The organism is Pantoea sp. sgz302252 (assembly GCF_047713085.1).
Taxonomy (GTDB): Bacteria; Pseudomonadota; Gammaproteobacteria; order Enterobacterales; family Enterobacteriaceae; genus Scandinavium.
Genome location: NZ_JBLFJW010000016.1, coordinates 1 through 115,343, shown reverse-complemented (window position 1 = coordinate 115,343; position 115,343 = coordinate 1). Strand labels below are relative to the sequence as shown.

Annotated in this window: 93 protein-coding genes (1 of these 93 running past the window's edge); 43 read left to right on the top strand and 50 right to left on the bottom strand. The window is 53.5% G+C overall.

Annotated elements, in window-relative coordinates; all coding sequences use genetic code 11:
* Window positions 1-1,859, bottom strand: partial view of a DNA helicase IV gene (gene helD / locus ACLW56_RS13865; RefSeq protein ID WP_330984355.1) — the 5' portion only. 196 nt of this gene lie to the left of the window's left edge; the window shows 1,859 of its 2,055 coding nt (coding positions 1-1,859); it begins with the start codon at window positions 1,857-1,859; its stop codon lies beyond the left edge, outside the window.
* 124 nt (window positions 1,860-1,983) lie between these two features.
* Here helD and ACLW56_RS13860 point away from each other — a divergent pair, with 124 nt between their 5' ends.
* On the top strand, window positions 1,984-2,430 hold the full coding sequence (locus ACLW56_RS13860; protein WP_330984354.1) for a YccF domain-containing protein: 447 nt from the start codon (window positions 1,984-1,986) through the stop codon (window positions 2,428-2,430).
* A gap of 17 nt (window positions 2,431-2,447) precedes the next feature.
* A complete protein-coding gene (gene yccS, locus ACLW56_RS13855) occupies window positions 2,448-4,583 on the top strand; it encodes a YccS family putative transporter (protein ID WP_330984353.1) in 2,136 nt (711 codons plus the stop codon).
* Here the strand turns inward: yccS and ACLW56_RS13850 are convergent.
* On the bottom strand, window positions 4,571-5,191 hold the full coding sequence (locus tag ACLW56_RS13850; protein WP_330984352.1) for a TfoX/Sxy family DNA transformation protein: 621 nt from the start codon (window positions 5,189-5,191) through the stop codon (window positions 4,571-4,573). The genes yccS and ACLW56_RS13850 overlap by 13 nt on opposite strands.
* Before the next feature lie 216 nt (window positions 5,192-5,407).
* Here ACLW56_RS13850 and sulA point away from each other — a divergent pair, with 216 nt between their 5' ends.
* Together sulA and ompA are read left to right on the top strand one after the other, a co-directional pair.
* Window positions 5,408-5,905: an SOS-induced cell division inhibitor SulA gene (sulA, locus tag ACLW56_RS13845; RefSeq protein WP_330984351.1), complete on the top strand. Its 498-nt coding sequence runs from the start codon at window positions 5,408-5,410 to the stop codon at window positions 5,903-5,905.
* 354 nt (window positions 5,906-6,259) lie between these two features.
* On the top strand, window positions 6,260-7,312 hold the full coding sequence (gene ompA, locus ACLW56_RS13840; RefSeq protein WP_330984350.1) for a porin OmpA: 1,053 nt from the start codon (window positions 6,260-6,262) through the stop codon (window positions 7,310-7,312).
* 225 nt (window positions 7,313-7,537) lie between these two features.
* Here the strand turns inward: ompA and matP are convergent, their stop codons facing one another.
* Entirely contained in the window at window positions 7,538-7,990 is a 453-nt protein-coding gene (gene matP, locus ACLW56_RS13835) for a macrodomain Ter protein MatP (RefSeq protein ID WP_330984349.1), read from the bottom strand.
* A gap of 184 nt (window positions 7,991-8,174) precedes the next feature.
* On the opposite strand from matP, the gene ACLW56_RS13830 reads away from it, so the two are divergent.
* Entirely contained in the window at window positions 8,175-9,932 is a 1,758-nt protein-coding gene (locus tag ACLW56_RS13830) for a Lon protease family protein (protein ID WP_330984348.1), read from the top strand.
* A gap of 69 nt (window positions 9,933-10,001) precedes the next feature.
* Window positions 10,002-10,520 carry a bifunctional 3-hydroxydecanoyl-ACP dehydratase/trans-2-decenoyl-ACP isomerase gene (gene fabA, locus ACLW56_RS13825; RefSeq protein ID WP_330984347.1) on the top strand — a complete coding sequence of 173 codons (519 nt, stop codon included), beginning with the start codon at window positions 10,002-10,004 and terminating at the stop codon, window positions 10,518-10,520.
* Between the two features lie 77 nt (window positions 10,521-10,597).
* Here the strand turns inward: fabA and rmf are convergent, their stop codons facing one another.
* From rmf to rlmKL, 6 genes are all read right to left on the bottom strand, one after another.
* Window positions 10,598-10,765, bottom strand: coding sequence for a ribosome modulation factor (gene rmf, locus ACLW56_RS13820; RefSeq protein ID WP_054179110.1), 168 nt, complete (start codon window positions 10,763-10,765; stop codon window positions 10,598-10,600).
* Between the two features lie 255 nt (window positions 10,766-11,020).
* Window positions 11,021-11,584: a membrane integrity-associated transporter subunit PqiC gene (gene pqiC, locus ACLW56_RS13815; protein WP_330984346.1), complete on the bottom strand. Its 564-nt coding sequence runs from the start codon at window positions 11,582-11,584 to the stop codon at window positions 11,021-11,023.
* Window positions 11,581-13,221, bottom strand: a complete 1,641-nt coding sequence (pqiB, locus tag ACLW56_RS13810; protein ID WP_330984345.1) for an intermembrane transport protein PqiB — start codon at window positions 13,219-13,221, stop codon at window positions 11,581-11,583. The genes pqiC and pqiB overlap by 4 nt, the downstream gene beginning before the upstream one ends.
* Before the next feature lie 4 nt (window positions 13,222-13,225).
* Complete coding sequence (pqiA, locus tag ACLW56_RS13805; protein ID WP_330984344.1) at window positions 13,226-14,479, bottom strand: membrane integrity-associated transporter subunit PqiA; 1,254 nt, start codon at window positions 14,477-14,479, stop codon at window positions 13,226-13,228.
* Window positions 14,480-14,494: 15 nt separating this feature from the next.
* Window positions 14,495-16,399, bottom strand: a complete 1,905-nt coding sequence (locus tag ACLW56_RS13800) for an ABC transporter ATP-binding protein (protein WP_330984343.1) — start codon at window positions 16,397-16,399, stop codon at window positions 14,495-14,497.
* Between the two features lie 12 nt (window positions 16,400-16,411).
* Window positions 16,412-18,517, bottom strand: a complete 2,106-nt coding sequence (rlmKL, locus tag ACLW56_RS13795; protein ID WP_330984342.1) for a bifunctional 23S rRNA (guanine(2069)-N(7))-methyltransferase RlmK/23S rRNA (guanine(2445)-N(2))-methyltransferase RlmL — start codon at window positions 18,515-18,517, stop codon at window positions 16,412-16,414.
* A gap of 93 nt (window positions 18,518-18,610) precedes the next feature.
* Here rlmKL and ACLW56_RS13790 point away from each other — a divergent pair, with 93 nt between their 5' ends.
* Complete coding sequence (locus tag ACLW56_RS13790) at window positions 18,611-19,720, top strand: YcbX family protein (protein WP_330984341.1); 1,110 nt, start codon at window positions 18,611-18,613, stop codon at window positions 19,718-19,720.
* Here the strand turns inward: ACLW56_RS13790 and zapC are convergent.
* Window positions 19,717-20,259 carry a cell division protein ZapC gene (gene zapC, locus ACLW56_RS13785; RefSeq protein ID WP_330984340.1) on the bottom strand — a complete coding sequence of 181 codons (543 nt, stop codon included), beginning with the start codon at window positions 20,257-20,259 and terminating at the stop codon, window positions 19,717-19,719. The two genes, ACLW56_RS13790 and zapC, sit on opposite strands and share 4 nt — an antisense overlap.
* A 167-nt stretch (window positions 20,260-20,426) precedes the next feature.
* Window positions 20,427-21,437 carry a quinone-dependent dihydroorotate dehydrogenase gene (pyrD, locus tag ACLW56_RS13780; protein ID WP_330984339.1) on the bottom strand — a complete coding sequence of 337 codons (1,011 nt, stop codon included), beginning with the start codon at window positions 21,435-21,437 and terminating at the stop codon, window positions 20,427-20,429.
* 235 nt (window positions 21,438-21,672) lie between these two features.
* On the opposite strand from pyrD, the gene ssuE reads away from it, so the two are divergent.
* Genes ssuE through ssuB form a run of 5 tightly spaced genes read left to right on the top strand, consistent with a single transcriptional unit; the run spans window position 21,673 to window position 25,922 of the window.
* The gene (gene ssuE, locus ACLW56_RS13775) at window positions 21,673-22,248 is read left to right on the top strand and encodes an NADPH-dependent FMN reductase (RefSeq protein ID WP_330984338.1); all 576 of its coding nucleotides are present in this window, start codon (window positions 21,673-21,675) and stop codon (window positions 22,246-22,248) included.
* Entirely contained in the window at window positions 22,241-23,215 is a 975-nt protein-coding gene (locus ACLW56_RS13770) for a sulfonate ABC transporter substrate-binding protein (protein ID WP_415377821.1), read from the top strand. Before ssuE ends, ACLW56_RS13770 begins: the two co-directional genes overlap by 8 nt.
* On the top strand, window positions 23,212-24,357 hold the full coding sequence (ssuD, locus tag ACLW56_RS13765) for an FMNH2-dependent alkanesulfonate monooxygenase (protein WP_330984337.1): 1,146 nt from the start codon (window positions 23,212-23,214) through the stop codon (window positions 24,355-24,357). The genes ACLW56_RS13770 and ssuD overlap by 4 nt, the downstream gene beginning before the upstream one ends.
* Before the next feature lie 9 nt (window positions 24,358-24,366).
* Window positions 24,367-25,158 carry an aliphatic sulfonate ABC transporter permease SsuC gene (ssuC, locus tag ACLW56_RS13760; RefSeq protein ID WP_330984336.1) on the top strand — a complete coding sequence of 264 codons (792 nt, stop codon included), beginning with the start codon at window positions 24,367-24,369 and terminating at the stop codon, window positions 25,156-25,158.
* Window positions 25,155-25,922: an aliphatic sulfonates ABC transporter ATP-binding protein gene (gene ssuB, locus ACLW56_RS13755; RefSeq protein ID WP_330984335.1), complete on the top strand. Its 768-nt coding sequence runs from the start codon at window positions 25,155-25,157 to the stop codon at window positions 25,920-25,922. The genes ssuC and ssuB overlap by 4 nt, the downstream gene beginning before the upstream one ends.
* A 99-nt stretch (window positions 25,923-26,021) precedes the next feature.
* Here ssuB and pepN read toward each other — a convergent pair whose 3' ends face one another.
* Window positions 26,022-28,634, bottom strand: coding sequence for an aminopeptidase N (gene pepN / locus ACLW56_RS13750; RefSeq protein WP_330984334.1), 2,613 nt, complete (start codon window positions 28,632-28,634; stop codon window positions 26,022-26,024).
* Between the two features lie 264 nt (window positions 28,635-28,898).
* Here pepN and pncB point away from each other — a divergent pair, with 264 nt between their 5' ends.
* The 4 genes from pncB (at window position 28,899) to ACLW56_RS13730 (ending at window position 35,009) form a co-directional block, all read left to right on the top strand.
* Window positions 28,899-30,101: a nicotinate phosphoribosyltransferase gene (gene pncB, locus ACLW56_RS13745; RefSeq protein WP_330984333.1), complete on the top strand. Its 1,203-nt coding sequence runs from the start codon at window positions 28,899-28,901 to the stop codon at window positions 30,099-30,101.
* A 334-nt stretch (window positions 30,102-30,435) separates the two neighbouring features.
* Window positions 30,436-31,836, top strand: coding sequence for an asparagine--tRNA ligase (asnS, locus tag ACLW56_RS13740; RefSeq protein ID WP_330984332.1), 1,401 nt, complete (start codon window positions 30,436-30,438; stop codon window positions 31,834-31,836).
* A gap of 604 nt (window positions 31,837-32,440) precedes the next feature.
* A complete protein-coding gene (locus ACLW56_RS13735; protein ID WP_330984331.1) occupies window positions 32,441-33,634 on the top strand; it encodes a porin in 1,194 nt (397 codons plus the stop codon).
* Window positions 33,635-33,818: 184 nt separating this feature from the next.
* A complete protein-coding gene (locus tag ACLW56_RS13730) occupies window positions 33,819-35,009 on the top strand; it encodes an amino acid aminotransferase (protein ID WP_330984330.1) in 1,191 nt (396 codons plus the stop codon).
* A gap of 57 nt (window positions 35,010-35,066) precedes the next feature.
* Here ACLW56_RS13730 and ACLW56_RS13725 read toward each other — a convergent pair whose 3' ends face one another.
* The 7 genes from ACLW56_RS13725 to cmoM form a co-directional block, all read right to left on the bottom strand.
* Window positions 35,067-35,714 (bottom strand): MBL fold metallo-hydrolase, encoded by a 648-nt coding sequence (locus tag ACLW56_RS13725; protein ID WP_330984329.1) that lies wholly within the window; start codon window positions 35,712-35,714, stop codon window positions 35,067-35,069.
* A 15-nt stretch (window positions 35,715-35,729) separates the two neighbouring features.
* The gene (locus ACLW56_RS13720; protein WP_330984328.1) at window positions 35,730-36,281 is read right to left on the bottom strand and encodes a YcbK family protein; all 552 of its coding nucleotides are present in this window, start codon (window positions 36,279-36,281) and stop codon (window positions 35,730-35,732) included.
* A 179-nt stretch (window positions 36,282-36,460) separates the two neighbouring features.
* The gene (gene ldtD / locus ACLW56_RS13715; protein ID WP_330984327.1) at window positions 36,461-38,266 is read right to left on the bottom strand and encodes a L,D-transpeptidase; all 1,806 of its coding nucleotides are present in this window, start codon (window positions 38,264-38,266) and stop codon (window positions 36,461-36,463) included.
* 185 nt (window positions 38,267-38,451) lie between these two features.
* Entirely contained in the window at window positions 38,452-42,900 is a 4,449-nt protein-coding gene (gene mukB / locus ACLW56_RS13710; RefSeq protein ID WP_330984326.1) for a chromosome partition protein MukB, read from the bottom strand.
* Window positions 42,900-43,610 (bottom strand): chromosome partition protein MukE, encoded by a 711-nt coding sequence (mukE, locus tag ACLW56_RS13705; RefSeq protein ID WP_330984325.1) that lies wholly within the window; start codon window positions 43,608-43,610, stop codon window positions 42,900-42,902. Before mukE ends, mukB begins: the two co-directional genes overlap by 1 nt.
* Window positions 43,591-44,913, bottom strand: a complete 1,323-nt coding sequence (gene mukF / locus ACLW56_RS13700; protein WP_330984324.1) for a chromosome partition protein MukF — start codon at window positions 44,911-44,913, stop codon at window positions 43,591-43,593. The genes mukE and mukF overlap by 20 nt, the downstream gene beginning before the upstream one ends.
* Complete coding sequence (gene cmoM, locus ACLW56_RS13695) at window positions 44,906-45,700, bottom strand: tRNA uridine 5-oxyacetic acid(34) methyltransferase CmoM (RefSeq protein ID WP_330984323.1); 795 nt, start codon at window positions 45,698-45,700, stop codon at window positions 44,906-44,908. The genes mukF and cmoM overlap by 8 nt, the downstream gene beginning before the upstream one ends.
* 121 nt (window positions 45,701-45,821) lie before the next feature.
* Between cmoM and elyC the strand changes: the two genes are divergently transcribed.
* Window positions 45,822-46,601 carry an envelope biogenesis factor ElyC gene (gene elyC, locus ACLW56_RS13690; RefSeq protein ID WP_330984322.1) on the top strand — a complete coding sequence of 260 codons (780 nt, stop codon included), beginning with the start codon at window positions 45,822-45,824 and terminating at the stop codon, window positions 46,599-46,601.
* On the opposite strand, the gene ACLW56_RS13685 is transcribed toward elyC, so the two are convergent.
* The 13 genes from ACLW56_RS13685 to serC form a co-directional block, all read right to left on the bottom strand.
* Window positions 46,578-47,471, bottom strand: coding sequence for a YcbJ family phosphotransferase (locus ACLW56_RS13685; RefSeq protein ID WP_330984321.1), 894 nt, complete (start codon window positions 47,469-47,471; stop codon window positions 46,578-46,580). The genes elyC and ACLW56_RS13685 overlap by 24 nt on opposite strands.
* 143 nt (window positions 47,472-47,614) lie before the next feature.
* Window positions 47,615-48,361 carry a 3-deoxy-manno-octulosonate cytidylyltransferase gene (gene kdsB / locus ACLW56_RS13680; protein WP_330984320.1) on the bottom strand — a complete coding sequence of 249 codons (747 nt, stop codon included), beginning with the start codon at window positions 48,359-48,361 and terminating at the stop codon, window positions 47,615-47,617.
* Window positions 48,358-48,540, bottom strand: coding sequence for a protein YcaR (gene ycaR / locus ACLW56_RS13675; RefSeq protein WP_330984319.1), 183 nt, complete (start codon window positions 48,538-48,540; stop codon window positions 48,358-48,360). The genes kdsB and ycaR overlap by 4 nt, the downstream gene beginning before the upstream one ends.
* 54 nt (window positions 48,541-48,594) lie before the next feature.
* A complete protein-coding gene (locus ACLW56_RS13670) occupies window positions 48,595-49,824 on the bottom strand; it encodes a winged helix-turn-helix domain-containing protein (RefSeq protein WP_330984318.1) in 1,230 nt (409 codons plus the stop codon).
* 40 nt (window positions 49,825-49,864) lie between these two features.
* Window positions 49,865-50,845 (bottom strand): tetraacyldisaccharide 4'-kinase, encoded by a 981-nt coding sequence (lpxK, locus tag ACLW56_RS13665; RefSeq protein WP_330984317.1) that lies wholly within the window; start codon window positions 50,843-50,845, stop codon window positions 49,865-49,867.
* Window positions 50,842-52,590 carry a lipid A ABC transporter ATP-binding protein/permease MsbA gene (gene msbA, locus ACLW56_RS13660; protein ID WP_330984316.1) on the bottom strand — a complete coding sequence of 583 codons (1,749 nt, stop codon included), beginning with the start codon at window positions 52,588-52,590 and terminating at the stop codon, window positions 50,842-50,844. The genes lpxK and msbA overlap by 4 nt, the downstream gene beginning before the upstream one ends.
* A gap of 36 nt (window positions 52,591-52,626) precedes the next feature.
* Window positions 52,627-54,888, bottom strand: coding sequence for a ComEC family protein (locus ACLW56_RS13655; protein ID WP_330984315.1), 2,262 nt, complete (start codon window positions 54,886-54,888; stop codon window positions 52,627-52,629).
* 237 nt (window positions 54,889-55,125) lie between these two features.
* A complete protein-coding gene (gene ihfB / locus ACLW56_RS13650; protein WP_154158149.1) occupies window positions 55,126-55,410 on the bottom strand; it encodes an integration host factor subunit beta in 285 nt (94 codons plus the stop codon).
* Window positions 55,411-55,539: 129 nt separating this feature from the next.
* Complete coding sequence (rpsA, locus tag ACLW56_RS13645) at window positions 55,540-57,213, bottom strand: 30S ribosomal protein S1 (protein WP_330984314.1); 1,674 nt, start codon at window positions 57,211-57,213, stop codon at window positions 55,540-55,542.
* Window positions 57,214-57,336: 123 nt separating this feature from the next.
* The gene (gene cmk, locus ACLW56_RS13640; RefSeq protein ID WP_330984313.1) at window positions 57,337-58,020 is read right to left on the bottom strand and encodes a (d)CMP kinase; all 684 of its coding nucleotides are present in this window, start codon (window positions 58,018-58,020) and stop codon (window positions 57,337-57,339) included.
* A 169-nt stretch (window positions 58,021-58,189) separates the two neighbouring features.
* Complete coding sequence (locus ACLW56_RS13635) at window positions 58,190-58,957, bottom strand: M48 family metallopeptidase (RefSeq protein WP_330984312.1); 768 nt, start codon at window positions 58,955-58,957, stop codon at window positions 58,190-58,192.
* 152 nt (window positions 58,958-59,109) lie between these two features.
* Window positions 59,110-60,393 (bottom strand): 3-phosphoshikimate 1-carboxyvinyltransferase, encoded by a 1,284-nt coding sequence (gene aroA / locus ACLW56_RS13630; RefSeq protein ID WP_330984311.1) that lies wholly within the window; start codon window positions 60,391-60,393, stop codon window positions 59,110-59,112.
* Window positions 60,394-60,462: 69 nt separating this feature from the next.
* Window positions 60,463-61,551, bottom strand: coding sequence for a 3-phosphoserine/phosphohydroxythreonine transaminase (gene serC / locus ACLW56_RS13625; protein WP_330984310.1), 1,089 nt, complete (start codon window positions 61,549-61,551; stop codon window positions 60,463-60,465).
* A gap of 273 nt (window positions 61,552-61,824) precedes the next feature.
* On the opposite strand from serC, the gene ycaO reads away from it, so the two are divergent.
* From ycaO to pflA, 4 genes are all read left to right on the top strand, one after another.
* Window positions 61,825-63,591 (top strand): 30S ribosomal protein S12 methylthiotransferase accessory factor YcaO, encoded by a 1,767-nt coding sequence (ycaO, locus tag ACLW56_RS13620; RefSeq protein ID WP_330984309.1) that lies wholly within the window; start codon window positions 61,825-61,827, stop codon window positions 63,589-63,591.
* A gap of 398 nt (window positions 63,592-63,989) precedes the next feature.
* Entirely contained in the window at window positions 63,990-64,847 is an 858-nt protein-coding gene (focA, locus tag ACLW56_RS13615; protein WP_330984308.1) for a formate transporter FocA, read from the top strand.
* 51 nt (window positions 64,848-64,898) lie between these two features.
* Window positions 64,899-67,181 carry a formate C-acetyltransferase gene (pflB, locus tag ACLW56_RS13610; RefSeq protein ID WP_330984307.1) on the top strand — a complete coding sequence of 761 codons (2,283 nt, stop codon included), beginning with the start codon at window positions 64,899-64,901 and terminating at the stop codon, window positions 67,179-67,181.
* A 218-nt stretch (window positions 67,182-67,399) separates the two neighbouring features.
* The gene (gene pflA, locus ACLW56_RS13605; RefSeq protein WP_330984306.1) at window positions 67,400-68,140 is read left to right on the top strand and encodes a pyruvate formate lyase 1-activating protein; all 741 of its coding nucleotides are present in this window, start codon (window positions 67,400-67,402) and stop codon (window positions 68,138-68,140) included.
* Between the two features lie 55 nt (window positions 68,141-68,195).
* Here the strand turns inward: pflA and ACLW56_RS13600 are convergent, their stop codons facing one another.
* A complete protein-coding gene (locus tag ACLW56_RS13600; RefSeq protein WP_330984305.1) occupies window positions 68,196-69,044 on the bottom strand; it encodes a MurR/RpiR family transcriptional regulator in 849 nt (282 codons plus the stop codon).
* A gap of 123 nt (window positions 69,045-69,167) precedes the next feature.
* Here ACLW56_RS13600 and ACLW56_RS13595 point away from each other — a divergent pair, with 123 nt between their 5' ends.
* Genes ACLW56_RS13595 through ACLW56_RS13575 form a run of 5 tightly spaced genes read left to right on the top strand, consistent with a single transcriptional unit; the run spans window position 69,168 to window position 72,885 of the window.
* Window positions 69,168-69,443 (top strand): PTS sugar transporter subunit IIB, encoded by a 276-nt coding sequence (locus ACLW56_RS13595; protein WP_330984304.1) that lies wholly within the window; start codon window positions 69,168-69,170, stop codon window positions 69,441-69,443.
* A gap of 17 nt (window positions 69,444-69,460) precedes the next feature.
* Window positions 69,461-70,726, top strand: coding sequence for a PTS ascorbate transporter subunit IIC (locus ACLW56_RS13590; protein WP_330984303.1), 1,266 nt, complete (start codon window positions 69,461-69,463; stop codon window positions 70,724-70,726).
* Between the two features lie 12 nt (window positions 70,727-70,738).
* Complete coding sequence (locus ACLW56_RS13585; RefSeq protein WP_330984302.1) at window positions 70,739-71,536, top strand: transketolase; 798 nt, start codon at window positions 70,739-70,741, stop codon at window positions 71,534-71,536.
* Complete coding sequence (locus ACLW56_RS13580; RefSeq protein WP_330984357.1) at window positions 71,536-72,453, top strand: transketolase family protein; 918 nt, start codon at window positions 71,536-71,538, stop codon at window positions 72,451-72,453. Before ACLW56_RS13585 ends, ACLW56_RS13580 begins: the two co-directional genes overlap by 1 nt.
* The gene (locus ACLW56_RS13575; protein WP_330984301.1) at window positions 72,454-72,885 is read left to right on the top strand and encodes a PTS sugar transporter subunit IIA; all 432 of its coding nucleotides are present in this window, start codon (window positions 72,454-72,456) and stop codon (window positions 72,883-72,885) included. It abuts the gene before it with no gap.
* A gap of 39 nt (window positions 72,886-72,924) precedes the next feature.
* Here ACLW56_RS13575 and ACLW56_RS13570 read toward each other — a convergent pair whose 3' ends face one another.
* Window positions 72,925-74,073, bottom strand: coding sequence for an MFS transporter (locus ACLW56_RS13570; protein WP_330984300.1), 1,149 nt, complete (start codon window positions 74,071-74,073; stop codon window positions 72,925-72,927).
* On the opposite strand from ACLW56_RS13570, the gene ACLW56_RS13565 reads away from it, so the two are divergent.
* Window positions 74,072-74,281 carry a hypothetical protein gene (locus tag ACLW56_RS13565; protein ID WP_330984299.1) on the top strand — a complete coding sequence of 70 codons (210 nt, stop codon included), beginning with the start codon at window positions 74,072-74,074 and terminating at the stop codon, window positions 74,279-74,281. The two genes, ACLW56_RS13570 and ACLW56_RS13565, sit on opposite strands and share 2 nt — an antisense overlap.
* A gap of 67 nt (window positions 74,282-74,348) precedes the next feature.
* Here ACLW56_RS13565 and ACLW56_RS13560 read toward each other — a convergent pair whose 3' ends face one another.
* The 8 genes from ACLW56_RS13560 to lrp form a co-directional block, all read right to left on the bottom strand.
* The gene (locus tag ACLW56_RS13560; protein WP_330984298.1) at window positions 74,349-75,212 is read right to left on the bottom strand and encodes a dimethyl sulfoxide reductase anchor subunit family protein; all 864 of its coding nucleotides are present in this window, start codon (window positions 75,210-75,212) and stop codon (window positions 74,349-74,351) included.
* Between the two features lies 1 nt (window position 75,213).
* The gene (locus tag ACLW56_RS13555; RefSeq protein WP_330984297.1) at window positions 75,214-75,831 is read right to left on the bottom strand and encodes a DMSO/selenate family reductase complex B subunit; all 618 of its coding nucleotides are present in this window, start codon (window positions 75,829-75,831) and stop codon (window positions 75,214-75,216) included.
* A gap of 10 nt (window positions 75,832-75,841) precedes the next feature.
* Window positions 75,842-78,286 (bottom strand): dimethylsulfoxide reductase subunit A, encoded by a 2,445-nt coding sequence (gene dmsA / locus ACLW56_RS13550; protein WP_330984296.1) that lies wholly within the window; start codon window positions 78,284-78,286, stop codon window positions 75,842-75,844.
* A 203-nt stretch (window positions 78,287-78,489) separates the two neighbouring features.
* A complete protein-coding gene (gene serS / locus ACLW56_RS13545) occupies window positions 78,490-79,782 on the bottom strand; it encodes a serine--tRNA ligase (protein WP_330984295.1) in 1,293 nt (430 codons plus the stop codon).
* Between the two features lie 89 nt (window positions 79,783-79,871).
* Window positions 79,872-81,215 (bottom strand): replication-associated recombination protein RarA, encoded by a 1,344-nt coding sequence (rarA, locus tag ACLW56_RS13540; RefSeq protein ID WP_330984294.1) that lies wholly within the window; start codon window positions 81,213-81,215, stop codon window positions 79,872-79,874.
* 9 nt (window positions 81,216-81,224) lie between these two features.
* Window positions 81,225-81,836 (bottom strand): outer membrane lipoprotein chaperone LolA, encoded by a 612-nt coding sequence (gene lolA, locus ACLW56_RS13535; RefSeq protein WP_330984293.1) that lies wholly within the window; start codon window positions 81,834-81,836, stop codon window positions 81,225-81,227.
* Between the two features lie 129 nt (window positions 81,837-81,965).
* Entirely contained in the window at window positions 81,966-85,814 is a 3,849-nt protein-coding gene (locus ACLW56_RS13530; protein WP_330984292.1) for a DNA translocase FtsK 4TM domain-containing protein, read from the bottom strand.
* Between the two features lie 120 nt (window positions 85,815-85,934).
* Window positions 85,935-86,429, bottom strand: coding sequence for a leucine-responsive transcriptional regulator Lrp (gene lrp, locus ACLW56_RS13525; RefSeq protein WP_000228469.1), 495 nt, complete (start codon window positions 86,427-86,429; stop codon window positions 85,935-85,937).
* Between the two features lie 548 nt (window positions 86,430-86,977).
* Between lrp and trxB the strand changes: the two genes are divergently transcribed.
* The 5 genes from trxB to infA all read left to right on the top strand — a co-directional run bounded on the left by trxB (window position 86,978) and on the right by infA (window position 92,944).
* Complete coding sequence (gene trxB / locus ACLW56_RS13520; RefSeq protein ID WP_330984291.1) at window positions 86,978-87,946, top strand: thioredoxin-disulfide reductase; 969 nt, start codon at window positions 86,978-86,980, stop codon at window positions 87,944-87,946.
* Window positions 87,947-88,220: 274 nt separating this feature from the next.
* The gene (gene cydD, locus ACLW56_RS13515; protein WP_330984290.1) at window positions 88,221-89,987 is read left to right on the top strand and encodes a heme ABC transporter permease/ATP-binding protein CydD; all 1,767 of its coding nucleotides are present in this window, start codon (window positions 88,221-88,223) and stop codon (window positions 89,985-89,987) included.
* Window positions 89,988-91,709 carry a heme ABC transporter ATP-binding protein/permease CydC gene (gene cydC, locus ACLW56_RS13510; protein ID WP_330984289.1) on the top strand — a complete coding sequence of 574 codons (1,722 nt, stop codon included), beginning with the start codon at window positions 89,988-89,990 and terminating at the stop codon, window positions 91,707-91,709.
* A gap of 38 nt (window positions 91,710-91,747) precedes the next feature.
* Window positions 91,748-92,452 (top strand): leucyl/phenylalanyl-tRNA--protein transferase, encoded by a 705-nt coding sequence (aat, locus tag ACLW56_RS13505; RefSeq protein ID WP_330984288.1) that lies wholly within the window; start codon window positions 91,748-91,750, stop codon window positions 92,450-92,452.
* A 273-nt stretch (window positions 92,453-92,725) separates the two neighbouring features.
* Window positions 92,726-92,944, top strand: coding sequence for a translation initiation factor IF-1 (gene infA / locus ACLW56_RS13500; protein ID WP_001040187.1), 219 nt, complete (start codon window positions 92,726-92,728; stop codon window positions 92,942-92,944).
* A gap of 192 nt (window positions 92,945-93,136) precedes the next feature.
* On the opposite strand, the gene ACLW56_RS13495 is transcribed toward infA, so the two are convergent.
* Window positions 93,137-93,568 (bottom strand): hypothetical protein, encoded by a 432-nt coding sequence (locus ACLW56_RS13495; protein ID WP_330984287.1) that lies wholly within the window; start codon window positions 93,566-93,568, stop codon window positions 93,137-93,139.
* Window positions 93,569-94,080: 512 nt separating this feature from the next.
* Here ACLW56_RS13495 and ACLW56_RS13490 point away from each other — a divergent pair.
* Window positions 94,081-94,377: a helix-turn-helix transcriptional regulator gene (locus tag ACLW56_RS13490; protein WP_330984286.1), complete on the top strand. Its 297-nt coding sequence runs from the start codon at window positions 94,081-94,083 to the stop codon at window positions 94,375-94,377.
* Window positions 94,378-94,584: 207 nt separating this feature from the next.
* Here ACLW56_RS13490 and clpA read toward each other — a convergent pair whose 3' ends face one another.
* Both clpA and clpS read right to left on the bottom strand, forming a co-directional pair.
* On the bottom strand, window positions 94,585-96,861 hold the full coding sequence (gene clpA, locus ACLW56_RS13485) for an ATP-dependent Clp protease ATP-binding subunit ClpA (RefSeq protein WP_330984285.1): 2,277 nt from the start codon (window positions 96,859-96,861) through the stop codon (window positions 94,585-94,587).
* Window positions 96,862-96,889: 28 nt separating this feature from the next.
* Entirely contained in the window at window positions 96,890-97,210 is a 321-nt protein-coding gene (gene clpS / locus ACLW56_RS13480; protein ID WP_330984284.1) for an ATP-dependent Clp protease adapter ClpS, read from the bottom strand.
* 336 nt (window positions 97,211-97,546) lie between these two features.
* Here clpS and cspD point away from each other — a divergent pair, with 336 nt between their 5' ends.
* Window positions 97,547-97,768, top strand: coding sequence for a cold shock-like protein CspD (gene cspD / locus ACLW56_RS13475; protein WP_330984283.1), 222 nt, complete (start codon window positions 97,547-97,549; stop codon window positions 97,766-97,768).
* A gap of 69 nt (window positions 97,769-97,837) precedes the next feature.
* On the opposite strand, the gene macB is transcribed toward cspD, so the two are convergent.
* Entirely contained in the window at window positions 97,838-99,781 is a 1,944-nt protein-coding gene (macB, locus tag ACLW56_RS13470; RefSeq protein WP_330984282.1) for a macrolide ABC transporter ATP-binding protein/permease MacB, read from the bottom strand.
* Window positions 99,778-100,893 (bottom strand): macrolide transporter subunit MacA, encoded by a 1,116-nt coding sequence (gene macA, locus ACLW56_RS13465; RefSeq protein WP_330984281.1) that lies wholly within the window; start codon window positions 100,891-100,893, stop codon window positions 99,778-99,780. Before macA ends, macB begins: the two co-directional genes overlap by 4 nt.
* A 151-nt stretch (window positions 100,894-101,044) precedes the next feature.
* Here macA and ACLW56_RS13460 point away from each other — a divergent pair, with 151 nt between their 5' ends.
* On the top strand, window positions 101,045-102,001 hold the full coding sequence (locus ACLW56_RS13460; RefSeq protein ID WP_330984280.1) for a VirK/YbjX family protein: 957 nt from the start codon (window positions 101,045-101,047) through the stop codon (window positions 101,999-102,001).
* On the opposite strand, the gene ACLW56_RS13455 is transcribed toward ACLW56_RS13460, so the two are convergent.
* Window positions 101,998-103,656, bottom strand: coding sequence for an ATP-dependent endonuclease (locus ACLW56_RS13455; protein WP_330984279.1), 1,659 nt, complete (start codon window positions 103,654-103,656; stop codon window positions 101,998-102,000). The two genes, ACLW56_RS13460 and ACLW56_RS13455, sit on opposite strands and share 4 nt — an antisense overlap.
* Window positions 103,657-104,053: 397 nt before the next feature.
* Between ACLW56_RS13455 and aqpZ the strand changes: the two genes are divergently transcribed.
* From aqpZ to hcr, 4 genes are all read left to right on the top strand, one after another.
* Window positions 104,054-104,746 (top strand): aquaporin Z, encoded by a 693-nt coding sequence (gene aqpZ / locus ACLW56_RS13450; RefSeq protein ID WP_330984278.1) that lies wholly within the window; start codon window positions 104,054-104,056, stop codon window positions 104,744-104,746.
* A gap of 125 nt (window positions 104,747-104,871) precedes the next feature.
* Window positions 104,872-105,771, top strand: coding sequence for a lysine exporter LysO family protein (locus tag ACLW56_RS13445; protein WP_330984277.1), 900 nt, complete (start codon window positions 104,872-104,874; stop codon window positions 105,769-105,771).
* Between the two features lie 142 nt (window positions 105,772-105,913).
* Window positions 105,914-107,566 carry a hydroxylamine reductase gene (gene hcp, locus ACLW56_RS13440; RefSeq protein ID WP_330984276.1) on the top strand — a complete coding sequence of 551 codons (1,653 nt, stop codon included), beginning with the start codon at window positions 105,914-105,916 and terminating at the stop codon, window positions 107,564-107,566.
* 10 nt (window positions 107,567-107,576) lie between these two features.
* Window positions 107,577-108,545 (top strand): NADH oxidoreductase, encoded by a 969-nt coding sequence (hcr, locus tag ACLW56_RS13435; RefSeq protein ID WP_330984275.1) that lies wholly within the window; start codon window positions 107,577-107,579, stop codon window positions 108,543-108,545.
* Between the two features lie 116 nt (window positions 108,546-108,661).
* Here hcr and ACLW56_RS13430 read toward each other — a convergent pair whose 3' ends face one another.
* Entirely contained in the window at window positions 108,662-109,096 is a 435-nt protein-coding gene (locus ACLW56_RS13430) for a DoxX family protein (protein ID WP_330984274.1), read from the bottom strand.
* Between the two features lie 151 nt (window positions 109,097-109,247).
* On the opposite strand from ACLW56_RS13430, the gene poxB reads away from it, so the two are divergent.
* The 4 genes from poxB to ACLW56_RS13410 all read left to right on the top strand — a co-directional run bounded on the left by poxB (window position 109,248) and on the right by ACLW56_RS13410 (window position 114,558).
* On the top strand, window positions 109,248-110,966 hold the full coding sequence (poxB, locus tag ACLW56_RS13425) for a ubiquinone-dependent pyruvate dehydrogenase (protein ID WP_330984273.1): 1,719 nt from the start codon (window positions 109,248-109,250) through the stop codon (window positions 110,964-110,966).
* A gap of 38 nt (window positions 110,967-111,004) precedes the next feature.
* Window positions 111,005-112,006 (top strand): low-specificity L-threonine aldolase, encoded by a 1,002-nt coding sequence (ltaE, locus tag ACLW56_RS13420; RefSeq protein WP_330984272.1) that lies wholly within the window; start codon window positions 111,005-111,007, stop codon window positions 112,004-112,006.
* Between the two features lie 9 nt (window positions 112,007-112,015).
* Window positions 112,016-113,458: an SDR family oxidoreductase gene (locus ACLW56_RS13415; protein WP_330984271.1), complete on the top strand. Its 1,443-nt coding sequence runs from the start codon at window positions 112,016-112,018 to the stop codon at window positions 113,456-113,458.
* Window positions 113,459-113,544: 86 nt separating this feature from the next.
* The gene (locus ACLW56_RS13410; RefSeq protein WP_330984356.1) at window positions 113,545-114,558 is read left to right on the top strand and encodes an NAD(P)-dependent oxidoreductase; all 1,014 of its coding nucleotides are present in this window, start codon (window positions 113,545-113,547) and stop codon (window positions 114,556-114,558) included.
* A 202-nt stretch (window positions 114,559-114,760) separates the two neighbouring features.
* Here ACLW56_RS13410 and tnpA read toward each other — a convergent pair whose 3' ends face one another.
* On the bottom strand, window positions 114,761-115,219 hold the full coding sequence (gene tnpA / locus ACLW56_RS13405) for an IS200/IS605 family transposase (protein ID WP_330981770.1): 459 nt from the start codon (window positions 115,217-115,219) through the stop codon (window positions 114,761-114,763).
* Between the last annotated feature and the right edge of the window lie 124 nt (window positions 115,220-115,343).

The following is a 115,343-nucleotide window of genomic DNA, read 5'->3' as shown; positions in this document are numbered from 1 at the left end:
GGGGCCGGAAATTCATCCTGCCCTTCCTGTAAACCAAGCACGATAGCAAAATCGGCCTGCTGTCCTTTGCTCGCGTGAATGGTCATAAAGTCGATCTGCAATTTCGGCCAGCGGGTTGCTGCCTTCTCCAGTACCGTCGGTTTGAGATAGTGATAACGAGCCATGATCAGGATCCGTTGTTCCGGTTTCACAAATCCGCTTAATTTATCGAGAAGCGCATCCAGCTGATCGTCAGGCAGCAGGGTCACCGCTTTTTTATCACCCGCAGAAAGGCTGTTCAGCGGCTTGGCTAGCTGATGCGGGTTTTGCTGGATAAAGCGGTTAGCAATCTCGCCAATCCTGCTATTGAAGCGGTAGGTGGTGTCCAGGGCGCAGCTGTCGCCTTCACCAAAATAGTGTTCAAAAGCCGTAGTCAATGAGAGCTGTGCGCCACTGAATCGATAGATGGCCTGCCAATCGTCACCTACCGCAAACAACGTGGTTTGCGAGTTTTGCTTGCGTAAGGCAGCAAGAAGCGCCGCTCGCTGCGGTGAGATGTCCTGAAACTCATCCACCAGAATATGCTTCCAGGGGCTGACAAAACGGCCTTTCTCTAACACGTTAATGGCCTGATGAATAAGGCCGGAGAAATCGACCGCGCCTTCCTCTTTCAGCGCCGTTTTCCATGCTTTTAACAACGGAGCCATAAGTTTTACGCGCTTGCCAAACAGGTCACGTATCTCTTCTGGGGTGCTGTCGATCATCTCAGCCTGCGAGCCACCGTGCATACGCATCAGGCTGACCCAACGGTCAAGACGAGCGCCGATGCGCCGAACAATTTTCGGGTCGTGCCAGTAATCTTCTTCGGGCACGTCCCAGGCCATTTCCTCTTCAAGCCACTGCCGCCAGCCTTTCGCCTGCGCTTTTTTCTCCTGGCATTGCTGTTGCCAGCACTGGGTCAGCAGTTTTTGACGGGCCTGAGTATCGTTCTCCAGCTTAGTGATGACGGGCACTTTTTTACTGCCCTGCTGAATGATGTGCAGGGCCAGAGCATGGAAAGTTTTGGCGCTGATAGCTTCTGTGTTAAGGCGTTCGCGGATGCGATCATCCATCTCTTGTGCCGCTTTTCGGCCAAACGCCAGCAGTAAGATTTGGTCAGGAGCCGCTTCACCTCGGGTGAGCAGCCATCCTGCACGCGCCACCAGCACGGAGGTTTTCCCGCTTCCCGCGCCAGCCAAAACCAGTAACGAACGTTCACCATTCACCACCGCTCGTGCCTGAGCGCTATTGAGCGGTGAAGATTCTATGTGTTCAAAGAAACCGGAATATTGGGCTAGCATCGCTTTGGTATACGCCTGGTTGTGCTTCAACCGTGTGGCGCTGAGATCTTTCAACCACGCCTGACATTGCGCCCATAGCTCGCGGCAATTAGCGAAACTTTCAAGGCGACTTACCGGAACCGGTAAGGCTTCGAGGGAAGTGAGGATTTTTTGTTTTAACTGGGCCACCGCTTCACGAGTCAGCCATTTGCCTTCCGCACTGTGGTCAGAAATCACGGCCAGTTGCTGCTGCAACACGCCTGCCGCAACTGCGCTCATCTCGTCGCTCCACTGCTGCCAACGGATTTGCAAATGATGGTGGAAACGCTGGGTATCAGCCCATTCCGTGCCGTGCAAACGCACCACTTTATCGTCCGGAAGCACAAACTCCAGCTCGCCCCAGACCAGTCCTCGCTTGCAGTGAATGGCAGCCAGCTGATTAAACGGGATCAGGTATTCATGACGATCGCCAGAGACTTTCACGCCAGCATGAAGAAGTTCGACCCGATCGTAAGGATGTTGCGCCATTCGCTTGCCGAGCGCGGTTGCTTTTAGTTCCATGTCTTGCCAAATCCCGGATGTAGACTTATCCATGACAGTGTAACCGCCAGATACCAGGTGCTCCAGCGCAAAAAAACGTTACAATCGTCAGGTCTTCCTTTTCACAGGACTGAACTGAGGTCTTATGCGTACTATTTTGAATATTCTGAATTTTGTATTGGGCGGTTTTGCCACCACCCTCGGCTGGCTTCTGGCAACAGTGGTCAGCATCGTGCTGATTGTCACTTTGCCTCTGACACGTTCCTGTTGGGAAATCACCCGGCTGTCGCTGTTTCCGTTTGGTAACGAAGCCGTTCATGTCGATGAACTTAATCCGAATGAGAAAAGCGCGCTGATGAACACGGGTGGCACGCTGCTTAACGTGTTGTGGTTTGTGTTATTTGGCTGGTGGCTGTGCCTGACGCACATCGTCGCAGGTATTGCCCAGTGTATTACCATCATCGGCATCCCTGTGGGCATCGCCAATTTCAAGATTGCAGCCATTGCACTGTGGCCGGTGGGCCGTCGCGTTGTCTCTGTTGAGACCGCTCGCGCCGCGCGTGAAGCCAATGCTCGTCGTCGCTTTCAGTAACGGGAACTGACTGCCGTATGCTAAGTCCCTTATTGCAACGCTACACATGGAACAGTAACTGGCTTTATAACGTCAGGATCTTCATCGCCCTGTGCGGAACGACCGCCGTGCCCTGGTGGCTGGGCGAGGTCAAACTGACCATTCCTTTAACGTTGGGCGTGGTCGCCGCGGCGCTTGCCGACCTGGACGACCGCCTGGCGGGCCGCCTGCGTAATCTCGTGATTACCCTGGTTTGCTTCTTTATCGCGTCGGCTTCGGTTGAGCTGCTCTTCCCGTGGCCGTGGGCCTTCGCGCTAGGGCTGACGCTCTCTACCAGCGGTTTTATTTTGCTTGGCGGGCTTGGGCAGCGTTACGCGACCATCGCTTTTGGTGCTTTGCTGATAGCCATTTATACGATGCTCGGCGTTTCGCTTTACGAGCACTGGTATCAGCAGCCTTTACTGCTGTTGGCAGGTGCCGTGTGGTACAACCTGCTCACCCTGACCGGGCATCTGATTTTCCCCATCCGCCCGTTACAGGACAATCTGGCGCGCAGTTTTGGCCAGTTAGCCCATTATCTGGAGCTGAAATCCCGCCTGTTCGACCCCGATATTGAAGACCAGTCACAGGAACCGATTGTCGAACTGGCTATGGCTAATGGTCAGCTGGTTGCGACGTTAAATCAGACCAAAGCGAGCTTATTGACCCGCTTGCGTGGCGATCGCGGGCAACGAGGGACAAGGCGAACCCTGCACTACTATTTTGCTGCGCAGGATATCCATGAGCGAGCCAGCTCATCGCACGTTCAATATCAACCCTTACGCGATAGCTTCCGCTACAGCGACGTCATGTTCCGCTTCCAGCGCCTGCTTTCCATGCAATCTCAGGCCTGCCAGCAGCTCTCTCGTTCGATTCTTCTGCGCAAGCCTTATCAGCACGATCCTCGCTTCGAAAGAGCTTTTGCACATCTTGATGCGGCCCTGGATCGCGTGACCGCAAGTGGTGGCGATAAAGAGCAAGTGAAAGCGTTGGGTTATCTGCTCAATAACCTGCGAGCCATCGACGCTCAACTGGCGACCATCGAATCTGAACAGCAGTTGGCCATGCCGCAGAGTGAATCGGAAACCCAGCTCGCCGATGACCGCCTGCATGGGTTTAGTGATGTCTGGCTCAGATTGAGCCGCAATTTTTCACCTGAATCAGCCCTGTTCCGCCATGCTGTACGCATGTCGCTGGTGTTATGCGCAGGCTATGCGTTTATCCAGTTCACCGGGTTAAATCACGGTTACTGGATATTGCTCACCAGCCTGTTTGTTTGCCAACCGAACTACAACGCAACACGTCATCGCCTGGCATTGCGAGTGATCGGCACGTTAATTGGCGTCGCTATTGGGCTACCGGTTTTGCTGCTGGTTCCCTCTGTGGAAGGACAATTGCTGCTGATCGTGGTGACTGGCGTGCTGTTTTTTGCCTTTCGAAATGTCCAGTACGCACATGCCACCATGTTCATCACCCTGCTGGTTTTGCTGTGTTTCAATCTGCTGGGCGAAGGTTTTGAGGTTGCCCTGCCCCGCATTATCGATACGCTCATTGGCTGTGCAATCGCCTGGGCCGCAGTGAGTTTTATCTGGCCCGACTGGAAGTTCCGCAATCTGCCTATTGTGCTTGGCCGGGCGCTGGATGCGAACTGTCGCTATCTGGACGCCATCCTTGAGCAATATCATCAGGGCCGGGATAACCGTCTGGCATATCGAATTGCACGACGCGATGCGCATAACCGTGATGCGGAACTGGCTTCAGTGATCTCCAATATGTCGACTGAGCCCAGAGCAACCGCGGAGATGCGTGAATCGGCTTTCCGCTTGCTGTGCCTGAACCATACGCTGACCAGCTATATCTCTGCGTTGGGTGCTCACCGGGAAAAACTCACTAACGTGGACATTCTGACGCTGCTCGATGATGCCGTTTGTTATGTTGATGACGCTTTTCACCAACGGCCAACGGATGAGCAACGCGTTCAGGCTGCATTAGCCAGCTTAATGCAGCGCATTCGCGATCTCGATCCGGGTACTGAGACTAAAGCATCATTGGTGGTTCAACAGATAGGGCTGATGGTTAACCTGCTGCCAGAGATTTGCCATCTCCAGCAACAGGTGGCCCCTCACTCGTCGTAGTTTCCTTTCCCCGCCAGCAGCATCTCCGCCCAGGCCTGGAGATACTGTCGGCGGGTTTCAGGAATAATGGCGGCATGCATGCCCAGAATGGCGCCTTCCAGAGCAAACAGCACGCTGATGCTTAAATCTTTGCGGACGCAGCGCAACCGATACCAGACGGTAGCGGAACCCAACGCTCGCAGCATTTCGGGGTCGTGGATCCCGACTTCATGCAGCAACATTTCAAGCTGATAAGTAATGTTCGGCAGTTGCTTCATACGCCGCGAACTGTCTCGCTGCGTTTTCTCATTACGGGCATCCTGTAACGACTGTGCCGACTTCTGCAACAGCAGAGGCGGATCGCCCCACAAGCCTTCATCAACCAGATAATAATTCAGCGATACCGGACGCCCCCGCTTGCTCAAGGTCAACAACCTCTGCGGTGTCACCTCATAGCCCGCCTCTTGCTCACAGACCCTAAGATAAAGTTCTCCGTGTGCCACCATCGCAAAGACCGTATCGTCGATGGAAAGGCTGTAGCCTCCGAACAATTGCCGGTGATGAATACTTCCCAGAGAAGACAAACATTCTTCAGATTCATAGATCCTTTTATACGTCATATTTTTCATGATTCTTTCCTGTAATCATGGGGTTAAAGAAGTCATTTTTATAACGGATCCGTTAATGAGAAACATAGGGAACTTCATATGCTGGGGCAAGATGTTCTTATCGTCCGCAAAAGGATCTGTACAATTTTGCGAGGCGCTTTCAGAAAATGAGGTTGATCTTTAGGTTCACCAGGTATACTGTATATTCATACAGTAACCCACAGGGCGGGACACATTATGTACACTTCAGGTTATGCAAATCGCAACGCAATGGCTTCTGCAGCCGCAGTTCGTCAGCAACAGCACAGTACCACTGGGCTTATCAGCGAAGTGCTGTATCGTGAAGATCAGCCAATGATGACCCAGCTTCTGTTACTGCCGCTTTTACAGCAGCTTGGTCAGCAGGAACGCTGGCAGCTGTGGTTAACGCCGCAGCAGAAATTAAGCCGTCAATGGGTGCAGGCATCCGGTCTGCCTTTGTCTAAACTCATGCAGGTAAGCCAGATGTCTCCAGGCTCAACGCTCGAAAGCATGGTTCGTGCACTGCGCACCGGAAACTATAGCGTGGTGATCGGTTGGGTTTCAGAAGAGTTAACAGAAGAAGAGCATCTTCGTCTGGCCAATGCGGCTGAAGAAGGTAACGCGATGGGGTTCATTATGCGCCCCGTAAGCACCACTTCTCAGCCATCGAGACAGTTTTCTGGCCTGAAAATTCACTCTGATTTGTATCATTAAGTGAATTTAGGAGTTTTCCTGGTATTTTTTTTGCTCGAACGATAGCCCTTTCATTTACGGGGTCAATTTTAGCAAGATGCTTGTCTGGTGCGGTTTCCGGCATTTTCCCATGAACAAAAAATCAACATAAATGTTAAATATTGTGTATACAACTCTTTTTTTTTCATATGCCTGACGGAGTTCACACTTGTAAGTTTCCAACTACGTTGTAGACTTTACATCGCCAGGGGTGATCGGCTTAAGCCACAGATATGGCGTACTTATGAATTAGGTCCCGCCCCCGGTGAAGGATTTAACCGTGAACTTCTACATGGATATTCATGGCGATTTTTGGATGATAACGAGGCGCAAAAAATGAAAAAGACAGCTATCGCGATTGCAGTGGCACTGGCTGGCTTCGCTACCGTAGCGCAGGCCGCACCGAAAGATAACACCTGGTATGCAGGTGGTAAGCTGGGTTGGTCCCAGTTCCACGATACCGGTTGGTATAACAGCTCCCTGAACAACAACGGTCCAACCCACGATTCCCAGCTTGGCGCTGGTGCTTTCGGTGGTTACCAGGTAAACCCGTATGTTGGTTTCGAAATGGGTTATGACTGGCTGGGTCGTATGCCTTACAAAGGCTCCGTACAGAACGGCGCATTCAAAGCTCAGGGCGTTCAGCTGACGGCTAAACTGGGTTACCCGGTAACTGACGATCTGGACATCTACACCCGTCTGGGCGGCATGGTATGGCGTGCAGACTCCAGCAACAACGTTGCTGGCGACAACCACGACACTGGCGTTTCCCCAGTATTCGCTGGCGGCGTGGAGTGGGCAGTAACCCGCGACATCGCTACCCGTCTGGAATACCAGTGGGTTAACAACATCGGCGACGCGGGTACCGTTGGCGTGCGTCCAGACAACGGTATGCTGAGTGTAGGTGTTTCCTACCGCTTCGGCCAGGGCGAAGTTGCTCCAATCGTAGCTCCGGCTCCGGCTCCAGCTCCAGAAGTACAGACCAAGCACTTCACTCTGAAGTCTGACGTGCTGTTCAACTTCAACAAAGCAACGCTGAAACCAGAAGGTCAGCAGGCACTGGATCAGCTGTACACTCAGCTGAGCGATCTGGATCCTAAAGACGGTTCCGTCGTTGTTCTGGGCTTCACCGACCGTATCGGTTCTGACGCTTACAACCAGAAACTGTCTGAGAAACGTGCTCAGTCTGTTGTCGACTACCTCGTCTCTAAAGGTATCCCGGCTAACAAGATCTCCCCACGTGGTATGGGCGAATCTAACCCAGTGACTGGCAACACCTGTGACAACGTGAAAGCTCGCGCTGCACTGATCGACTGCCTGGCACCAGATCGTCGCGTAGAGATCGAAGTTAAAGGCATCAAAGACGTTGTAACTCAGCCTCAGGCTTAAGTTCTCGTCTAATAAAAAACCCCGCAATGCGGGGTTTGAGACTGATGACAAACCTCTAACGAATACCGTTTTGTCATGGGTGGCAGAACAAAAAATAAGGAAAATCAATTTATTGATTTTCGGCTGCTCACCACAAAGAAGGAAAAACCACGCTTTTTCCTTCTTTGTCAGCAATCTGAAACCCCGCGATGCGGGGTTTTTTTTATGCTTTATTCACCGTAAGTATCATTCTTTTCCCAGAAGCGCCTGCAAATCTTGCTTGAGCGTGGTCATCTTGCTCGCGTACTTCTCTTTATTTTCCGCATCTTCAATCAGCTGCACGACGGTCTCTGAGAGTGTCTTCCCTCTTCTTTGAGCCAAACCTGCCAACCGTTGCCAGACGATGAACTCCAGATCGATAGACTTCTTACGAGTATGCTGATGTTCTGCATTGAAGTGCCGCTTGCGGCGTGCGCGGATAGTCTGCTTCATTCGGTTGAACAACGCAGGATTCATGTGCTGATTAATCCACTCATTGACCTGCACAGGTTTGTTCTCGAACGTCAGTAGACTATCTACGGCTTCTTGCGCGGCGCTGGTTTCAATGTAGCGGGTGATCAACTCGCCTTCCCGGTGTTTTTTGACCAGGTACTTCCATTTCCAGCCGCTTTCAAGGTTTTCCAGTTGTTGATATTTCATCGCGATCCCAATGTGACCGTGTAACTCATTTCAGAATAACAGGTTTTTGCTAATGTGCTGAGAAGAAATCACCCTCCCGTCGTAAGGCTAACCCCACTCTGAAAGTTGCCCGCTAATCCCCGTGTGCTCACTCTCGCCTTGAGGTATAATCACCCGCTTTACATCTGACTAAAAAACAGCGACTTTGACGATTACTAAACTTTCACAGCGCGATCTTGTCCCCGATCTCGAGGCTTATCAGACGCTGTTTACCCAGCCAGATTTGGCAACCGAAACCGATTCCTTACCCGGCGAACTGCAGGCCCGTCTGCATTATGCGCTGGACCAGTTCCTCTACCCACAAGCCATTTCCGATTTTCTGCTGGTAAAGGCACCTGAAGAGCCTGAATACCTTGCGCTGTTGGCTGATGCTACGCGTGAGCTTCGTAAGGCTCCTGATGCCCTTCACGGTGTGCGCTATACGGTTAATGGCGCTCAAATCAGCCAAACTGTGGCAGAAAATTCTGATGATAACTTCGCAAGCCAGGGGCCAGTGATTCAGGCTGACTGGGTTGAAGCTGAACAGCTGTTCGGCTGCGTGCGTCAATTCAATGGCGAAATCTCACTGCAACCTGGCCTTGTTCATCAGGCTAACGGTGGCGTGTTGATTCTTTCTCTGCGAACGTTGCTTTCACAGCCTCTCCTCTGGATGCGGCTGAAAAACATTGTTTCGCAGCAGCGTTTTGACTGGCTGACCTTCGATGACTCGCGCCCTCTGCCTGTCTCCATCCCTTCCATGCCGTTATCGCTCAAAGTGATGCTGGTCGGTGAACGAGAATCGCTGGCTGATTTTCAGGAGATGGAACCGGAGTTATGCGAAAAAGCCATCTACAGTGAATATGAAGACAATCTGCAAATTGTCGATGAAGAAGCGCTGAAAAGCTGGTGTCAGTGGATCTGGCATGTTGCTCGCGGGTTGAATCTTCCGGGGCCGGCAACGGATGCCTGGCCGCTGCTCATTCAGGAAGGCGCTCGCTATACCGGCGATCAGCAGACACTGCCTCTGTGCCCTTTGTGGATTGGCCGCCAGCTGCGTGAAGCAGCCGCTTTCTGTGAAGGAGATGCCTTTACAGCTGAGCAACTCGCCACGATGCTCAATCAGCGCCAGTGGCGTGAAGGCTACCTTGCTGAGCGCATGCAGGATGAAATCCTGCTGGAGCAGATCCTGATTGAGACCGAAGGCGAGCAGATTGGCCAAATCAACGCCCTGTCTGTGGTGGAGTTTCCAGGCCACCCTCGCGCATTTGGTGAGCCATCGCGTATTAGCTGTGTTGTGCACATTGGCGACGGTGAGTTCACCGATATCGAGCGGAAAGCGGAACTGGGCGGCAATATCCATGCGAAAGGCATGATGATCATGCAGGCCTTTTTAATGGCTGAATTGGGGCTTGAGCAGCAGATTCCTTTCTCAGCGTCTCTGACGTTCGAGCAGTCCTACAGCGAAGTCGATGGTGACAGTGCGTCCATGGCTGAGCTTTGCGCCTTAATCAGTGCCCTTTCCGGTGTGCCGATTAATCAAAGCCTGGCGATTACGGGTTCTGTCGACCAGTTCGGCCGTGTTCAGCCCGTGGGCGGTCTGAATGAAAAAATTGAAGGGTTCTTTGCTATCTGTCAGCAACGCGGTTTGACAGGCAAGCAAGGGGTCATTATCCCTGTAGCCAACGTACGTCATCTCAGCCTTGCACAGGATGTTCAGCAGGCTGTGGAAGCCGGAGAGTTCTCTCTCTGGGCCATTGATGATGTGGCGGATGCCCTGCCATTGTTAACACAATTGGTCTGGGATGAAGAAGGACAGACAACGCTTCTGCAAACCATTCAGGAGCGTATTGCTCAGGCAAATCAGCAAGATACCCGGCATCGTCCGTGGCCGCTGCGCTGGTTAGGTTGGTTCCAGTCGAACTGATCGGACTTGTTCAGCGTACACGTGTTAGCTATCCTGCGTCGCGAACTCAAAATAAGGCTTACTGAAAACATGGTAGATAAACGCGAATCCTATACAAAAGAAGACCTTCTTGCCTCCGGTCGCGGTGAACTGTTTGGCGAAAAAGGCCCGCAGCTGCCGTCAGCCAACATGCTGATGATGGACCGTGTCATTAAGATGACCGAAACGGGCGGTAACTTTGATAAAGGCTACGTGGAAGCAGAACTGGATATCAATCCAGACCTGTGGTTCTTCGGTTGCCACTTTATTGGCGACCCGGTAATGCCTGGCTGCCTCGGCCTGGATGCGATGTGGCAGCTGGTTGGTTTCTACCTCGGCTGGCTTGGCGGCGAAGGCAAAGGCCGCGCGCTGGGTGTGGGCGAAGTGAAATTCACCGGTCAAATCCTGCCAACCGCGAAGAAAGTGACTTATCGCATTCACTTCAAGCGCGTCATCAACCGTCGTCTGATCCTGGGTATTGCGGATGGCGAAGTGCTGGTTGATGGTCACAAGATTTATGAAGCAACCGATCTGAAAGTGGGTCTGTTCCAGGACACTTCATCTTTCTGATCCCTTTAGCCTTTTGATGGCTTAAGAAACGGCGAAGCCTCTGCATGCAGAGGCTTCTTTGTTTTAAAGAGACAGCATCAGGCGATTACTGCCCTGTCCTCCATGGCTTCTCGCCAGCCTCCCAGCCAGTGAGACCTTTGATTCAAGGTCTGATACGGACAGATTTCTTTTGATTTGCCAGCGATGCCAGCCTGGTACCCACGTTGATGTGCCCGTTCCAGGCGATCACGTTTTTGTCTCTTCATGCCTCGTTTCCCTCATTTTTTGATCTGGTGGAAAAGAAAACAATGGTCACCAAATGTGCAACCACACATAACGAATAACCCGAATCCGCCACATCGTCAATGCGCAAAATTCACGCCAGTGTCATATTTGTGAGCTAGCCAGAAGTTCATTTGTACAAAAACTGTGAGCCAGGACAACTAACAAACTGAAGGCAAAAACAAAAAAACCGCAGTCAGAATCGCTTCTGCTGCGGTTTCAGAGATGATTAATTTTCCTTATGGCAGACGATTCATCTCTTGCGCAATCGCCTTCGCTTCCTGTTCCCAGGTCTGAGCCAGCAGTTTAACCATCGCATCGTAACCGTCTTGCTGCTGCTTCGTCTCAATGTGGAACGGGCGCTTAATCAGCTGTCCACGATGATTCAGCAGCCATTCTCCGCTGACCACCACTGTGCCGTCATAGCGGCCGTGGAAGCCGCTAACGTTGACGTTAAGCGTGTCCTGGTCTGTGCCTAACGGCTGAGAAGCCACAACCCAACCCGGCAGCTGATTACTCAGATTCGCCACCAGTGTAGTACGCAACTGCTGATCCAGTGGGCTGGCCCACAGGTTGTTATTAGCAATCACATATTGCACTTCGCTGGTCTGATACACCACGCCGTTGCCAGCAAGATAATCAGGGATGTTGACCTGTTCAACCCACAGCAGGTGCCCACCCTGGCTGGCTGTGCTCTGCACGCCAGCCTGAGGCACAGGCAGCTGATAGTAAGTCTTGTTGTCACCACTGCTGCTGCATGCTGCCAGCAAGCATGCCATTACCACAGGTAGCCATTTTTTCATTCTTTTGCCCTCTTCGGCTGCGGATCCTTTTTATCCTTCGCTTCAAACACCAACGCATTGCTCTTATCATTCAGCGTTTTCAGCACAGGCTGCAGTTCACGCAGCACCTGATCCAGACGTTGCATATCCGCCACCATCTTGTTGTACGCCGCGGAGCCCGGCTGGAAGCCTTGCATACTGCGATTCAGCTCACGCAGTGTTTTCTGCATGTCTGTTGGCAGGTCCTGCATCGACTGGCTGCCGGTGATTTTGTTCAGATTGTCGAGCGTCGTCTGAACGTGTTTCATCGTCGTCTGGCTTTCTGCCAGCGTGTTGGTTGCCTGCTGAAGCAGCGGGTTGATTGGCAGATTGTTAATCTTATCCAGAGCTTCCATCAGACGTTGCTGGATTTGCGCCAGACCGCCGCTTACCGTTGGAATAATCGCGTAACCACCAAACTCACGGAATTTACCGCGTGGTTCGGCTTTCGGATAGAAGTCCAGATCAACATACAACGCCCCGGTCACCAGGTTGCCGGTTTTCAGCGCTCCACGCAGGCCACGATTCATCAACTCATCGATATGTGCGCGAACATCTGTATCACCACCAAGTTGATTAATCAGACGCTCTGGTTCTATGCGAATCTGTACCGGAATGCGGTAATCATCATTCAGACGCTGATGCAGTCCTGGGATAAAGAATGGCACTTTCCCGACGGTGCCCAGGCGAATGCCACGGAACTCGACAGGGGCGCCCGGCTGCAGGCCACGAACCGAATCTTTAAAGAACATCACGTAGTCGATGTGCTGGGTGTAGATAGAATCCTGAATGGTTTTCTGATCGTCAAACAGGTGGTATTCCGTTTTGTTCGCCACCGGTTCGCCGAGATCCAGTCCATCTGGTACATCAAAACTCACCCCGCCGCCAAACAGCGTCGAGAGGGAACCCATTTCAACACGCATCCCCGCCGAGGTCAGATCGACCGCAATACCGCTGTCTTTCCAGAAGCGCACGTTGGTCGTCACCAGACGATCGTTAGGCGCATTGATGAAAAGCTGATAAATGATATTGCGCTTTTCCGGGTTAAAGTTGCTGGTTTCCACCGAGCCAACGCGATAACCACGGAACAGCACCGGGTCGCCCGGAGAGAGTTGCCCGGCTTTGTTGCTTTCCAGCAAGATACGGATCCCTTTCGCGTCTGGTGGCGCAAGCGGTGGCGAATCCAGCAACTGGAACTGCGAAGGATTTGATCCTTTGGTTCCCGGCTGAAGTTCGATGTAAGCCCCTGAAAGCAGCGTGCCAAGCCCGCTGATCCCCTCACGGCCAACCTGTGGCTTCACGACCCAAAAGACCGAGTCACTGTGGAGCAATTTCTCCATACCAGAATTAAGGCGAGCCTTAATTTCAACATGCGTCAGATCGTCTGTCAGGGTCGTGCTTTCGATAACCCCCACGTCCACGCTGCGGCTTTTGATGCGGGTTTTTCCGCCTTCGATGCCTTCAGCGTTGGTGGTGATGAGCGTCACTTCCGGGCCTTGATGGCTGTAATGATAGAAGAGGATCCACGCGCCAATCAGCGCGGTGACGATGGGAAAGATCCACACCGGCGACCAGTTCTTCACCTTTTGCACTTTGGCCTCTCCACTCTTATTTTCCATGGTGTTACTTTTCCTCATGGCTTGATTCTGGCTCACGATCCCACAGCAAGCGCGGGTCGAAGGTCATTGCGGAGAACATGGTCATCACAACCACCAGCGCGAACATCACTGCCCCCATCGCCGGATAAATACTCATCAATCCTCCCATCCGCACCAGTGCTGACAGTACGGCAATTACAAACACATCAATCATTGACCAACGGCCAACAAATTCGACCACCTCATAAATCAGATGCATCCGCTCACTGTCACGAGTGCCGTTGCCGTTGGCATTCCAGCATAGCCAACCGATGGCCATCATTTTGAGTGTTGGCACCATAATACTGGCGATGAAAATGACCATTGCCACCGGATACGACCCCTCACTCCACAGCAACACCACCCCGGCAATAATTGTCGAAGGCAGTTTTTCACCCAGCAGATCGGTAATCATGATCGGCATAATATTGGCAGGCAGATAGAGGATGATGGAGGTAAAGAGCAACGCCAGCGTCCACTGCAAGCTGTGTTTGCGACGCACGAAACCTTTTGTTTCACAGCGTGGGCAAACAGGTTCATCTGCAGGTAGGATGGCAGTACAGCATGAGCATGAACGCAGCCCCTGACGAATGCCCGTAACACCGACTTTTAAGGGCTGTGCAAGCACAGGCATCGGGGAAATATCGTCCCAAAGCCAGCGCCGATCGACACACTGAAAAGCACGCAGTTGCAGCAAACAGAACATACACCAGGGCAAGAAGCTACTGCCCACCCCAATATCGCCGTAAGCCATTAACTTAACGAAGCTCACCAGCACGCCCGCGAGAAAAATCTCGGCCATGCCCCAGCTTTTAAGATGGAAAAGAATACGAGCTAAAAAGACCTGCACTTTGACCGGTAAAGGCACACGGTTGACCAGCATGATGATGGTCACGAGGCAGAACGCAGGCACCAGTTGCACAAACAGCAAGAAGAACGTCCCGAGGCTTGCGTAGTCTTCCGTAAACAGAACCTGCGGGATTTCCAGTAGCTCGATTTCACTGCCGATCCCGCCCACCTTCATGTACACAAAAGGGAACAGGTTCGCCAGTAGCAACATGAACAGCGCCACAATGGCATAAGCCGTTGGGCGCTGACGCGGTTCGTCCCATTCCGTGGTGAGCGTCGTACCGCAACGTGGACACGACGCTTTATGTCGGTGCTCAAGGTGCGGTAAGGCCACCAGCAGATCGCATTGTGGGCAGAGGATATGCCCCGCAGCATGATGATCATCGCACATGAACGTTCCTCTAAATTAACCGCCGTTTTTTAACGCTTCCAGCTCTTCCCAGCGCTCAAAAGCCGTTTCCAGTGCTTTCTCTGCTTCTGCCATTGCGCTCAGAACCCCTTGAGTATGGTCATGAGACTGGCTAAAGAAAGCGGGATCGGCCACCTGGGCCTGCAATCCTTCGAGGTTGGCCTCAAGTTCTTCAAGTCGCTGAGGAAGCTGCTCTAATTCGCGCTGCAGGTTATAGCTTAGTTTGCTACTGGCGCGTTTGACAGTTCCTGCTTTAGGCTGCTCTTTCGGAGTCATTGTATTGACTGACGATTTTTGCGCCAATGACTGCGACTGCTGGCCGCGAGCGTCGTGATACCCCCCGACGTAAGCGCCAATCTTGCCGTTGCCTTCAAAAATCCAGCATTCGGTCACGGTGTTATCCACGAACTGACGGTCGTGGCTCACCAGCATCACCGTGCCCTGATAGCTGTCGATCAGCTCTTCAAGCAGCTCAAGGGTTTCGACATCCAGGTCGTTCGTCGGTTCATCGAGGATCAACAAGTTACTTGGCTTGAGGAACAAACGGGCCAGCAGCAGACGGTTACGTTCGCCACCGGACAAAGCACGCACCGGCGTCATGGCGCGTTTCGGATGGAACAGGAAGTCCTGCAGGTAGCCCAGCACATGGCGTGGCTTACCGTTGACCATCACTTCTTGTTTACCTTCCGCCAGGTTATCCATCACGGTTTTATCCGGATCGAGTTCTGCACGGTGCTGGTCAAAATAGGCCACTTCCAGCTTAGTGCCACAGTGAACACGACCGCTGTCGGCCTGAAGCTGGCTGAGCATCAATTTCAGCAGCGTGGTCTTCCCGCAGCCGTTCGGGCCAATCAGGGCGATTTTGTCGCCGCGTTGAACCTGAGCAGAGAAGTCTTTCACCAGCACTTTGCCGTCTACCTGATAATTGACGTCTTCCATCTCAAAGACGATTTTGCCGCTACGGCTCGCCTCTTCCACCTGCATTCTGGCGGTGCCCATCACTTCGCGACGCTCGCTGCGTTCACGACGCATGGCTTTCAGGGCGCGAACGCGGCCTTCGTTACGAGTACGGCGCGCTTTGATACCCTGACGGATCCACACTTCTTCCTGCGCCAATTTGCGATCGAACTCGGCATTTTGCAGTTCTTCCACGCGCAGGTTTTCTTCTTTCTCAAGCAGATACTGATCGTAGCTACCCGGATAGGTCACCAGTTTGCCGCGATCGAGATCGACAATACGGGTGGCCATATTGCGGATGAACGAACGGTCATGCGAGATAAAGATGATGGTGCCTTTGAAGGTTTTCAGGAACCCTTCCAGCCAGTCGATGGTTTCGATATCGAGGTGGTTAGTCGGTTCATCGAGTAACAGAACGCGCGGGCCGCTAACCAGCGCACGCCCTAACGCCGCTTTACGCAGCCAGCCGCCGGAGAGTGAACTCAGCGGCATATCAGCATTCAGCCCCAGCTGTTCCAGCACTTCATTGATACGGCTTTCGAGCTGCCACAGATTGTGGTGATCAAGCAGTTCCTGAAGCTTCGCCATCTCATTGAGATTTTTATCGCTTGGGTCCGTCATCACCAGATGCGAAATCTCGTGATAGCGCTTCAGGTATTCTGCCTGCTCTTCAATCCCTTCGGCGATGAAGTCATAAACGCTGCCCTGTACATTACGCGGCGGATCCTGTTGCAGACGTGCAACCACCAGATCCTGCTCGTAAATAATGCGGCCGTCGTCCAGACCCTGCTCACGGTTGAGGATCTTCATCAGCGTGGATTTACCCGCGCCGTTACGCCCGACCAGACAAACGCGCTCGTTATCTTCGATATGCAGTTCCGTGTTGTCCAGGAGCGGCGCATCGCTGAACGACAGCCACGCGCCATGCATGCTAATTAAAGACATTTATTCTTTCCTTCAGGCTGAAGTGATCAGCCAGCAGTTGTGGATCTGGCGGTTACGGGCAAAGTCCGGTGAAAGCGTTTTTTGGGTGATTTCTTGTGCTTTCAGGCCAAGTTTTGCCAGACCGTCGTGGTCAAGTTTGAAGCCGCGCTTGTTGTTGGAGAACATGATGGTGCCGCCTTTGCGCAGCAGGCGCTTAAGATCGGTCATCAGCTTCAGGTGATCGCGCTGCACGTCAAACGTGTCTTCCATCCGTTTGGAGTTAGAGAAGGTTGGCGGATCGATAAAGATCAGGTCGAACTGTTCATCGGCGTCACGCAGCCAGCCCAGCACATCAGCCTGCAACAGACGGTGCGGGCGGCCCGTTAAGCCGTTGAGGCGCAGGTTGCGCTCCGCCCACTCCAGATACGTACGAGACATATCAACGGTGGTTGTACTGCGCGCGCCGCCGAGACCGGCGTGAACGCTGGCGCTGCCGGTATAAGAGAACAGGTTAAGAAAATCTTTACCTTTACTCATTTGACCCAGCATGCGACGAGCGATTCGGTGGTCGAGGAACAGACCGGTATCGAGATAATCCGTCAGGTTAACCCACAGGCGTGCGTTGTATTCGCTGACCTGCATGAATTCGCCCTTCTCGCTCATCTTCTCGTACTGATTTTTCCCCTTCTGACGTTCACGGGTTTTCAGTACCAGTTTGTTCGGTGCAATGCCCAGTACCGAAATGGTCGCCGCGATGACATCAAACAGGCGATGACGTGCTTTGGTCGCATCAACGGTTTTCGGTGGAGCATATTCCTGAATCACCACCCACTCACCGTAACGGTCAACGGCAACGTTGTATTCCGGCAAATCGGCATCGTACAGGCGGTAGCATTCAATGCCTTCCTGACGCGCCCATTTTTCCAGTTTCTTCAGGTTCTTGCGCAGACGGTTGGCATAATCGTCAGCGAGCATGACAGGTGCTGCGCCGTCGGTTTCTGCCAGATGATAGTTTTTCTGCACGCAGTCCAGCGGGCCATTTTTGGCTTTAAACTGGCGTTCGGCACGCAGCTGCAGGCAGCTCAGCAAATCAGGTGAGGCGCTGAACAGAGACAAATTCCAGCCGCCAAACTGAGTCTTCATGATACGGCCCAGCAGATTGTGCAGGGCAATCAGTGCGGGTTCGCTATCCAGTCGCTCACCGTACGGAGGGTTACTGACCACTGTACCGTAAGGGCCTTTCGGCAGGGGATTGCTGAGCTTAGCGACATCTTTCACTTCGAAAGTGATCAGATCGCCAATCCCTGCGCGGCGGGCGTTGCTGCGCGCTCGTTCAATCACGCGGCTGTCGATATCCGAACCGTAGAAACGGGATTCATACGCAGCAAGCCCTGCACGCGCACGAGTCTGGGCGTCGGCTTTGACTTCTTGCCAGACGGACTCATCATGCTGCGCCCAGCCTTTAAAGCCCCAGTGACCCCGGTGCAAACCTGGCGCACGGTCAGTTGCCATCATCGCCGCTTCAATCAGCAGCGTACCGGACCCGCACATTGGGTCGAGCATCGGCGTACCCGGCTGCCAGCCAGAACGCATGACGATAGCCGCAGCCAGCGTTTCTTTGATTGGCGCGATACCCGTCGCATCACGATAGCCACGCAGGTGCAGGCCTTCGCCGCTCAAATCGAGAGAAATGTGCGCCACTTCTTTATTCAGACGCACGTTAATACGCACATCCGGGTTTTCTTTATCCACGTTAGGACGCGGCAGGTTTTTGCGGGTGAACGCATCAACGATGGCGTCTTTCACTTTCAACGCCCCGTACTGGCTATTACGAATTTCTTCGTTCACGCCGCTGAAATGCACCGCGAAGGTCGCATCCTGATTGAACATCTCTGTCCAGCCGATCGCCTGCACGCCGAGATACAGGTCCAGGTCGCTGTAGACCTTGCATTCGCTCAGCGGCATCATGATGCGCGACGCCAGACGGCTCCACATCAGACTCTGGTAGAGCAGTCGCGTGTCTCCCTCAAAGTGGACACCACCCTGAACTACCTGGCAGCCGCTCGCTCCCAGTCCTTCAAGTTCAGTTTTTAACAGCTCTTCCAGCCCGCGGGCTGTACTGGCAAACAGAGAATTCATATCGTCACTTATTACTCACAGAAAATTGTTGCGCATTATAGCGAATATAGGCTTCATAGAGGGCGACTTTTTTTCTTTACAGAGGACAACGGAATGGCGACGTTATCACGGCTCTTTATCCATCCAGTTAAATCGATGCGGGGGATTGGCGTCACGCACGCGCTGGCCGATATCAGCGGGATGAGTTTTGACCGTATTTTCATGGTAACGGAACCTGATGGAACGTTTATCACCGCTCGCCAGTATCCACAGATGGTGCGCTTCACGCCCGTTCCTGTTCATGATGGGCTGCATCTCACTGCACCTGATGGCAGCTCGGCGGTAGTGCGTTTTGATGACTTTACGGCGGAAGCCTCACCGACTGAAGTCTGGGGTAACCACTTCACGGCTCGCATTGCCCCTGAATCCATCAACCTTTGGCTTACCGGCTTTTTCAAACGCGATGTTCAGCTGCGCTGGGTCGGCGCTCAGCCGTCGCGCCGGGTGAAACGCTTTGATGCCGTTCCGCTGTCGTTCGCCGATGGTTTTCCTTATTTGCTCACCACTGAAGCCTCGCTGCGTGATTTGCAGAACAAATGCCCGGCCAGCGTGCAGATGGAACAGTTTCGCCCGAACCTGGTCGTGACGGGCACAAAAGCGTGGGAAGAAGACACCTGGAAAGTCGTGCGCATCGGCGAAGTCGTGTTTGATGTGGTGAAACCTTGCAGCCGCTGCGTGTTCACAACGGTCAGCCCGGAAAGGGGGCAAAAACACCCGTCTGGCGAGCCACTCACAACACTACAAAGCTTCCGTACCGCGCTGGATAATGGCGATGTCGATTTCGGGCAAAACCTGATTGCCCGCAACAGCGGTGTAGTGCGAGTCGGCGACGAAGTGGAAATTCTGCAAACTGGCCCGGGAAAACTCTACGGCGCAGGTGAAACGGAAGAGAGATTTGAGCTTGATGTCACCACCGATAAGCTGGTCGATATCGACTGGCAGGGTGAAGTGTTCAAAGGGAATAACCAACAGGTTTTACTGGAACAACTGGAACAGCAAGGCATTCGTGTGCCCTACTCTTGCCGGGCTGGGATTTGCGGCAGTTGCCGAATTACATTGCTGGAAGGGGAAGTCAGCCCGTTGAAAAAGAGCTCTGTCGCGGAAGATGGCACCATTCTTTGCTGTAGCTGCGTGCCGAAAACCGCCCTGAGACTGGCGCGTTAAACCGCCTGGCCGTAGCTGAGACTGTCCATCAGCGGCTGCGGCTGAAGTCTGTCATTCATCACTTTAATCGCATCGCCCAACTGCATGGTACGACCGGCAAGCATCAGCCCCGGTTGTGCCAACAAACAAAGCGCGGCGTTATCACCCGGTTCAACAACCAGCAGATTCACTCGCTCACCGGAATCGCTCAGCCACACCTGTGCGGCATCGCCCGTTACCGGCTGCCAGTTTTCACCGTGCGCCACGAAGTGCCAACTTTTTGGCATTTGTGGTTTGAGGAAGCGGATGGCCACCAGCGCATTAAGAATCAGCTCAGCGCGGTGTTCTTTGGACAATTCGAGGTCACGGCATTTTTCTTCAAACGAGAAGTAGAGAGCGGCGTCATCAACACAAAAGCCTGTTGGATCAAAGGCATCCGGTGTCAACATCCGGCGAGCATAACGCGAACGAAATAACATGCCATTGGCTAAATCGAGCATCATTCGATCATGCTCTTCATCGAAATACCAGCGCCAGTTATCGTCAGGTTTAATTCGCATTTCTCTCCCCCGTCCTCATAGGCATCCTGTGCCTGGAACAACATAATCCCGTTTCGTTATTTGCCTGAATTAAGAAAAGACCATAAAGTTTAATTTAGCAACATTTGGGGAATATAAAACAACCAGGGCAGGAAATAAAGCCCTGGTTGAAAATTGCGCAGGAAAGATTAGATGTGGGTAACGATTTCTTTAATCAACGGTGGGCCTTTAAAAATAAACCCGGAATAGATCTGAACCAGCGTAGCACCTGCCGCCATTTTCTCACGGGCAGCTATCACAGAATCGATACCACCTACGCCAATAATCGGCAGTCTGCCTTTTAATTCTTCGGATAACCGGCGAATAATTTCTGTGCTTTTTAACTGTAATGGACGACCGCTTAAGCCACCCATTTCATCGCAATGTTTCATTCCCTGAACGAGAGAACGATCGAGTGTGGTATTGGTCGCAATAACACCATCAATATTATGGCGAACTAAACTGTCAGCCACCTGGATCAATTCTTCGAATGAAAGATCCGGTGCGATCTTCACCGCCACCGGAACATATTTATGGTGGATCGTCTGGAGTTCTTTTTGTTTATTTTTAATAGCCGAAAGCAGATCGTCGAGCGCTTCACCATATTGTAAGGTGCGCAGGCCAGGGGTATTTGGCGAAGAGATGTTGATCGCAATATAACCGGCATAGGCATAGACTTTTTCCATACAAATCAGATAGTCATCTTTACCTTGTTCAACAGGCGTATCTTTATTCTTGCCAATATTAATACCCAGAATACCGTCAAAATGCGCCTTTTTGACATTCTCGACCAGGTTGTCTACGCCATGGTTATTGAAGCCCATGCGGTTGATCAACCCTTCGGCGTCGACCAGACGGAAGATCCTCGGCTTGTCATTCCCCGGCTGCGGACGTGGTGTTACGGTGCCCACTTCAATCGAACCGAAACCCATTGCGCCTAAGGCATCAATGCACTCTCCATTCTTGTCGAGACCGGCGGCCAATCCAAGGGGGTTTTTAAACGTCAGCCCCATACAGGTTAGCGGCTTTGACGGCACTTTTTGACGCACTAACGCTTCAAGTGGCGTGCCGGTGATGCGGCGTAATTGCTGAAAGGTCAATTCATGAGCGCGCTCTGGATCGAGCTGGAATAGGGCTTTACGAACGAAGGGGTAGTACATGAACTCTCCTGGATTCCCGGTGTGCAAACCGGGGGCGTATTATGGGTGATCTCACCGCGAAAGGGAATTGACCTGCGGCAAAAAAACGCGGTTCTACGCAAACGTTGTCCTATTTGCACTTTTCAGCAAACCAGTGCCGGATAAATCATTTAGCGATCGCCTGCCCCTCTGCGACACTCCGAACAAATGTTATCAATGTTAGATAAAATCAAACATTTGGTTATAAGGAGCGATTATGCGTGTCATCACGATAGCGGGTAGCCCGCGCTTTCCTTCCCGATCCAGCGCCTTGCTGGAATATGCCAGAGAAAAACTGTCGGCAGTGGATGTCGAAGTCTGCCACTGGCATCTGCAAAACTTTGAACCAGAAGACCTGCTCTTTGCCCGATTCGACAGCCCTGCCCTGCAGGCGCTCATCGAACAACTGGCGCACGCTGATGGCCTGATTGTGTCGACGCCTGTCTATAAGGCTTCTTTTTCTGGCGCGCTAAAAACCTTGCTCGATTTGCTTCCAGAACGAGCCCTTGAAGGCAAAGTCGTTTTGCCGCTGGCAACCGGTGGCACCGTGGCTCATATGCTGGCGGTGGATTACGCGCTGAAACCTGTGCTCAGTGCGCTGAAAGCTCAGGAGATCCTGCACGGCGTATTTGCCGACGACAGTCAGGTTCAGGATTACCAGCATAAGCCGCAGTTCAGTCCCAACCTTGAAAAACGCCTCGACAGTGCGCTGGAAACCTTCTGGCAAGCCCTGCATCGCCGTGATATTCGCGTCCCGGCTTTCCATTTAAAGCAAGGAGTCGCCCATGTTTAATCTGTTTCGCCCCCGTTTTCGTAGCCTCGCCCTGAGCGGATTACTCACGCTTTCCGCGTGGAGTCACGCCGCGGAGACTGCTCCCGATGCGTTACGCATTGGCTACCAAAAAGGCAGCGTGAGCATGGTGCTGGCGAAAAGCCACGAGCTGCTGGAAAAACGCTATCCGAACACCAAAATTTCGTGGGTGGAGTTTCCTGCTGGCCCACAAATGCTGGAAGCGCTTAACGTTGGCAGTATCGATCTCGGCAGCACGGGCGATATTCCTCCTATTTTTGCCCAGGCCGCTGGGGCGGATTTGGTGTACGTCGGGGCTGAACCCGCCAAGCCGAAAGCTGAAGTTATCCTGGTGCCGGAAAACAGCCCCATCAAAACCGTGGCCGATCTGAAAGGCCATAAAGTTGCCTTCCAGAAAGGCTCCAGTTCACACAACCTGCTGCTGCGCGCACTGCAATTGGCAGACCTGAAGTTTACGGATATTCAGCCCACTTACCTGACACCGGCAGATGCTCGTGCAGCCTTTCAGCAAGGCAATGTCGACGCCTGGGCAATCTGGGACCCGTACTATTCCGCCGCTTTGCTGCAAGGCGGTGTTCGTGTACTGACCGATGGCAGTGAGCTGAAGCAAACCGGTTCGTTCTATCTGGCCTCGCGTCCTTACGCTGAAAAGAACGGGGCCTTTATTGAAGGCGTACTCGATACCTTCACCCAGGCTGATGCGCTCACGATCAGCCAACGTCAGCAGAGCACTGAACTGCTGGCCAAAACGATGGGGCTGCCGGAAGCGGTGATCGCCAGTTACCTCAGCCACCGTCCGCCTACATCTATTACGCCAGTCAGCGATGAAACCGCACGTCGCCAGCAACAAACCGCCGATCTGTTTTACGAAAATCGCCTCGTCCCGAAAAAGGTCGATATCAAAAGCCGTATCTGGCAACCCACTTCTGCCCAGGGAGCAAAATCATGAGTCTGAATATGTTCTGGTTTTTACCGACCCACGGTGACGGTCACTATCTCGGCAGCGACGATAATGCCCGCCCTGTCGATCATAGCTATCTGCAACAAATTGCTCAGACGGCAGACAGGCTTGGCTTTACCGGTGTGTTGATCCCCACAGGACGTTCCTGCGAAGACGCCTGGCTGGTAGCAGCCTCGATGATCCCGGTAACCCAACGCCTGAAATTCCTGGTCGCACTCCGCCCAAGCGTGATTTCCCCTACTGTTGCCGCGCGTCAGGCCGCAACGCTGGATCGTTTATCTAACGGCCGCGCCCTGTTCAATTTGGTCACAGGCAGCGACCCGCAGGAACTGGCCGCTGATGGCGTGTTCCTCGACCACACCGAACGTTATGAGGCATCGGCGGAATTTACTCATATCTGGCGGCGTTTGCTGGAAGGCGAAACGGTCGATTTCGACGGTAAATACCAGAAAATACAAGGGGCAAAATTGTTGTTCCCTCCAGTACAACAACCTCGTCCCCCGCTTTATTTTGGCGGGTCTTCGGATATCGCACAGGAACTGGCTGCGGAACAAGTCGATCTCTATCTGACCTGGGGCGAGCCGCCAGAACAGGTGAAAGAGAAAATCGCCCAGGTTCGTGAGAAAGCGGCAAAGCACGGGAGAAAAGTACGTTTTGGCATTCGCCTGCATGTGATTGTGCGTGAAACCAATGCCGAAGCCTGGGCCGCTGCCGACCGTCTGATCTCGCGGCTCGACGATGACACGATATCCAAAGCGCAGGCCGCGTTCGCCCGTACCGATTCTGTCGGGCAACAACGAATGGCTGCCCTGCATGGCGGACGGCGCGAGAAACTCGAAATCAGCCCTAATTTGTGGGCAGGAGTAGGCCTGGTTCGCGGCGGCGCTGGCACGGCTTTAGTCGGCGATGGCCCAACGGTGGCTGCGCGTATCAATGAGTATGCGGCGCTCGGCATCGACAGCTTTGTGCTTTCCGGTTATCCGCATCTGGAGGAAGCCTGGAAAGTGGGTGAATTGTTGTTCCCTCACTTAGATGTCGCGATCCCTGAAGTGCCTCAGCCGCCTGCGTTGCAGGTTCAGGGTGAGGCGGTCGCCAATGAATTCATCCCGCGCAAAGTCGCGCAGAGTTAAGGAGAGCCTATGGCAACGCCTGCTAATAAATGGCTGCTGCGCGTTGCCCCCTGGCTGCTGCCGGTGGGCATCGTTGTGGTCTGGCAAATCGCCTCCTCAACAGGCTGGCTCTCAAACCGGATTTTGCCTTCGCCGGAAGGCGTGGTCGAGGCTTTCTGGACCCTTTCCGCCAGCGGTGAGCTGTGGCAACACCTGGCGATAAGTTCCTGGCGCGCGCTGATTGGCTTTTCCATTGGTGGCTCGATTGGCCTGGTGCTTGGGCTTATCAGCGGGCTTTCCCGTTGGGGAGAAAGGCTGCTCGACACCTCGATTCAGATGCTGCGCAACGTGCCGCATCTGGCGCTGATCCCGCTGGTTATCCTGTGGTTTGGCATCGATGAGAGCGCGAAGATTTTTCTGGTGGCACTTGGCACGCTGTTCCCGATTTACATCAACACCTGGCACGGCATTCGTAATATTGACCGTGGGCTGGTTGAAATGGCAAGAAGCTATGGGCTGTCAGGTTTTGCCCTGTTCTGGCATGTGGTCCTGCCGGGTGCCCTGCCCTCCATCATGGTCGGTGTCCGCTTTGCCCTCGGCCTGATGTGGCTGACGCTGATTGTTGCGGAGACCATTTCGGCAAACTCAGGCATTGGCTATCTGGCCATGAATGCGCGTGAATTCCTGCAAACCGACGTGGTGGTGGTCGCCATCATCCTCTACGCGCTGTTGGGTAAACTCGCGGATGTTAGCGCGCAGCTGCTGGAACGCGTCTGGCTGCGCTGGAACCCTGCTTATCAACTGAAGGAGGCCACAGTATGAATACGGCACGCCTGAATCCCGGTATTCCTTTATTGCTGAACAGTATCGGCAAACAGTACGGCAATAATGTTGTATTGAACGATCTCGACCTGCATATTCCTGCCGGTCAGTTTGTGGCGGTAGTCGGTCGCAGTGGCGGCGGAAAGAGCACGCTTTTACGCCTGCTGGCTGGGCTGGAAAAACCCAATCGCGGTGAATTGCTGGCAGGAAATGGCCCGCTAGCAGCCAGTCAACAAGAGACAAGGCTGATGTTCCAGGATGCACGCCTGCTGCCGTGGAAAACGGTTATCGATAATGTTGGTCTGGGTTTGAAAGGCAACTGGCGAAACGATGCGCTTGCTGCACTGGCGGCTGTAGGATTGGAAGATCGTGCAACTGAATGGCCTGCAGCCCTGTCCGGCGGGCAAAAACAACGCGTGGCGCTGGCAAGAGCGCTGATCCACCGCCCCGGTTTGTTATTGCTCGATGAACCGCTCGGCGCACTGGATGCCCTAACCCGGCTGGAGATGCAGGATCTGATTGAGTCGTTATGGCAGGAACAAGGGTTCACCGTTTTGCTGGTGACGCATGATGTGAGCGAAGCCGTGGCGATGGCCGATCGGGTACTGCTTATAGAAGAAGGAAAGATCGGGTTAGATCTGACGATTGATCTACCACGCCCTCGGCGAAAAGGATCGGTACGTCTGGCAGAACTGGAGGCTGAGGTGCTGAATCGGGTGATGAAACGCGGAGAAACGGATATACGGGTAAGACGGCAGGGATAATAATGCCGGGCGGCGGCTACGCCTGGCCCGGCCTACACTCTGCTCGATTTCATGTAGGCCCGGTCAGGCGTAGCCGCCACCGGGCACCACAACAACCGATTACGCCAACGCTTTACTGATCTTCTCGAACAGATCGCCAGAGAGATTCTCCAGCCCTTTTAACTGTTCCAGCGCCGCACGCATCTTCTCCTGACGCTTCGCATCGTAACGCTTCAGGCGAATCAGCGGCTCAATCAAGCGTGATGCCACCTGCGGGTTACGGCTGTTAAGCTCGGTCAGCATTTCTGCGAGGAACTGATAACCGCTGCCGTCTTCCGCGTGGAACGCCGCCGGGTTGCTCATCGCAAAAGCACCAATCAGCGAACGAATGCGGTTCGGGTTGCTCAGGGTGAATGAACGGTGTTTCAGCAGGCTGCGAACCGTCTCCAGCACGTTATCTGCCGGGCTGGTGGATTGCAGGATAAACCATTTATCCATCACCAGGCCGTCGTGATGCCATTTGTCGTCATACTCTTGCATCAGCGCATCACGGCACGGCAACTGTGCAGCTACGGCGGCGGCCAGAGCGGCCAGCGCATCGGTCATGTTATCCGCGTTGTGATACTGATGGCTCACCAGCTTATCAGCGAGCTCAACATCGCCAAACGCCAGATAACGCAGGCAGGTATTGCGCAGAGAACGCTTGCCGATGTCGGCATGTTCAACGCGGTATGCGTCGAGTTTATTGGCGTTGTACACCGCAAGGAATTCATCAGCCAGTTCAGTGGCCAGCGTGCGGGTCAGTGCTTCACGCACAGTAGCAATCGCCACCGGGTCAATGGTCTCAAACAGCTCGGCGATTTCGTTCACTGAAGGCAGGGTCAGAATTTCTGCCGCCAGAGCCGGATCAATTTTCTCATCCAGCAAAATCGCACGGAACGCATCAGCAACGTGAACCGGCAGAGAAAGCGGTTGATGCTGCTGATGACGAGCGACGTTCAGCTTGATATAGGTTGCAAGCAGGCTTTGTGCTGCATCCCAACGGGAGAAGTCGTTGCGGGCGTGGCGCATCAGGAACGTCAGTTGCTGATCGCTCCATTTATATTCCAGCTTCACTGGCGCAGAAAACTCGCGCAGCAGCGAAGGGACCGGCTGGAAATAGACATTATCAAAGATGAACGTCTGCTCCGCCTGAGTCACGTTCAGGACGTTATGCACCGGATGGCCGCCTTTCTGCAGCGGGATAACCTTGCCTTCGTTGTCATACAGTTCGATATCGAACGGAATGTGCAACGGCTGTTTTTCCTGCTGTTCAGACGTTGGCGGTGTGTGCTGCTTGATGGTCAGCGTGTACTGCTCGGTTTCCGGGTTGTAATCGTCATGCACAGTCACAACCGGCGTGCCGGACTGGCTGTACCAGCGGCGGAAATGGGAAAGATCGACGTTAGACGCATCTTCCATCGCCTGCACGAAATCGTCGCAGGTCGCGGCGCTGCCATCATGGCGTTCGAAATAGAGCTGCATCCCTTTCTGGAAATTCTCTTCCCCCAGCAGCGTGTGCAGCATGCGGATCACTTCTGAACCCTTCTCATACACCGTCAGGGTGTAGAAGTTGTTCATTTCGATAACCCTATCCGGGCGAATCGGGTGCGCCATTGGGCTGGCATCTTCCGCAAACTGCATCCCGCGCATAGTACGCACGTTGCTGATACGGTTAACCGCACGTGACCCCAGATCGGAGCTGAACTCCTGATCGCGGAACACGGTCAGGCCTTCTTTCAGGCTCAACTGGAACCAGTCGCGGCAGGTCACGCGGTTCCCGGTCCAGTTGTGGAAATATTCGTGACCAATCACTCGTTCAATGTCGAGGTAGTCTTTGTCGGTCGCGGTATCGGTACGCGCCAGCACGTATTTGGAGTTAAAGACGTTGAGGCCTTTGTTCTCCATCGCGCCCATGTTGAAGAAATCGACGGCGACGATCATATAGATGTCGAGATCGTATTCGAGGCCGAAACGATCTTCGTCCCACTTCATGGAGTTTTTCAGCGAGGTCATCGCCCAGGGCGCACGGTCGAGGTTGCCACGATCGACATACAGCTCCAGCGCCACTTCACGGCCAGAACGCGTTGTGTAGCTATCGCTCAGCACATCGAAATCACCGGCTACCAGCGCAAACAGGTAGCACGGTTTTGGGAACGGGTCCTGCCACTGCATCCAGTGACGGCCATTTTCCAGTTCACCCTGCCCTACGCGGTTGCCGTTAGAAAGCAGGAACGGGTATTTGGTTTTATCGGCGATGATCTTAGTGGTAAAACGCGCCAGCACATCCGGGCGATCAAGATACCAGGTGATGTGGCGGAACCCTTCGGCTTCGCACTGAGTGCAAAGCGCTTCGCCTGACTGGTACAACCCTTCCAGCGCGGTATTGGCGGCTGGACTGATTTCGTTAACGATGCGCAGCGTAAAACGCTCCGGCAGACCGTTAATCACCAGTTGATTGTCTTCTTCTTTATAGTCACTCCACGGCTGGTCATTCACGTGAAGCGAAACCAGCGTTAACTCTTCACCGTTGAGGCGCAGTGGCGTGGCAGACGCAGCGTGACGCGAAACCTGGCTCACGGCGGTCACGACGGTTTTTGCGGCATCCAGGTCAAAGGTCAGGTCGATATCGCTGATCAGGTATTCCGGCGCACGGTAGTCGTGGCGGTATTTGGCTTGGGGCTGTTGTGTCATAAAAAACCTTTAGCATCTTTTGTAAAGTATCGTCCTCAGTCTATTCCTGTTGTCACCTTCACGCTACGCAGAATGTTCATCTTTTCAGTGGCAAACACGCAAATTGCTACATTTTGATAACAGGCGGCACGATTTGCCCTTCACCCGGTGACGCCCTTGTGGTGTGATCGGGGTTCAATAAATCGATAAACAAGGTATACTCCTGCGGTTTCAGCCGTTGTTTATTGTACTAAACGCTCCTTTATGAGGATGCTATTGCGCACCATGACACCATTCGCTTCCCCTGTTCTGCAGACTCTGCTGGATACAGATGCTTATAAGCTGCATATGCAGCAGGCCGTTTTCCATCATTATTATGATGTGCAAGTGGCTGCAGAATTTCGCTGCCGCGGTGACGATTTGCTCGGTATTTATGCCGAAGACATTCGTGAACAAGTCGAAGCGATGCAATCGCTCCGGCTCCAGGACGACGAGTTCCAGTGGCTGTCCGGGCTGCCTTTCTTCAAAGAAGACTACCTCGAGTGGCTTCGCGATTTTCGCTATAACCCCCAGCAGGTCACGGTCAGCAATGACAACGGCAAGCTGAACATCCGCCTTGAAGGCCCGTGGCGTGAAGTGATCATGTGGGAAGTCCCGCTGTTAGCTGTTATCAGCGAGCTGGTGCATCGCTACCGTTCACCGGAAGCCAGCGTGCAGATTGCGCTCGACCATCTCGAACACAAACTGGCTGATTTCGCACAGTTAACAGCTGGGATGGACATGTCCGGCTTCCGTCTGATGGATTTCGGCACTCGCCGTCGGTTCTCGCGCGAAGTCCAGCAGGCCATCGTTGAACGTTTGCAGCAGGAGCCATGGTTTATTGGCACCAGCAATTACGATTTAGCGCGTCGTCTGTCACTCACGCCGATGGGCACGCAGGCGCACGAATGGTTCCAGGCGCATCAGCAAATCAGCCCAGATTTGGCAACCAGCCAGCGTGTGGCGTTAGCGGCCTGGCTTGATGAATATCCGGATCAGTTGGGTATCGCGTTAACCGATTGCATCACCATGGATGCCTTCCTGCGTGATTTCGGCCCAGAGTTTGCTAAACGTTATCAGGGCCTGCGCCACGATTCCGGAGACCCGGTTGAGTGGGGTGAAAAAGCCATCGCTCATTATAAGAAGCTGGGTATCGACCCAATGAGCAAAGTGCTGGTGTTCTCCGATAACCTGGATTTGAATAAGGCTGTTGAGCTGTATCGCCACTTCTCTTCCCGAGTGAACCTGAGCTTTGGTATTGGCACACGTTTGACGTGTGATATCCCACAGGTGAAACCGCTGAATATCGTTATCAAACTGGTGGAATGTAACGGCAAGCCGGTGGCGAAACTCTCCGACAGCCCAGGCAAAACCATCTGCCATGACAAAGCCTTTGTGCGGGCTTTGCGTAAAGCTTTCGACCTGCCTCAGGTCAAAAAAGCCAGCTAAACATCAAAAGGGAGCCTTCGTGGCTCCCTTGAGAGTGATGACAAACCTCTAACGAATGAAGATTTGTCATAGGGTGCCTAATAATAAACAAGGAAAATCAATTTATTGATTTTCGGCTGCTCACCACAAAGAAGGAAAAACCACGCTTTTTCCTTCTTTGTCAGCAGTCTGAGGGAGCCTTCGTGGCTCCCTTCTTTTTATTATTTTCTCAAATCTCTCTGTATCGCTGCGAAATTTTCTTGTCAGTACAAAGATGACAGGTAACATAGGTGTCCCCTCTTTACAAAGGGGCGAAATGAAAACCTTATTCCGGACCACTAACAGAGAGATAACTATGAGCGTTGTGCCTGTAGCCGACGTACTCCAGGGCCGCGTAGCCGTTGACAGCGAAGTCACCGTGCGCGGATGGGTGCGTACCCGTCGAGATTCTAAAGCTGGCTTTTCCTTCCTCGCCGTCTATGACGGTTCCTGCTTTGATCCAGTACAGGCCGTCATCAATAATTCTCTGCCGAATTACAATCAGGAAGTCCTGCGCCTGACCACGGGCTGTTCCGTTATTGTCACAGGTAAAGTGGTGGCTTCTCAGGGTCAGGGCCAGAGCTTCGAAATTCAGGCGACGAACATTGAAGTCACCGGCTGGGTTGAAGATCCGGATACGTACCCGATGGCGGCTAAACGTCACAGCATCGAGTATCTGCGTGAAGTGGCTCACCTGCGCCCGCGCACCAACCTGATTGGTGCGGTTGCTCGCGTACGCCACACACTGGCTCAGGCGCTACATCGCTTCTTCCACGAAGAAGGCTTCTTCTGGGTTTCCACTCCGCTTATCACCGCATCTGATACCGAAGGTGCTGGTGAGATGTTCCGTGTTTCCACACTGGATCTGGAAAACCTGCCACGCAACGATCAGGGCAAAATTGATTACGACAAAGACTTCTTTGGTCGCGAATCTTTCCTGACCGTTTCTGGCCAGCTGAACGCTGAAACTTATGCCTGTGCGCTGTCTAAGGTCTATACCTTTGGCCCTACGTTCCGTGCTGAAAACTCCAACACCAGCCGCCACCTGGCGGAATTCTGGATGCTGGAGCCGGAAGTGGCCTTTGCCGATCTGGAAGATAACGCCGCGCTGGCTGAAGCCATGCTCAAATATGCTTTCAATGCCGTGCTTACAGAACGTGCGGATGACATGAAATTCTTTGCCGAGCGTGTTGATAAAGAAGCCATCACTCGCCTTGAGCAATTCGTGAAAGCCGATTTTGCCCAGGTGGATTACACCGATGCAATCACCATTCTGGAAAACTGCGGTCAGACCTTTGAGAACCCAGTATTCTGGGGCGTTGACCTCTCTTCCGAGCACGAACGCTATCTGGCCGAGAAACACTTCAAAGCCCCAGTGGTTGTGAAGAACTACCCGAAAGACATTAAGGCTTTCTATATGCGCCTTAACGATGACGGCAAGACCGTTGCGGCAATGGACGTTCTGGCCCCAGGTATTGGTGAAATCATCGGCGGTTCCCAGCGTGAAGAGCGTCTGGATGTGCTGGATGCTCGCCTGGCTGAAATGGGTCTCAATAAGGAAGACTATGGCTGGTATCGTGACCTGCGCCGCTATGGCACCGTGCCACATTCCGGTTTCGGTCTTGGTTTTGAACGCCTGATTGCTTACGTGACCGGCGTGCAAAACGTTCGTGACGTGATTCCTTTCCCACGTACTCCACGTAACGCCAGTTTCTAATTTAAGAACCACAAAAAGCCAGCAGCCTTCCTGCTGGCTTTTTTTTGCCTTTGTCAGAATTTGTTAGCGAATTTCTACAAACATAAACATCAACCCCTTCCCTTAAGCGAAATGTTACACCCCGTGTCCTGAAATACTTCCGCACAAAATCTCACCAACACATCTCTTGCACTTAAGGATTACCTGAGCACTTAGCACACAAACTGAGCACCAGCAACGCGCACGAAAAGCTAACTTTGGCGCATAAGAAAAAGAGAGATGAGAAGCATTCTTAGATAAGAAAAGGCATTATTAAAATTAATAATAAGCTTTTCATATAGATAGATAAGGAGTTGTCGATTAATTCAGCGGTGGCTCAGGAAATTTGAGATGCTTCACAAAGTTCCTGAATTTACACATTTAATTACACATTATTTCTTTTTGTAACTTATTTACGATATTTGTAGCACTTTCAGGCTAGCGAAACGTTGTCATGAATGGAAATATGCCTCCCAGACACAGAAAGACACCAAACTCTCATCAATAGTTCCGTAAATTTTTATTGACGAAACTTATTGGCGGCAGTGGCAAGTGTCCATAAAAAACCTAATGAGGGTAATAAATAATGATGAAGCGCAATATCCTGGCAGTGGTTATCCCTGCCCTGTTGGCAGCTGGTGCGGCAAACGCAGCAGAAATCTATAACAAAAATGCCAACAAATTGGACTTTTACGGTAAAGCAGTGGGTGAGCACATCTGGACCACCAACGGCGACACCAACAGCAACGACACCACCTATGCCCGTATCGGCTTCAAAGGTGAAACTCAGATCAACGACCAGATCACCGGTTACGGTCAGTGGGAATACAACCTGGATGCTTCCAATGCTGAAGGCGCTCAGGGTACCAAAACTCGTCTGGCCTTCGCGGGTCTGAAGTTTGGTGACGCGGGTTCTATCGACTACGGTCGTAACTACGGTGCCATCTACGACGTAGCGGCATACACCGATATGCTGGTTGAGTGGGGCGGCGATTCCTGGGCTGCCACCGACAACTTCATGAACGGCCGTACCACTGGCGTTCTGACCTACCGTAACAACAACTTCTTCGGTCTGGTTGATGGCCTGAGCTTCGCCCTGCAGTATCAGGGTAAAAACGAGCGTAACAGCCCAATCGACGTTGACTACAATGACAACGGCAGCGTCAATAGCGTGAACCTGGCGGGTAACGGCGCGAAAGCAAACGGCGACGGCGTAAGCTCCTCCGTTCAGTACGAATTCCTGGAAGGCTTCAGCGTTGCGGCTGGTTACGAGACTGCTGACCGTACCGACGCTCAGGTTAACCCGGCTACCTTCACGACCCCTGGTGGCGTGCTGGTTGGTACCGCAAGTGCTGGTGGCGACCGCGCTGAAGCATGGTCTATCGCGAGCAAATACGACGCGAACAACGTCTACGCTGCTGTGATGTATGCTCAGACTTACAACATGACTCGTGAGCCAGACAGCAACTTCGCGAACAAAACTCAGAACATCGAAGCCGTGGTTCAGTACCAGTTCGACTTCGGTCTGCGCCCATCCATTGGTTACGTTCAGTCCAAAGGTAAAGACCTGCTGGCTCGTACTTCAACCAAAGGGACCTTCAACGGCGGTGATGCTGACCTGGTTAAATACATTGAAGTGGGTACCTGGTACTACTTCAACAAGAACATGAACGTCTATGCAGCGTACAAATTCAACCTGCTGAACGACAACGACTACTCTAAAGCTTCTGGCAACGCGACTGACGACCAGGCTGCTGTTGGTATCGTTTACCAGTTCTAATCGCTACGCCACTTTGTTATATGCTTAAGAAACAGGGCTTCGGCCCTGTTTTTTTATGTCCGTCAGGAAAAAATCCCGACTTTAAAAAAGCCTTACCCTTTTTGTCGCAAACGGTTGGCATTTCATCCATCTACCGTTAACCTGATAACGGATTTCCCCTCAGTAACCACAATGGAACCTCGTCATGTTTGAGAACATAACCGCTGCCCCTGCCGACCCCATTCTGGGCCTGGCCGATCTGTTTCGTGCCGATGACCGCCCCGGGAAAATCAATCTCGGGATTGGTGTTTACAAAGACGAGACCGGTAAGACCCCGGTCCTGACCAGCGTAAAAAAAGCTGAGCTTTATTTGCTGGAAAATGAGACCACCAAGAACTATCTCGGCATTGATGGTATTCCTGAATTCGGTCGCTGCACCCAGGAACTGCTGTTCGGAAAAGGCAGCGCGATTGTGAGTGACAAACGTGCACGTACCGCTCAGACGCCAGGCGGCACCGGTGCTCTGCGCGTTGCAGCGGATTTTCTGGCGAAAAACACGGATGTAAAACGCATTTGGGTCAGCAACCCTAGCTGGCCGAACCACAAAGGCGTGTTCAATTCTGCAGGTCTGGAAGTGCGTGAATACACTTATTATGATTCAGCAGCGCATGCGCTTGATTTTGACGGCCTGGTAGCAAGCCTGAATGAAGCGCAAGCGGGTGATGTGGTGCTGTTCCATGGCTGCTGCCATAACCCAACCGGCATCGACCCTACGCTGGAACAGTGGCAACAGCTTGCCAAACTGTCTGTCGAAAAAGGGTGGCTGCCGCTGTTCGACTTCGCCTATCAGGGCTTTGCTCGCGGCCTGGAAGAGGATGCTGAAGGCCTGCGCGCGTTCGCAGCCGTGCATAAAGAACTGCTGGTGGCGAGCTCCTTCTCCAAAAACTTCGGTCTGTATAACGAACGTGTCGGTGCCTGCACTTTAGTCTCTGCAGACGCAGACACCGCTGACCGTGCGTTCAGCCAGATGAAGTCTGTCATTCGTGCCAACTATTCTAACCCTCCGGCTCACGGTGCTTCTGTAGTGGCGACGATCCTCAGCAACGACGCACTGCGCGCTATCTGGGAGCAAGAACTGACCGACATGCGCCAGCGTATCCAGCGCATGCGTCTGCTGCTTGTGAACACTCTGGCAGAGAAAGGCGCGGATCGCGATTTCAGCTTTATCACCAAACAGAACGGCATGTTCTCCTTCAGCGGCCTGACTAAAGAACAGGTCCTCCGTCTGCGTGAAGAGTTCGGCGTTTACGCCGTCGCTTCCGGGCGTATTAACGTTGCGGGCATGACGCCGGACAACATGGCGCCGCTGTGCGAAGCGATTGTGGCCGTGCTGTAAGCCAGCCGTAAAGAAAAAGGCCGCTATTTGCTAGCGGCCTTTTTACTGTGTTCTTGTTTACCAGACAGGCATTTCATCCTGCAGGAAAGGATTATGCAGCCGCTCATAACCGAGCGTCGACATTGGGCCATGGCCTGGAATAAAACTCACTTCGTCCCCTAACGGCAACAATTTGCGCTTAATCGAATCGATAAGCTGCCCATGGTCACCGCGCGGGAAATCACTGCGCCCTACACCGCCTTTGAAAATCACATCACCGGAAATCAACAGCTCTGAGGCTTTGTCGAAAAACACGACATGACCTGGCGTATGCCCCGGACAGTGTAAGACCTGCAGGCTGATAGTGCCCACGCTTACGCTATCACCTTCCGCTAACCAGCGGTCTGGCGTCAAAGGCTGACAATCTTCGAGGCCGAACATCCGGCTTTGTGCCGGCAGCCCCGTGAGCCAGAACTCATCTTCTTTTTCCGGGCCGATAACCGGCACACCATAGTGCGCGGCCAGTTCTGCGGCGGCCCCCACGTGATCGAGATGACCGTGAGTTAACAGGATTTGCATCAGCGTGACACCTGCTGCGGCGACTTCCTGTTTGATACGCTCAGCGTCACCGCCCGGATCCACTAGCGCAGCGAGCCTGGTCTGCTCACACCAGATGAGCGAACAATTCTGGGCGAAAGCCGTAACCGGAATAATACGATAGTTCATGTTGCTCCTGTTTCGTTACCAGGTCCTCACCGGACCGGTATCAATATGCACAAAGTTGCTACGTGGGTAATATCCTACACCACCTGCGCGCATAGATAACGCGGCTTTGCGAATATTGCTTAACGAAACACCTTCAATATGAAAATCCATCGCCTGGCCTTTGGTGTGGTAGCTGTGCTTCGCGACACCGCGGCTGCGCGCGCGCAATTCATCATTGGTATCTAACGAGCGATAACCAGAGATCAGCTGCACAGGCTTGTTGGTCCCCAACAGTCCCTGAAGGCGGTAAAGCTGGTCAAACAATCCAGGGTCGATGGACTTTATTTTATTCGCGCGGAAATCACGGAAGAAATGGTTAAGTCTTGCTAATTCATCCTGAATATAGCCTCTGCCATCGAAAAACTCCGCTTTGAGCGACTCACCGGTGTGCAGGTTATTGAGCGTCAAAATACGCGGACGAGGTGTCGAGAGGGTGGCAAATGCTGGCGTCGGAAGGATGGCCGCTACGCCGAGCGCAACACCACCCAACGCCAGCAATTTGCGGCGATTAGCGTCAAATTTGTCCATGGTAATCAGGTCTACAAGTAAATGGTCGTTATTTATGCACTTCTGGCGCACGGAGGGCACCTTAACCGCCAAAAGCGCTGACGTCAAGACACCCTAACCCCAGTAAATACGGGCGCTACAGCAATATGAGCCCAAATTAACTACTACATACGACACCTGAATTATCTGAACCTCTTCATTTACCTGATTAATTGTTCCGCTTTTGGCAGAATTTGTGCGCCAGATCGCGCTGTGAGATCATAATTGTAAATATCTGTACGATACTGCGGGCGTCCATCCGCGCCCACAAAGGCCGTCAGATAATAGAGATTCACCGGAATATTTTGCCGAATATTGACATAACGCGTATCGCCTTGCTTCAGGGCGTCAGAAATCCGTGAGTCATTCCAGCCAGCGTCTTGCAACAACATATTCGCCAGTTCAGACGCTTTGTTGACGCGCACACATCCTGAGCTCAGCGCACGGGTGTCTTTCTGGAACAGGTTATGGTTCGGCGTATCGTGCAAGTAGATAGCGTCCGAACTTGGCATGTTGAATTTATAGCGCCCCAGTGAGTTATGCGCACCAGGTGCCTGCTGGAAGCGGAATGGCAGGTTCGACGCCGTGATCGTGGACCAGTCGACGTGATAAGGGTTGATCGTCTCTTTGCTGTTCCAGCCACGAATGACGATATAGCCATGCTGTTCCAGGTAACCCGGATCGTTCTGAACCTTTGGCAGGATATCTTTGCGCGCAAGCGTAGGCGGCACATTCCATGGCGGGTTCACCACCACGTTATTCAGCGCACTGCTCATCATCGGTGTTTTACGATCGGGACGCCCGACGATAACCCGAGAGGCCAGCACCTGATTACCATCCAGGTAATACACCAGAGAATAGGCAGGAATGTTAACCATGATCCCGGTGGAGAGTTTGCCCGGCAACAAGCGCAAGCGCTGGATATTCAGTGCCAGTACGCCCGCACGCTGGGCTGGGCTGACATTGAGCCAGTCTCTTGTCGATTGTCCGATAACACCGTCAGCACCAAGACCTTGCCAGGTCTGGAAGCGCTTCACGGCATCGACCAATTGACGGTCATACACAGCAGGAGCAGTACTGCTGCCCTTTTTCTTAGCGACGACGGCGGAAGGGCTAACTACTGGTGAGTCACCGGGCAAAGCAATATCGGGAGCACCGTCCATCATGCCAGTACGCTGCAAAATTTCACGCAAAGCCGGAACATCTTTGCTCCACTGCCCCGGGCTCAGTTTAACGGTGCTGGTCAGTTGTGGCCAGGGACGTGAGTCCGTCAGCTGCGCGAGCAGCGCCTGATGCATCGCGACATATTGCGGATGCTGGGGCACTAGCCCGGCGATAAACTGCGCGGCAGCGCCTTTATCCAGTGCCAGTTGCCACTGGTTAATCACGGAAAGCGGAGGCGTTGCCAGCGTGTAGGGGTTATCGCTGTAGAGCCAGCGGTTGCCCTGCACAGGAATACTGCTGACAAACTGCAGGTACCCCATCATCGCGTCAGAGAGCACAACATCGCGAGCTAAACCGCTGACCGCCGGGTCAGTCAGTAACTCAACCCAACGAGTGAACTGGGGCTGAAAACCGGCAATAGCAACTTCTGCCAGCTGCTGCTGAAAGGCCTGAACGGCGTCACGATTTTCCCACATCGGTTTCATCTCTCTGGCGGCATACAACGCGGCCAGCTGATTGAGATAAACCGGGGATGCATTGCCAGGAAGAAGGGATTGAATGTCGGCCCGGCTTTTTGCCGCCGCGCCTTCGGGTAAGGGTTGCAACCCCACCATCATTGACACTACAGGTGACAATCCATCAACCTGCGTCAGAACCTGTGAGGCATCCCCCAGCGTCGCTGAGCCGTCTGTTGGCACAAGCTCAGGCTCATCCGCCTGAACGCTAAACAGTGGAGCAAATGCCAGCATCAGGCTCAAACTCAGCGCTGACAGCCGACGACCATATACATTATCCAGTGACATCCCTTGCCCCCTGTTTGTTTATACTGCTCGCACCCGCCGGGGCTTACTCTCAGTATATAAAGACAAAAAAACTTTTGCCTGACCAAATGTAAAGAAGGTTAAAGATAACACACCCCTTGCAGGCAAAACAGGATAACAAAAAGGGCACCCTTTTTGAGGTGCCCTTTTTAGAAAAGCCGTTTTGGTCAGGAAGCGTCTTCTGTTCCAGCCAGTGTTTCCGGGAGCTGAGCGGCAAATCCACGCAATCCAACCACATGAACGTGTTCAGTATTCTGGAACACTTTACGCACCAACTTATACGTCGTGCCTTTTTCCGGACTGATGTTTTCCGGGGCCGCAATGATGAGCTGCATTTCCAGACGATCGCAAAGCTCAAACAGCGTGGCGATAGAACGGGCGTCAAGACGCGCCGCTTCATCCAGGAACAGCAGTCGGCAAGGCGAAATGTCTTTACCGCGCAGGCGACGAGACTCGTCTTCCCAGCTCTGGACAACCATAACCAGAATGGACATCCCCGTACCGATAGCTTCACCGGTAGAGAGCGCGCCAGATTCTGCACGCAGCCAACCATCCGAACCACGGTTAACCTCAACTTCCATTTCCAGGTAGTTACGGTAGTCCAGCAGTTCTTCACCGATGGTTTGCGGTGTGCGCTGGCCCATGTCAATCTGCGGATTCAGGCGCTGATACAGTTTCGCCAGCGCTTCTGAGAAGGTCAGACGGTTGCTGTTAAACAGGTCCTGATGCTGTTCGTGTTGTTCCGAAAGCACCGACAATAGCGTCGTGTGCGCTTCACGAATATTCACGTTCAGACGAACGCTGTTAACCTGGCCGAACGACACGCTCTGCAAGCCCTGGTTGAGCATGCGAATACGGTTCTGTTCGCGCTGAATGGTCTTACGGATGATGTTCGCTACGCTGCGGGAGCTGATGGCCAGTTTTTGCTCACGGGCGGTCAATTCTTCGGTCAGACGGCTCAGCTCGATTTCCATCTGCTCGATGGCCTCAACCGGATCGTCGGTACGAATAATATCCTGACGGATACGTTCACGCAGATGCTGATAAACGGCCACGAAGAACTGAATTTTACGTTCCGGGCGCTTAGGATCTTCGGACATACGCAGGACGTCACGCAGGTGCTCATTATCCGCCACCGCCAGACGCAACGCACCCAATGCCTTATCCGACATCGAACGCAAATCATCGGCCGAGAGATAAGCCAGTTCACGACGGTGCAGACGACGTTCGACGTTGTTGTCTTTCACCAGGCGCATCACGGCACACCAGCCTGCTTTCGCGCTGACGACCTGCTCGCGCATTTCCAGATAATCACGTTCCAGTTTGCGCAGCTTACGGGTGAGGTTATCCATCTCCGCTTCGCAGAAGGTCAGCGCTTTTTCCAGCTGATTGCGACGATTACGGTTAGTGGAAAGCTGGGTATGCAATTCATCGCGGCGTGAACGCGCACGCTCTTCCGCCCCGCTGTCCGCACGAACGCCGATATCCTGCAGTTCACGGTGCAAATCCGTCAGCAGTTCTTTCTTGGTGTCGAAGGAACTCTTCAGCGACGCCATCACCTGACTGTACTGGCTCAGTTGGGCAGCATGGTTACGCAGTGCTTCACGAGCGCGAGTACGTTCTGTTTCTGCCTGCTCCAGACGCTGGCGCAGTTTTTCGTTCAGATCGGTATTGCCGTTCAGCATGTCCGCGGAATCGGTGTAACCGAAGTGAGCACGGCGCTGAACCACTTCCGTCAGAGCAAAGGCCTGCTGGCGGGCATCGCGCTGAACCTGCTGCGAGTAAGCATAATCTTCTTTAAGCTGTTCGAACTGCTCCGGGTCGCTTTGCAGCACGGAGACAATCGGCTCCAGTTTTGCCAGCTGATTGCCATGCTGCTGAACAAAGCGCGCGGCTTCCTGCGCTTCATCCAGACGTTCCCGGATCTCATCGACGCGATCGGCCAGCGTCTCGTCGGCCAACAGATTCAGACGCGGCAGCAGTCGGTTCAACTGAGCTACGCCCTCTTTCGCTTGTTCAAACTGGGTGCGGCTCTGCTGATTATCATTTTCATGATTGCTCAGCGCACGCTCCAGTTCTGTGCGACGGGTATTGAGTTTGCGAATTTCAGCTTCTGGGTCGGATTCAAACGCCACGGCCAGATGGCTGCCGATAAAGCGGCTGAAAGCCTGGTGCAGACGCTGCGTTTTCTGCACATCGAATGACAGGGTGGCGAAGCGCTCAGACAGCGTTTCACGCTCGGCATGCAGCGTTTCAATGCGGTTTTCACGCGCCGCGCGGCCAAACAGCGGCACAGACGGGAAGCGAGAATAACGCCACTGGCGATCGGCGACTTTGACCACCACCGCTTTTTCCAGCTCATCGACGGTAAATACGCTGTCATCGAAAGACTGCGGATCCCCTTCAATCAGATAGAGATCTTCCGGGCTATCTTCCAGCCCTTCGAGCTGTTCGGCGATCTGCGAAAGATCCGGTACCACGATCGCATGACGCGACGGGCCATAAAGCGCGGAGAAGTAAGGCGCATCTTCCAGGCTGACGTCATCGTAGATCTCGGACAGCAGCACGCCGCCGAAACGTTCTGCCAGCGCATTCAGGCGCTGATCTTCAGAACCGCCTGGTTGGCTGAGACGCTCAATTTCTTCGTCCACGATCCGCTTGCGGGTACCCACTTCGTCTCGTTCAACGATGGCTTCACGCTCACGCTCCAGCAATTGCTGCAAATATTCGGTGACGTCCTGGCTGGATTCAAACTGTTCGCCGCTCTGCTCACACAGCTGAGTCAGGCTGCTTTGAGCCGCCAGCCACACAGGCGCACGCTGCAGCAAAGCCTGATTTCGCCCTTGCAGTTGTTCCAGCTCCTGGCGCAGCTGCATGCGATGTTCACTTGCGGATGACACCGAATCGGACAGCGCGGCAATGCGCTCTTCCAGCTCCTGATGTAAATCTTCCAGCTCGTCGATATCGTAATGCTTGCCCTGACGCTTGCAGAATTCCGCCAGCAGGCGTTCGCCGTCCTGCTGTTCGCGCAGGCGTTGCTCGAGTTCGTTCAGACGCCCGCGCAGCGATTGTGCTTGCTCAGCCTGATGACGATGATTGACGCCTTCTCGCAATAAGTCGCGGGCAACATCCCACGCTTCACTACGGGCAACAGGGCCGTTGATCGCAGTCACCAACTGATACGCCTGCTCAAACTGGCTATGAGCCGTTTGCGCCACGCTCATTTTCTGTTCCAGCGACAGCAGCTTTTCAGTGGCTTCCTGCTCTTTCACCTGGAATGTTTCCAGCCACTCGTCTGCGCTTTCTGGCGTCAGATCGGGCAGATGGCAAAGCTCTTTGGCGCGCTGCAGCGCCTGTAACGCCTGGCTGTACTGAATGGCGCGCGTTTGCTGTACGTCGAGCGCCTGCTGATAATCTGCCAGCTGATTTTTCAGCTCATCGACTTCCAGCTCGGCCGCTTCAGCACGGGCTTCGTTCTCTTCCTGCTGCTCAGCGGCTTCCGCTACGACTTCGTTTTGTTCTTCCAGACGGATTTGCAGCTCATCGAGATCCGCTTCATAGCGCTCGATTTTCTCCTGCTGACGCAGCGCGGTTTGCACCAGATTCAGGTGGTCGCTCGCGGCCTGATAATCGGCCTCAAGATCGCCTTCCGCTCCACTGTGTTCCTGCAGTTCACGTGCCATATCGACATGCTTAAACTGCTCTGCAGCCAGCTGCTGGCGAGAAGTGTACAGCTCACGACGGAACTCGAGCGCCTTGTCCAGATGCACACGACGTTCGTTGGAGTGCCGCATATAGTCAGCGGCCACGTAATCCGTCGCTTCGGAGATCAGATGCTTGAATAAGTCACGGTCAGATTGCGTGACGCGAATTGCTTCCAGCGTCATGCGGTTTTCGCGCAGCGCCGCTTCCATATCCTGGAACGCCTTACGCACCCCGCTGTTTTCTGGCAGCAGGTAGTCGCGCAGCGAGCGGGTAATCGCGCTGGAAATCCCGCCGTACAGCGAGGCTTCAATCAGACGGTAGTACTTGCTACGATCAGACGCAGAACGCAGACGACGTGCCACGACACCCAAATCAAACATCAGAGAGTGGTAGTCGGTGATGGAGTTAAACTGCTTGAACTGCACGCCTTCCATCTCATCGAGCTTCTCTTTCAGCTCCTGCAGGCTCAGCACGCGAGCCTGACGATCGTTCAGCGTTTCTGTCACCAGCTGCGTAGGCTGCACTGACATCGGCAAGCCCTGAATCGCAAACGGTTTGATATCAACTTTACGGTCACGGCCTGCGACCTGCTGCAGACGAACACCCACCAACACACGCTGATGACGGGAGTTGACCACGTCGAGCATCGAGTAACAGACACCCGCTTTCAGCTTACCGTGCAGGCCTTTATCACGTGAACCACTGGTGGCACCTGCTTCCGTGGTGTTACGGAAGTGCAGCAGCGTCAAATCGGGGATCAGCGCCGTGACGAAGGCCGCCATGGTGGTGGATTTACCCGCCCCGTTACCGCCCGACAGGGTGGTGACCAGTTCATCCAGATCAAACGTTCGGGCAAAGAAGCCGTTCCAGTTAACCAGGGTTAGTGAACGAAACTTACCGCGTTCAAGCATTACTCTTCCTCCCCGCTATCCATATCCGGCTGAGCGTCTTCATTCTCGTCATTGAGTTGCAGATGATTTTCAATCGCCATCGCTTCACCGTCGCGGATCATACGCAGTTGAGCTTCGCGAGCGTCGTCGCCAGAACGGACGTCCGCACCAAAGCGAAACACCGATTCCGTGATGCGGAATTTGCTGCTGTCATGGCCCATAAACCACACCATGCCCAGGCGGCGCAGACGGTTCAGTGACGATCGCACTTTTTCCTGCAGCTTTTGTCTGTCGAGATCGGACCCGGTGGAGCGGTTATTGACCAGCTTCAGCAGTTTGCTTTCATCCGCCAGGCTTAACAGTTCGTCATACAGTTCCTGTTGGGTAAAGATCCCTCCATTCGCCAGACGTTCCGGGCTGAGATACAGATAACAGAGAATTTTACCGACCATCATGTCCAGCTCGGAAAGCACCGAGCGCGGAATAAGTGTGGTGGAACGCGGGCGCAAATAGAAGAAACCTTCCGGCGCACGAATCAGCTCGACGTTATAGCGGGTATAAAACTCTTCCAGGTATTCCTGAAAATCCATCAAAAAGGCGTGGTTATCCAGCTCGTCCAGACCAATGTGGCGGCCAGAACGCAATGCGCTGTCCAGCGCTGGAAATAAGGGGTTGGCCAGGGCCTGCGCCAGTTTAACTGGCATCACGTGTTCAATATTTGTCGATGACATGTGCCTGTACCTTGGCTCCGTAATCATTAATCGGCTGCCACTTCGGCGGCAGTCCGGTGAAATCTGCTTGTGCAACGCCCAGACGGACAGCCTGGTCCACCACGATACGCGCCACATCAAAGTGACGAGCACGAGGGTACTGCGCCAGATATTCGCGCGCCACCAGGCCTAAATCCAACGGCAGTCCTTTATCCTTATAGATGACGAGCTGAGCTTCAATCAGCGCCGCCAGCTGCTCGCGGATTTCATTAAACTCTTCGTACTCCAGATCCGGTGGCAGTTCCCCGGTCACTTCGGCTTCACTCAGCGCCATCTCTTCGTCACGCATATCGAACAGACGATCGGCATTAGCGTAAGTCAGTGCCCACGGCGCATCGAAATAGTTCTGCACGGATACGCGAAGACGTTGGGCAAACACGCGGTTTTTATCCATGTCGATCGCGGTACGAATGAATTTATGCACGTGGCGATCGTAACCGATCCACAGGTCGATGGCCTGCTGTCCCCAACTGACAATACGATCCAGCTTGCTTTGCAGGTCGAACACCAGACGATCGACAAAATGCAGATCGTCATGGGTCATTGTCGAATCCTGAATACGCATCAGGTTTGCTTGTAACTTGTCGCCCGCCGCTTCCAGCGTATCCTGCAGTTCGCGCAGCGTACCGGAGGTTTCAGACAGCAGCATTTCACAGCTTGAGATAGCCGCACGCCAGTCTTTATTCAGCAACTGGGCGATGTCATCTTTCACCGTTTGCTGCTGCTCGTCCATCAGACGCTGGGTTAAATCGATGCTGTCAAAAATCTCGGCAACCGAGTACTTGAGCGGCGCATAAACATTGCGATGCCAGTGAAACTCATCACCGCCCTCTTCTGCCGCATCGGCCGCGCGCTTCAGTTCGCCGCCAACAATAGAGAGCTGCATAGACAGACGGAGCGTCGAAAATTCACGCTGACGAATGTAATAATCCGTTATCCCGATGCCAAGCGGCGTCAGGCGATAGATAGCATTCCCTTCCGTGATTTCGCTGATAAAACGGTTCAGCAGACGTTGATGCACCATGTCGTTAATCGCGTTGTTCGCACGAACGCTGATGGTTTCGCTGGTTTGCTCAAACGCATCACTGACGTGGCGGAAAGCGTCAATCAGCTCACCTTCGGTAAGCTCGCCTTCAAGCCGTTCGCCGTTCAGCGTCGCCACGGCCATCAGGAACGACAGTCTGTCGACCGGCAACGAGATCGAAAAATCATTTTTTCTGGCCCAGGCAACCAGTTCGGGGACTGTCTGGGAAAAATCACTCATCGTTAGTCCTTGTATCTACCTGCGGTTTTCGCGCGGTGACATGAATATAGCGACCCAGGCTCACCCAGGGTTCCTCACGGCAATAGCGAGTTTCTAATGCCAGCAGCTGCTCGTAGCGCTCATGCTGCTTGTGTTTTTCACGCAGATAATCATGAAAGACCCGCACACCGGTTTTGCCGGTTATCTGCCAGCCCGCCTCTTCCAGCCAGGCGTAAACCTGCTGCGGATCGCGTGGGTAGTCTGGCGAAAGCTTACGCTTACGGGTTTTCGGCATGCCCAATGCGACATAGTCGAAGTTGGTCACCACCATGTTGTGCATCAGCAGACCGTTAGCATTGTAGAACATTAACGACAACGCGCCGTCTGCCCGCAGCACCGACCACAGCGCCTGCAACACCGTCTGCGGATCGCCGACCCATTCAAGCACTGCATGGCACAATATCAGATCAACCGGGCTTTCCAAATGCTGCGCAATGTCCTGCACCGGGCATTGTACAAAATGCATGTTGTGGCTCACACCTTTCTCATCGGCGGCCTGTTTTGCCAGGGCTATCATCTCCGCTGACAGATCGCATAGGGTAACATGATGCCCGCGCTCTGCCATCCGAATTGCCATTTGCCCGGCCCCGCCGCCGCCGTCCAGAATGCGCAGCGGTTTATCGCCGAAGGTGGTCAGCAGACGGTCTAAATCCTGCCACAGAATGGCCTGACGCAGTTGGCCCTTGGTGGTGCCATAGATATTGCGCGAAAAGCGTTCCGCGATACCATCGAAATTGCGATCCTGCACGAGGAGCTCCGGCTGCCCACACTAAACCGCTATTTTGTCATACCCACAGCGAGAGGGAAGCTATCTGGTGTAATATCCCTGCAGATCTCCTGTCAGATGGTTAAAAAAGGAACCAACAAGGATGCTTTTTACGCTAAAGAAGTCTATTGGCGGCATGATTTTACCCCTGCCATTGCTACTACTCTTAATGGCATTGGGCCTGGGATTGCTCTGGTTCAGTCGATTCCAGCGCAGCGGCAAGATTTGTCTTACCGTTGGTTGGCTGGCACTACTGTTACTCAGCCTGCAGCCCGTTGCCGATGGTTTGTTAAAACCGATCGAAGATAAATACCCGACCTGGCGAGGAACCGAGCGAGTGCAGTACGTCGTGGTGCTGGGCGGGGGCTATACCTGGAACGATGAATGGGCACCAAGTTCAAACCTCATCAATAATAGCTTACCGAGACTGGCAGAGGGCATTCGCCTCTGGCAGGCCAACCCGGGATCAAAAATGATTTTCACCGGTGCCGCCGCTAAAACAAACCCAGTCAGTACGGGCGAAGCCGGTGCGCGCGTAGCGGAAAGCCTGGGCGTTCCTCGTAGCGACATCATCGTTCTGGATAAGCCAAAAGATACCGAAGAGGAAGCTTCAGCCGTTAAAGCGACCATTGGCGATGCGCCGTTCCTGCTTGTCACTTCGGCTTCTCACCTGCCGCGGGCGATGATCTTCTTCCAGCACGTCGGCCTGCAGCCTTTCCCAGCGCCTGCAAACCAATTGGCGATCACCTCTCCCTTACAGCCCTGGGAAAAAATAATACCTTCGCCCGTTTGGCTAATGCACAGCGACCGAGTGGGTTATGAAACGCTGGGCCGCCTCTGGCAGTGGTTAAAAGGCCGTTCAGGCGAGCCAGGGAAGCAGTGATTTCGCAGCCAAATCAAAGTTGCTGCGGTTAAAGCGCCCGGTGTTAACAAGCTGGGCGACTTCATCCCATAAAAGATAGAGCCAGCGCCGCCATAGAAAAGCTTCAGCAACGGGCGCACGCTGGAGATAGTGCCACATCAACCCTTCGGACAGCGCCCCATCAGCCAGGCGAAAGAGTTCATACTCGCGCGGAGCCCAGAGCATCACGCCTGGACCAACCATCGCCAGCAGCTGATCGCTGCGGGAATCTTTGAGCATACTACGAAGGGTGAAATTGCCATGGATAAGCACGCAGTTGTCGTTAAAGCCTTCAAACAGCGCGGGCAGGCATTCGCGGGTGCGGAAGAGAATGCGTTTGTCCTGCATTGTCAGCCCGGTGTTGTCATATACATTGAGCGTTCCCCACAGCACTTCGATTCGCTGGCGGTACCAGAGCGGCCACAGATTCTCCTGAGTGCTGTCAACAAAACCCACGCAGCCGCCGCTGTCCTGCCGATGCCAGGCTAATAGCGCCTCGACTATCTGATCTTTCAGCTGTTCCCAGCGCTCCGGCGTTCTGGCAGGCGCTTCAACGGGCACACCGCGTAAGCGTTCGATAAGCAACACATCTGGGCCAGGATGCTCTTCATGCGTCATCACGCCATAAACCACAGGCATCCGTACTGTGCCGCTACGCGCCAGCATTGAAATCTTCCACGCCAGTTGCTGTGCCAAACCAGGTGTGGTGAAACTTCTTGCCAGCAACGGCATCGGATGACCCTGAGCATCGTACAGTGACCACAGTGAAGAGTCCGTTTTCTCACTCACGCACTCCACCCGACTCAGTTTTTCACCCAGCAGGTGGCTCAGTTCAGCTCGCAGTTGTTCCATATCCGGTTACCCCTGTGAAGACTACTGTTTTTATAATGAGCGTCGCAGGCGGAGATGTCACCGGGCAAGATCAAAAGCGAGGCAAAAAATCGAGGAGAAACGAGGCGGTAAGACGACCCCTCCGAGCGGAGGAGTCGGAGAAATCAACGCAGTTCGGCGCGTACGCGAGCCAGGTCTTCAGGCGTATCAACCCCAGTGCCTGGCACTTCTTTCGCCACGGCAACGTGAATTTTTTCGCCGTACCACAGCACGCGCAGCTGTTCGAGCATTTCGATTTGCTCCAGCGGACTTGGTGCCCAGTTGACGTAACGGCGAATGAAACCGGCGCGATAGCCATAGATACCGATGTGACGCAGCAAAGTGTCACCGATGGTGTCACGGCTTTGGGCGAAACGGTCACGATCCCAGGGGATTGTCGCGCGCGAGAAATAGAGTGCATACCCTTGGGCATCCATCACCACTTTCACCGCATTGGGGTTGAAAGCTTCTTCCGCATCGTGAATCGGCACCGCCAGCGTAGCCATACCCGACTGGCTTGCGGCCAGGTTATTTGCCACCTGACGGATGATCACCGACGGGATCATCGGCTCATCACCCTGAACGTTCACAATCAGCGTGTCATCACTGAAGCCACACTTTTCCACCACTTCGGCCAGACGCTCAGTGCCCGACTGATGATCGGCCCGGGTCATGCAAACTTCACCACCCGCGGCCTCAACGGCACGAGCAACCTCATCGTGATCGGTGGCGATAATAATGCGGTCAGCGCCGGATTCACGCGCTCTTTCCAGCACATGAACAATCATCGGTTTGCCGTTGATGTCCTGCAACGGTTTGCCCGGCAGACGAGTTGAGGCGTAGCGCGCCGGAATAATGACAACAAAACTCATGGATGGCTCTCTTCTGTGCTCAATGGACGGGCTTCATTTTCCAGCAGGACAGGAATGCCGTCGCGCAGGGGGAAGGCCAGGCTGTCGAGTTTACAGATAAGCTCTTGCTTATCCTGACTGTAATAGAGCTTCCCGTTGCAAACCGGACAAGCGATGATTTCAAGTAAGCGGTGATCCATAATTCCTCCAGATGGACCGAAAACGTATCCGGTCAAGCATATCACAGAGCCTGTTCAGGCAATCTCAATTTCCCAGCCGACTGGGGTTTGGGCGAAAAGTTCTGCGGGACGATGCTGTATCTCTACCCGTTTTGCGCCCTGCCAGCTTGCAAAGTCTGTTATGGCCTGGCGTAAGCCTTTTTCCAGCGTGGCACTGACACGCACACCGTCCTGTAAGTACAAAGCAAAAATTTCCAGCACACCCGTTTTACGGTGCATTTTACTGTCCATGCGGCCAACCAGCTTGCCCTGATGCAGGAGGGGCAAAACGAAATAACCGTACTGCCGTTTTGGCGCGGGCGTGTAGCATTCAAGACGGTAACTGAAATCAAAAAGTTGCTCTGCACGTTTTCGATCCCAGACTACGGGATCAAACGGAGATAACACCGCGCTGTGCGTCGCGCGGAGTTTGCCGCTGAGGGCATCTTCTGCCAGAGGCAACAAATCGGTATGCAGCCACAGAGCGCCAAGGCTCTCCACTTCAACGGGAACCACAAGCCCTTCTTCTTGCCAGCGTGCAAGTAATGCGGGAAGCGAAGGCTGGCGCAGGCGATAATAATCAGCCAGCCATTGCGGACGGAATATCCCCAGGCTGCGGGCGCTGTTCTGTAACATCACCTCTTCAGCCTCTTCCTGCATTAGCAGATCGCGTTCATCATCCCAAAGCGGCATCACCCGACTGGTTAAATCGTAAATACGCTGAAAGTTATGGCGGCCAATGACCATCACTTTTCCGGCGGTAAACAACCCTTCCAGATGGCGTTTATGCGGCTTCCACTCCCACCAGCCGCTCGCCCCTTTACGCGGATGCTCAAAATCTGCGGAACGTACGGGGCCATTCTGTTGGATGTGCGCAATCAGCCCTTCTATTTCCGCCGCGTGCTCTTCCATCCACTCTGTTTTGTATTTCCAGCCCATATTCTGCGGCGCAAGCATGCGATGGCGCACCAACGAAAAATCGCTTCGCGGTAAAAAGCAGGCTTCATGGGCCCAGTATTCCATGAGATCGCCTCGGCTTAACGCCTCATCCAGCCATTGGGATGGATAACTGCCAAGACGGCTAAACAGGACCAGATAAGGGCTTCGCGCCACGACATTGATAGTATCGATTTGCAGCAGTGACATTTGCCGGACGGTCGATAGAACATCGTTCGCTTGGGCGCGGCAACGAGGCTTTTTGAGCAGCCCCTGAGCGGCAAGATGGAGACAACGAGCAGCCGATAGCGAAAGTTTCCGTTCTGACATTCAGGTTCTCCGTCAGCCTGCTCTACGCCGCTCGTGTAGCCTAGCGCCGCGTCAGACTTATCAATTGTTGGATAAGCTGTGACGCTCTTTGGTCGTCAAACACAGCATCAACCGGCAGATACCACCAGTTATCCCGTGCAAAACTGCGGCATTTCACGGCGTCTTTTTCTGTCATCACCAGCGAGTGATTTTCGTCTGCCAGCGCCTCGACGCTTGCGGCGGTGAGTGCCTGATGATCGGCAAGTGCAACAGTCTTCAGCGGATGTGCACCACACTGTTCAAGTGTGGCAAAAAAGCGTGGAGGATGGCCGATACCCGCCATGGCAACGATGCCTGCCAAGGAAGCGACATCACGTTTCTCGCCGGTCAGCAGATTAACGGCCAGACCCGGCTGAAGCTGCATGGGGATTTCGCTTTCACGCGGCACGCCACCATTTACAATGACGGCATCCACACTTTTCAGACGAGAAGCGCGTTCACGCATCGGGCCCGCAGGAAGCCACCAGCCATTGCCAAAACGACGGACACCGTCAATGACAACGATTTCGACATCACGCGCCAGGCGATAATGCTGAAGGCCATCATCGGTGATAACAATTTCAGGGGAATGCGTAGCCAGCAGCGCTTTGACTGCGTCACTACGTTCAGGGGAAACCGCAACAGGCGCACCTGTGCGTTGGTAGATCAAAACAGGTTCATCACCCGCTTGTGCTGTGGTGGTTTCACTGGTCAGAATCAACGGATAGTGTTCCGCCTTGCCGCCGTAACCACGAGAAACTACGCCGACCTTGATCCCTTGCTTTTGGAGTTGCTCCACCAGCCAGATAGCGACCGGTGTTTTACCATTACCGCCAACGGTGAGATTCCCGACAACAACAACCGGAACCGGCGACCGCCAGGCTTTTTTAATGCCCAGGCGGTAGCTCAGTCTGATACCACCGCTCACCAGGCCATACAGCCAGGACAGCGGTAACAGCAGAAGCCAGAGCGGGGATTCCCCCGACCAGATACGTGCGATCATTGCCCAAATTGCATCTTGTGCAGCTGAGCGTAAACGCCGCGATGTTCCAGCAGATCTTCATGGCTGCCGCGCTCAACAATGCGCCCATCTTCCACCACCACGATTTCGTCGGCTTTTTCGATGGTAGACAGACGGTGCGCGATCACCAGTGAAGTACGGTTTTTCTGCAGCTCATCGAGCGCCGCCTGAATGGCACGTTCGGATTCGGTATCCAGTGCAGAGGTAGCTTCATCAAGGATCAGGATCGGGCTGTCACGCAGCAAGGCTCGTGCAATCGCAATACGCTGACGCTGACCGCCGGACAACAGCACGCCGTTTTCGCCGATAATCGTATCCAGCCCCTGATCCATTTTATTGATGAAGTCCATTGCGTACGCCATTTTGGCCGCTCTTTCGATATCTTCACGGCTGTAAAGATCCGTACGAGCATAGGCAATGTTATTCGCCACGGTGTCGTTAAACAGATGCACGTTTTGCGAAACCAGAGCAACCTGATCACGTAATGAGGCCAGGGTATATTCGCGAATATCGTGACCATCAAGCAGAATGCCGCCGGAATCAACGTCATAGAAACGAGTAATCAGGCTCGCCATGGTTGACTTACCTGACCCTGAACGCCCTACCAGCGCAACGGTTTTGCCTTCTGGGATGTTCAGGTTGATGTCGCGCAGCGCAGGAACTTCACGGCCTGGGTAGGTAAACGTGACGTTGTTGAATTCAACGTTACCCTTTGCACGTTCAACAACACGGGTCCCTTCGTCTTTTTCTTGTTCGCTATCAAGAATGGCAAACAGCGTCTGACAAGCAGCCATCCCGCGCTGGAACTGCGCGTTGACGTTGGTCAGAGATTTCAGCGGACGCATCAGGGCAATCATGGAAGAGAACACGACGGTAATGGTACCGGCAGTCAGGGTATCCATGACGCTTGGGAAGCTGGCAGCATAAAGGACGAATGCCAGCGCCAGTGAAGCAATAAGCTGAATGATCGGGTCAGAGATGGACGACGCGGACACCATTTTCATGCCCTGCAGACGCATCTTGTTGCTGACCTTGTCAAAGCGCCTGGTTTCGACGGCCTGACCGCCAAACATCAGCACTTCTTTGTGGCCTTTCAACATCTGCTCAGCGCTGGTGGTCACCTGCCCCATCGTGTTTTGCATGTTCTTACTGATATTACGGAAGCGTTTGGACACCATACGAATGGCAAAAGAGACTATCGGCGCAAGCACAATCAGGATTAGCGACAGCTGCCAGCTGTACCAGAACATCATGATAAACAGGCCGATGATGGAGGCGCTTTCACGCACCACAGTAATCAGCGCACTGGAAGAGGAAGAAGCTACCTGCTCGGAATCGTAAGTGATGCGGGACAGCAGCGTGCCGGTGGACTGTTTGTCAAAGAAGGCGACCGGCATGCCCATCATGTGACCAAACAGGCGGCGGCGCATGGTCATCACCACTTTGCCTGACACCCAGGAAATGCAATAGCTCGAAATATAGCTGGTGATACCACGCAGGATCATCAGGCCAATCACGACCAGCGGCATCCACAGCAGCACAGAGCGATCCGTTTTACCAAAACCATCATCCAGTAATGGTTTGAGAAGCGACAGCATAAAAGTATCGCTGGCGGCGTTAAGGACTAACGCAACCCCAGACACAATCAGTCCGGCTTTAAAAGGCGCAATCGTTGGCCAAAGTCGGCGGAAAGTCTGCCACGTGGAGAGATCTTTGTCGTTCTGCATTCAAAAAACCAGCTTATGTTGAGATAGCCGCACATTCTACCCGTTATCACGGGTATCGCCAAACCACTGATGGTACCAGCGGGGGATTATTTGATCGCGTAAGCTCTGGATTTGCCAGCCTTCAGGCGAAAAGTTAACCGTCATTTGCCCCTGATGCGGGGTGTCGAGCCAGTGATAGCCTTGCTTTTGATAACGGCTTTTCACCTTCACTGAAGGGAAATGCCATGCGTTGTAGCGTGCCGCTGAGGCCAGTGCCACCTCGCCTTCCACCCGACTTATCAGCGCCGTCGAGGAGGAAGTCGAACTGCCATGATGTGGCACCTGAACAAGTGTAGACCGAAGATGCTGCCAGTAATGACTCAACATTGATAATTCTGCTGGTGATTCAATATCTCCCGTCAGCAAAACGCTATAGCGGCCATCGTCAATTTTCACCACGCATGAGTGATTGTTTCCGGTTTCCTGTGTGCCTACTAAAGGCCATATCACCTTGAACGTAAGTTGTTGCCAGTGCCAGGTTTCGCCCCTGAAACAAGGTTGATGGCCTTTCCAGCCCAGTGGGCTTCTGACCCAAAGTGCCGGCCAGGTTTTCTGCAGGGTGTCCAATCCGCCGCGATGATCGAGATGTTCGTGGCTAAGAATGATGCCTTCTGGCTGTAAATGGTGCCAGCGTAACCAAGGCACGATGAGCTGCTGAGCGCTATCTCCGCCCGGCCAGGCAAGACCGGTATCGTACAAGAGCGCCTTGCCGTTACGTGCAATCACCATCGATAGCCCTTGCCCGACATCAAGCATCGTCAAAGACCAGTTCCCGGGTGATGGCTTTTTCCACAAGGGATAAGCAAGAATGACACAGCAGCTTATGCCCACTGCGGGCCAGTTTCGCCAACCGTTGAGTCGGTAAAAAACAATGGCAAGCCACGGAAGCAGCACCAGATGCTGCCAGCGAAAATCTACCGCCAGCCAGCCGTCAGGGAGTTTATCCAAAAACCAAAATAGCAGTGCTACTAAGCGATCGGCCAGCCTCCAGATGACATCACTCAGTGCTGCTGCCCCTGTGTAATGCATCAACATTCCCAACATCAGCAAAGGAATCACGCATAACGTCACCAAAGGGACCGCCACAATGTTGGCTGGCACAGAAATCCATGACAGTCCGTGAAAGCTGGCAATTTGCAAGGGAAGCAGTAGCGCCATCAGCCCCAACTGCAAATGCAGTAATTTCCAAATGGCATTCACTATTGAGCCGCCGCGTATCGTCTGGCACGGTACCCACTGATACCAGAAGATTAAGGCAGCTACCGCAAATGCTGATAACCAAAGGCTTTGCGACAGAATAGCCAGAGGCTCCATCAACAAAATGGCCGCAACGCAGCACAGCCATACCTCCCAGGAACGCCAGAGCTTTCCGCTAAACCGCAGCAGTAACCAGCATCCAGCGGCGATCAACGTTCGTTGAGCCGGAGGCTGAAAGCCACTGATCCACGAGTAAAGTGCTGCGGCGATAAACGCACCAATCAGCGGCATTCGCCAGTCAATCCATCGACAAGGCAAAACCCACTGTACGCCTCGTAACACCCCCCAACCCAGCATAGCCATCAGCGAAATATGCAGGCCGGAGATTGCCAGCAAATGGGCTGTTCCCGTTTCCTGCAGCAGAGCTTTTGCTTCTGCCGATACAGCAGACCTTTCCCCGACAGCCAGTGCCAGCATCACACTACGCCAGGGGTACTTTTCCAGACTTTCTGCCAGGGGTGCCACAATGCGGGAGCGCAAATGACAACGCCCATCGATGATTTCTGCGGAGGTAAAACGCCCGGTCAACGGCAACCGTAGTGAAATGGCATGACGCTGGCTGTCGAACATGCCGTCATTGAGCTGGCCATGAACAGCACGCGCACTCACCGTCATATGCCAGAGCTGGCCGACACAAGGTTTTTCAGGTAATTCCTGCCCATACAACACAATCCCAGGAGCCGGAAATTGTCGATGGCCGTTGATGCGGATTAACTTCGCGACATGCTTCGTCGCCCCGTCCGTGCCAGTGATCAGCAGATCGACCTGCATAGGCTTGCCCGTCAGCGTGTTTGCTGGCGAGACCGTAAGAAGTGCTGAAAAGATGCCCCAACAGAAAAACAGAAGCACTAGCCCTGTGGCTCTGAAATAGCCCCGCCTCAAACAGAATACCAGGCCGATCACCGCGATACCGCAGGTCAGCATCTTTGATGGTAATTCTGGCAGCCATAACAGCGGACTTATACCGATGATGGAGCAAAAAGCTAAAGTGGATAATCGCATCGACACCTCCCTGTGACAGTGCAGTGTCGTGCCCGGGCGTTAGGTTGTCGTCATTAAAAAGCAGGGAATGCGAGGGTCTTTCAGGGGAAATGTTGTGAAAGCTAAAGAGATACAGTCACTCTGCGAACAAGCTCGGAAAAAACCGGAGATGGAATGCGCATGGTGCTATTGCAGCCATAAAAAAAGCACCCGCAGGTGCTTTTTTTCGTTCAAGTTACGCGGCGCTGCCGCACTAACTCAACCGTAAATATTGGCGCGATCGCGCAGTTCTTTACCCGGCTTAAAGTGCGGAACGTATTTACCTTCCAGCTCGACTTTATCGCCAGTTTTTGGGTTGCGCCCAACACGTGGGGCACGGTAATGCAAAGAGAAGCTGCCGAAACCGCGGATTTCAATGCGCTCGCCCTGGGCCAGCGTAGAGGCCATATGTTCCAGCATCTCTTTCACAGCATCTTCAACCGCTTTCGCAGGGATGTGAGATTGCTGGGTTGCAAGTCTTTCGATGAGCTCTGACTTGGTCATGATTCCTCCGGTTTCCTTTAAGGAAAGTGTAAGCTGACAGCTTGAACAAGGGCGGCCGCAGCCGCCCTTTGTCATTGATTACAGGACGAATCCTGCAATCTGTCAAGTGACTCGTAAAGAGTAACTTGATTACTCGCCTTTAGCTGCCTTGAATGCTTCAGCCATAGCGTTAGAGAAGTTGCCTTCTTCCTGTTTGTTGTTAACAGTCGCGATGGCATCTTTCTCGTCAGCTTCGTCTTTAGCACGAACAGACAGGCTGATTGCACGGTTCTTACGGTCAACACCGGTGAATTTAGCTTCAACGTCGTCGCCTACGTTCAGAACCAGAGTGGCATCTTCAACGCGGTCACGGGATGCTTCAGAAGCACGCAGGTAACCTTCAACGCCGTCAGCCAGTTCTACGGTTGCGCCTTTCGCGTCAACGGCAGTCACTTTACCGTTAACGATAGCGCCTTTCTTGTTCAGAGCAACCCAGTTGTTGAACGGATCTTCTGCGAGCTGTTTAACGCCCAGGGAGATACGCTCACGCTCTGCGTCAACCTGCAGAACAACTGCTGCGATTTCGTCGCCTTTCTTGTATTCACGTACTGCTTCTTCGCCTGCAACGTTCCAGGAGATGTCAGACAGGTGAACCAGGCCGTCGATGCCGCCGTCCAGGCCGATGAAGATACCGAAGTCAGTGATAGACTTGATTTTACCTTCAACACGGTCGCCCTTGTTGTGGGTTTCCGCGAACTGCTGCCATGGGTTGTTTTTGCACTGCTTCAGACCCAGGGAGATACGACGACGTTCTTCGTCGATATCCAGAACCATCACTTCCACGACATCACCCACGTTAACAACTTTGGATGGGTGGATGTTTTTGTTGGTCCAGTCCATTTCGGAAACGTGTACCAGGCCTTCAACGCCTTCTTCGATTTCAACGAAGCAGCCGTAGTCGGTCAGGTTGGTCACGCGACCAGTCAGTTTGGTCCCTTCTGGGTAACGCTTAGCGATAGCGACCCATGGATCTTCGCCCAGCTGCTTCAGACCCAGAGAAACACGGGTACGCTCGCGGTCGAATTTCAGCACTTTAACAGTGATTTCGTCGCCAACGTTCACGATTTCGCTTGGGTGCTTAACGCGTTTCCAGGCCATGTCAGTGATGTGCAGCAGGCCGTCTACGCCGCCCAGATCAACGAATGCACCGTAGTCAGTGAGGTTCTTAACGATACCTTTAACTTCCATGCCTTCCTGCAGGTTTTCCAGCAGCTGATCGCGTTCTGCGCTGTTTTCAGATTCGATAACAGCACGGCGGGAAACAACCACGTTGTTACGCTTCTGGTCCAGCTTGATAACTTTGAACTCGAGTTCTTTGCCTTCGAGGTGCAGAGTATCGCGAACTGGACGAACGTCTACCAGAGAACCTGGCAGGAACGCACGAATACCGTTCAGCTCAACAGTGAAGCCACCTTTAACTTTGCCGTTGATAACACCAACAACAGTTTCAGCGTCTTCGTATGCTTTTTCCAGCGTGATCCAAGCTTCGTGACGCTTAGCTTTCTCACGGGACAGCAGGGTTTCGCCGAAGCCGTCTTCCACTGCGTCCAGTGCAACGTCAACTTCGTCACCGACCTGGATTTCCAGCTCGCCGGCTGCGTTCTTGAACTGCTCTGCAGGGATTGCAGATTCAGATTTCAGGCCCGCATCAACCAGAACAACGTCTTTGTCGATAGAGACAACAACGCCACGAACGATGGAACCCGGACGGGTTTCGATGGTTTTTAAAGATTCTTCAAATAGTTGAGCAAAAGATTCAGTCATGTTTAATCTTCGAAGTTAGATTTAACGTCCACCTGACACCTTGTCGGATGGGGTTGTTTCACATACCCGCTCACACTCCCTTGCAGCGGGGGTACTACAAATTCTGAGGCGCTTGTCGTTAAATCAGACAGCAGCCAGTTTTTGGCGCGCATATTGTAGCGCTTTTTCAATAACTTGCTCAATGCTTAATCGCGTGGAATCCAGCACTAAAGCATCAGCAGCCGGAACTAACGGGGCCACCGCACGGTTGCGGTCGCGATCATCACGTTCTTTGATCTCAGCCAAAAGGCGATCAAAGTTAACACTAAAGCCCTTTTCCTGCAACTGAAGCATACGGCGCTGCGCACGTTCTTCCGGCGAGGCATCAAGGAATATTTTGACTGGTGCGTCGGTGAAAACGACAGTGCCCATATCACGGCCATCAGCTATCAGACCCGGAGCTTCACGGAACGCGCGCTGGCGGCGCAACAAAGCCTCACGAACACGTGGGAAGGCCGCAACCTGAGAAGCCGCATTCGCCACTTCCTGAGTACGGATTTCGCCGCTGACGTCTTCCCCTTCCAGAATCACTTCAAGATTGCCGTTAGTTGACACGAAACGGACATCCAGATGAGCAGCCAGCGGGACCAGCGCCTCTTCCGAAGTGACATCAACGTGATGGTGTAACGCCGCCAGGGCCAGCACGCGATAAATCGCGCCTGAGTCCAGCAGATGCCACTGCAATGCTTCCGCCATTGCCTTGCACAGAGTGCCTTTCCCGGCACCGCTCGGCCCGTCAATGGTGATTACTGGGGCAATTGCCGTCATCGTTCTCTCCTTTAGTAGAAGCGTCAGGTACATAAACGCCGCGCATTATACGCGCCATTACTGAGAAGCGTTAATACTGCTTTCAAATTACAGACGGTCTGAAGGTGAGTGTAGAAGAAATGTACACCAGTGAACGGACTGGCGTGAAACCAGTCCGTAGGTCAACAGATTACGGCTTGTCGGCAGCTATGCGCTCGCGGATATGCTCCGCACGCTCGGTTGAAGGAGGATGTGAATCAAACAGGGATTTCGCATGACCGCTGTCCAGTGCAGCCAGTTTGTCAAAGCTGCTGGCTAATCCCGCGGTGCTGATTTTGCGTTTTTTGAGCAGATCGTAAGAAAAATCATCAGCCTCTGACTCCTGGCTACGAGAAAACGCCGAATTGATGGCCCCTTCCGCTATGTCGCCCAGTTGCGTTCTTGAAAGCTGTGACGCAACGCCGCTGGTAGCTGAGACAGCATCCCGCGCGGCAACGGTGGCATAGGCCGTCTGCATCGCTTTGCGGGAATGCCCCAGCGCCACATGTCCGAGCTCATGTCCCAGCACGCCTTCAATTTCATTATCCGTCATCATATCCATCAGGCTGCTGTACACACGGACACAGCCGTTGGCCATTGCCCAGGCATTGATGTCACTGGTCATGTAGACCTTATAATTAACCGGCGTACCGTTGATGTTATTGCCCAGCGCCTTCGCTATCTTTTTGATCCGCTTAGTATAAGAGCTTGAAGCGCTGGCGAGCGTATTTTGGCTGTCCATCTCTTTGCAGCCGCCGTCAGCGATGGCTTTCGCATCGGCGTCAGAGAGCGTGGCCGCTTTATAGGCAGACACACCGGCGTTGGCAAGCCCGTTCGGATCCACGCCATTCATATTTTTACAGCCCGAAAGCAGCGTGGCCGATACGGCCAACGTCAGGAGGAGTGTACGATTCTTCATATCTATCTTCCGTTGATTAACATATTGAAAAATTATGGATAAATCCATAAAACCATCGGGAAGATAGCACTGCAGCCGATCGAGGAAAAAGTGTGGAACGGGACAAAAAAAGCCGACATGAAAGTCGGCCCCAGTACATCAATCCGCGACTGTCAGGCCAGCGTGCTGATGCGCGCCAGCTGCTCGAAGTAGTCGGGGAAGGTTTTCGCCGTACATTTCGGGTCGAGGATCGTGACAGGCGTGTCCGACAGCGCCACCAGCGAGAAACACATCGCCATGCGGTGATCGTTGTAGGTGCCGATTTCCGCGAACGTCAGATGTGCAGGCGGAGTCACGCGAATGTAATCTTCGCCCTCTTCCACTTCAGCGCCGACTTTGCGAAGTTCGGTCGCCATCGCGAAAAGACGGTCTGTTTCTTTCACACGCCAGTTATAGATGTTGCGAAGCGTGGTGGTGCCTTTCGCAAACAGCGCGGCAGTCGCGATTGTCATTGCCGCATCAGGGATATGATTCATATCCATATCAATGGCGTTCAGTTCCCCACGGGTACAAGCGATGAAATCTTCACCCCAGGTCACGGTCGCGCCCATTTTTTCCAGCACATCAGCAAAGCGAATATCACCCTGCACACTGTTGCGGCCGATTCCGGTCACTTTCACGGTACCGCCCTTGATGGCTGCAGCGGCCAGGAAATAAGAGGCAGAAGAAGCATCACCTTCAACCAGATAGGCGCCCGGAGACCGGTAGGTCTGACCGCCTTTAACCACAAAGCGCTGATAGTTCTGATTATCCACCTGCACACCAAACGTGTTCATCAGATGCAGGGTAATGTCGATGTAAGGTTTCGACACCAGATCGCCTTTGATACTGATAACCGTATCTTGCGCTGCCAGTGGCGCAGTCATTAATAACGCTGTCAGGAACTGGCTGGAAACACTGCCGTCTACACTGACTTCACCGCCAACAAAACCGCCCTTCAGTCGCAGCGGCGGATAGTTTTCCTGCTCCAGATACTCGATTTGTGCGCCGCCCTGACGAAGCGCGTCAACGAGATGGCCAATCGGACGCTCTTTCATTCGCGGTTCGCCAGTAAGAACGATATCGTTGCTGCCCAGGCACAATGCTGCGGCCAGTGGACGCATCGCGGTGCCCGCATTCCCCAGGAACAACTCCAGTGCAGAAGCAGCCTTAAGCGGACCGCCGTTTCCTGTCACTTCACAGCGTGTGCGATCGGCAGAAAGCGTGTACTGAACGCCTAACGCAGTCAGCGCATTGAGCATGTGGCGCACGTCGTCGCTGTCCAGCAGGTTGGTCAGCGTGGTGGTGCCATTGGCTAATGCCGCCAGCAACAAGGCGCGGTTAGAGACACTTTTAGAACCAGGTAAATTGATGGTGCCATCCACCCGCGCGATGGGTTGTAACGTCAGGGATTCCATGAAACTTAACTCTCAACAACAGAAAATAAAAAACCCCGCAGTCAGACTACGGGGATGAACATTGGGCGATCAACCGTGGCGACGTTCGAACGCTTTCATAAAGTCCGTGAGTGCCTGAACGCCTGCCAGCGGCATGGCGTTATAGATAGAAGCCCGCATGCCGCCCACGACACGGTGGCCTTTCAATGAGTGCAAGCCGGCGGCGAACGATTCTTCAAGGAACAGTTTATCCAGCGCGCTGTCTGCCAGCTGGAAAGGAATGTTCATGCGTGAGCGGTTCGAGCTCGCCACATCATTGCGGTAGAAATCGCTGTTATCGATGGTGCCATACAGCAGGTCTGCTTTCTGCTGATTAATCTTGTCCATCGCCGCCACACCGCCCTGCTCTTTCAGCCATTTGAACACCAGGCCTGCCAGATACCAGGCAAAAGTTGGCGGGGTGTTGAACATGGAGTCGTTCTCATTGAGAACGGTGTAATCAAGGATGGATGGGCAAGCGGTGTGTGCTTTGCCCAGCAAGTCTCCACGAACGATCACCAGCGTCAGCCCGGCCGGGCCGATGTTTTTTTGCGCACCCGCGTAGATAACGCCATAGCGGCTCACATCAATAGGGCTGGAAAGGATCGTTGAAGAGAAGTCGGCGGCAACAACCACGTCTTTACCAAAGTTTGGCGTTTCATCAATCGCAATGCCGTCGATGGTTTCGTTCGGGCAATAATGCAGGTACGCCGCATTATCGGAAAGCTGCCAGTCGCGCATCGGCTTAACGGCACGCAGGCCATCCACAGTAACTTTGGCATCAATGACGTTCGGCGCGCAGTATTTTTTTGCTTCTTTAACCGCGCTCGCTGCCCAGTAGCCAGCGTCGACATAATCTGCGGTGGTATTGTCACCTAGCAGGTTAAGCGGAACGCCAGCAAATTGGCCGCGACCGCCACCGTGGCAAAACAGCACTTTATAGTTTGAAGGGATATTCAGCAGGTCGCGGAAATCTTTTTCTGCTTCTTCTGCCACCTGGATAAACTCTTTGCCACGATGGCTGATTTCCATTACCGATGTGCCCAGGCCCTGCCAGTTACACAGTTCCTGTTGCGCCAGTTTAAGAACATCCGCCGGAAGCATTGCCGGACCAGAACTAAAATTGAAGACCTGAGTCATTTCCCCTCACCACGCTGTACAAGTTATTAGCCCGCAGGCATAAGTTATTCCTGTGGCTATCGGTTTTACCATTCAGTGACACAGCCCGCAATGGCAAATACTCACAGGGAAGGAATTGTGGCGAGGTTCACACAACAGAATGTGCCAGCTTGACGACAGGAAGCCGACAATTTGGCTATCGGTTTTTATTTTCACTGTCCTTACCTGATTAATAGCGAATGACACGCAAAACCCGTATCATTGCGCGCTTTCCGTACGATAAAAGTGACTGTCATGACTCAAACATTTATTCCCGGCAAAGACGCCGCCCTGGAAGACTCCATCGCCCGATTCCAGCAGAAACTGAACGATCTCGGCTTCCAGATTGAAGAGGCTTCCTGGTTAAACCCGGTGCCAAACGTCTGGTCGGTCCATATCCGCGATAAAGAGTGTGCTCTGTGCTTCACCAATGGCAAGGGAGCCACCAAAAAAGCGGCGCTGGCCTCTGCGCTGGGTGAATACTTTGAGCGTCTGTCCACCAACTATTTCTTCGCGGATTTCTGGCTGGGCGAAACCATCGCCAACGGCCCATTTGTCCACTATCCGAATGAAAAGTGGTTCCCGCTGACTGACGATGACGAAGTGCCGGAAGGCCTGCTTGATACTCGTCTGCGCGCTTTCTACGATCCTGACGATCAACTGACCGCGAGCCTGCTGGTCGATCTTCAGTCTGGTAATGACGATCGCGGCGTTTGCGGTCTGCCTTTCACTCGTCAGTCTGATGGCGAAACGATTTATATCCCGGTGAATATCGTCGGTAACCTGTACGTTTCCAACGGAATGTCCGCAGGTAACACGGCGAATGAAGCCCGTGTTCAGGGTTTGTCTGAAGTTTTTGAACGTCATATCAAGAACCGCATCATTGCCGAAAGCATCAGCTTGCCAGAGATCCCGGCTGAAGTGATGGCACGTTACCCAAGCGTCGTGGAATCCATCGCCAAGCTTGAAGCGGAAGGTTTCCCTATTTTTGCCTACGATGGTTCACTCGGCGGCAACTATCCGGTTATCTGCGTGGTCCTGTTCAACCCGGCAAACGGTACCTGTTTCGCCTCTTTCGGCGCGCATCCTGATTTTGGCGTGGCACTTGAGCGTACCGTTACCGAACTGCTGCAGGGCCGTGGTCTGAAAGATCTCGACGTCTTCACACCGCCAACCTTCGATGATGAAGAAGTGGCTGAACACGCGAACCTCGAAACCCACTTCATCGATTCCAGCGGTTTGATCTCCTGGGATATGTTCAAACAGGATGCAGATTATCCGTTTGTTGACTGGAATTTCTCCGGCACCACTGAAGAAGAATTCGCCACCCTGATGGCTATTTTCAAGGCAGAAGATAAAGAAGTTTATATTGCCGATTACGAACACCTGAGTGTTTATGCTTGCCGTATTCTGGTGCCAGGCATGTCTGATATTTATCCTGCCGAAGACTTGTGGCTGGCAAATAACAACATGGGCAGCCATCTGCGTGAAACCCTTCTTTCCCTGCCGAACAGTGAGTGGGAAAAAGAAGATTACCTGGCGCTTATCGAACAAATGGACGACGAAGGTCTGGACGACTTCACCCGCGTCCGTGAACTGCTGGGCATGGCGACCGGGAAAGACAATGGCTGGTATACCCTGCGCATTGGCGAGCTAAAAGCGATGCTTGCGCTGGCCGGTGGCGATCTGGAACAGGCCCTGATCTGGACGGAATGGACCATGGAATTTAACGCGTCCGTGTTCAGCGCCGAGCGTGCTAACTACTACCGTTGCCTGCAGACCCTGCTGTTGCTGTCACAGGAAGAAGAGCGTCAGCCTCTGCAGTATCTGAACGCCTTTGTTCGTATGTACGGCGCAGAGGCGGTTGAAGCAGCCAGCGCAGCCCTAAGCGGCGAAGATGCTTTCTACGGTCTGCAGCCTGTTGACAGCGATCTGGAAGCCTTCCCGGCGCACCAGAGCCTGTTAAAAGCTTACGAGAAGCTGCAACGAGCAAAAGCTAGCTTCTGGTCTGCCCAAAAGTAAACCCACAATAAATTTATGGCGAAATTATTCGCCTGCGCTATATTACGGGGCCGCAAGTGTGGCCCCGTTTTTATTTCTTCGGTGTCAACGTTACCTTGTAGTAATTAAGTTAATCATGCGTAAACACTATTATTAGTAGCTTACCTGCAATGTTAATTTTAATGCATATTACTCCATTTAAATTAACCGTTAAAAAGGGAGGTTACTGAAAAAACTCAACTCTACCTGTAAATTTTAAAATTTATTTTTATTTTTATAATCAAAAAGTTACGCCGCATTCGTTGAAAAACCACGCGTTTTGCGGGCCTATAAGCCAGGCGAGATATGATCTATATCAATTTCTCTTCTATAATGCTTTGTTAGTATCTCGTCGCCGACTTAATAAAGAGAGAGTTAGTGTGAAAGCTGACAACCCTTTTGATCTTTTACTCCCAGCTGAGATGGCCAAAGTGGCCGAAGAAGCGGGTGTCTATAAAGCAACGAAACAACCGCTTAAAACCTTTTTCCTGGCGATTACTGCGGGTGTCTTCATCTCCATTGCCTTCGTCTTCTACATCACGTCCACGACAGGCACTGCGGGTATGCCGTTTGGTATTGCCAAGCTGATTGGCGGTATCTGCTTCTCACTGGGCCTTATCCTGTGTGTGATTTGCGGCGCAGACCTTTTCACCTCCACGGTGCTTATCGTGGTCGCAAAAGCAAGTGGCAGAATCACCTGGGTTCAACTGGCGAAGAACTGGTTCAACGTCTATGTTGGTAACCTGGTCGGCTGTCTGCTCTTTGTTTTGCTGATGTGGTTATCTGGTGAATATATGGCCGCCAACGGCGGCTGGGGACTCAACGTCCTGCAAACCGCTGACCACAAAATGCATCATACGTTTATTGAGGCCGTCTGCCTCGGTATCCTGGCAAACCTGATGGTCTGTCTCGCTGTGTGGATGAGTTACTCTGGCCGCAGCCTGATGGATAAAGCCATGATCATGGTTCTGCCTGTCGCGATGTTCGTCGCCAGCGGCTTCGAACACAGCATTGCGAACATGTTTATGATCCCGATGGGTATCGTGGTTCGCAACTTCGCCAGCCCGGAATTCTGGACCGCAATTGGGTCTTCTCCGGATAATTTCTCTCACCTGACTGTCATGAACTTCATCACTGATAACCTGATTCCGGTCACTATCGGGAACATTATTGGCGGTGGTCTGCTGGTTGGGTTGACATACTGGGTCATTTACCTGCGTGGCAACGATCAGCACTAAGGGTTGTTTCAGGCAGTAAATAAGAAATCCACTTAAGAAGGTAGGTGTTACATGTCCGAACTTAATGAAAAGTTAGCCACAGCCTGGGAAGGTTTTGCCAAAGGTGACTGGCAGAACGAAGTCAACGTCCGTGACTTCATCCAGAAAAACTATACCCCGTACGAAGGCGATGAATCCTTCCTGGCCGGCGCTACTGACGCGACCACCGCCCTGTGGGATAACGTCATGGAAGGCGTAAAACTGGAAAACCGCACTCACGCGCCAGTTGATTTCGACACTTCCGTTGCTTCTACCATCACTTCTCACGACGCTGGCTACATCAACAAAGCGCTTGAGAAAATTGTTGGTCTGCAAACTGAAAAACCACTGAAACGTGCAATCATCCCGTTCGGTGGTATCAAAATGGTTGAAGGTTCCTGCAAAGCGTACGATCGCGAGCTGGACCCAATGCTGAAAAAAATCTTCTCTGAATATCGTAAAACCCACAACCAGGGCGTTTTCGATGTTTACACCAAAGACATTCTGAACTGCCGTAAATCCGGTGTTCTGACTGGTCTGCCAGATGCCTACGGCCGTGGTCGTATCATCGGTGACTACCGTCGCGTTGCGCTGTACGGTATCGACTTCCTGATGAAAGACAAATACGCCCAGTTCGTTTCCCTGCAGTCTGACCTGGAAAACGGCGTAAACCTGGAAGCGACTATCCGTCTGCGTGAAGAAATCTCCGAGCAGTATCGTGCTCTGGGTCAAATCAAAGAAATGGCAGCGAAATACGGCTGCGATATTTCTGGCCCAGCGACTAACGCTCAGGAAGCTATCCAGTGGACTTACTTCGGCTACCTGGCTGCGGTTAAGTCTCAGAACGGTGCAGCAATGTCCTTCGGTCGCGTCTCCACCTTCCTGGATGCGTACATCGAACGTGATCTGAAAGCAGGCAAAATCACCGAAACCGACGCTCAGGAAATGATTGACCACCTGGTCATGAAACTGCGTATGGTTCGCTTCCTGCGTACCCCTGAGTATGATGAGCTGTTCTCCGGTGACCCAATCTGGGCAACCGAGTCCATCGGTGGTATGGGCGTTGACGGCCGTACTCTGGTGTCCAAAAGCAGCTTCCGCTTCCTGAACACCCTGTACACCATGGGGCCTTCTCCGGAGCCAAACATCACCGTTCTGTGGTCTGAAAAACTGCCACTGAACTTCAAGAAATTTGCCGCTAAAGTCTCTATCGATACCTCTTCTCTGCAGTATGAGAACGATGACCTGATGCGTCCGGACTTCAACAACGACGACTACGCTATCGCTTGCTGCGTAAGCCCAATGGTTGTTGGTAAGCAAATGCAGTTCTTCGGTGCTCGTGCTAACCTGGCGAAAACCATGCTGTACGCTATCAACGGCGGCGTTGATGAAAAACTGAAATTCCAGGTGGGTCCGAAATCTGAACCTATCAAAGGCGACCTGTTGAACTTCGACGAAGTGATGGATCGCATGGATCACTTCATGGACTGGCTGGCTAAACAGTACGTCACTGCGCTGAACGTGATTCACTACATGCACGACAAGTACAGCTATGAAGCCTCTCTGATGGCTCTGCATGACCGTGACGTGGTTCGCACCATGGCATGTGGTATCGCAGGTCTGTCCGTTGCTGCTGACTCCCTGTCTGCCATCAAATATGCGAAAGTTAAACCCATTCGTGACGAAGACGGTCTGGCTATCGACTTCGAAATCGAAGGCGAATACCCGCAGTTTGGTAACAACGATTCTCGCGTTGATGACATGGCGGTTGACCTGGTAGAACGTTTCATGAAGAAAATTCAGAAACTCACTACCTACCGCAACGCTATCCCGACTCAGTCTGTTCTGACCATCACCTCTAACGTGGTTTATGGTAAGAAAACCGGTAACACCCCAGACGGTCGTCGTGCTGGCGCGCCATTCGGCCCAGGTGCTAACCCAATGCACGGTCGTGACCAGAAAGGTGCTGTTGCCTCTCTGACTTCCGTGGCTAAACTGCCGTTCGCTTACGCTAAAGATGGTATCTCTTACACCTTCTCTATCGTGCCGAATGCACTGGGTAAAGACGACGAAGTGCGTAAAACTAACCTGGCGGGTCTGATGGATGGTTACTTCCACCACGAAGCGACTATCGAAGGCGGTCAGCACCTGAACGTCAACGTCATGAACCGTGAAATGCTGCTCGATGCGATGGAACACCCTGAGAAATATCCTCAGCTGACCATCCGCGTTTCGGGTTATGCAGTACGTTTTAACTCCCTGACGAAAGAACAGCAGCAGGACGTTATTACTCGTACCTTCACTCAGACCATGTAAGTGGTTTTGACTGAAAACACATTGTAAAAAGCGTACAATAAAGGCTCCACGCAAGTGGGGCCTTTTTAACAACGACTCTCCAACCCCAGCCTGCTTTGCCAGCCATCTATACTTCGACTATCGGGTATTGGGTTTCTGTCAAAACAGACTTAACACAGCCGGTTTTGAGCTGTGCATACACTGGCCCCGGATGGGCCGTATCTGGAGAAAACACCGCAATGTCTGCAATTGGTCGCATCCACTCCTTTGAATCCTGTGGCACCGTCGATGGCCCAGGTATCCGCTTTATTACCTTCTTCCAGGGCTGCCTGATGCGCTGCCTTTATTGCCATAACCGCGATACCTGGGACACCCACGGCGGCAAAGAGATAACGGTTGAAGAGCTTATGAAAGAGGTGGTGACCTATCGCCACTTTATGAATGCGTCCGGCGGTGGCGTCACGGCATCCGGCGGTGAAGCCATTCTTCAGGCTGAGTTTGTCCGCGACTGGTTCCGCGCCTGTCGCAAAGAAGGCATCCACACCTGTCTGGATACCAACGGGTTTGTCCGTCGCTACGATCCGGTTATCGATGAGCTGCTCGAAGTGACCGATCTGGTGATGCTCGATCTCAAGCAGATGAATGACGAAATCCACCAGAATCTGGTCGGCGTGTCGAATCACCGTACTCTGGAATTCTGCCGCTACCTGGCGAACAAAAACATTAACGTCTGGATCCGCTACGTGGTGGTGCCTGGCTGGTCTGACGATGACGACTCCGCGCACCGTCTTGGCGAATTTACCCGCGATATGGGTAACGTCGAGAAAATCGAACTCCTGCCCTACCATGAGCTTGGTAAACACAAATGGGTGGCGATGGGCGAAGAGTACAAACTCGATGGCGTGCACCCGCCGAAGAAAGAGACCATGGAGCGCGTGAAAGGCATTCTTGAGCAGTATGGTCATAAAGTGATGTACTAAACACCGCTCTTCCGGCGTCACGCTGACCCTACAGCGCGACGCCGGAAATCTACGTTTACGACATAAAGTATTCCGACAACTTGTTGGTTACGCTTTCAATGGAGAAAATGCGTTTCTGATGCGCTTTACGGCATTGCGCATAGCGCTCGTCCTTCTCTTCCAGAGCGCTCAGCATACGATCCGCCACCATCATCGCCCCGGCAACTTCAGCGAAGCCAGATTCCCCTTCCCCCTGCAATGCCACCGCCGCCTGCAAATTCCAGTCAGAAAGTCGATTCAATGGCGCAAACGATCCGCGAGTGATAGAGACGATTTTAATCCCTTGTTCCTTCGCCAAAGCCAGCGCCTGCATCATATCGGTGGAAACCTGCTCTGTATGGATAACAATAATCCCGGTCTTTTGATTATCAGCCAACGGGGAGATAGCAGTCGGATAGAACCTGTCAATATAGCTGGCGATTTTCCCCATCTGAACCAGATTGATTTGTAGAAACAACGCCACGGGCACCGCAGTCCCTACGGCATAAATCGCAATATTACTCAGTGGGTTTAGCCAGGTAGCGACAGCCTGCAACTCAATACTGTCGATAATTGCATTGCTGTCACGAACACTGGCGAGTACAGCCGCGGTCTCTTCACACCCTCGATCATCCGGACGCGCAGCCCCCTGTTCGATTGCCAGCGCCGTGCGGAAGTCTGAAAAGCCTTTAAACCCAAATGCCCTGCAAAAACGCGTAATACTCCCTTCACTGGTTTCGACGGAATCTGCCAACTCTGAAATGGTATGTCGCATCACATAATCAGGATTTTCAGTGATGAAATGACCTACACGCTCCAGTATCGGGCTGAGACTTGAAGAACTATTTCTGATATTTATCAGCAAATTAACATCATGATGACTCATTTTTAGCCTTTTTGCACAAAATGCAAGCAGTATCACATCATTTACTGTCGTGCACAGATAATAATTATTTTAAATTAAAAGTTAAATAAAAATAATTATTTTCACACCACAGGAGAATACCCTATGAAAGGTCTTATCGTTTGTCGTACCGGTATGGGCAGCTCGTTGATGCTAAAAATCAAAGCCCAAAAAATAATAGATAAACATGGTTGGGACATCGAACTTGAGCATGACGTCCTCTCGGGCCTCAACACCTGGCGAGACATCGATTTTGTTCTGACCATGCGTGACCTCACCGACGAAATTGAAGCCGCTGGGTTTAACGCTATCGGCATCACCGATTTGATGAACAGTGATGAAATGGAAGCTGCGCTGACCCGCGTCGTTCAACCACACTAATTCCTCATGGAGGAAATATGGAACTCCTCAGGTTTATTGTATTCGACATTCTCGGCGTAACCCCACTTTTAGTTGGTTTTATTGCACTTATCGGCTTAATCACTCAGCGCAAGCCGATTGAGAAAGTCCTGTCAGGTACCTTCAAGACTATCGTCGGTTTTCTGGTCTTCGCCGGGGGCGCCGGGCTTGCAGTCACTTCTCTGGGCAACTTTCAGACGCTGTTCAGTCAAGGATTCGGCCTCAAGGGCGTCATGCCACTGGCAGAGGCTTTGACCGGTCTCGCACAGACCAAATTCGCGATGTGCGTCTCGCTGATTATGGTCGTCGGGTTTGGCTGGAATCTGGTCTTTGCGCGTATCACCCCGTTTAAATATATCTTCCTGACCGGGCAACATAATCTCTATCTCTCTGCCCTGCTGACCGTCACCTTAAAAGCCCTTGGCTATAGCGACGCGGTTACCATCATTACCGGGTCAATCCTGTTGGGGCTGGCGGCCTGTATCTATCCGGCAATTGCTCAGCCGTGGATGCGCAAGATAACCGGCAACGATGAAATTGCGATGGGCCATTATGTGACGCTAGCCTATGCGGCCTCCGGCTGGATTGGTTCTAAAGTCGGCGATCCTAAAGATTCCACTGAGAAGCTAAATCTTCCCGGCTGGCTTGGGATCTTTAAAGACTACATTGTCTCGGTGTCGATTTCGGTGAGCATCTTTTACTACATTGCGGCCCTCGCCGCAGGCAAAGCCGCCGTGACTGCGGCAGCCGGGGGAATGCACTGGTTGGTATATCCGCTGTTCCAGTCGCTAACATTCACCGCATCACTCTACATTATCATTACCGGCGTACGCTTACTGCTCTCAGAAATTGTCCCGGCTTTTCTCGGTATCTCAGAGCGCTTCATTCCTAACGCAAAACCTGCGCTCGATTGCCCGGTGGTCTTTCCTTATGCCCCAACGGCAACCGTGCTTGGATTTATCTCTTCCTTTATTGGCGGCCTGGTGGTGATGGGCGTGCTGGCGATGATTGGTCAGACGGTCATTATCCCTGTTGCAATCCCTTACTTCTTTATTGGTGCCACTGCTGCAGTGTTCGGTAATGCCTCTGGTGGCTGGAAAGGGGCCATCGCCGGTAGCTTTATCACCGGTATTTTGATCGGCATTGGCCCTGCGCTTATCTATCCCATCATGGAGTCTGTGGGCCTCTCGGGCACAAGTTTCCCGGAAACAGACTTTGTCGCCCTCGGTCTCGTTGTGTACTACATCGGCAAAATGTTGCCGTAATCAGGAGTGGCTATGACTATTGAACAACTTAAAGAGCATGCGCGAACGGCACGACGCGATATTGTCAGCATGATTTATGAATCGGGTATTGGGCATCCGGGTGGTGCGCTCTCCATTGTGGAGATCCTGACCTGGCTGTATCACCGTGAAATCGACCTGACTGCCTCTCCCCGGGCACGAGTGGTGATGAGCAAAGGCCACGCCGTCGCGGCGCAATATGCGCTTTTGTATCAATTAGGGAAGATTAGACGGGAGGAGTTCAGCACATTTCGGCAAATCAATTCACGTCTGCAGGGTCATCCCAGCATCAAATCCCTCCCCGAAGTCGATGCCACAACCGGATTATTGGGGCAAGGGCTATCCGTTGCGCTGGGCATGGCGGCGGCAAAAAAACTCGCAGGCGATCCCCATCGCGTATTTGCCATCCTGGGCGATGGGGAAATGCATGAAGGGCAAATCTGGGAATCGCTGCAACAAGCGAGCCATATGAAAATAGACAATCTGGTCGCGATTATCGATTACAACGGCTTCTCCTCGCATGACCCGGTTAACAGCGTAATCAACCTCGAGCCGCTGGCAGACAAAATTCGTTGTTTCGGCTGGCACGTGCTTGAACTCCATAACGGCAACGATATGCATCAGGTTGCTGACACAATGATGCTTTCGCGCCATCTCAGGGGCAAACCCGTCGCGATTGTGGCTCATACCACCAAAGGTTGTGGCATCAGTTACATGGAAAATAACGGTGACTGGCATTCCAAAACCCCGACCACAGAACAGTACCAGCAGGCAATGGAGGAATTGCAATGATGAAAGCCCCCCGTGATGAAATCGGCCATGCTTTGATAAGCCTCAAACACAAAGGCTATCCCGTCGTGGTCATCGACAGCGACCTGGCCAGCTCAACCCGAACAGATCAATTCCAGACGCAGTTTCCCGAAGCATTTTTTGAGATGGGCATCGCCGAAGGTTCGGCAATGAGCTTCGCCGTGGGTCAGGCGCTAGAAGGAAATATTGCCTTCTATGTCAATTTTGCGATGTTCGTCACCGGTACCGCCTGGACTCAGTTGCGGCAAGCCTGTTACGCCAAAGCGAATATCAAACTGGTTGGCAGCCATCCTGGCATGGATGACGGCCCGGATGGGGCATCGCATCATGCCCTGGAAGATTTGGCGTTAACTCGCGTATTACCGGGGATCACCATTCTCACCCCTGCAGATGCGGAAGAAATAGAAGCAGCTTTTGAGCAAGCAGCCAGCATAAAGGGGCCCGTGTACATCCGTGTCGCCCGCGAACCGATGCCTGTAAGGGACAAATCTCAGGTTCCACGCGTCACGGATATCGCTGCCGTTCGCGACAGCGGTAACGATTTTGCCATTTTGTATGAGGGAACGGTGCTGGAACAGGCCAGCGACGGTTTTGACAGGCTTGAGATGAGCGGTCGGCACGGCAAACTCATTCACGTGGCTTGCCTGAAACCCTTTAACAGCGAGGCTTTTTTACAGCTCACGGGCTCATGCCCGCTCATCGCGACGCTTGAAAACCACACCATTAACGGTGGGCTGGGAGGTCAGATTGCAGAGGCCATGGCAGACGTTGGCAGCGGAGCAAGACTCATCCGCCTCGGCACCCGGGATACCTTCACTGAATCCGGAAACAGCCGGCAACTAAAGGCAAAATATGGCATAAGTGGAGAAGCGTTGTTTAAGGCGTTAAGCGAGGCCTGAATGCCAATATTTGCCTTTAGCGCCGTACAATTTGTTCAGCGCTGTTCGAGCTGGCAGCGGGCTGTGCGCCTGGCCTGTAAGCCTCTTGAGGAGCAATGTCTTGTCAGTCAGGAGTATGCAGAGGCTATCATTGCGGAAACGGAAAAAAGCGGCCCCTGGTATATCCTCACATCAGGATTTGCAATGCCGCATGCCCGGCCCGAACAAGGCGTGCTGAGTCAGGAAACACATCTTTCACTGCTACGCATTCGCGATAACGTGCTCTTTGAGGGCCACGATGCCGTAGGCTTGCTGATCGTCCTGGCTGCAGGCAGTGGCAGCGATCATCTGGCAAAAATTCAACAACTGACACAGTGGCTGGATGAGGAAAACCGACTGGAGGAGCTTCTGGCAACCGATAACGAAACAGCATTGCTGCACGCCATTCATTAGGGAAAACGTCCGGCCTGGATATTCAGGCCGGATATGCCGTCAGGCGTGTGCCACTGGCGTCGGGTGATGCCCGGCTTTGCGCAGCAGCATCAACAGATAGATAAAGGCGACGCTGGCAATCATCACGAACAGCAAATTATCAGAGAAGTTTTGCATCAGCATCGAGGTGAACGTTGGGCCCAGCAGGCTGCCAATCGTATAGCTCAACAGCAACGCCTGATTCATCGCGACCAACTGGTGATGTTCAACTTTTTCACACGCCCAGGCCATGGCTACCGGATACAGTGTGAAACCCGCGGCACCAAGGATAAACAAAGTCGGTGCCATTGCCGCGCCGCTCAGCATCGCAAGGCTGCCCAGAATGACAACGAACACCTGTACTCGCAGTACCAACAAACGGCCATAGCGATCGGCCAGGCGACCAATCGGCCACTGCCCCACGATCCCCGCGCTCACCATCACCGCCATCCAGAAGCCAATGCCTGAATCGCTGTAACCCTGATGGTTCAGCCACAGTGGCATCAGGCCGTACAATGAGCCGAGAGCAATACCGGAAACAATGCAACCGTTCACGCCCAGACGTGCCTGGCGAAGTTTCAGCATCGGCCAGACCTGCGTGGGTGCCTCATGCTCGCTTTGGTTGTTCATGATTCGGGTAAACAGCAGTGGCAAGATCGCTGCCAGCACCATGCCTGTGACCCAAGGCAGGACGCTCATCAGGTCGGTCGGCAATTTACTGACCATCAACTGCCCCAGCACGGTCCCCACGTAATAGACCATCATGTAAGCCGCCAGCAGACGCCCACGATTGCGGGACGTGCCGCTGCACATCAGTGCACTTTCCACCACCACCCAAATCATGGCGCAGCCGATGCCAGCCAGGAATCGCCAGCCCATCCAACTGACAAAGCCGATGCTGAAGCCAAGCCCTACGCATCCCAGAGCAAAGATCAGTGAGGCGACATAATAGCTGCGATTGAAACCAAAGCGCTTAATCAAGCGTCCACAAAGTAGCGTGCCAACCAGGTTGCCGGTGAAATAGGATGAACTCACCATCCCGACTTGCCAGGTGGGCAGATGATCGTGAGCCAGCCACAATGGCACCAGCGTATTAAGCACCGCGATAGCCAGAGTCAGCAAAAGTAAGCCACAGAGCAATAAAAGCACTGGGCGGGAGTACGTGGACATGAGTAAAAAAACCGTGAGGATGATCAGAATTCGAGCGCATCATGCCACCCTTTGCGGCAAAGTCAATCGGCGCGAAGCCAGTACTGACGCGGCTTTCAGAGGAACAATAGAAGTTTTTTATTTAGCGCAGCGGCAATGGAATTTATTTTTAAATTATTCCATTGTTTTTATTAAGAAAGGAGAAAAACAGCGACTTATTTTCAGTTGAAAAATTTCATGGAAAGAAAGCATTTTTTATTGCACCGGGCCATTACAGCCCGGCGCAATAAATGGCATTAACTGGCGACAGCCATGCCCACCGTCATATGCAGACCGTAGAACACACCGCGACCAATCAACTCACCGACCACGACCAGCACAAAGGCCAGGCTCAGCAGCGGTACCGCTGGTATACGCCCTTTCACCTGCGGCGCAATCCAGCACACCAGCGCCAGCGCGAGAATGGCCAGACGCCAGGCCATCAGCGAGCCATAAGCGGGTACTAAAGCCGAAGCCTGTTGAATCGAGCTGTGAATGGTCGCCAGCTCGCTGCCCTGCATCACCACCACAATAGCGCTGACCAACAGCCCTGCCAGCGAGATAGCCGGGAGCAGACGCATCGCCCAACCTTCAACCCCGGCAACACGCAGCAGCAGATAGCCCAGCAGCGGCCCGCCAATAAAGAGGGTCAGGAAGAAGCTCATCGGTGTCCAGACGCTGTACCAGGTCGGTACGGTATCGATGGTGTTATACACGCGTACCATCATCCATACGAACACCACGCCCAGCACCATCGTCAGCACCAGCCAGACGTTACGCAGCGCCTGAGGCAGCTTGTTGATAACAGCCAGCAACCAGCCAATGCCGCCCACCGCAAAGAACACGGAGCCACTGGCAATCTCATTACTCAGCGAAGAGGCACCGATGCGGTTCAGGGAGTTAAACGCGCGCAGTGGTGAGCCAAGGTGCAGAATAGAAGCGATAAAGCCAAGCCCCATCAACACCCACAGACCAAACATAGTCAGCACCACCAGACGCTGCTGCTCGCGAGAGAGCCCACCTTTGATCAGCGCCAGCGCCAGAACAATAAAACCGCCAGCCACGCACTGCCCGAGGACCGTGAAGATCATCAGCGGCCATTCATGCCATCCACTTCCCATCTTAAACCTCCTTCGGGTTTGCCAGGTAGCCGGTGGTATCTCCCGTCGGGCGGCTGTTGGCGTTTGGTTTGATTACGATACTTGGCTTGGTGAAATGCGCAGACGGCAGCGGTGCGACCGCCGCTAGCTGACCATGCTTTTTACGCAGCTCTTCAATTGGGCCGAAGTCCAGAGCACGCAGCGGGCAAGACTCAACGCAAATCGGTTTTTTGCCGTCTGCTACGCGCTCATGGCACCCGTCGCACTTGGTCATGTGACCTTTGGCTTCGTTATACTGCGGCGCACCGTACGGACACGCCATATGGCAGTAGCGGCAGCCGATGCAGACATCTTCATTCACCACCACGAAACCATCTTCGCGCTTATGCATCGCACCGCTCGGGCAGACCTTGGTACAGGCCGGATCTTCGCAATGGTTACAGGCGATGGAAAGGTAATAGGCAAAAACGTTTTGATGCCAGGTGCCATTGTCTTCCTGCCAGTCGCCACCGGCATATTCGTAAATACGGCGGAAACTGACATCTGGCGTCAGGTTTTTGTAGTCTTTACAAGCCAGCTCGCAGGTTTTGCAACCGGTGCAGCGACTGGAATCAATAAAAAATCCATACTGAGTGGTCATCGGTTACTCCTTACGCTTTTTCGACCTGGACGAGGTTAGTGTGCGACGGGTTGCCCTTCGCTAACGGCGATGGGCGCTGTGTCGTCAGCACGTTGATACAACCGGCTTGATCGACACCTTTCGCATCCGGCGCATACCAGGCCCCCTCGCCTAAAGCCACAACACCCGGCATCATGCGCGGAGTGACTTTCGCTTCAATGTGCACTTCACCACGGCCGTTGAAAATTTTCACGCGGTCGCCATTGCTGATGCCACGCTGTTTCGCGTCCATTGGGTTAATCCACATTTCCTGACGGCAGGAAGCTTTGAGCACATCAACGTTGCCGTAGGTGGAGTGCGCGCGCGCCTTGTAGTGGAAACCGGTTAGCTGCAACGGATACTGTTTGGTCAACGGGTCGTTATAGTTTTCGAAACCAGGATCGTAAATGGGCAGTGGATCGATAACATCGCCCTGCGCCAGCTCCCAGGTAGCCGCAATTTTGGCCAGCTCAGCAGAGTAAATCTCGATTTTCCCTGATGGCGTTGTTAATGGGTTAGCCGCCGGGTTTTCACGGAACGCTTTATAAGCCACGTGATGCCCTTCAGGGTCACGCTGTTTGAACATGCCTTGCTGACGGAATTCGTCGAAGGAAGGCAGGTCCGGGATAGCCTGACGAGACTGCTCATACAGGTGGCGCATCCACTCTTCCTGAGAACGGCCCTCAGTAAACTTCTGCTCCACGCCCATGCGTTTCGCCAGCTCAGTGGTCATCTCATAGATGGTTTTGCATTCGAAGCGCGGTTTAATCACCTGATCGGCAAAAATCACGTAAGACATGTTGCCGCACGAAGCATCCAGCGCGAAGTCCATCTGCTCGGAAGCCGTGCAGTCCGGCAGAAGGATATCGGCATATTTCGCAGAAGAAGTCATGTGGCAATCCACCACGACAATAAGCTCGCACTTCTTGTCATCCTGCAGGATGTCGTGTGTCCGGTTGATATCGGAGTGCTGGTTAATAATGCAGTTACCCGCATAGTTCCAGACCATCTTAATCGGCACATCAAGCTTGTCTTTGCCCTGTACACCATCGCGCAGCGCGGTCATTTCTGTGCCGCGTTCAATCGCATCTGTCCACATAAACATGGAGATGCTGGTCTGAACGGGGTTATCCAGAGTCGGCATACGTTCAAACGGCAAATCGTAAGAGCCTTCACGAGCCCCTGAGTTACCGCCATTGATGCCAACGTTACCGGTGAGGATTGAGAGCATCGCAATCGCGCGGGAAACCAGTTCGCCGTTCGCATGACGCTGCGGCCCCCAACCCTGGCTGATAAAGGCCGGTTTGGCGGTGCCGATTTCACGAGCAAGCTGAACAATACGCGTGACAGGAATGCCGGTGATCGCGGAAGCCCATTCTGGCGTTTTAGCAATGCCATCATTGCCCTGGCCCAGAATATAAGCCTTATAGTGACCGTTGGCCGGCGCACCTGCAGGCAGGGTTTTCTCGTCGTAGCCAACGCAGTACTTATCGAGGAATGGCTGGTCAACGAGATTTTCGTTAATCATCACCCACGCCAGCGCAGAGATCAGCGCTGCATCAGTACCCGGGCGAATGGGGATCCACTCATCTTCACGACCTGCACCGGTGTCGGTGTAGCGTGGATCGATGATGATCATTCGGGCATTAGATTTCTCACGCGCCTGCTCGAGGTAGTAAGTTACCCCGCCGCCGCTCATACGTGTTTCGCCTGGGTTGTTACCAAACAGCACCACAAGCTTACTGTTTTCGATATCTGACGGACTGTTACCGTCGGCCCAACCGCCGTAGGTGTAGTTCAGGCCCATCGCAATCTGCGCGGTAGAGTAGTCACCGTAATGGTTCAGATAGCCGCCACAGCAGTTCATCAGGCGTGCAATCAGCGTTTTTCCTGGTGGCCAGGAACGGGTCATGGTGCCGCCAAGGGTGCCGGTACCATAGTTCAGGTAGATGGATTCGTTGCCGTAATCTTTAATCAGGCGCTGCATGTTGTTGGCAATGGTGTCATACGCCTCTTCCCAACTGATGCGCTCGAATTTACCTTCCCCACGCTTACCTACACGCTTCATCGGGTATTTCAGGCGATCCGGGTTGTAGACGCGGCGGCGCATAGAACGCCCACGCAAACAGGCGCGAACCTGATGCAAACCATCAAAGTTGTCGTCACCGGTGTTGTCCGTTTCGACGTATTTGATTTCACCGTCCACGACGTGCATACGCAGCGGGCAACGGCTACCACAGTTGACCGTACAGGCGCTCCAGATAACTTTCTCTGCAACACCTGCGGGGGCGATAGCTTCAGCCGCATTAGCAATTCGGGTAAAGGGTAATGTGAAGGCGCTGCTGGCCATGGCCAGCCCACCGATTGCAGAGGTCTTCATCAAACCTCGGCGACTGACTTCTGCGCTCAGCAAAACGTCGGGGGTTTTAATTTTCATGGATACTCACTTCATTGCTCATTGAAATGAATCATTCGTTATATAGTAATTTACATAACGAAATCAGCCTTTTTTAGAGTTTTATGCTGCTTATAATTCGGAAGGAGTATCCCTGTTTTCGACCGAAGGGTTATTGTTCAGTATCAAGACAGGCATAAAAAAAGCGCCCGAAGGCGCTTTTTTGAAGGAAATGCTTAACAGGATCAGCCGATAAACTCGAGACCGTTCATGTAAGGACGCAGCACTTCCGGCACTTCAATACGGCCGTCAGCTTGCTGATAGTTTTCCAGCACCGCAACCAGAGTACGGCCGACAGCCAGACCAGAACCGTTCAGGGTATGAACCAGGCGGGTTTTCTTGTCTGCTTTACTGCGGCAACGCGCTTGCATTCGGCGAGCCTGGAAATCCCAGCAGTTGGAAATAGAAGAGATTTCACGGTAGGTGTCTTGCGCCGGCAACCAGACTTCGAGGTCATAGGTTTTACGCGCGCCAAAACCGATATCACCGCTGCACAGCAAAACTTTACGGTATGGCAGACCCAGCAACTGCAGCACTTTCTCCGCGTGACCGGTCATTTCTTCCAGTGCGTCCATGGAGTCTTCCGGGCGCACTATCTGCACCATCTCAACTTTGTCGAACTGGTGCATACGGATCAGACCGCGAGTGTCACGACCGTAAGAACCCGCTTCGGAACGGAAGCATGGGGTATGTGCGGTCATTTTCAGCGGCAGAGAGTCTTCATCCAGAATAACGTCACGCACGAGGTTAGTCAGCGGAACTTCAGCCGTTGGGATCAGGGCATAGTTACTGGCATCTGCTTCTTCTTCCAGCGGGCGAGTGTGGAACAGATCACCGCCAAATTTAGGCAGCTGGCCTGTGCCATACAGCGTATCCTGATTGACCAGGTACGGGACATAGTTTTCCATGTAGCCGTGCTGTTCGGTATGCAAATCCAGCATGAACTGGCTCAGGGCACGGTGCATGCGCGCGATTTGTCCCTGCATCACCACGAAGCGAGAACCGGTCAGCTTAACCGCAGCGGCAAAATCCAGGCCTTTCGCCATTTCACCAAGGGTCACGTGATCGCGGACTTCGAAATCGAATTTACGCGGTTCGCCCCAGCGGCTGACTTCCTGGTTTTCGCTGTCGTCTTTGCCGTCAGGCACACAGTCATCAGGGATGTTTGGCAGGGTCAGCGCGATGTTGCGAATTTCAGCCTGCAACTCATCGAGCTCGGCTTTCGCGGCATCAAGCTCTTCACCCAGCTTGTTCACTTCCAGGCGTAACGGCTCGATATCTTCCCCGCGCGCTTTCGCCTGGCCAATGGATTTCGATCGCGAGTTACGTTCGGCCTGCAGATTTTCAGTGTTTACCTGCAGAACTTTACGACGCTCTTCAAGAGCGACCAGCTTATCTACATCCAGCTTAAAGCCCCGGCGTGCCAGTTTTTCAGCGACTGCGTCTGGCTCGGTACGCAGCAGATTGGGATCGAGCATGCTTATCCTGTGCTTATCGAATTGAAATTAGGAAAGACCGCAGCCTGCGGTCATAGAGATACAGTGACAACCTTACCGCAACGCCTTGTTTAGCGGTAGCGTTTTGTGGGGCTATTTTGATCCTGTTCGGCAAGCCAGGCGAGCTTTTCACCAATCTTGCCTTCAAGGCCGCGAGAGGACGGCTGATAATAGCGCGTTTGCGACATTTCTTGCGGAAAATAGACTTCCCCGGCGGCGTACGCATTCGGTTCGTCATGCGCATAACGATATTCCTGGCCGTAGCCCATCTCTTTCATGAGTTTGGTCGGCGCATTGCGTAAATGCTCAGGCACATCGTAATCAGGGCGTTCACGGGCATCCGCCATTGCGGCTTTGAAAGCGGTATAAACAGCGTTACTTTTCGGCGCACAAGCCAGATAAACAATGGCCTGTGCAATCGCGCGTTCCCCTTCGGCTGGCCCCACGCGTGTGAAACAATCCCACGCTGAGATGGCGACCTGCATTGCACGAGGATCGGCATTGCCCACATCTTCTGACGCAATAGCCAGACAGCGGCGAGCGACATAAAGCGGGTCACCGCCAGCCGTGATGATGCGCGCATACCAGTAAAGTGCTGCATCGGGTGAACTGCCACGTACTGATTTATGCAATGCCGAAATCAGATCGTAAAAACGGTCGCCTTTATTATCAAAGCGAGCGCTGCGTTCCCCGGCAATTTCTGTCAACAGTTCAGGCTTAAGGACTCGCTTCCCCGCGCCGTCCAGCTCAGCCATATCCGCCATCATTTCCAGCGTGTTTAACGCCCGGCGGGCATCGCCGTTAACCAGTTCAGCAATGGCTTTTCGCGTGTCATCAGGCAACACAATATCCTGGTCACCATAGCCACGAGCCTTATCCGTCATCGCCTGAGTCAGCACTTTTTCAATATCTTCAGTGATCAGCGATTTCAGTAAATAAACGCGAGCACGCGACAACAATGCCGAATTCAGTTCGAAGGAAGGGTTCTCGGTGGTCGCACCGATAAAGGTAATGGTGCCGTCTTCAATATGCGGAAGAAACGCATCCTGCTGGCTTTTATTGAAACGGTGAACTTCGTCAACAAACAAAATGGTTCGCCGCCCGGCGTTACGATTCTGACGGGCGCGTTCGATAGCTTCGCGGATCTCTTTGACACCTGATGTTACCGCGGAAATTCGCTCAACATCAGCGTTGGCATAACGGGCAATCACTTCTGCCAGCGTCGTTTTTCCTGTTCCAGGCGGCCCCCACAGGATCATTGAATGCAGATGGCCTGCTTCAATGGCCCGTGGCAACGGTTTACCCGGGGCCAGCAGATGCTGCTGGCCGATGTACTGCGCTAAATTTTCTGGCCGCATACGGGCGGCCAGAGGTTGAAACGCATTATCAGAAAAATCGAGCGACAGATTGCTCACGCACGCCTCTTATTTACGCTGATCGTCCACGGTTACTCCCTTCGGCGGAGTAAAGGTGAATTTAGATGCCTCTACAGCGCCATTTTGCTGGGATTTCAGCTGGTAACTGCTGCGCTGATCGTCCTGTTCGATGGCGCTGAACTGATGGATGGTGCCATCGCGGCTCACATTGATGGTGAATTGCTTCAGGTTGCCGTTGCTGCCTTTCGGCGTCAGCACGAAATCATCGCCATTCTGCTTGATATTGTATTGCTGCCAGTCGCTGGACTGGTTGCGGGCAATCAGCATAAACGGCGTATTGCTGGTCGCATCTTTCAGCCAGGTCGCCGTGGCCTGCTCAACAAACGGGTTATAGAACCACAGGGTTTTACCGTCGGACACCAGGATGCTTTCATCTGGCTGGGTCATGTGCCAGTTGAACAGGTTTGGACGTTTGACGGAAAGGTCGCCCTGCCCATCCTGTACCGCATTGCCGCTACCATCGGTGACTTTTTGCGTGAAGCTGGCATTGAAGCTGCTCACTTTATCCAGACGGCTTTTGAGATCGCTCGCCGCATCCGCCCAGACGTGGCTTGCAACAAAACTGGTCAGTAAGGCACAGGTGATGGCAATTTTCTTCATCTTGATTCCTTAAATGCGTCACTCCCGACGCGGGAGTCTCTCTGCCCCCACTGTAGGCTTCTCGCCAACAGCGGGACAGGAGAAAATACTTAAATTTTGGCTATTTACGCAACTTTTCAATCGTGGCGATTAATCGAACGGCGGTGGTGCAAGCACTTCACGGTTACCGTTATGCCCTGCTTCGCTGACGATGCCCTGCGCTTCCATCTGTTCGATGATACGGGCTGCACGGTTATAGCCGATACGGAACTGACGCTGAACACCGGAAATGGACGCTTTGCGTTTTTCCGTCACGAAGTTCACCGCTTGATCGAATAACGGATCCAACTCTTCACCGCTGTCCAGACCGGCACCGCCACCCTCACTTTCTGTGTCTGAGGTAATGCCATCGACATACTGAGGACGACCACGCGCTTTCCAGTCCTGAACGACTGCATGCACTTCCTGGTCGCGAACAAAGGCGCCGTGAACACGGGTTGGTGCAGCGCTTGAGTTCGGGCCCGAATACAGCATATCGCCCATACCCAGCAGAGACTCAGCCCCGCCCTGATCGAGAATGGTACGGGAGTCGATTTTGCTGGATACCGTAAAGGCGATACGGGTTGGAATGTTCGCTTTGATAAGCCCGGTGATAACGTCAACGGAAGGACGCTGAGTTGCCAGAACCAGGTGGATCCCTGCAGCACGAGCTTTCTGCGCCAGGCGGGCGATCAGCTCTTCCACTTTCTTGCCCACGGTCATCATCAGGTCAGCAAACTCGTCGACCAGCACGACAATGTACGGCAGTTTTTCAAGCGTAGGATGCACGGCATCCATGCTGTCTCCCGGTTTCCAGTACGGGTCCGGAATCGGACGGCCCATCTGTGCCGCCTGAGCAATTTTCTCGTTGTAACCCGCAAGGTTACGCACCCCGAGAGCAGACATCAGCTTATAGCGACGTTCCATTTCATTGACGCTCCAGCGCAAAGCGTTGGCCGCATCCTTCATGTCTGTCACCACTTCCGTCAGCAGATGTGGGATACCTTCATAAACGGACAGCTCCAGCATTTTCGGGTCGATCATGATAAAGCGCACGTCTTCCGGCGTCGCTTTATAGAGCATGCTGAGGATCATGGCATTCACGCCGACCGACTTACCAGAACCGGTGGTACCTGCGACCAGCAGATGCGGCATTTTTGCCAGGTCCGCAATAACCGGTTCACCTGCGATATCTTTACCGAGCACGATGGTCAGCGGCGATGGACTTTCACGGAATTTCGCGCAGTCCAGCACTTCTCGCAGATACACGGTCTGGCGTTTTTTGTTCGGCAATTCCAGGCCCACATAAGGCTTACCTGGAATAACTTCAACCACACGCACGGCTACGGTAGAAAGTGAACGAGCCAGGTCGCGTGAGAGGTTAGAGATTCGCGCAGCTTTTACCCCTGGAGCCAGGTTCAGCTCAAAACGGGTGATCACCGGGCCAGGGGAATAGTTGACGACATCCGCTTTGATACGGAAGTCAGCCAGGCGTGTTTCCACCAGGCGAGCCGTTTGCTCCAGTGCAAAGGTATCAACCGGTTCCACTTCTGTCGGCGGCGGAGTCAAAAGATCCAATGACGGCAGCGGTGTGGTTGGTTTTTGCAGCGGGCGATCGTCGCCATTTCGCATCAGTAGCGGGTGAATCAGGCTTTCCTGCGGCTGTGGAGCAGGTCGCTGAGGCACTGGCTGCTGCGGCTGTTGATAAGCCTGATGCTGGGCCGGTTGCTGAGAATACTGCTGTTGTGGCTGCGCAGGTTGATGCTGAACAGGCTGTTGCTCTGGCATCACACTCGGCGTAAACAGCGGAGTTTTAGGCGTCTCATCAACCAGCGTTTTCATTGGCGAGAATTCAAAATCTGCTGGAGAGAACGGATTCGCGCCTTGCGGCTGCTCACCGGAATAACGCTGTTGCTGCTGTGCGGCAAACTGACGCGCCAGTTCTGCCTCAGCAAGACTCTCTTCGTCCTCTTGCACGCCGTTGTTTTCTTCGTACTGTTCGCCGTAACGCTGCTGCTGCGTGGCAGCAAACTGGCGTGCCAGTTCGTCCTGCTCCTGCTGCAGCGCCGCTTCTTCGTCGCCCATCAGGTCATCTGAGTCATACTGATGACGTTCTTGTTCGCGTGCGCGTTCTTCTGCCATACGTTGTGAAGGCAGTTTGATGCCGAAGGAGGCTGACGCCAGTTCACGGCGTGTCGGCACACGAACGCGGTTAGGGCGCGGTAACTGCGGACCAATCCCCTCTTTCACCTGAGTTCGTGGACCCTCGGCAAGACTAAACAGCGGTGCTGCAGCGGCTGCACCAGCCGCAGCGGCGCCAGTTGCCTGATGCACGCCGGCAGCAATCGGTGCAACTGCCGCGCCGGGATCAACAACAGGCATTGTTGGGGTTGGGATAGCAGACGGTTTCGCTGCCGCAGGTTCCGGCGTTGGCTGATACCACGCCGCCAGTTGCTCGCGTTCACGAGCACGCTTCTCTTCCACTTCTTCAAAGTAATAGAGAGGAGGACGCTGCGGTTTGACTTCTTCCTCTGGCTCCGGCGCGATGTCTTGTGCTGGCGGAACAGGATTAACCGACGCTGGCGCATAGTCAGGCTCAGCCTGATACTGTGGCTGCTCTGCCTGATAATGCGGTTGTTCGGTCTGATAGTGCGTTTCTTGCTGCCACGCTGGCGCAGCGGGCTGCTGCACTGGATCCTGCCACAGTTCTTCGATAGAAGGCTGCTGGCGGAAAGCTTCTGGCTGCACATAATCTGGTTTTGCTGCAGGTGCTTGCGGTGGCCAGTTATCTGGTGAAGGTGCAATAACCGGTTCAGGCGACTGAGGCGCAGGCACGGCTTGCCATTCAACACCCGATGCGGTCATTTCTGCGCCCGCGCCAGGAATTGAAGGAGTTTGCATGACAGGATCTGCTGGTGCAGCCCAGGCCTGAGAGGCAGCCGTTGCAGCAGCGGCCGCGGCAACAGGTTCATGGATCGAATGACCATTCAGTAACGGATCGGTTTCATCCCAGACTTGCGGGCGAGCCGCGCTGTTGCCAGAGAACAGGACATCATCAACGTCCGGCTGGCGTGCAGCACTATTCCCCGAGAACAGGACATCGTCTGCATCGGCCGCCTGGCCGTGCGCGGTGTACTGAACTTCCGTTTCTGAATCATCCATGCGTTTACCCGAGAACAGCGCAGCATCAGTATGACGGCCTCTCGGGTTGCTGAATTTTTCGGCGATACGTTGGCGACGAGCCAGTGCACCACGCAGAATCCGGGCACGACGCCCTTCTTTATGCGGGGCATCTTCGTCGTATTCTTCATACTCTTCGTCGTCCACCCAGGTATCGTCACGGCGTGTGCGATTGCTGGCGAACGTGAGAACATTGAGGATCCAGTTGCCAATTTTCTCGGCAATACTTACCCATGACCAACCGGTGAACAGGGTTAACCCTGCTGCCCAGATGCACAGCAGCGCAAGCGTGCCGCCGCTGCTGTGTAGCATCGGTTGCAGTGCCGTGCTAAGCAGGCTACCAATCACGCCGCCAGAGGCAAAGTACCAGATATCGTCTGCGTTGATAGCCGCGAGGCCGCACATCGTGAGGATCATCGCCAGCACGCCTATCAGGCGTAGTGCCACAGCAAAGTAGTCGACGTATTCGTCACTCGCACGGTGCCGCCAGGCAAACCAGCAGCCGCCAATAATCATCACTGGCAGGGTATAAGCCATCACGCCGAAAATGAAAAACAGCGTATCCGCAAGCCACGCTCCAGGCTGACCGCCCAGATTATGAATAGGCTCATGCCAGGCGGTCTGTGACCAACTGGGATCGGAAGGGTTGAAGCTGAGTAATGCAGCCATCAACCAGATGGCGAAAAGGGAACACAGAAGCAAGAACGCTTCGAGAAGTCGGCGCCCACTGCTTAATCTGTTAATCGTGACTTCTTTGTCTTCAGTGTATTCCTGGCTCAAGAAAGGCTCTCCAGGTCCTTGATGCTAAAACGGACAACAGCGCCGGGTCTCCCCGGCACTGTTGCTGTATGGATTAACAGGAGTGTAATCAACTTACGCCGATTTTGCACCTGTTCCGTATTAGCGCGTCTTAATAACCAGACGATTACTCTGCTTGACTTCTTCCATGACCACGTAGGTACGGGTGTCATTCACGCCCGGCAGGCGCAGCAGGGTTTCACCTAACAGTTTACGGTACGCTGACATGTCCGGTACGCGGGTCTTCAACAGGTAGTCGAAGTCACCGGAAACCAGATGACACTCTTGAATTTCTTCAAGTTTTTGCACAGCAGCGTTAAATTGTTCAAACACATCCGGGGCGCCACGATTCAGAGTTATCTCAACAAAAACCAGCAGCGATGCATCCAGATAATGCGGGTTCAGCAGCGCGGTATAGCCCTGAATAAACCCTTGTCTTTCCAGTCGACGGACACGCTCAAGGCAAGGTGTCGGAGAAAGTCCCACACGTTTAGAAAGCTCAACGTTGGAAATTCGCCCATCCTTTTGCAATTCATTCAAAATGTTACGATCGATGCGGTCGAGATCTTTGCCAGGGCGCTTCTTGCTATCTACCATTATTATTGTCTCTCTGTATTCCTTCCCTACTCCTGTCTTGACTCTGTGCACTTCACTGTTCAGAGCCTGCCCCCGCCGTCTGCGTGGGTAATCTGTCACCAGATGCACGCATAACCCATGGGTACGTGTTGAGAAGCCGTTGCCTTGCGGCAGTCACCGTTATCTCGTATGGCGTCTGTCCACACCATGCGCTGATTACGCTGACCCGGTTAAAAATGGCATTTGCGTGCATAAAAATTCACCACACTGCAAACACTGATTTTTTCTCCCTTCCTGTTTTCGCAAAAGCACAGGGGATTGTCAAAGCAAAACATCGATTTTTAGTACAACATGCCAGATATTCATTATCGCCCGGGGTTGATCCTCATGTTATCTCCTTATAATCACCCCATTGGCAGTAGATTTAGTTATGGCCATTGCTGATAAATTCATCAATCCATCGGTGGATTCTATTACACATATCGTTAACAAAATTCCTGAACGCTTTTATTACTTCCGTAAATTCCCTACAATCCCGCCCATTGTCTGCCAACATTTATGGGGATCTCATGGGCACGGCCAAACACAGTAAACTGCTTATTCTTGGTTCTGGACCTGCGGGATATACCGCTGCGGTCTATGCTGCACGCGCTAACCTGCACCCGGTGCTGATTACCGGGCTGGAAAAAGGCGGTCAGTTGACCACCACCACGGAAGTGGAAAACTGGCCCGGCGACCCGAATGATCTGACCGGTCCGCTGCTGATGGAACGTATGCATGAGCATGCGGTGAAGTTCGAGACAGAAATCCTGTTTGATCACATCAACAAAGTCGACCTGCAAAACCGTCCTTTCCGCTTGACTGGCGATAGCGGAGAGTACACTTGTGATGCACTGATCATTGCAACTGGTGCTTCTGCACGTTATCTCGGTCTGCCTTCTGAAGAAGCGTTCAAAGGCCGCGGTGTTTCTGCCTGCGCGACCTGCGATGGTTTCTTCTACCGCAATCAGAAAGTCGCGGTGATCGGCGGCGGGAATACCGCAGTAGAAGAAGCACTGTATCTGGCCAACATTGCCTCTGAAGTGCATCTGATTCACCGTCGCGACACCTTCCGCGCTGAAAAAATTCTTGTTAAGCGCCTGATGGACAAAGTCGAGAGCGGCAATATCGTGCTGCACACGCATCGTACACTGGAGGAAGTGACCGGTGACCAGATGGGTGTGACTGGCCTGCGTCTGCGTGATACCGAAAACAGCGACAACATTGAATCGCTGGAAGTAGCAGGTCTGTTCGTTGCTATCGGCCACAGCCCTAATACCGCCATTTTCGATGGCCAACTGGAACTGGAAAACGGCTATATCAAAGTCCAGTCAGGTATTCACGGTAATGCAACCCAAACCAGTATTCCTGGCGTATTTGCAGCCGGTGACGTGATGGACCATATCTACCGCCAGGCGATTACCTCTGCCGGAACAGGCTGTATGGCTGCCCTTGATGCTGAACGTTATCTGGACGGTTTGGCCGATCAGGCTAAATAATCTTTACAAGTCAGTAACAAAGGTAAATAAGGCGACGATAAGTCGCCTGAGACTGATGACAAACCTCTAACGAGTGCCGTTTTGTCATTAGCGACCGAACAAAAAACCAGGAAAATCAATTCATTGATTTTCGGCTGCTCACCACAAAGAAGGAAAAACCACGCTTTTTCCTTCTTTGTCAGCAATCTGAGGCGACGATAAGTCGCCTTTATTTTTTCCTCGTTGTAACATTGCCGTGCCCAAAATCATCTATAAGACACCTGCTAAGCGCGCAATGAATAAAACCCGTCAACAAGAGCTTACCCGCTGGTTAAAACAGCAAAGTGTTATTTCCCGTCGTTGGCTGATGCTTTCCCGGCTGCTTGGCGCAGTGAGCGGTGTGCTGATCATCGCTCAGGCCTGGCTGCTGGCGCGCATGCTTCATCATATGATTATGGAGAACATCCCGCGCGAAGCTTTGCTGATGCCTTTTGTGATGCTGGTTTTGGTCTTTATTTTGCGTGCCTGGGTGGTCTGGCTTCGTGAACGCGTGGGTTTTCATGTCGGGCAGCATATTCGCTTTGAGATTCGTAAAACGGTGCTGGACAGGCTCCAGCAGGCGGGTCCGGCCTGGATCCAAGGAAAACCGGCAGGCAGTTGGGCCACGCTTATCCTCGAACAAATCGACGATATGCATGATTACTACGCCCGCTATCTGCCACAGATGGCGCTCGCGGCTTCTGTGCCGCTGTTGATTGTATTGGCGATTTTCCCCTCTAACTGGGCCGCAGCATTAATCCTGCTTTGCACAGCGCCGTTGATCCCGCTGTTTATGGCTTTAGTAGGTATGGGCGCCGCAGATGCCAACCGTCGAAACTTTCTTGCTCTGGCACGCCTGAGCGGTCACTTCCTCGACCGACTGCGAGGCATGGACACGCTGCGTATCTTTGGTCGTGGCGAAGCAGAGACAGAGAACATCCGTCAGGCCTCCGAGAATTTTCGTCAACGTACAATGGAAGTGCTTCGCCTGGCGTTTCTCTCCTCTGGCGTCCTTGAGTTTTTCACCTCACTTTCTATTGCCTTAGTTGCCGTCTATTTCGGTTTCTCTTATCTCGGCGAACTTAATTTTGGCAGCTACGGCACGCCCGTAACGCTGTTATCCGGTTTCCTGGCGTTGATTCTGGCCCCTGAATTTTTCCAGCCGCTTCGCGACCTCGGCACGTTTTATCATGCCAAAGCGCAGGCTGTTGGGGCCGCCGATAGCCTGAAAACCTTCCTTGAAGCCCCGCTCGCGCAGCCTCAGCGCGGCCACCTCACCATGGATGAAAATAAGACGGTGAGCGTGGAAGCTCAGGCCCTGGTGATCAAATCACCTGAAGGCAAAGTGCTCGCGGGGCCTTTGACCTTTACTCTGACAGCCGGGGAACGCGTGGTTTTAGTCGGACAAAGCGGTTCGGGCAAAACATCGTTGCTCAATACGCTGGCAGGTTTTCTGCCTTACGAAGGCTCATTGAAGATTAATGGTGAAGAGTTAAGTGAACTGGATCCTGAAGCCTGGCGTCGCTTGCTGAGTTGGGTTGGGCAAAACCCGCAACTCCCCGCAACCACACTGCGCGAGAACGTGATGCTTGCCGCGCCGGATGCCAGCGAAGCGCAGTTGCACCATGCACTTGAGCGAGCGTGGGTGAACGAATTTATCGACCAACTGCCTCAGGGAATGGATACGCCAGTGGGCGATCAGGCCGCCAGACTTTCCGTTGGTCAGGCTCAGCGTGTGGCTGTCGCTCGTGCGCTGCTGTCGCCTTGCCGCTTATTGTTGCTCGATGAACCGGCTGCCAGCCTTGATGCTCACAGCGAGCAGCGTGTTATGCAGGCATTAACCGAAGCATCGACCAACCAGACGACCCTGATGGTGACACACCAACTGAAGAACCTCGCTGCCTGGGATGCCGTTTGGGTCATGGATCAGGGCCAGATTGTTGAACAAGGTTCGTTTGAGCAGTTGGCGCAGTCGCAAGGGCATTTCAGCCGTTTGCTGGCCCATCGTCAGGAGGAAATTTAAATGCGTGTCTTAGCTCCCTACCTGGCGCTGTATAAACGTCATAAATGGCTACTGTCGCTCGGCGTTGTCCTCGCGATAGTCACCCTCCTCGCAAGCATTGGCCTGTTAACCCTTTCGGGCTGGTTCCTCTCGGCATCGGCCGTCGTCGGCTTTGCGGGTGCCTACAGTTTTAACTACATGCTACCTGCGGCAGGCGTGCGTGGTGCGGCCATCATCCGAACAGCGGGCCGTTATTTCGAACGCCTGGTCAGCCATGACGCCACCTTCCGCGTGCTGCAACATCTGCGAGTGTTCACCTTCAGTAAGCTTCTCCCTCTCTCCCCTGCCGGGCTGGCACGTTTTCGTCAGGGAGAATTGCTCAACCGTGTGGTTGCGGACGTCGATACGCTCGATCATCTTTATCTGCGCGTAATCTCTCCACTGATTGGCGCGTTGGTGGTTATTGTTGTGGTCACATTTGGCCTGAGCTTCCTCGATGTCACGCTCGCGTTGACCCTGGGTGGGATCATGCTCTTAACTCTGTTCGTGCTTCCGCCGCTGTTTTACCGTGCGGGAAAGCCTACGGGTGAGAGTCTGACGCAGCTGCGCGGTGAGTATCGCCAGCAGCTCACGTCCTGGCTGCACGGCCAGGCAGAACTCACTATTTTTGGCGCCAGTAACCGTTACCGCGAGCAAATGGAACAGACCGAGCTCAACTGGCACGAAGCCCAGCGTCGCCAGTCGGAACTGACCGCCCTGTCTCAGGCCGTGATGCTGTTGATTGGCGCGGCGGCTATCATCGCCATGCTGTGGATGGCGGCAGGCGGCGTGGGGGATAACAGCCAGCCTGGCGCGCTGATTGCGCTGTTTGTTTTCTGTGCGCTGGCGGCGTTCGAAGCACTTGCACCCGTGACCGGAGCATTCCAGCATCTGGGTCAGGTCATGGCTTCCGCTGTGCGGGTCACGGAGTTGACCAGTCAGTCGCCTGAAGTGACATTCCCGGAAGCGCATTCTGATGTCGCAGAACACATTAGCCTGACGCTGAAAAACGTTAGCTTCAGCTATCCCCAGCAAGCACAACTTGCACTGAACAAAATCAACCTGCAGGTGAATGCCGGTGAACATGTCGCCATTTTGGGCCGAACCGGGTGTGGGAAATCGACGTTGCTGCAATTGCTGACCCGAGCCTGGGACCCGCGACAAGGCGAACTGTTGCTGAATGACCAGCCAATCGCAGCACTGAATGAGTTAACGCTGCGCCGTTCTGCTAGCGTCGTCCCTCAGCGAGTGCATCTGTTCAGCGCCACACTTCGCGATAACCTGCTGCTGGCCGCTCCGTCAGCGTCCGACGAACAGCTCTCCGCAATCCTCACGCGCGTGGGCCTGGAAAAGTTACTGGAAGATGCAGGTCTGAACAGTTGGCTTGGCGAAGGTGGCCGTCAGCTTTCCGGTGGCGAACTCCGCCGTCTGGCGATTGCTCGCGCTTTGCTGCACGATGCACCGCTGATGCTGCTGGATGAACCCACTGAAGGGCTTGATGCCACAACGGAAAGCCAAATCCTTGATTTGCTGGCTGATGTGATGCAGGGCAAAACCGTCCTGATGGTCACTCACCGCCTGCGCGGACTGGCGCGTTTTAACCAAATAATTGTGATGGACAACGGGCAAATTATTGAGCAAGGTAATCACGCAGAATTGCTGGCCCAACAGGGGCGTTATTATCAGTTCAGACAGCGTCTGTAGACTACTATTCTCTATTATCAGGCGTGGAGTTGTGAAGTATGCGGCTGGTCCAGTTGTCACGTCATTCGATTACCTTCCCGTCTCCTGAAGGTGCCCTGCGTGAGCCCAATGGGTTGCTCGCGCTGGGCGGCGATCTCAGCCCTGCCCGGCTGCTGATGGCCTATCAACGCGGAATATTTCCCTGGTTTTCACCGGGCGATCCTATTTTGTGGTGGTCACCCGATCCCCGAGCCATTTTGTGGCCGGAGGAATTTCACGTCAGCCGCAGTATGAAGCGCTTCCATAAATCTTCGCCGTATCGCATCACGCTAAATCACGCCTTTGGCAGAGTGATTGAGGGGTGCGCAGGCGACAGAGATGAAGGCACGTGGATAACCGAAAGCATTGTTCTCGCCTATCATCGCTTGCATGAACTGGGTCACGCGCACTCTGTCGAAGTGTGGCTTGGTAACGAACTGGTGGGTGGCATGTATGGCGTAGCGCAAGGCGCGCTGTTCTGCGGGGAGTCAATGTTCAGCCGGGCGGAGAACGCATCGAAGAGCGCGCTGCTGGTGTTTTGTCAGGAATTTGCTCGCGAGGGCGGTAAGCTGATGGATTGCCAGGTGTTAAACAGCCATACCACTTCGCTTGGTGCCGTTGAAATCTCTCGTCGTGACTACCTTGAACACCTTGAAGCACTCCGTTCCCAGCCGCTTGCGGGGCATTTCTGGGTACCTCGCACACTGTTTATGCCAACAGTGTAAATGTTTTCGGCACATTTTTTGTCAGGGTGATATAATTGTGCCGGAAGTCGTTTCTGCCTGTTGCCCCGCCTTCGTTTGGACTCTCCCTCTTAAACGTTTGCACTCGTCATGCGGAGTGTGCGTGTGATTGTGGGCAATACGCAAAAACGATCCCTTTTACCCCTTACGCCACGCTTAAAGTGGAAAGATGACGGGTAAATCTTTACTTAATTGGTGAATTTCGGCATTATCTTGCCGGTTCAAAACTACGGTAGTGATACCCCAGAGGACTAGATGGCCAAAGAAGACAATATTGAAATGCAGGGTACCGTTCTCGAAACGTTACCTAACACTATGTTCCGCGTAGAGCTGGAAAACGGTCACGTGGTAACAGCGCATATCTCCGGTAAAATGCGTAAAAACTACATCCGCATTCTGACGGGCGACAAAGTGACTGTTGAGTTGACCCCGTACGACCTGAGCAAAGGCCGCATTGTCTTCCGTAGTCGCTAATCGCAATCAAGCCCCAAGGGCAACTGAATGCTGAAAGGTCGGGTCTTCCCGACCTTTTTTGTGGGCGCTGTTTGGTAACAAGTAGCCCGCCACCGTCGGCAATGGAATGGGTTGGTCGGGATAATCGGGCGAAGATCGTGGCGTGGGGGGATATGTCACGCGCCGGGTTTTGAGCCCGGCGAGTTGCGTGGATCAGGCGGACTGTACGGGGGCGAAACGTGGGGCTTTCAGTTCATACGTCATGTAGCCGACCAGCTCGTGTAAAAGCCCAGCAAGCGTCTCCGCATTCGGCTGTTGTGTTGTTTGCATCAGTGAAATGGCGGTGGCGTGGCAGTAGTCGCACTGAACGTCGGAATCGGCTGTCAGCCAGGCCTGCTGTTGTTCAGGCACTTCGTTAGCCGTCAGTTCGAGAATATGCATCTCACTCATATTTTCAGACAGCGCGTGCTTTAACGCATCCAGATAAGCCACCAGACAGCGGCAAACGGGCTGGTACTGCGCCACGGTCTGACAATCGAGCAGAATTTGCGTTAGCAATTCGCAGCGCTCGGCGAGATCGATAAAATCCGGGTGGCCAACGGTGAGTTCACTGTAGAGTTGGGGGATGATTTCTTGCGTTTTCATTGGTCGTATTTTCCTTGTGTTTATCTATACGACCGCCCATACGCCAGGATGGGCGGCGGACTGAACCGGTTGGCGTACCGATACGCAAGAAAAATCGGTGCTTCATAAGAAGCTCCGGTTCAGCCCACCATAATCTTACAGCAACATTTTTCGCTGCCAACAACAGATGAACTAATCCTAATGATGCCACTATAGAGCATCATTTCTTACGTATTCAGGACGCCAATCCCGACACCTGATTTTGCAGGTGCGCCCCCACCCTATCACTGTTTTTTTATCCAGCAATACCCACAATATAATTCTGGAAAGCGCCTCGCAAAGTTTCGCTTTGAGCCTGTTTTTTAGACGAAACACCGTGACTTTCTGTCCTGTCTGATGAAAAGTTAACGCTTGCGTTAAGTTAACTTATACATTAATGTCAGGCCAGGAAATGAGCACATTTGAATTAATTTATCACCAACAAGCCACCACTGAAATTCAGTTGGCTCTGCAACGATTCGAGGAGATGCTTGATGCCGAAAATCAGACTCTATACTCATGAAGAAGTGGAAGCCCTTGCGCTTACCACCCCGGAAGCCAGACAGGCCTACGAAGAAGCGGGTGAAGAATTCGCCCTGCTCGAACAATTAACGGAATGGCGCGAAAATGCTGGGCTGACCCGCGCGCAGGTCGCAGAAAAAATGGGCGTCAGCGCCCCTGCCATCAGCAGGCTGGAACACAATATTGATCGGGCCACCTGGACGACGCTTCGGCGTTATGCTGCAGCGTGCGGAATTACGCTCGCCATCACCGCTCATCCAAAAGCATAAAAAAACCGGGCGATTACCCGGTTCAGACTGCTGACAAAGAAGGAAAAAGCGTGGTTTTTCCTTCTTTGTGGTTATCAGCCGAAAATCAATACATTGATTTTCCTTGTTTTTTATTCGGTACCCTATGACAGATCTCATTCGTTAGAGGTTTGTCATCACTCTCAACCGGGCCTGAGCCCGGTTTGGTTTGTTATCACATCAGAAAACTTAGTGCGCAGCTTCCGCTTTGCGTTTTTGCGCAGCCTGGAAGTCATACGTCAGCGCGTTGTTCTTCGCGTCCAGGGCCACCGTCACCTGACCACCGTCCACCAGTGAACCAAACAGCAGTTCGTTGGCGAGCGGTTTCTTCAGGTTGTCCTGAATCACACGCACCATTGGACGTGCGCCCATTGCGCGGTCGTAGCCTTTTTCTGCCAGCCAGTTGCGTGCTTCCTGGCTGACTTCCAGCGACACCCCTTTCTGATCAAGCTGCACCTGCAGTTCAACAATGAACTTGTCGACAACCTGATGGATAACCTCGGTCGAGAGGTGATCGAACCAGATAATGTTGTCGAGACGGTTACGGAACTCCGGCGTGAAGATTTTTTTGATCTCTTCCATCGCATCGGTGCTGTTATCCTGGTGGATCAGGCCGATGGATTTACGCTCCGTTTCACGCACCCCTGCGTTGGTGGTCATCACCAGCACCACGTTGCGGAAGTCCGCTTTGCGCCCGTTGTTGTCGGTCAGCGTGCCGTTGTCCATCACCTGCAGCAGCAGGTTGAAAACATCCGGGTGCGCTTTCTCGATTTCATCCAGCAGCAGCACCGCGTGAGGATGCTTAATCACGGCATCTGTCAGCAAACCGCCCTGATCAAAACCAACGTAGCCCGGAGGCGCACCAATCAGGCGGCTCACCGTGTGGCGTTCCATGTATTCGGACATATCGAAGCGCAGCAGTTCAATGCCTAGCGCTTTCGACAGCTGGACCGTCACCTCGGTTTTCCCGACCCCGGTTGGCCCGGCGAACAGGAAGGAACCGACAGGTTTGTGATCCTGCCCAAGCCCGGCACGGCTCATCTTGATGGCTTCGGTTAAGGCCTCAATGGCTTTATCCTGACCAAAGACCAGCATTTTCAGGCGGTCGCCCAGATTTTTCAGCGTGTCACGATCGCTTTGCGACACGCTCTTCTCTGGAATACGCGCGATGCGTGCCACCACGGACTCGATATCCGCCACATTGACGGTTTTCTTGCGTTTGCTGACCGGCATCAGACGCGCACGGGCGCCTGCTTCATCAATCACGTCGATTGCCTTATCCGGCAGATGACGGTCGTTGATGTATTTCACCGCCAGTTCAACCGCTGCACGCACCGCTTTGGCGGTGTAGCGCACGTCATGGTGAGCTTCGTATTTTGGTTTCAGACCGTTAATGATTTGTACGGTCTCTTCCACGGAAGGCTCAGTCACATCAATTTTCTGGAAGCGACGCGCCAGAGCACGGTCTTTTTCGAAAATATTGCTGAATTCCTGATAGGTGGTCGAGCCAATCACCCGGATCTTGCCGCTCGAAAGCAGCGGTTTAATCAGGTTAGCGGCATCCACCTGGCCGCCGGATGCCGCACCCGCACCGATAATGGTGTGGATCTCATCGATAAACAGGATGCTGTTGGTATCCTGCTCCAGCTGTTTAAGCAGCGCTTTAAAGCGTTTTTCAAAATCACCGCGATATTTGGTGCCCGCCAGCAGCGAACCGATATCGAGTGAGTAGAGAGTGCAATCGGCTATCACTTCCGGTACGTCGCCCTGCACGATACGCCAGGCGAGCCCTTCGGCAATGGCGGTTTTCCCGACGCCGGATTCACCGACCAGCAACGGGTTATTTTTACGGCGACGGCATAACACCTGAATGGCACGCTCAAGCTCCTTGTCGCGACCAATCAGCGGATCAATGCCGCCCACGCGAGCAAGCTGATTGAGGTTGGTGGTGAAGTTTTCCATACGATCCTCCCCGCCTGCTTGCTCTTCGGTATTGGGTTGGCTTCCGGAATCGGAAGACTGGCTCGGCTCGTCTTTACGCGTGCCGTGGGAGATGAAGTTCACCACATCAAGACGGCTCACTTCATGCTTGCGCAGCAGATAAGCCGCCTGCGACTCCTGCTCGCTGAAAATGGCCACCAGCACATTCGCTCCGGTCACTTCACTGCGACCTGACGACTGCACATGGAAAACGGCACGCTGTAATACACGCTGGAAGCTGAGCGTCGGCTGAGTGTCGCGCTCTTCTTCGCTGGCAGGCAGAACCGGCGTGGTTTGTTCGATGAAGGCTTCGAGTTCCTGACGTAGCGCCACCAGATCCACGGAGCAGGCTTCCAGCGCTTCGCGGGCGGATGGGTTGCTGAGCAAAGCCAGCAACAGATGCTCGACGGTCATAAACTCATGACGGTGCTCGCGCGCTCTGGCGAAAGCCATGTTTAAACTGAGTTCCAGTTCTTGATTGAGCATAGGCACCTCCCCCAATTATGGCCTGTCATCAGGCCTGTTCCAACGTACACAGCAACGGATGCTCGTTCTCCTTGGCATAACTGTTCACCATCGCCACTTTGGTTTCCGCCACTTCTGCAGTAAAAACGCCGCAGATAGCTTTGCCTTGATAGTGAACCGTGAGCATCAGTTGCGTTGCACGTTCTACATCATAAGAAAAGAATTTCTGTAACACGTCAATAACAAACTCCATCGGCGTGTAATCATCGTTGAGCAATATTACTTTATACATCGACGGCGGTTGTAGCGCATCGCGTACCTGGTCTTTCGTCAGCTGGTCAAAATCCAGCCAGTCACGAGTCTTACCCATTGTCAGTATTCATCTTCGGTTACGGCCCCGGCGGGATGCTTCCCGTCACTGACCAGAGCCTGTCTTCATTGAATCTACAGTAAAGAGTAGATAACTTTCCTCTATTCCTGCCATTCGCCATTCCTGCTATTCGCGACGCTCGTCACAATCCTGGCAATAGCGTTAACTGCTTCAAATTTTGATGCATTTTACGCCAAACTTCGCACTCTGCCGCTTGACGCGTTGCCTGTTTTATCTAAATTGTACAGGAGAGAGTTGGCGAGGTTTTGAACAACCCGACCACTCCACCACCGGTTCTTTCCATCTGATTATAAGATTTACGAAGGATGTCGAAGTATGGAAATGGGTACTGTTAAGTGGTTTAACAACGCTAAAGGGTTCGGCTTCATCTGCCCTGAAGGCGGCGGCGAAGACATTTTCGCTCATTACTCAACCATCCAGATGGATGGCTACAGAACGTTAAAAGCCGGACAAGCCGTCCGGTTTGATGTCCACCAGGGGCCAAAAGGCAATCACGCCAGCGTGATTGTCCCGGTTGTTGCGGAAGCCGTCGCGTAACGCATCCGTTCCATTGTGGACATCCTGCAGTCAAAATGCCAGTCCTGATGACTGGCATTTTTATTGCCTTTACTCTCTCGCCAGCGCATCCACCGGGTCGAGCCTTGCGGCATTTCTTGCCGGTAACCAACCAAACAAAACGCCCGTCAACGTCGAACAAATAAACGCCATCAGCAGCGCCAGCGGAGAAAAACCGATGCCCCAGTCAGGTAAAAAGAGCTGCAACGTGAAGGCGATCAGTAAAGATAATCCGACCCCCATCGCGCCGCCTACCAGACACACCAGGACAGCTTCAATTAAAAACTGTTGCAGTACATCGCTTGCTCTGGCTCCGACAGCCATGCGAATACCGATTTCCCGGGTACGTTCCGTGACCGACACCAGCATGATATTCATCACCCCAATGCCACCAACAACCAGTGAAATGACCGCCACCAGCGTTAAAAAAAGCTGAAGTGTATGTGTGGTCCGTTCCGCCGTTTTCAAGAGACTGTCCATATTCCAGGCAAAGAAATCCTTCTTGCCGTGACGTAAAGACAGCAGTCGCGTGAGCTGTTGTTCTGCCAGCGCGCTGTCATGCCCGTCTTTCACACGGACCGTAATTGAATTGAGCCACGACTGCCCCATCACACGCCCGGCCATCGTGCTGTACGGCAGCCAGACGCGCAAAATTTTACTGCTGCCAAACATGCCCTGCTTCTCATCTGCAACGCCGATGACCGTGGCAGGCATATTCCCGACCAGAATAATTTCCCCCACCACGTTGGCCTTGTTGGGGAAAAGCTGGCGACGGGTATTGCTGTCAAGCACCACCACCTGCGCCCGCCCGTTTAGCTGCACCTCGTTGAAGGTATTCCCTTCGCTGAAGGTCATGCCGTAGACGTTAAAATACTGCGTGCCCACGCCCTCGGCACTGGCTGACACATCCGTATTGCCCACGCGCAGGCGCAAGCTTTTGGAGACTGCTGGCGTGGCGGATTGCACCCAAGGCTGCTTCTGGATTGCCAGCAAATCGTCATAGGTCAGCGCCTGCTGATATTGCGGATCGTCATCGCCAAAATCTTTGCCCGGGTAAACATCAATGGTGTTGGTACCAATCGCGCGGATATCGGCCAGCACCATCTGTTTGGCGGCATCACCCACCACCACAATCGAGACCACAGAGGCGATACCGATAATGATGCCGAGCATCGTTAACAACGTACGCATCTTATTCGCCGCCATCGCCAGCCACGCCATGGTCAGCGCTTCCCGGAAGCTGCTCACAAACTGCCGCCAGCCAGGGGTTCCGGACTCAACGGTATTAACCGCCGCAGGAGCGCCAGTCAGCTTCGACGGCGGGTTGTTGATAATCTCCCCGTCGCGGATTTCAATGATGCGTTCAGCCTGAGCCGCCACCAGCGGATCGTGCGTGACGATAATGACCGTGTGGCCCTGCGCTTTGAGCTGATGCAGGATAGCCATCACTTCTTCGCCAGAATGGCTGTCGAGCGCACCAGTGGGCTCATCCGCCAGAATAACCTGACCACCGTTCATCAAAGCACGAGCAATACTGACACGTTGCTGCTGCCCGCCTGAAAGTTGTGATGGTTGATAGTCCGCACGGTCGCCAAGCCCCAGACGCTGAAGCAGCTCCAGTGCTCGCTCAAATCTGCGTTTGCGCTCGGTTCCGGCATAGACGGCGGGCACTTCAACGTTTTGCGCGGCACTCAGGTGCGAAAGCAAATGGTAACGCTGAAAAATAAAACCAAAATGTTCACGGCGTAAACGAGCCAACGCATCGCCATCGAGCGTTGCAACGTCAGTACCTGCGACCCGATAAGTGCCGCTGGTCGGTTTATCAAGGCAGCCGAGAATGTTCATTAGCGTCGATTTACCGGAACCCGAGGCCCCGACAATCGCCACCATTTCACCCGCATGAATGCTGAGCGTAATGCCCTTCAGCACTTCAACGCTGCTGTCGCCGGAAGGATAACTGCGGCGAATGTTGCTCAGGTCAAGCAACGCGGTCATTTAGCGGCTCCCGGTTTTCCCTCGCCGGTAATCACTTCGTCGCCCTCTTCCAGCCCTTTCACCACTTCCACATCGGTGTCGTTACGCGAACCAATGCTGATTTCACGCTCCTTCACTTCGCCATTACGCAGCAGACGCACGTTATAGCGGTTGTCTCCGGTGGCATCGCCAAGCGCAGAAAGCGGAATGCTCAACACATTACTGACGCCTGCCAGTTGGATATGAACCTGAGCGGTCATTTCCAGACGAAGCACGCCCTGTGGGTTAGGCACCTCGAAACGAGCGTAATAGAAAATGGCGTCATTCACTTTTTCCGGTGTGGGCAAAATGTCTTTCAACGTACCTTCATAGCGCGTCAACGGGTCGCCCAGCACGGTGAACCAGGCTTTTTGCCCCGGTTTGAGATGAATCACATCCGCTTCAGACACCTGAGCTTTCACCAGCATGGTGCTGAGATCAGCCAGGGTCAGAATGTTTGGCGCTTGCTGCGCGGCAATCACGGTCTGGCCTTGCAACGTAGTAATTTGCGTCACTTCGCCTGCCATTGGGGCCAGAATACGGGTGTAATCCAGATTTGTTTTGGCCGTATCAAGCGTGGCCTGATTCCGTTTGATCTGCGCGTCGATCGTACCAATCTGCGCTTCTTTCACCGCCACATCGGTCGCGGTGGTATCGAGATCCTGACGTGAAATGAGCTGTTTAGCCGCCAGTTGCTGATTACGCGCATAAGTGACCTGAGCCAGCTTGCGTTCGGCGATAGCCTGCAGGCGCTGCGCACGCAGTTCCATCAGCGTGGCTTCGACTTCTTTGATCTGGTTCTGCGCCTGTTCCGGGTCGATAACGCCCAGCAGCTGATCTTTCTTGACCTTATCGCCAATATTCACCGACAGCGTTTTCAACTGACCGCTAACCTGCGCCCCGACGTCAACCTTGCGCAGCGCGTCCAGCTTTCCGGTGGCGAGCACGCTTTGTTGCAAATCGCCCTTCCGGACAATCAGCGTCTGGTATTGCGGCTGTGGCGCGTTTAGCGTGCCCCACAACCAGAATCCTGCCAGTACCAACAACACGGCAAGAAACAAATACGTTTTTCTGCGCTTTCCCTTCAGATTCATAAAAATCCCGAATGTTGTGCCCTGAGCCGATTGTATCTAAACATTTCATCAACGGAACCCTCTCTTTTGTTTTACTCCCTAAACCGTTGAACTGACGTTGACCTGCCTGCTGATTAAATGAGCTTTTCTCCTGTTGGCAAGGCCTTTTCTTATGTCACTCATTGCAGAACACGCTTACTCACAAACAACGAGACCAGAATCGGGCAAACAACTTTTCCGGCTTCTCAGCCGTGGAGAGTTAACACCAGGTCTGGCCTGGCAAAATCCGGCCTACCGCCGCAAATTTATTCTGCGCTCCATGCTCACGCCATTCAGTACCTCAACGCTGCTTTCTCGCCTGGCAGCGCTTGCGCAATTGCCCCAAATGTTGAAAGTGCAACCGGGCCTGCCGTGTCGTCTGCATCGCCCATGGCTTTCCATGAATATGCCACGCAAACAGGCCGCCGGCGCGCTGGTGTGGCACTACGAGCGCATGTCTGACCGGCTTCCTGAGTGGGTGATGAACGGGTACTTAAGCCAGAGCGGCGTCACCCTGGCGACGTTGACCGGACGTGATGAAACGACTTACAGCATTCGTCTTCTCGCCGACGCCTTTTTGGATAAAGAAGGTGAAGCCACGCTTATCTTTTGCGATGCACAAGACACCGTTCTGGCGGAGCTAACCTTCACCCTCTGCCCGTTTAAAGGGAAAGAGACGCTGTACATCGGCGGCATGCAGGGGGCGAAATCCCATGTGCCACATGAGAGCATTCAAAGCGCGACCAAGTCCTGCAACGGCCTGTTCCCGAAACGTCTGCTGGTCGAAGCGGCGATGGTGATGGCCCAGCAGATGGGTGTCAGCGCGATCCGTGCGGTCAGTAACGAAACGCATATTTACCGTAACGTTCGCTATCGGAAGAAAAAGCAGGGTCAGCTTCGTGCCGATTACAACAGCTTTTGGGAATCGCTCGGCGCAACCGCAGACAGCAATGGCGATTTTCTGCTGCCGCTGACCATTCCACGCAAGCCAATGGAAGAGATTGCCAGCAAGAAGCGCTCTGAATACCACCGTCGCTACGAATTACTCGACAGCCTGCAAGCGCAGACACACAACGTCTGCCGGGGCTAGTCCGCTCGCCCGCGTGCCAGCCACAGCACGCGGGAGAACATTTTGTGCAGCAGGTTCGGCACGGCTTCCACGCCGCGCCGCCCAGCTTCCATCGCCACCTCAATCGCCAGATCGGGCTTCGATGAGCGATGAATGGCTTTAACGATCACTCGCCGCATGTTCATGGGAACCCCTTCCGGAATTTGCGCCACCCGGTGATACACATCGTCAAACCCCTGACGATACATAAAGTGTTCCATATCGAGCGCAGGCAGCGTGGTCAGATGATGGCGTTCCAGCTCGCGGTCATTATTCAGCAGGCTACGCACCGTAGCGGCGTATTTCTTGCCCGCCTCGTCACCATCGACCAGCACATGCCATTCGATACCCATCCGTCGGGCAAATTTAATCAGTGGCTTCAGGCCTGACTGAGCAAACTCAATCACCTTAATCCCTTCCGCATCAAAGTGATGCCCACACTGACGAGCCAGTTCGTTAATCACCCACGTTTCCGTTTCGCCTTCCACCAACAGCCAGCAGCGAGAAAAAAGCGAGGAAGCGCGATTAAAGCGAATATGAAAGGCGATGCGCCGATTGTCTTCCGCGTTCAGGCCATCTGGCCCCAGCCGCCAGGCAGCGACGCGAGAAGAATCACGCACCAGCCGGCAAACATGTTCAACGGGCGTCATGGAGAGCAGCTCGCCGGAATTGGTCGTGGTGATACGTTGCAGCGGCAGCAGATTCAACAGATTCCACGCCACCGACAGCATAATGGGATGGAGCCGGGTTTCGGGATCTTCCACCAGCAGCAAAGGGCGCGCGTCTCTGTCCAGCCTGACGGTGCCTTTAGCCTGTAATAACGTCGAAAACAGCCCCAACAAAATCACCCGATGGCTGCGGCCCCCGGGCTTGTCGATCATGCGGTTGATGATATCGAGATAACGCCAGCTGCGCTGCTCATCGTGCGAGCGACGACGCATTAGCCGATGACGGGATTCGGCAGTGCCTTGTTCAGAAAAATAATGTTCAAGCAGTTGCACCATCGCCGATAGCCCCTGGCGTATCTGGCCATCGGAAAGGTTTTGAGGGCTGGTGACCAACTCGCGTGAGAGGAAATCAAGCTGGCGGGCGGTAATTTCCACATCGGGCATATTTGGCACCGTGCCGTTACGAATCCGCCGCATAAAGCGCGCATCACGTAAACGCAATACTGGCATCAGCCGCACCAGATGGCGTGCCTGGTCATCAATATCGGCAAAGGACAGCGATTCCCCGCGACCATCAATAAAACTGCGCAAAGTCATCACGCTGTTATCTTCCGCCAGTTCCCCTTCAAGCCGGTAGAAAATACGCTGATAACCGTCGTCACAAGGCACCCAACATTCAGATAAAGGGCGATAGCGGCGCACGCGATGGCGACCCGGTTCAAGTTCACGGAAAGTCAGAATGATATGCAGATGGTGTTCGCGGCCCTGCACATCCCCCGGCGGAAACCAGAAATCCTCGCGGACAAAATGGTAGAGATCGAATTCCGGTGACAGCAGCAACGTCAGAGCATCCAGCAGGCTCGATTTACCCCAGGCGTTTTCACCTATCAGCACGTTATTTTGTTCCAGCATCAACGACAAACGATTGATACCACGAAAACCCACAATTTCTACTCGTTCGAGAAGCATATGCCCTCCGCCTGAAAACATCCCTTTCCTTACAGCAGTATAGCGGTACGCCCCCGGCGACGACACCCGGAAAAAAGTTATGTTATGACAAAAAATGTCCAGATTATTTTTGGGGCGAAACGAATAACCCTGTAGTTAATAAACCTATGTGATAAAAAAATTCTGAACCTCCCATTTGATAATCTGGAATTAATCTATACTGGAAATATCCGAATTTTACCCAAGGGACTCCTGCAAATTGCCTTAAATCAAGATTAGTGAAGTTATTTAACTGGTGAAGGGATGACTTCGTTTTTAAAATAACGGCTCTTAATTATGTCGTCTTCCCTTAGTGGCGATAAATAATGTCCGGTGCAGGATTTCCTGACACCGTCACTGTTATTTCTTTGAGGTGGTTATGTTCAGAAAACTGGCAGCAGAATGCTTTGGTACATTCTGGCTTGTATTCGGTGGTTGTGGTAGTGCGGTTCTGGCTGCGGCTTTTCCGGAATTAGGGATTGGTTTTGCTGGCGTCGCGCTGGCATTTGGTTTAACCGTTCTGACCATGGCTTATGCCGTTGGTCATATTTCCGGTGGTCATTTCAACCCAGCGGTGACTTTAGGTTTGTGGGCGGGCGGTCGCTTCCCGGCGAAAGACATTATCGGTTATATCATCGCGCAAGTTGTCGGCGGTATTATTGCAGCAGCCATTCTTTATCTGATTGCCAGCGGTAAAACCGGCTTTGATGCAGCGGCCAGTGGTTTTGCTTCTAACGGTTACGGCGAACATTCACCAGGCGGTTACTCCATGCTTTCCGCTATTGTGATTGAAATTGTGCTGACCTGTGGCTTCCTGATGGTTATCCACGGTGCAACCGATAAAAATGCACCCGCCGGTTTTGCGCCAATCGCAATCGGTCTGGCACTGACGCTGATTCATCTGATCAGCATTCCAGTGACCAACACCTCTGTGAACCCGGCGCGTAGCACCGCGGTGGCTATCTTCCAGGGTGGCTGGGCGTTGCAGCAGCTGTGGCTGTTCTGGGTGATGCCAATCATCGGCGGTATCCTCGGGGGTGTGCTGTACCGCACATTGCTTGAGAAAAAATAAGTTTTAGACATTCCCCGAAGGCCCGGCAAATGCCGGGCTTTTTCTTTTTTCGGGTGGCTTTACTCGCTCGGGCTCTTTCGGTAGTGTCTGGTGTGCTTTTTCCACACTAAAGGTCTGGGTCTTTCATGTTTTCAGGATTGCTGATTATTCTTGTGCCACTGATTGTGGGTTACTTGATCCCGCTGCGTAGCCGCCCGGCGCTGCAGCTGATTAACCGCCTGCTGAGCTGGATTGTTTACGTCATTCTCTTTTTCATGGGGATTAGCCTGGCCTTCCTGGATAATCTCGCCAGCAATCTGTTAGCTATTCTTCATTATTCCGCTGTCAGTATTACGGTTATTCTGCTGTGCAATATTATTGCCCTGCTGTGGCTGGAACGCGCCCTCCCCTGGCGTCATCATCACGCCCAGGAAAAATTGCCTTCACGTATTGCCATGGCGCTGGAGTCATTACAGCTTTGCGGTGTGGTATTACTTGGCTTCCTGCTTGGGTTGACCGGCTGGCCCGTTTTACAACATGCCACCGAAGCCAGCGAATATACCCTTATTTTCCTTTTATTCCTGATTGGTATTCAGTTACGCAATAATGGCATGACCCTGAAACAGATTATCCTTAATCGTCGGGGAATGATGGTTGCCGTGGTCGTGACAGTCAGTTCACTGGCGGGCGGTATCATCAATGCCTTTATTCTCGGGTTGCCACTGAAAACGGGCCTCGCCATGGCTTCCGGATTTGGCTGGTATTCCCTGTCCGGTATTTTGATGACCGAAGCATTTGGCCCGGTGATTGGCAGCGCCGCCTTTTTCAACGATCTCGGCCGCGAATTAATTGCCATTATGTTGATTCCAGGATTGGTGCAACGCAGCCGCTCCACGGCGTTGGGCCTGTGTGGGGCAACGTCGATGGACTTCACGCTGCCGGTCTTACAGCGCTCTGGTGGGCTTGAAATCGTCCCTGCGGCCATCGTCCACGGCTTTATTTTAAGCCTGTTAGTCCCGCTGCTGATGGCCTTCTTCACGGCGTAATACCTCTATGGCGGTAGCTTTCTGCCGCCAAAATTGCTTTAAATCAATCTCCCTTTAAGTTGCCACACAAAACCCTTTTCAGCGTTTCTGACGAGGCTTAATCTTAAACATGCATTTTAAATATAACTTAAAGGATCTGATCATGTTTTGTGTGCAATGTGAACAAACAATTCGTACGCCAGCGGGCAATGGCTGCGCTTACGCGCAAGGGATGTGTGGCAAAACGGCACAGACCTCTGATCTGCAGGATTTGCTGATTGCTACGCTGCAAGGGCTTTCCGCCTGGGCAGTCAAAGCCCGTGAGTTCAACATCATCCATCATGAAGTCGACAGCTTTGCCCCTCGCGCCTTCTTTTCGACCCTCACCAACGTGAATTTTGATTCCCCACGAATCGTCGGTTACGCGCGCGAAGCCATTGCCCTGCGCGAAGCGCTGAAAGCTGAGTGTCTGAACATTGATGCAAACGTTGCTGTTGATAATCCGATGGCCGGTCTGCAACTGGTCAGCGACGATCTCGGCGAGTTGCAGCGTCAGGCCGAAGCCTTTACGCCAAACAAAGACAAAGCCACCATCGGCGACAACATTCTTGGCCTGCGCCTGCTGTGCCTGTACGGCCTGAAAGGCGCGGCAGCCTACATGGAACACGCCCACGTCCTTGGCCAGTACGACAACGCCATTTACGCCCAGTATCACCAGATTATGGCGTGGCTCGGCACCTGGCCTGCGGACATGAACGCGCTGCTTGAGTGCTCGATGGACATCGGCCAGATGAACTTCAAAGTGATGAGCATTCTGGATGCCGGGGAAACCAACGCCTACGGGCACCCAACACCAACGCAGGTCAACGTGAAAGCGGTGGCAGGCAAAGCGATTTTGATTTCCGGTCACGACCTGAAAGATCTCTATAACCTGCTGCTGCAAACCGAAGGCACCGGCGTCAACATCTACACCCACGGCGAAATGCTGCCCGCGCACGGCTACCCTGAACTGCGTAAATTCAAGCATCTGGTCGGGAACTACGGCAGCGGCTGGCAGAACCAGCAGGTTGAATTTGCCCGCTTCCCGGGCCCGGTGCTGATGACCTCCAACTGCATCATCGACCCAACAGTCGGTGATTACGACAACCGCATCTGGACACGCAGCATCGTCGGCTGGCCGGGCGTGAACCACCTGGAAGGCGACGATTTCGCCCCGGTTATCGCTCAGGCACAAAGCATGGCGGGCTTCCCGTACAGTGAAATTGAGCATCTGATCACCGTCGGATTTGGCCGCCAAACTCTGCTGGGCGCGGCAGATACCCTCATCGATCTGGTTAGCCGTGAAAAACTACGCCACATCTTCCTCGTTGGCGGCTGCGACGGCGAACGTACCGAGCGCAGCTACTTCACCGATTTTGCTACCAGCGTGCCGGATGACTGCCTGGTGATGACCCTCGCCTGTGGCAAATATCGCTTTAACAAACTGGATTTCGGCAACATTGAAGGCCTGCCGCGCCTGGTCGATGCCGGTCAGTGTAATGACGCCTACTCCGCCATCATTCTGGCTGTCACTCTGGCGGAAAAACTGGGCTGCGGCGTGAACGATCTGCCGCTGTCGCTGGTGCTCTCCTGGTTTGAACAGAAAGCGATTGTTATTCTGCTGACGCTGCTTTCGCTCGGTGTGAAAAACATCGTCACCGGGCCAACGGCACCGGGCTTCCTGACGCCAGATCTGTTAGCTGTGCTGAACGAAAAATTTGGTCTGCGTTCCATCACCAACGTCGAGCAAGACTTGCAGCAAATGCTGTGCGCGTAAGGAGAAACCCATGACCATGCCAACTCCACAGTGCCCATGGCGGATGCAGGTCCATCACATTCATCAGGAAACACCGGATGTGTGGACGCTTTCCCTGCTGTGTCACGACTATTACCCTTACCGAGCCGGGCAATATGCGCTGGTGAGTATCGGTAATTCTGCCGACACGCTGCGCGCCTATACGCTCTCTTCCACGCCGGGTGTGAGCGAATACATCACGCTGACCGTTCGCCGCATCGAGGACGGTAAAGGTTCAGGCTGGCTGACGCGTGAAGTTAAGCGCGGCGACTACCTGTGGCTGTCCCATGCGCAAGGTGAATTTACCTGTGAAGACAAACCGACAGACAAGCTGTTGCTTCTCGCGGCGGGCTGCGGCGTCACGCCGATCATGTCGATGCGCCGTTGGCTGGCGAAGTATCGCCCGGAAGCGGATGTGCAGGTGATTTTCAGCGTGCGTTCGCCACAGGATGTGATTTTTGCCGATGAATGGCGCGACTATCCGGTGACGCTGGTCGCCGAGAATAATGCCACGCACGGCTTTGTTTCCGGGCGGCTGACAACCTCGCTGCTGGAATGCGTGCCGGAGTTGGCTTCCCGTACCGTAATGAGTTGCGGCCCTGCGCCTTATATGCAGTGGGTTGAAGAGAACGTTAAAGCGCTAGGCGTCACGCGTTTCTTCAAAGAGCAGTTCTTTACGCCTGTCGCAGAAGCCGCCACCAGCGGAGTGAAATTCACCAAGCTGCAACCGGAGAAGGAATTTTTTGCGCCAGTTGGCACCACGTTACTGGCTGCGCTGGAAAGCAATAAAGTGCCCGTGAACGCGGCCTGTCGGGCGGGTGTTTGCGGGAGTTGTAAAACGAAGGTTGTTTCGGGCGAGTACACCGTCAGCAGTACCATGACGCTGACAGAGGCAGAAGTGGCGAGTGGCTACGTGCTGGCCTGCTCCTGCCATCCTCAAGGGAATTTGGTGCTGGCCTGATAAAAAATGCCTGGTGGCGCAATGCTTACCGGGCCGACAAAGGCATCGAACCGTAGGCCGGGCAAACACAGTGCCGCCCGGCAAAGTCCCCGCGATAACCTCACCGTGGGGATTTTTTATTTCCAGGCTGAATCTTTTGCCAGAGCAAAACGGCCTGCGCCCAGGAAAGCAACAGCCAGCGAGCCGATAAAGAAATACACCAGGCTTTCAATCGCCCACGCGCCCACAACGTCCAGAGCAAAGGTTTTGCCTGTACCGACCATCAACCACGCCACAACCATGGTAAACGCCAGCACCAGCGCAGCAGGACGAGTCAGAATGCCCAGAATAATCAGAATTGGCGCAACCACTTCGCCAATCAGCACCCCGTAGGCAATAAACCCTGGCAACCCTTTCGCCACCAGCATGCCGCTAATGCCCTCAACGCCGCCAAACAATTTGTGCAGACCGTGAAACAGCATCAGCCCACCCACCGCCAGGCGCAGCAACAGTTTGCCCAGATCATCACAAGCCAGCATTTTATTGATTGTATTTAACAATGATTTAACCATTTGAACCTATTCCCTGTTTTCCCACAAGTAGAACCAGCTTATGCCGAATCATTACGCAAATAAACCTGCTGAAAATAAGGGGATTTTGCCAGGCAGGCAAGCGAGTTTCATCTAAGCTTGTAAGCGCCAGCACAAAAAGGAGAAGGAATTTATGAAACAAACTGTGGCAGCTTATATTGCGAAAATGCTTGAACAAGCCGGGGTAAAACGTATCTGGGGCGTAACCGGAGACTCCCTCAACGGGCTCAGCGATAGCCTCAACCGAATGGGCACCATCGAGTGGATGTCCACTCGTCACGAAGAAGTGGCCGCCTTTGCAGCAGGCGCAGAAGCGCAGTTAACCGGTGAACTGGCGGTCTGTGCCGGGTCATGTGGGCCAGGAAACCTACATCTGATCAACGGGTTATTCGACTGCCACCGCAACCACGTTCCCGTATTGGCGATTGCCGCACACATTCCTTCCAGTGAAATCGGCAGCGGCTATTTCCAGGAAACTCACCCACAAGAGCTCTTCCGCGAGTGCAGCCACTACTGTGAGCTGGTCTCGACGCCAGAACAGATCCCCCAGGTGCTGGCGATTGCCATGCGCAAAGCCGTGCTCAACCGAGGCGTTTCAGTGGTGGTGTTACCCGGAGACGTGGCGCTGAAGCCCGCGCCAGAAACGGCCAGTACGCATTGGTATTCCGCCCCGCAGCCCGTTGTGGTGCCTGAAATGGCAGAACTGCACAAGCTCGCCCAGTTGCTGCGCTACTCCAGCAATATCACCCTGATGTGCGGCAGTGGGTGTGCAGGCGCGCATAAAGAGCTGCTGGAATTTGCCGGAAAACTGAAAGCGCCGATTGTTCACGCGATGCGCGGCAAAGAGCATGTGGAATACGACAATCCTTACGATGTCGGGATGACCGGGCTCATCGGATTCTCTTCAGGTTTCCATACCATGATGAATGCCGACACCCTGATTTTGCTCGGCACCCAGTTCCCTTATCGCGCCTTTTATCCGACCGACGCCAAAATCATCCAGATTGACATCAATCCGGCCAGCATTGGCTCGCACAGCAAAGTGGATATGGCGCTGGTCGGCGACATCAAAACCACCCTGGCAACGCTGACGCCGCTGCTGGAAGAGAAAACAGACCGCCGCTTCCTTGATAAAGCACTGGAACATTATCGCGAAGCGCGTAAAGGGCTTGATGACCTGGCGAAACCCAGCGAAAAAGCCATTCACCCGCAATATCTGGCGCAGCAGATCAGCCACTTCGCTGCCGATGACGCCATTTTTACCTGTGATGTCGGCACCCCAACCGTCTGGGCGGCACGTTACCTCAAGATGAACGGCAAGCGTCGCCTGCTCGGTTCCTTCAACCACGGTTCGATGGCTAATGCCATGCCGCAAGCGCTGGGTGCTAAAGCCACCGCGCCAGAGCGGCAGGTGGTGGCGATGTGCGGCGACGGCGGTTTCAGTATGTTGATGGGCGATTTTCTCTCAGTCGCACAGCTCAAACTTCCGGTGAAAATCATCGTCTTTAACAACAGCGTGCTCGGTTTTGTGGCGATGGAAATGAAAGCCGGAGGCTACCTCACCGACGGCACTGAACTGCATGACACCAACTTCGCGCGCATCGCTGAAGCCTGCGGCATAACCGGCATCCGCGTGGAGAAAGCCGCCGATCTTGATGAAGCCCTGCAACAAGCATTCAGCACAGACGGCCCCGTATTGGTGGATGTGGTCGTGGCGAAGGAAGAGCTGGCCATCCCACCGCAAATCAAGCTTGAACAAGCGAAAGGTTTTAGCCTGTATATGCTCCGCGCCATCATCAGCGGACGCGGGGATGAAGTTATCGAACTGGCGAAAACCAACTGGCTCAGGTAAAAAGAGAGGCATAACCCTGATGCAAAAAAGGAAATGCCGTGATCGATTTACGTAGTGATACCGTGACCCGTCCGAGTCGTGCCATGCTCGAAGAGATGATGGCCGCCCCGGTCGGGGATGATGTGTACGGGGATGACCCGACCGTCAATGAACTGCAACGTTATGCGGCAGAGCTGGGTGGCAAAGAAGCCGCCCTGTTTTTGCCAACGGGAACCCAGGCCAATCTGGTGGCGTTGCTGAGCCACTGTGAGCGCGGCGAAGAGTACATTGTCGGCCAGGGCGCGCATAACTATCTGTATGAAGCTGGCGGGGCCGCCGTGCTTGGCAGTATTCAGCCACAGCCTATCGACGCCGCGCCCGACGCGACGTTACCGCTCGATAAAGTGGCGGCAAAAATCAAAGCCGACGATATCCACTTTGCCCGCACCAAATTGCTCAGCCTGGAAAACACCCATAACGGTAAAGTGCTGCCGCGCGAATACCTGAAAGCAGCGTGGGAATTTACCCGTGAACGCAAGCTTGGCCTGCACGTTGACGGCGCGCGTATCTTTAACGCCATTGTCGATTACGGCTGCGAGCTGAAAGACGTCACGCAATACTGCGACTCCTTCACTATTTGCCTGTCAAAAGGCCTCGGCACGCCGGTGGGGTCACTGCTGGTCGGCAGCACGGAGTACATCAAACGCGCCAACCGCTGGCGTAAAATGACCGGCGGCGGCATGCGTCAGGCGGGCATTCTGGCGGCGGCTGGCCTGTATGCGCTGAAAAACAACGTTCAGCGTTTGCAGGAAGACCACGACAACGCCGCCTGGATGGCGACAGCGCTGAAGGAAATTGGTGCGGACGTGATGCGCCACGACACCAACATGCTGTTCGTGCGTGTGGGGGAAGAAAATGCCGCGGCACTCGGCGAACATCTGCGTGCCAACGGCATTCTGATTAACGCCTCGCCTGTCGTGCGTCTGGTGATGCACCTGGATGTCAGCCGTGAGCAGTTGACTGAAGTGGTTCGCCACTGGCAATCCTTTCTGAAGAACTGAGGGAATAACGTGCCGCAAACTATTCTGGTGCTCGGCGCCAGCGGCTATATCGGCCAGCATCTGGTGACCGAACTGAGCTCGCAGGGTTATCCCGTGCGGGCGGCGGCACGTAACACGGATCGTCTGCAAAAACTGGCGCTGCCTGGCGTCAGTTGTCATCACGTCGACCTGCACTGGCCTGTTGACTTGCCGAAGCTGCTTGAAGGTGTCGATACGCTTTACTATCTGGTGCACGGCATGGGCGAAGGCGGTGACTTCATCGCCCATGAGCGACAGGCCGCGCTGAACGTTCGCGATGAGCTGCGGGAACAGCCGGTGAAGCAGGTCATTTTTCTGAGTTCGCTTCAGGCTCCCGAAAACGAGCAATCCGATCACTTACGCGCACGCCAGATCACCGGCGATGTGCTGCGTGAAGCGGGTGTTCCGGTGACAGAACTGCGAGCGGGAATTATTGTCGGCGCAGGCTCTGCGGCTTTTGAAGTGATGCGCGATATGGTTTACAACCTGCCGGTTCTTACGCCACCGCGTTGGGTTCGCTCGCGCACCACGCCAATCGCACTGGAAAACCTGCTGCATTATCTGGTTGCTCTGCTCGACCATCCCACCGCGGAACACCGCGTGCTGGAAGCCGCCGGGCCTGACGAGCTGAGCTATCAGGAACAGTTCGAGCACTTTATGCGAATCAGCGGCCGCCATCGTCCGTTGATCCCCATTCCGTTCCCAACCAGCTGGATTTCCGTCTGGTTTTTGAATGTCATCACGTCTGTTCCCCCGACCACCGCCAAAGCGCTGATTCAGGGGTTGAAGCACGATCTGCTGGCCGATGACCGAGAATTGCGCGCGCTGATCCCGCAAACGCTTCTCTCTTTTGATGAGGCGGTGAAGCGCACGCTGAAAGAAGAAGAGCAACTGATGAACTCCAGCGACTGGGGCTACGATGCCCAGGCTTTTGCCCGCTGGCGGCCTGAATATGGATATTTTCCGAAGCAAGCAGGTTGCACCGTCAGTACGTCAGCCAGCCTCGCATCACTGTGGCAGGTGGTGAATCAACTTGGCGGCAAAGAACGCTATTTCTTCGGTAATATTCTGTGGGACATTCGCGCTGCGCTGGACAGGCTTATCGGCCATAAACTGGCGAAAGGCCGCCCGGAACACGCGTTTTTACAAACGGGTGACGCAGTAGACAGCTGGAAGGTCATTATCGTCGAGCCAGAGAAACAGCTCTCGCTGCTGTTTGGCATGAAAGCGCCCGGCCTTGGCCGTCTCACTTTTACGCTGAAAGACAAAGGCAGCCATCGGGAAATCGACGTTCGCGCCTGGTGGCATCCTCACGGTATGCCAGGCTTACTGTACTGGCTGCTGATGATCCCCGCGCACCTGTTTATTTTTAAAGGCATGGCCAGGCGCATTGCGAAGCTTGCGGAAGAAATCTCGCGCAAACCGTCAAATTGAGTTTTTTCTTCATAGTTTCCCATTGCAAGTCAGCGTAATTCACGGAAAAATGCGCACGAAATTCTTTTCAGACACAGTGGATGGATATGAAGGTACTGGTCACCGGCGCCACCAGCGGTTTAGGCCGTAATGCGGTGGACTATCTGCGCCGTAAAGGCATCAGCGTCAGAGCTACCGGTCGCAATGAAGCGATGGGCCGACTGCTGGAAAAAATGGGCGCCGAATTCGTCCATGCAGATTTAACCGAACTGGTATCTTCTCAGGCCAAAGTGATGCTCGCCGGGGTCGATACCCTGTGGCACTGTTCCAGCTTCACCTCACCGTGGGGAACGCAGGAAGCCTTCGATTTAGTCAACGTACGGGCCACCCGCCGCCTTGGCGAATGGGCGGTTGCCTGGGGCGTGCGCAACTTTATTCATATCTCTTCACCGTCGCTGTACTTCGACTATCACCATCGCCGAAACATTCAGGAAGATTTTCGCCCGCAGCGTTTTGCCAATGAATTTGCCCGCAGCAAAGCGGCCGGGGAAGAAGTCATTCATTTGCTGGCACAGGCGAACCCCAACACGCGTTTCACCGTGTTGCGTCCGCAAAGCCTGTTCGGCCCACACGATAAAGTGTTTATTCCACGCCTGGCGCAAATGATGCACCACTATGGCAGCGTGCTGTTGCCTCGCGGCGGCGCTGCGCAGGTCGATATGACGTATTACGAAAATGCGGTGCATGCGATGTGGCTGGCGAGCCAACCTTTCTGTGACTCACTGCCGTCAGGCCGGGCGTATAACATCACCAACGGCGAACCGCGCAGCCTGAAAAGTATTGTACAAAAGCTGATTGATGAGCTGGATATCCATTGCCGCGTGCGTTCTGTGCCCTACCCGATGCTGGATATGGTGGCCCGCAGCATGGAGCGTTTTGGCAACAAAGCCGCCAAAGAGCCGTCATTCACCCATTACGGCGTGTCGAAACTCAATTTCGATTTTACGCTCGACATCAGCCGCGCAGAGAAAGAGCTGGGCTACCAGCCGATTGTCACGCTTGATGAGGGCATTGTGCAGACAGCAAACTGGCTGAAAGATCACGGCAAGCTGCACCGCTAATTTTGCTTTATTGCCCGGCGGCGCTGCGCTTGCCAGGCCTACAATGTTGGGTAGGCCGGTGTAAGGCGCAGCCGCCACCCGGCGATAGCAGTAAAATAAATATCCTCCGGCATAGCCGGAGGTTTTTCATATGCGCCTATAAGGCTCTGTCACCAGCAGCGCCCTAACAGGCGCATCACGATCTGACATTTGCATCTATGGATTACTTACGGCCCGTAAACGGGCTACCCGGATAGGGGATCGACAACTGCTCACCCATTTTATCCTCTTCCAGTTGGTGCTTTATGTATTCCTGTATCCTGGTCGTATTTTTTCCAACCGTATCAACGTAATACCCTCGGCACCAAAACTCCCTGTTACGGTATTTGAACTTCAAATCCCCAAATTGCTCATAAAGCATCAGGCTACTCTTGCCCTTCAGGTACCCCATAAAAGCCGATACACTCATTTTCGGCGGGATCTCCAGAAGCATGTGGATGTGATCCACACAACATTCCGCTTCAAGAATATTCACGTTTTTCCATTCGCACAGCTTTCTTAAGATACTGCCTATCGCTTTGCGTTTTTCACCGTAGAACACCTGTCTTCGGTACTTCGGCGCAAAAACTATGTGATATTTACAGTTCCATCGGGTGTGCGCTAAGCTCTTTTCGTCCCTCATTGGGACCCCCTTTTGATTTCTTGTTGAATGTTTGCAGTTGCCAGACCGCAACCTGTTTTAACAAATCAAAAGGGGTTTTTAGAACCGACTCAAAGCTGAAAGCTTTACTGAACCCCCAGCCTAG

What these genes read in the sequence shown, in the direction of transcription:
- serC (WP_330984310.1), bottom strand. Translation starts at nt 61,551, where the DNA reads ATGACTCAGGTCTTCAATTTTAGTTCTGGTCCGGCAATGCTTCCGGCG.
- ACLW56_RS13555 (WP_330984297.1), bottom strand. Translation starts at nt 75,831, where the DNA reads ATGACCACTCAGTATGGATTTTTTATTGATTCCAGTCGCTGCACCGGT.
- macA (WP_330984281.1), bottom strand. Translation starts at nt 100,893, where the DNA reads ATGAATCTGAAGGGAAAGCGCAGAAAAACGTATTTGTTTCTTGCCGTG.
- msbA (WP_330984316.1), bottom strand. Translation starts at nt 52,590, where the DNA reads ATGCAGAACGACAAAGATCTCTCCACGTGGCAGACTTTCCGCCGACTT.
- pqiC (WP_330984346.1), bottom strand. Translation starts at nt 11,584, where the DNA reads ATGAAAAAATGGCTACCTGTGGTAATGGCATGCTTGCTGGCAGCATGC.
- pqiB (WP_330984345.1), bottom strand. Translation starts at nt 13,221, where the DNA reads ATGGAAAATAAGAGTGGAGAGGCCAAAGTGCAAAAGGTGAAGAACTGG.
- cmk (WP_330984313.1), bottom strand. Translation starts at nt 58,020, where the DNA reads ATGACGGCAATTGCCCCAGTAATCACCATTGACGGGCCGAGCGGTGCC.
- clpS (WP_330984284.1), bottom strand. Translation starts at nt 97,210, where the DNA reads ATGGGTAAGACTCGTGACTGGCTGGATTTTGACCAGCTGACGAAAGAC.
- ACLW56_RS13655 (WP_330984315.1), bottom strand. Translation starts at nt 54,888, where the DNA reads ATGCGATTATCCACTTTAGCTTTTTGCTCCATCATCGGTATAAGTCCG.
- ACLW56_RS13670 (WP_330984318.1), bottom strand. Translation starts at nt 49,824, where the DNA reads ATGTCAGAACGGAAACTTTCGCTATCGGCTGCTCGTTGTCTCCATCTT.
- cydC (WP_330984289.1), top strand. Translation starts at nt 89,988, where the DNA reads ATGCGTGTCTTAGCTCCCTACCTGGCGCTGTATAAACGTCATAAATGG.
- infA (WP_001040187.1), top strand. Translation starts at nt 92,726, where the DNA reads ATGGCCAAAGAAGACAATATTGAAATGCAGGGTACCGTTCTCGAAACG.
- tnpA (WP_330981770.1), bottom strand. Translation starts at nt 115,219, where the DNA reads ATGAGGGACGAAAAGAGCTTAGCGCACACCCGATGGAACTGTAAATAT.
- ACLW56_RS13495 (WP_330984287.1), bottom strand. Translation starts at nt 93,568, where the DNA reads ATGAAAACGCAAGAAATCATCCCCCAACTCTACAGTGAACTCACCGTT.
- asnS (WP_330984332.1), top strand. Translation starts at nt 30,436, where the DNA reads ATGAGCGTTGTGCCTGTAGCCGACGTACTCCAGGGCCGCGTAGCCGTT.
- pflA (WP_330984306.1), top strand. Translation starts at nt 67,400, where the DNA reads ATGTCTGCAATTGGTCGCATCCACTCCTTTGAATCCTGTGGCACCGTC.
- mukF (WP_330984324.1), bottom strand. Translation starts at nt 44,913, where the DNA reads ATGAGTGATTTTTCCCAGACAGTCCCCGAACTGGTTGCCTGGGCCAGA.
- ACLW56_RS13580 (WP_330984357.1), top strand. Translation starts at nt 71,536, where the DNA reads ATGAAAGCCCCCCGTGATGAAATCGGCCATGCTTTGATAAGCCTCAAA.
- hcr (WP_330984275.1), top strand. Translation starts at nt 107,577, where the DNA reads ATGACCATGCCAACTCCACAGTGCCCATGGCGGATGCAGGTCCATCAC.
- ACLW56_RS13800 (WP_330984343.1), bottom strand. Translation starts at nt 16,399, where the DNA reads ATGTCTTTAATTAGCATGCATGGCGCGTGGCTGTCGTTCAGCGATGCG.
- ACLW56_RS13575 (WP_330984301.1), top strand. Translation starts at nt 72,454, where the DNA reads ATGCCAATATTTGCCTTTAGCGCCGTACAATTTGTTCAGCGCTGTTCG.
- ACLW56_RS13730 (WP_330984330.1), top strand. Translation starts at nt 33,819, where the DNA reads ATGTTTGAGAACATAACCGCTGCCCCTGCCGACCCCATTCTGGGCCTG.
- ACLW56_RS13570 (WP_330984300.1), bottom strand. Translation starts at nt 74,073, where the DNA reads ATGTCCACGTACTCCCGCCCAGTGCTTTTATTGCTCTGTGGCTTACTT.
- aqpZ (WP_330984278.1), top strand. Translation starts at nt 104,054, where the DNA reads ATGTTCAGAAAACTGGCAGCAGAATGCTTTGGTACATTCTGGCTTGTA.
- pepN (WP_330984334.1), bottom strand. Translation starts at nt 28,634, where the DNA reads ATGACACAACAGCCCCAAGCCAAATACCGCCACGACTACCGTGCGCCG.
- pflB (WP_330984307.1), top strand. Translation starts at nt 64,899, where the DNA reads ATGTCCGAACTTAATGAAAAGTTAGCCACAGCCTGGGAAGGTTTTGCC.
- ACLW56_RS13720 (WP_330984328.1), bottom strand. Translation starts at nt 36,281, where the DNA reads ATGGACAAATTTGACGCTAATCGCCGCAAATTGCTGGCGTTGGGTGGT.
- ACLW56_RS13635 (WP_330984312.1), bottom strand. Translation starts at nt 58,957, where the DNA reads ATGAAGAATCGTACACTCCTCCTGACGTTGGCCGTATCGGCCACGCTG.
- ACLW56_RS13735 (WP_330984331.1), top strand. Translation starts at nt 32,441, where the DNA reads ATGATGAAGCGCAATATCCTGGCAGTGGTTATCCCTGCCCTGTTGGCA.
- pncB (WP_330984333.1), top strand. Translation starts at nt 28,899, where the DNA reads ATGACACCATTCGCTTCCCCTGTTCTGCAGACTCTGCTGGATACAGAT.
- ACLW56_RS13430 (WP_330984274.1), bottom strand. Translation starts at nt 109,096, where the DNA reads ATGGTTAAATCATTGTTAAATACAATCAATAAAATGCTGGCTTGTGAT.
- ACLW56_RS13860 (WP_330984354.1), top strand. Translation starts at nt 1,984, where the DNA reads ATGCGTACTATTTTGAATATTCTGAATTTTGTATTGGGCGGTTTTGCC.
- yccS (WP_330984353.1), top strand. Translation starts at nt 2,448, where the DNA reads ATGCTAAGTCCCTTATTGCAACGCTACACATGGAACAGTAACTGGCTT.
- ACLW56_RS13770 (WP_415377821.1), top strand. Translation starts at nt 22,241, where the DNA reads ATGTTTAATCTGTTTCGCCCCCGTTTTCGTAGCCTCGCCCTGAGCGGA.
- lrp (WP_000228469.1), bottom strand. Translation starts at nt 86,429, where the DNA reads ATGGTAGATAGCAAGAAGCGCCCTGGCAAAGATCTCGACCGCATCGAT.
- pqiA (WP_330984344.1), bottom strand. Translation starts at nt 14,479, where the DNA reads ATGTGCGATGATCATCATGCTGCGGGGCATATCCTCTGCCCACAATGC.
- ompA (WP_330984350.1), top strand. Translation starts at nt 6,260, where the DNA reads ATGAAAAAGACAGCTATCGCGATTGCAGTGGCACTGGCTGGCTTCGCT.
- pyrD (WP_330984339.1), bottom strand. Translation starts at nt 21,437, where the DNA reads ATGTACTACCCCTTCGTTCGTAAAGCCCTATTCCAGCTCGATCCAGAG.
- clpA (WP_330984285.1), bottom strand. Translation starts at nt 96,861, where the DNA reads ATGCTCAATCAAGAACTGGAACTCAGTTTAAACATGGCTTTCGCCAGA.
- mukE (WP_330984325.1), bottom strand. Translation starts at nt 43,610, where the DNA reads ATGTCATCGACAAATATTGAACACGTGATGCCAGTTAAACTGGCGCAG.
- ACLW56_RS13565 (WP_330984299.1), top strand. Translation starts at nt 74,072, where the DNA reads ATGAGTAAAAAAACCGTGAGGATGATCAGAATTCGAGCGCATCATGCC.
- ACLW56_RS13455 (WP_330984279.1), bottom strand. Translation starts at nt 103,656, where the DNA reads ATGCTTCTCGAACGAGTAGAAATTGTGGGTTTTCGTGGTATCAATCGT.
- zapC (WP_330984340.1), bottom strand. Translation starts at nt 20,259, where the DNA reads ATGCGAATTAAACCTGACGATAACTGGCGCTGGTATTTCGATGAAGAG.
- ihfB (WP_154158149.1), bottom strand. Translation starts at nt 55,410, where the DNA reads ATGACCAAGTCAGAGCTCATCGAAAGACTTGCAACCCAGCAATCTCAC.
- rmf (WP_054179110.1), bottom strand. Translation starts at nt 10,765, where the DNA reads ATGAAGAGACAAAAACGTGATCGCCTGGAACGGGCACATCAACGTGGG.
- fabA (WP_330984347.1), top strand. Translation starts at nt 10,002, where the DNA reads ATGGTAGATAAACGCGAATCCTATACAAAAGAAGACCTTCTTGCCTCC.
- aat (WP_330984288.1), top strand. Translation starts at nt 91,748, where the DNA reads ATGCGGCTGGTCCAGTTGTCACGTCATTCGATTACCTTCCCGTCTCCT.
- cydD (WP_330984290.1), top strand. Translation starts at nt 88,221, where the DNA reads ATGAATAAAACCCGTCAACAAGAGCTTACCCGCTGGTTAAAACAGCAA.
- ycaR (WP_330984319.1), bottom strand. Translation starts at nt 48,540, where the DNA reads ATGGATCACCGCTTACTTGAAATCATCGCTTGTCCGGTTTGCAACGGG.
- rpsA (WP_330984314.1), bottom strand. Translation starts at nt 57,213, where the DNA reads ATGACTGAATCTTTTGCTCAACTATTTGAAGAATCTTTAAAAACCATC.
- ACLW56_RS13410 (WP_330984356.1), top strand. Translation starts at nt 113,545, where the DNA reads ATGAAGGTACTGGTCACCGGCGCCACCAGCGGTTTAGGCCGTAATGCG.
- kdsB (WP_330984320.1), bottom strand. Translation starts at nt 48,361, where the DNA reads ATGAGTTTTGTTGTCATTATTCCGGCGCGCTACGCCTCAACTCGTCTG.
- ACLW56_RS13600 (WP_330984305.1), bottom strand. Translation starts at nt 69,044, where the DNA reads ATGAGTCATCATGATGTTAATTTGCTGATAAATATCAGAAATAGTTCT.
- lolA (WP_330984293.1), bottom strand. Translation starts at nt 81,836, where the DNA reads ATGAAGAAAATTGCCATCACCTGTGCCTTACTGACCAGTTTTGTTGCA.
- ACLW56_RS13790 (WP_330984341.1), top strand. Translation starts at nt 18,611, where the DNA reads ATGGCGACGTTATCACGGCTCTTTATCCATCCAGTTAAATCGATGCGG.
- ldtD (WP_330984327.1), bottom strand. Translation starts at nt 38,266, where the DNA reads ATGTCACTGGATAATGTATATGGTCGTCGGCTGTCAGCGCTGAGTTTG.
- matP (WP_330984349.1), bottom strand. Translation starts at nt 7,990, where the DNA reads ATGAAATATCAACAACTGGAAAACCTTGAAAGCGGCTGGAAATGGAAG.
- ssuE (WP_330984338.1), top strand. Translation starts at nt 21,673, where the DNA reads ATGCGTGTCATCACGATAGCGGGTAGCCCGCGCTTTCCTTCCCGATCC.
- ssuB (WP_330984335.1), top strand. Translation starts at nt 25,155, where the DNA reads ATGAATACGGCACGCCTGAATCCCGGTATTCCTTTATTGCTGAACAGT.
- poxB (WP_330984273.1), top strand. Translation starts at nt 109,248, where the DNA reads ATGAAACAAACTGTGGCAGCTTATATTGCGAAAATGCTTGAACAAGCC.
- ACLW56_RS13725 (WP_330984329.1), bottom strand. Translation starts at nt 35,714, where the DNA reads ATGAACTATCGTATTATTCCGGTTACGGCTTTCGCCCAGAATTGTTCG.
- ACLW56_RS13490 (WP_330984286.1), top strand. Translation starts at nt 94,081, where the DNA reads ATGCCGAAAATCAGACTCTATACTCATGAAGAAGTGGAAGCCCTTGCG.
- rlmKL (WP_330984342.1), bottom strand. Translation starts at nt 18,517, where the DNA reads ATGAATTCTCTGTTTGCCAGTACAGCCCGCGGGCTGGAAGAGCTGTTA.
- ACLW56_RS13560 (WP_330984298.1), bottom strand. Translation starts at nt 75,212, where the DNA reads ATGGGAAGTGGATGGCATGAATGGCCGCTGATGATCTTCACGGTCCTC.
- ACLW56_RS13590 (WP_330984303.1), top strand. Translation starts at nt 69,461, where the DNA reads ATGGAACTCCTCAGGTTTATTGTATTCGACATTCTCGGCGTAACCCCA.
- serS (WP_330984295.1), bottom strand. Translation starts at nt 79,782, where the DNA reads ATGCTCGATCCCAATCTGCTGCGTACCGAGCCAGACGCAGTCGCTGAA.
- hcp (WP_330984276.1), top strand. Translation starts at nt 105,914, where the DNA reads ATGTTTTGTGTGCAATGTGAACAAACAATTCGTACGCCAGCGGGCAAT.
- elyC (WP_330984322.1), top strand. Translation starts at nt 45,822, where the DNA reads ATGCTTTTTACGCTAAAGAAGTCTATTGGCGGCATGATTTTACCCCTG.
- aroA (WP_330984311.1), bottom strand. Translation starts at nt 60,393, where the DNA reads ATGGAATCCCTGACGTTACAACCCATCGCGCGGGTGGATGGCACCATC.
- dmsA (WP_330984296.1), bottom strand. Translation starts at nt 78,286, where the DNA reads ATGAAAATTAAAACCCCCGACGTTTTGCTGAGCGCAGAAGTCAGTCGC.
- mukB (WP_330984326.1), bottom strand. Translation starts at nt 42,900, where the DNA reads ATGCTTGAACGCGGTAAGTTTCGTTCACTAACCCTGGTTAACTGGAAC.
- lpxK (WP_330984317.1), bottom strand. Translation starts at nt 50,845, where the DNA reads ATGATCGCACGTATCTGGTCGGGGGAATCCCCGCTCTGGCTTCTGCTG.
- ssuC (WP_330984336.1), top strand. Translation starts at nt 24,367, where the DNA reads ATGGCAACGCCTGCTAATAAATGGCTGCTGCGCGTTGCCCCCTGGCTG.
- sulA (WP_330984351.1), top strand. Translation starts at nt 5,408, where the DNA reads ATGTACACTTCAGGTTATGCAAATCGCAACGCAATGGCTTCTGCAGCC.
- cspD (WP_330984283.1), top strand. Translation starts at nt 97,547, where the DNA reads ATGGAAATGGGTACTGTTAAGTGGTTTAACAACGCTAAAGGGTTCGGC.
- ACLW56_RS13585 (WP_330984302.1), top strand. Translation starts at nt 70,739, where the DNA reads ATGACTATTGAACAACTTAAAGAGCATGCGCGAACGGCACGACGCGAT.
- ACLW56_RS13595 (WP_330984304.1), top strand. Translation starts at nt 69,168, where the DNA reads ATGAAAGGTCTTATCGTTTGTCGTACCGGTATGGGCAGCTCGTTGATG.
- macB (WP_330984282.1), bottom strand. Translation starts at nt 99,781, where the DNA reads ATGACCGCGTTGCTTGACCTGAGCAACATTCGCCGCAGTTATCCTTCC.
- ssuD (WP_330984337.1), top strand. Translation starts at nt 23,212, where the DNA reads ATGAGTCTGAATATGTTCTGGTTTTTACCGACCCACGGTGACGGTCAC.
- ACLW56_RS13850 (WP_330984352.1), bottom strand. Translation starts at nt 5,191, where the DNA reads ATGAAAAATATGACGTATAAAAGGATCTATGAATCTGAAGAATGTTTG.
- ACLW56_RS13445 (WP_330984277.1), top strand. Translation starts at nt 104,872, where the DNA reads ATGTTTTCAGGATTGCTGATTATTCTTGTGCCACTGATTGTGGGTTAC.
- ycaO (WP_330984309.1), top strand. Translation starts at nt 61,825, where the DNA reads ATGACTCAAACATTTATTCCCGGCAAAGACGCCGCCCTGGAAGACTCC.
- ACLW56_RS13685 (WP_330984321.1), bottom strand. Translation starts at nt 47,471, where the DNA reads ATGGAACAACTGCGAGCTGAACTGAGCCACCTGCTGGGTGAAAAACTG.
- trxB (WP_330984291.1), top strand. Translation starts at nt 86,978, where the DNA reads ATGGGCACGGCCAAACACAGTAAACTGCTTATTCTTGGTTCTGGACCT.
- ACLW56_RS13460 (WP_330984280.1), top strand. Translation starts at nt 101,045, where the DNA reads ATGTCACTCATTGCAGAACACGCTTACTCACAAACAACGAGACCAGAA.